Consider the following 115,343-nt stretch of genomic DNA (forward strand, 5'->3'; position numbering starts at 1 on the left):
CTTCAGGCATATAGCCTGTGTGCTTAAATCCTAATTTCTCGTGTAAAACAACAGAAGCTTTATTTTCATGATCAATCGCCGCGACCATGACATGAATATGATGCTGTTTTGCATGGTCAATCAGTTTCAGCATTAAAGCTTTACCTAAACCTTGTCTGATAAAGTCAGGATGAATAAACACAGAATGTTCAACAGTATGTTTAAAGCCGTGAATTTGACGAAATGAAGAATAATCAGCGTAGCCTGCAATCTGTTTAGTCTCTAAATCTTCAGCAACCAATAAAGGAAACTGTTGAGCGGCGAGATTTTTAAACCAGTGATGAAAATCATCTAAAGATTTTTCCTTGTCATTCCAGGTTGCAGTTCCATTTAAAATTTCAGCATTATAAATATTCAGTATCTGTTCTAGATCTTGTGTTTGAGCGGGACGTACTTGAAAGTCCATTACATATGCCGAATGAATAAATAGAGGTTTTATTTTAGAAATAATTCCATTTTAGGGCAATAAAAAAGCAAGACCGAAGCCCTGCTTTTTAAACGCTCATCTAAGATCTAAAAAAACGTTGTGCTTAGAAGTGGTATTTAACCAATGCGCTTACGTTATTTTCATTTTGGTCTTTAATACCAAATTTATTGTTCCAAACTGAATGTTCGATACCGAGGTATAAGCGAGTGTCTGGAGAAATGTGTTTACCTGCATTCCATTTCCACTGAGTGGTCCAGTTGAGTTCACTTGCATGGTCATCTTTTTCTGCTGTGGACCAGTCGAGGAAACCGTCAACCAGGAAGTCTTCAGAGCCTAACTTAAATGGCACACCATAAGTGAGTGTCATTTGATAGTCATCTTTTTGAAGTTCATTATTGGCACGATAGAAATTTACACTCGCATATTGGAAATATGGAATATCTAGATCGAAGCCTACACCGTATAAGAAGTTATCAAAGCTGCTGAAATCATCGTTGTTTGCTTCCCAAGTTGTAGAAACTAACACGTCTTTTACTGGACCAAAAGCAAGTTTTTGACCCGTTACTTCACCCAAGCTTAAACGAGGTGATAATTCAAAATAAGTTGACTTATGATCATCACCACCGCGCAGGCGGTCAGCAAAAAAGAATACATCTGCATACTTTACTTTAGCTGCATATTCAACAGTCATAGTGGTTTGCTGATCATCTACAACTTCATAGTTTTCACCATAAAGACCAGTCACGCTGAAGTCTTGCCAGATTGGCGCAGCTTGAGTAAGTGCAGCAGTTGAAGCCAAGGTACATGTAGCAAAAATTTGTGTAAGTTTCATTAAAAAATATCTCCCCCGAGAAGCAAACAAAGCATACAGATTCTCTAGCAAAAATAAAGCCAAAATTGATCAATAATTCAAAATAATCTAATTCTCTAAAATGCCTTGTGACTCAAAATTAAACTACAGCTTTGATACTTAAAAATACAGGCGGATAAAAAACATCAAACGATTTTATACTGTAGTTCTCGGCGATAACCAATAATATGAGATTTATCAAATAACTTGGCAAATAAATTTAAATCACCTAATTTCTATGTGGTTATTTAAAAATATCAAAATACTACTTGCATCTGCTTCGCATAGCCCCTTATATTCGAAGCATAAGGACACGATTCTGCAGACTCAAAAGTGTTCATCGTTCAATGTGGAGGAATTCGTTCCAAACTAATTTGAAGATGTTTCGCGCTGTTTTTACAGCAAGTTTAAACGTGCCAAGATAAGAAGTTTTGCACAAAAAGATGTGAATAAAAGAGGATGAAATTATATGAACATTGAAATCCGTACAGATAAAAACATTCAAAATAGTGAACGTTTAATTACTTATGTTCGTGCAGAACTGAATGCAGAATTCCAACGTCATAGTGAACGTATTACTCACTTTTCAGTTCATTTTAGCGACGAAAATGCAGCCAAAGGCGGTGCCGATGATATTAACTGCATGATTGAAGCGCGTCCAGCAGGGTTGAAACCTGTAGTGGTCAACCATCGCGGTCATAATATTGATACTGCTATCCATGGTGCCATTGATCGTTTGAAACGCAGTTTAGAGCATCTGTTCGAGAAGAAAGAAAACCCTCGTGCAGCAGTGCCGGCATTCGCTGAAGTTAACGATGCTGATACTGAGGATGCAGAGGATTTAAAAGATTAACTAGCAACATGCTTCATTAGATAGGAAAAAAGCTCTTCGGAGCTTTTTTTACGTGTCCATGTTAGGAAAGCTAAATGAATAATAAATATGCTTGTTATACATTTATCTAAAACAAATCAGCGTTTATTGGGCATAATGGTTTAAAACTGATTGAAGAGAACTTTCTCCATGTTAACAGCGCAACAACAAGTCTTTGTACAAGCAATTGAAGAACTCGATCTTGCTCAAGTACAACGCCTTTTGGCAGAAGGTCTTGACCCTAATTTTATTGATCCTGAAAAAGGTCCGGTAATTTCTGTCTGGTCAGATGGTTTGTTCAAATGGTGGGAGCAGATTTGTGAAGCCCATGAAGCAGGTTCACCCTTATCTGAACAAGAAAAACAACAAAATTTGGCGATACATATTGAAATTTTAGAAGCGCTTATTCAGGCCAAAGCCAATATACATTTATGGGATGCTGAAGAACTGTATGGTCCATTATGGGATGCGGCCAGTGCTGCCTGTGTGCCTGCAGTAAAACGCTTACTCGATGAAAAAGTAGATCCAAATAGCAAGGATGAAGAAGGGCTCACCATTTTATCTTCAATCAGTGATTTATTCTTTGATTGTGATTTTGATGAAATTAACTGGTCAGAAGCTTTGGCAGAAGAAAAACAAACCTTGGAGTTGCTCCGTAGTCACGGTGCTAAAATGACCAAAGAATTAACATAATAGCGAGATAAAAATGTCAGCAGTAAAAATAGTAGCTTTGATTGTTGCGGCAGGTTTCAGTATGAATACTATGGCTGCTGAATTTTCCTTTGACCGTCCGGGGACAGGTTTCGGTACCGGTATTACTCCAGTCGGTCAACTGGCATGGGAACAAGGTTTACCGAATGTCAGCTATAACCAAACCACGGTAGAGGGCGAACAACAAAAAACTGTCACTTTAAACGCAGATATGTTATTGCGTACCGGTTTGGCCAAAGACCTAGAGTTACAATTGGGATGGCAAGGTCCAGCTTGGAGCAAAGTAAAACGTACCGGTCAGTCAGTTGAAGAGGATGGTTTGGGCGATGTCAGCATTGGACTTAAAAAAGCCATTGATCTGGATGATGACAAGCTTTCTATGGCTATTTTGGCAGAAGCCATTTTAGCGACCGGAAATGATGGCTTTAGTCATCATGATGATATTTACAGCCTGAGTTCTGCGGTAGCGTATGCAGCGACTGATCTGATTACCACTTCAATCACCATGCGTTATGAAGCCCAAAACAGTAATTGGGCTGTGACTGCCGTCCCAACCATTGAATATAAAATTGCGGATAAATGGTCAGGTTTTTCTGAATTCGTGTACCGCAAGGCTGAAAGTGAACATTATGAATATTCACTGGGTTCTGGTGTTATTTATGCACTGAATAACCGCGTACAAATGGATGCTAGTGTGGGTGTTGACTTGAATGGCAGAGATAAAAGCTACCAGTCAGGTTTGGGTGTTTCTTTCCTCTTTTAATTAAAAATATAAATTTATATGAAAAAGTATCTTCCAAATAATGGGTTCTTGTTTCATTCCGCTGTGAGCGGATTTATTTGTAGCGTCATTTTATTGTTTTCAATGACTTTACAGGCACAAGATCAATTGCGTTCTGCAGAAGATGCTTTTTCTTTTACGGTTGAATCCAACCGTAAGCATGAAGCACAGCTGAATTGGAAAATTCCCGATCGTTATTATTTATACCAACATAAATTTGAAGTTAAGCAGGGAACACAAAAACTTGCTTTAAAACTGCCTAAAGCCACCGATCTGTATGATGAAAACTATGGACATACCCAAGTTTATTTTCAGAATATTCAATTCAACATTCCGACTGAAGCATCAAAAACTTATCAGGTGACTTGGCAGGGTTGTGCCCAGGACCGCATTTGTTACCCACCGCAAACGGTCGAGTTTCAGACCGATGTCGATGGCCTGGTGCTTCTGCAAAATCAGGCTAAATCCAGCAAGCGTTTGCTCGACCTTTCACAGTCATCGAATAACACAACAAGCAGTAAGACAGCTTTTTCGACTGAACAAAATAATGTAGAAAGTGCTGAATCTCCAGTTGCGTTAGATACTGCTCAAGATCAGATGTGGTCGCAACAACTGGCAAAAAATTCTTTATTTTATAGTCTGTTGCTATTTTTTGGCTTAGGGATTTTACTGGCCTTTACCCCATGTTCCTTGCCGATGTTACCGATTTTGACTTCGTTAATCGTGCGCGACAGCAAGGGCTTAAAAGCCTGGATGATTGCCTTGGTTTTTGTCTGTAGCATGGCCATGGTTTATGCCATTTTAGGTTTGATCGCCTCAGCTGCCGGTTTGAACTTCCAGCGCTGGTTGCAGCAGCCTTCTACCCTGCTTGCTTTTAGCGCGCTCTTTGTCTTGTTCGCGTTGAATTTATTTGGCCTGTTTGAAATTAAATTGCCGCATGCTTTAGTAAACCGTTTAGATCGGGTGCATTCGCTGCAAAAAGGTGGCAGCTTGGTGGGTGCGGCGGTGATGGGCATGATCTCGGCCTTACTGGTTGGACCCTGTATGACCGCACCTTTAGCAGGGGCGTTATTATTTATTTCCCAAACCCAAAGTCAGTGGCAAGGGGCATTATTACTGTTCACACTGGGTTTTGGCATGGGAACACCGCTGCTTTTGGCCAGTGTGTTAGGTGCAAGAATTCTGCCCAAAGCAGGGCAGTGGATGCACCAGATTAAAGTGATTTTTGCCTTTATCATGCTGGCTTTGGCACTATATTTTATTCGGCCTTTAATTTCTGAAGCGTGGATGCAATGGCTAGGTCTGGGCTTGGGCTTAAGCTTTATTGGCTATGTAATCGCGCGCTTAGTGGGACAAAAAACACAGTTTAAATGGCTGTATATTTTAGCATTGCTCACCGTGATTCCTTATCTGGCCTATACTCAATATCAGCACAGTCAACGATTCTTTATTCAGCAAAGCACTGCTCAAGCGACATGGCATGTGGCTAAAACAGCCAACGAATTTCATCAGCTGTTAGCCAGTGCGCCCTCCGAGCAAGCCATTATTATTGATGTCTATGCTGACTGGTGCGTGGCGTGTCAGCCGATTGAACATCGTGTTTTAAAATCAGCACAAGTGCAGCAAACCTTGGCCCCGTATTTTTTGATTAAACTGGATTTGAGTCATTATGATGCAACCCATCAGGCATTGCTAAATCAATGGGATATTTTAGGTCCACCAACGTATTTATTTTTAAATCCAAAACAACAAGAAATTCGCGGTTTACGTTTAACCGGAGCTTTTACCGAAGCGGAATTAATAAAACAGCTCGATCTGTTTCAAAAACATATAGGACAATAATTTCATGTATCAGCTCTATATTGCCAATAAAAATTATTCCAGTTGGTCAATGCGCCCATGGTTAGTGCTGAAAGCGTTTAATTTACCGTTTCAAGAAATCATGATTCCCTTTCCCGCACAACGGAACACAGGTACTTTTAAACAGGATATTTTGGCAATTAACCCCAATGGTAAAGTCCCCGTGTTGGTGGATGAGGGGTTGATTCTTTGGGATTCCTTGGCTATTTGTGAATACTTGGCAGAACAAAATTCAGATCAGGCCTTATGGCCGAAAGATGTTAAGCAACGTGCACGTGCGCGCTGTATCTCTGCGGAAATGCACAGTGGATTTTCGAGTTTGCGCAATGCCTGCGGCATGAATATCCGGGCGAATCTGGAAGATGTTGGCAAACATTTGTGGCAGGACAATGCTGAGCTGCGCCATGATGTGGCACGTATCGAGCAGATCTGGTCAGAACGTCCGGACATGAACGGTTTTTTATGTGGTGAATTCTCGATTGCCGATGCATTTTATGCACCGGTGGTGACACGGCTAATGACCTATGTGTTACCGGTCAGCAAGTCTACACAGCAGTATATGCAAACCATGATGCAGCATCCGGCTATGAAATTATGGATTGATGGCGCATTACAAGAAAAGGCGTGGGTGAATTATTTAGAGCCATATCAACAGCAAACGCTTTAACAGGATTTCGGTTCGCTGAAGAAGTCTTGATAACATTTAACCTGATTACGCCCACATGCTTTTGCTTCATACAGGGCTTTGTCTGCTTGGCTTAACAACTGTTGCGGTCTAAGTTGGATATTCGATAATGTAATCCCAAAACTGGCTGTGACCTGAATTTTCTCGCCCGAATCACTGCGTAAATCCAGCTGTTGAATGGCTTGACGACAACGCTCAACAATAGTTTGTGCTTGTTCTAAAGAAGAACTATTTAGAATAACAATAAATTCCTCTCCGCCAAATCGCCTCAAGACATCGCTATCACAAATAATTTGTGAGAGCACTTCACTGACTTTAATTAGGGTTTCATCGCCTTTATCATGCCCATATTGTTCCTTAATCCGTTTAAAATGATTCAGGCCGATTAATATCAAAGCGTAAGAATTTGTTGGTTTATTCTCTAATTTTTCTAAACAATAATTAATACTACGGCAGTTAAGGGTATTGGTCAGTGGATCAATCCGACTTAAATTCTGAATTAACTTTTCTCTATGGCGCTATTGGCTGAGTAAAATTTCAAATAAAATTAAACAGCTAATCAAGATGGGCGCAATGAAATACATCATTGAGCTAACCCAAAACATATTTTGATAAGGCAGGCCGTCTAGATAGAAGATCGGTGCGTAGGGAATTTGATCTTTTAAGCTTAAATAGCCACATAAAAACAGATATAGTGTGGCTGGAATAAGAGTGTAATAGACAATTTTACGGTTAAACAACACTAAGCCAACGGTCACCAAACTGATATAAGAGATCATGGTGGCCGGACTGAGAACGCCAATGATATAAGTATTCCGATATAATGAAATAACAACAAATCCAACCGATAAATAGCATCCACTGCTGTACCACAACATTTTTTCGCCAGACTGAACACGGGTAAATTAGCCCAATAAAGACAATTAGGGATAAGGTGTTGAGTCCAAGCTGTAGCTTGAGCAAAAGCAAATTTACCCAGTGCCAGAGATCGGGTAAAAGAAGGACATAAATTTTCCAGACAATCCAAACGACATGCACCAAGCTTCCTAGAATCAGCATGAGTATGCATTTATTCAGGACACTCCAGTTCATTACGACTTCATCCTCTATCCGATATTTCGCAATTCTTTCTTGGAATGAGGAAGGGGTATCTGATGAAAAGATTTGCTTCATTCGATAGGTTTGACCTTTAGTTCTTCAAACTGATTATTAGTGCCAAGTTAATCTAATTTATTTTTAATAATTAATAACATAGAAATTTTTTTTGAATGGTAATACCTGTATTTTGTGCTTTTAAGCATAAAAATGCACTTCATCTGAATGATTATTGTTCCAAATATAAAACAGTGTGTTGTGTATAAAGGTATTATTCTATTTTTGTTGATCGATTAAACTGGGTTCATTGAATAAATAAAGATTAAGGTTTTGAGCATGAAAGTTTTACATATCGATTCGAGTATTTTAGGCGTTGTTTCAGTTTCACGCCAATTAAGCCAAGCCATTGTTGATCAATTACAGACTAAACATACAGATTTAGCGGTTGATTATTTAGATTTAGCTGCCCAGCCGATTCCACACTTAACCGGTGCCATTTTAATGGGACAAGATGCAGAACAAGTTGCCTTGGGTGAAAAAATTATTCAGCAATATCTTGATGCGGATATCGTGGTGGTTGGTGCGGCCATGTATAACTTCGGTTTGACTTCAACCTTGAAAGCTTGGATTGACCGTATTAGTGTAGCCGGTAAGACCTTTAAATATACTGAGAATGGTCCGGTGGGTTTGGCCGGTGAGAAAAAAGTTTATATCGCCAGTAGTCGTGGTGGGGTGTATGGTGAAAATAGTCCAGTCGATTTTCAGGAAGGTTTTTTGAAAACTGTATTTAACTTTACCGGTGTGAATGATGTCGAAATTATTCGTGCTGAAGGTGTCAATATGGGGCCAGAGCTGAAAGAGCAGGCAATTTCTAACGCTTTAGCCCAAGTACAAGCACTGTAATTTTTGAAAATATAGAGTATTCCTCTTGGGTCAGCTTCGGCTGACCTTTTTTATATGAATTACTTTTTTAATACCAAGCTTTTTAATACCAGGATTAATCTCGATCGAGCCGATGTGCAAATTCGGCCAGATCGGCCAAAGCCTGTTTTCCTTCATCAAACCAAGTGTGAAACATCTGAAAATTGTGCCACATACCCGTGTAAAGTTTATAGGTCAGATCAACACCGGCTTGTTCCGCTTTCTCTTTAAAGCGCTGTGCATCATCCAGTAAAATTTCTTTAGAGCCGACTTGAACCAAGATTGGTGGTAATCCGCTTAAGTCTGCAAACGCAGGTGAAATAGCCGGGTCTGCGGTATCCATAAATTTCGGTACGTAATAATCAATCCCTGCTTCTAAAGTTTCAATAGAGAGCAGTGCATCGTGCTTGCGGTTATAACGCAAAGATTCACTGCTTAAAGTCAAATCTAAAAATGGGGATAATAATATCAAGCCACTGACTTGAGGAAGGCCTTCGTCACGAATTTTAAGTGCCAGAGCTAAAGCTAAATTAGCACCACAAGAGTCGCCCGATAAAATGATGTCTTTGGCTTGAATTCCTTGCCCTAACAAAGTGGTATAAATGTCAAAAATCGCATCACTGGCTTCAGGATAAACAGACTCTGGAGCTAAGGGATAGTCGACATGAAGCACTTGCATCTGTGTACGTGCAGCCATATGAGTTAAAAAGGCACGATGAGTGTCGAGTGAACCCAAAAAGAATGCACCACCATGAATATGCAAAATGAGTTGTGTTGATTCACCTTGAGGTTTTATTTCTTCAGCACGTAAGCCTGCCAGGCGTAGTGATCTGACTTGAACGTCTTTATTACTTGGAAAGACACGACACATTTGCTCCAATGCAAAACGTATCGAGTTGGGAGGCAAGTTAAACTGGCTGGGTTTACGAATGGCCGTTTTTAAAATACTTTCTGTAATTAATTGTTTCCATAGCGGATCTATCTTCATGTTTCTTCCATCTTGTTTTATCTTTAGGGGATGATTAGATATTTACCAATTCAAGATACAAGATTACACTAAATGGTCACATTCAAAAATTGCAAAAATGTTGTGACTTTTTAATACTAAGCCGTCTATACCAGACTAGGGAAACGAAAAAAAATGAAAAAAATTGCACTTGCACTAGGATTGCTCGGATTAACAGTTTTGGCTAATGCTGCTGATCCATTAAATGGTTCTGTTTGGAAAACGATTGATGACAAAACGAAACAACCGAAAGCCATAGTAAAATTTACTGAACAAAAAAATGGCACATTATCTGCGAGTATTCAACAGGTGTTAACACCAGGGGAAGAAAAGGCATGTTCAAAATGTGAAGGTCCATATCATAACAAATCTTTAAGAGGTCTAAAGATTGTGCATGGTCTTAAAAATGCAGGGGGTACAAGTTATGAAGATGGAACAATTCTTGACCCTGCTTCAGGTAAAACTTACCGGTTAAAAGGTCAAATGACGGATGGCGGTAAAAAATTAGAGTTACGTGGCTTTATCGGGATAGCGGCTTTAGGCCGTAACCAAACCTGGATTCGTGCAGAATAATTTAAACTAAAAAATTTTAAAGTAAGCAAAGCCTAGTGGATATTCAGCTAGGCTTTTTTATACGAGAGCTTTACTATCTCGATCTTATTTTAAAGCTTTATAAACAGCTTCATTATAGCCCACAACATAGCCTTGCTCAGTTTCGAGCACCGGACGTTTAATCAAACTGCTATGCGTTGTTAAAGTCGTGATCAAATTGCTTTCATTCGCAAGCGCAGTTTGCTGTTCTGCTTCACTCAGTTTGCGCCAGGTGGTCCCTTTTTTATTGAGAATAAGATCTGGTCCAATCGCATCTATCCATTTTTTTACAGTTCCAGCGTCAATGCCTTGTTTTTTGTAATCATGAAATTCATAGACCAGACCCAGTTGATTTAACAGGTCAAAAGCTTTCTTCATTGAGCTGCAATTTTTGATGCCATAAATTTTAAGCATAAAATGATTATTCCATTTTCAATTACCGGATAGCCTAGCGAAAATTAGCTATAAGCTCTAGAGAAAATTAAAAGTATTAAAAATTAAATAAACATGTCATGAAATTGACATTTAGATTTGCCAAGATAGCGTTATAGATAAGAATAACTTTATGATTAAAAAAATAGATTTGATGGAGCTAGAAAAAGAGAAAACCCGCATTTAATCATCCTGATCATGCGGGTCTCATTTCAACGTCCATTGTCACATCCTTGCAAAATAAGCTACCGAAGTGGTTTACTTTGTTTCATCCTACGGCGTCCTGTCCTTTTGTGTCATCCTGACATATCCCTTTGCCGTGAAGCAATAATGCACTTAAAACAGTTGTATAAAAATATACAAACGCGTCAAGTGTTGTAGGTTTTTGGATGGTATTGAGTGAACGATTGTTCACTCAAATAAATCTTATTTATTAGATTTTATAATCAATAATCACTGGGGCATGGTCGCTGAACCAGGTTTCTTTATAGACCCAAGCATTGGTTGTACGATCTTTCCAGTCTGGTGAACAGGCTTGATAATCAATCCGCCAGCCGACATTTTTAGCGCGGGCTTGTCCTCGGTTTGACCACCAGGAATAAAGTTCCGCTTCCTTACGCACTTCACGGAAAGTATCGACATAACCCAGATCATCATAAATATGATCGAGCCAAGCACGTTCATGCGGTAAACAGCCAGAAGATTTTTGATTGCCCGACCAGTTTTTAATATCGATCCGTTTATGGACGATGTTGTAGTCACCGCAAACGATGATGGATTTATCTTCATCACGCCATTGTTTTAAAATATCTTGGTATTGGTCTAAAAAGTGATCTTTACGGGCTTGCGCTTCTTCACCTGATGAGCCAGAGGGTAAATAAAGGGAACAGATATGAACAGGTTTTTCCAGACCTAGCTTAAATTCAGCAGATATAAAGCGTCCTTGAGAATCGGCCAATTCAAAACCCAAACCATCGGTCACTGAAACAAAAGGCAGGCGGCTATAAATAGCAGTACCTGCATAGCCTGCACGTTCAGCAGGGAACAGGTGGGTGTACCAACCTTCCGGTCTAAATTTTTCAGTCCACTGCGCATGCGTGATCCGGCTTTCCTGCATACAAATCACGTCGGCTTCTGACTGTTCCAGCCATTCAAGCAAGCCTTTAGTTACTGATGAACGTAAGCCATTTACGTTAATGGAAACGACTCTTAGAATTTTTTGATCACTTGGATAGCTACTCTTTGGTATCATGCGCAAGTCTTACCTCTATTTATGAATTTCGGAGCACCTCATGAACTCGCAAGCGAATTTTAACCCTCAAGATTTTATCGAACTTGCCTTATCACGTGGTGTGCTTAAATTTGGTGAGTTTACTTTAAAATCGGGTCGTGTGAGTCCTTATTTTTTTAATGCAGGTTTGCTCAATGATGGTGAAGCATTAACGCTGTTGGCTTCAGGCTATGCTGACAAATTAACGACTTGTGACAATGTTGACGTGATTTTTGGTCCTGCATATAAAGGTATTCCGTTTGTCGCTGCGACTGCTGTAGCCTTATCACAAAATCATGCTGTAAGTGTACCTTGGGGTTTTAACCGTAAAGAAGCAAAAGATCACGGTGAAGGCGGCGTGTTGGTCGGTGCTTCAGTTGAAGGTAAAAAAGTCTGGATTATTGATGATGTGATTACTGCGGGTACCGCCATTCGTGAAGTGGTGACTGTGCTTAAAAATGCAGGTGCGCAAATTGCCGGGGTATTGGTTGCTTTAGACCGTCAAGAAAAAGGTCAAGGCGATTTGTCTGCAATTCAGGAAGTGCAACAAGAACTGGAAATTCCAGTTCATGCACTTATTACCATGAAAGATTTGATGGACTTCCTAGAGACGAAGGGCGAGAAAGAAGCTTTAGCAAAAATGGAAGATTACCGTGTCAAATACGGCATCTGATGGTTAGATAGACTAAAAAAGGAAGCTCAATGCTTCCTTTTTTATGATTTTAAGAAAGTGATAAATTACTGAAAAGTAGAAGTAGTTAGATTTAGTCAAATATTCGTACTATTCATAATGTGGCTATCTCTAGTATTTATAAATAGTGAGATTTAATTTTTTGCTCATGTTTCAATTCGCAGAATTTAAAAAGTATTTTAATCATTTCAAAACTTTGAGAAAGAAATTGAGAATTGGAATCAAGTATTTATTCAGAATAGTAATGAAGCAAATAAGTATTCTCGATTCTTGATAGAAGGGCACAAAATTGCGTTAAAATAAAAAATTATTTTTTAGAAATATTAAACAGAATGTTCTTTATAAAATAAATTACTATTTCATAAATTAAACAAAATGCCCGTTATAGAAAAATAAAAATACACGACTTTTCCCATATTTTTTAACTACATAATTTTATCGATTAAAAACATGAAATTTAAATTGATAAAAAAATATTAAATTAAACAATCTCTTATTTGTATTAGAAATGTTTATTACCACAATTTAAACTTGCTTCATAAGGTTAAAACTTAATGAAATAGGTGATTTTTCTCGATGAAATAGTGTCCATCAGGTCACATTCTCATACATTTGCACAAGGAAGTTGGTATTTTTTGTGATAGATCATTTAACCATTAAAGTGATTTAATCTGCTTACACAATAACAATAAATAAATACAAAAGAGGACGTTACGTGGTACTTGGCTCTCTAATTCTTTTTATGAAACCAGCTCATAGAAAGCAAAGGAAGAATTAGAGAGTCAATCTTTAAAAAACAGATTGTATAGCGAAATTAGTAAGAACAAGTTTATTTAATCAATAGAGCAGTTACTAATGAGTGTAGATTTTTTAAACAATTTAAATGGTAACAATGAATGAGAGAGGTAAAGTCATGACAAAAAGGTACAATAAGTTTTTATCTGCTGCTGCAGATTTTAATTTGGAAAATTCGCCATATTACTGGATCACTCAAGTGCATGCCCAATATATACAGAATGTTGATCACGCATTAAAAAAATATGGGTTAGATAATTCTCGCCGCCGTATTTTACTGGCTTTAAAATCTAAAAATAAAGCTAGCGTATCTGATTTGTCAGAAATGGTCATTTCTAAAATGTCGACGACCACTAAAATCGTTTATCGTTTAAAAGATGAAGGATTGGTAGATACCTATTGTTGTGAAGATGATGGTCGAATTACCCGGGTTTTATTAACCGAGAAAGGACAGCAAATGATCCAAAAGATTAATGACCTGAGTCACATTGTTTTGGAACAATCTTTTGATGGTTTAACTCCTTTGCAAATTGAGAAAATGTTAGAAAATCTTAAGCAAATTTTTAAAAATCTAGCCCATTAAAATAAATTTAATCAAGAAGAAGTTTAGGCTAGTTTGCTGATTTATTTGTATTTTAGGGGAGTATGCATAATCCAGTTTCACGTCAGGAAAAGAGAATATATTTTATCTAGCTTACCTTGATCGTTATGCAATGGATTTAGCATGAGAATTTTTTTCTTAGCAAGATTTCAAAATAATCAATAAGGGAACATAAAAGGATTAGCACCATATAAATTAAAAATGCTAATCCTTTATGTGAACTAATCAAATTTTTGCAACAATAATTAGAGCTTCGGCAAGTAATATAAATAATCAACACATTAGTCCATCGTAATCATTGTGCTTTTTTAGTTTTTATAAGCGTCTTATGGTGATAAGTTTTTTATATGAAAGGAGTGAGGTGTGGATGGTAAAATACTAACTTACTCAAAATCTTAGATTAGAATATTTTAATATTTTTTTGGGTTTTTTAAACAGTTATTATATTGTTGTATAAATTAATCATAAATAGCTCACTGAATACCGATTCATATATAGAACCTACTCACTTTGTTGATCACACTTCTTACAGTTCAACAACATCCCCAATTTTTCTTTACGACCTTTTTCAGTGATGACCCAAGGACGGTTTTGCCAAGGTGGATTATGTCGAACATGTTGCGCATGACCACAGACGAGATCGGCTACCCAGTGATCCTCCTCATCCAAGTGAAAATCAATAATGGCTTGTTGCATCAACTGCTCCTGAAACTGCTTTATACAATCCTATAAAAGCTTTACCAAAATTGAGAAAAAAGAAAGATTAAACTCCGCTATACTTTTATTAATTTAAAAATACATGAGCAAAGCGATATGCGCGTACTTGTTGTGATGGACCCCATCGAAAATGTAAACCTGAAAAAAGATTCTTCTATGGCGATGCTGTGGGCTGCCAGCCGCCGTGGGCATGAGTTGGGTTATGCATTACAGCAAGATTTATATATCGAACACGGTAAAGCCTTCGGTTTAATCTCACCCCTGAAAGTGTTTGAAGACTATAACCATTATTATGAATTGGGCGAAAAGAAAAAAGAATCCATTGCGGATTATGACGTGGTATTGATGCGTAAAGATCCGCCGTTTGACATGAACTTTGTCTATACCACTTATATTTTGGAGCAGGCAGAGCGTGAGGGTGCGTGGATTATTAACAAGCCGCAAAGCCTGCGTGACTGCAATGAAAAACTATTTGCTACGCAGTTCCCGGAACTTCAGGTACCCACTTTGGTGACCTCAAATGAAGGTCTGATCCGTGAATTTCTGAAAGAACAGGTAGATGTGATTGTAAAACCTCTCGATGGTATGGGCGGTACAGGCATTTTCCGCTTGTATCAAGATGGGATTAATATTGGATCTACCATTGAAATGCTGACCAATAATGGTACCCAGCCAATTATGGCGCAACGTTATATTCCAGAAATTGTTGAGGGCGATAAGCGTATCTTGATGATTAATGGTGAACCCGTGCCTTACTGTTTGGCACGTATTCCGCAAAATGGCGAAGTGCGCGGCAACTTAGCCGCAGGCGGTTTGGGGCAAGCCCGTCCCTTAAGTGAAAATGACAAAGCCATTGCGGCAAAAGTCGGTCCTTATCTCAAAGAAAAAGGCCTAATATTTGTCGGTCTGGATGTGATTGGCAATTACGTGACTGAAATTAACGTGACTAGTCCAACCTGTATCCGTGAAATTGATGATCAGTTTGGTACATCTATTGCAGATGATTTATTTAATGTTCTAGAAGCAGGGTTGAAAGCATAAATCGCATTTTCTTGAAAAAGAGTCCAAGTGGGGGCTCTTTTTTAGGTTTTACTTATAGGGAGTAGAGAAGGACTAGGTTGATCCATTAATTAAAAAAAGAGCGCAAAATTGGATAAAAAATGCATTAAATTGTATATTTTTCGTCGATTAATAATAAAACTAGTTTAAACTTTTAAATTCTTAGAAAAAAACAATGAAGCAGTTCGTGAAAAAAAGTAAATAACCTTTCATGGCTATGCGTTTGTGATTACAATTGACCGCTTAAAATAGAATTTTGTTATCCATATTTTAGAATTGAAGAATTAGACTGTGACTGAAGCAACGCAAATAAAGCCCAAACATGTCATGATGATGGCCGCAGGTACTGGTGGACATGTTTTTCCAGCACTCGCTGTTGCTAAAGAACTACAGCAACAAGGGGTACAGGTGTCTTGGCTTGCAACCCCAACAGGTATGGAAAATCGTCTGTTAAAAAATCATAATATTCCAATTTATCAAATTGATATTCAAGGTGTGCGTGGCAACGGTGTTGTGCGTAAATTATTGGCACCTTTGAAAATTTTAAAAGCAACCTTAAGTGCCATGCGTTATATGAAGCAGCTTAATATTGATGCTGTTGCAGGTTTTGGGGGTTATGTTGCAGGGCCGGGTGGTTTAGCTGCGCGTGCTTTAGGTATTCCTGTTATTATCCATGAGCAAAATGCGATTGCAGGTTTTACCAATACCCAGTTATCCCGTATTGCTAAAACTGTGTGTCAGGCCTTTCCTGATACTTTCGTTGCAAGTAAAAAAATTGTGACGACCGGTAATCCGGTACGCAAAGAAATTACAGAAATTTTAAATCCGTCTTGGCGTTATCAGGAACGTGAAAAGGCTGCGAAACCTTTGCAGATTTTAATTGTTGGTGGTTCCTTGGGCGCGCAAGCATTAAATGAACGTGTTCCAGAAGCATTAAAACAACTTAATATGCCGATCCAGGTATTTCATCAATGCGGTCAAAACCATCAGGATGCAACACAGGCACGTTATAGCGACGCACCTGCAACCTTGCAGGTTGAAGTGCAGCCGTTTATTGAAGATATGGCTAAGGCTTATTCAGATGCTGATTTAATTATTTGCCGTGCGGGTGCATTAACGGTCACTGAAATTGCAACTGCGGGTGTGGCTGCAGTTTTTGTTCCACTCCCAAGTGCAGTGGATGACCATCAAACTGCAAATGCCAATTTTTTGGCTGGTATTAATGCTGCGAAAATTTGTCCGCAAGCCGCTATGACTGTCGATTATTTAAAAGAATTGCTAACACCACTGATGAATCGCAAACTGCTGTCAGAAATGGCAGTTAAAGCACGTCAAAAAGCACAACCCGATGCAACCCAGCATGTGGTTCGTTTAATTCAAGAATTGTAAATTAGAGTGTTATATGTCTCCATCTACTCCTGCTGAGCAAGCGAAAAAGTTAATTAAAGTGCCTGAAATGCGCCGTATCAAACACATTCATTTTGTAGGAATTGGTGGTGCCGGAATGTGTGGCATCGCGGAAGTGCTCAAAAACCAGGGGTATAAAGTTTCGGGTTCAGACATCAAAGCGTCTAAAACGACTGCACAGCTTGAAGAAAACGGGATTAAAGTTTATATCGGTCATACGCCAGAAAATATTAAAGATGCCAATGTGCTTGTGGTGTCTACAGCGATTGACCCGGAAAACCCGGAAATCAAAGCAGCGATTGAAACCCGTATTCCAGTGGTTCGTCGTGCTGAAATGTTGGGTGAGTTGATGCGTTACCGTCATGGTATTGCAGTGGCAGGAACCCATGGTAAAACCACCACCACAAGTCTGATCACTTGTATGTTGGCGGAAGAAAACATGGACCCAACTTATGTGATCGGTGGTTTGCTGAATCGTACCGGTGTCAATGCCGCACTCGGCGCAAGCCGTTATATCGTGGCTGAGGCGGACGAATCTGATGCAACATTCCTGCATTTACATCCGATGGCTGCAATCGTGACCAATATCGATGCCGATCATATGGATACGTATGGCGGTAGCTTTGATGTCCTCAAAGATACCTTCGTACAGTTCTTGCAAAAACTTCCATTCTATGGTTTGGCGGTGGTGTGTGGCGATGATGCCAATGTGCGCGAAATCATGCCGCGTATTGGTCGCCCACTATTGACTTATGGTTTTAACGACGATAACGACATTCGTGCGGTTGATGTTGATCAAGACGGTATGCGCACTCACTTTACCGTATTGCGTAAAGATCGCGAGCCATTACGTGTTACCGTGAACCAACCGGGTTTACACAATGTACTGAATGCCTTGGCTGCCATTGGTGTGGCAACTGATGAAGGTGTTTCTGATGCTGCAATTTGCCGTGCATTGGAAGGCTTTAGTGGGGTAGGTCGTCGTTTCCAGGTTCAGGGTGAATTTGCAATAGAAGGTGGTAACGTGACCTTGGTTGATGACTACGGTCACCATCCTAAAGAAGTGGAAGCAACCATTAAAGCTGCGCGTCAAAGCCATCCAGATCGTCGTTTGGTCATGATGTTCCAGCCACACCGCTTTAGCCGTACCCGTGACTGCTTCGATGACTTCGTAGATGTATTGTCACAAGTCGACCAATTATTATTGCTGGAAGTGTATCCTGCCGGTGAGAAACCGATTGTCGGCGCGGACAGCCGCAGCTTGGCGCGTAGTATTCGTTTACGTGGTGAGGTTGAACCAATTTTGATTGATCCGGTGGAAGGCAATTTACAAAATGCGGTGCAAAAAGTGTTACAAGCGAATGACTTGTTATTAACGCAAGGCGCAGGTAATGTGGGTGCTCTCTCGATTGAACTTGCACAAAATAAATTGTATTTAAAGTAATCACTTTATGTGATTTTGAATTTGATCGTTCAGTTATAAAGTTTAAGGATATAAACGTGGCAAATGCTTCAGAATTCGGCAAAGTTGCCGTGTTGCTTGGCGGTAAATCGGCTGAGCGCGAGGTTTCTCTAGATAGTGGTAAAGCTGTACTTGAAGCATTGGTACGCTCGGGTGTAAATGCAGAAGCTTTTGACCCGCAAGAACGTAGCGTGACTGAACTGGTCAACTATGATCGCGCATTCATTGTGTTGCACGGTCGCGGTGGAGAAGACGGTCAAATTCAAGGTGCATTAGAATGGTTGAATCTGCCTTATACCGGTACTGGTGTACAGGGTTCGGCCATTGGTATGGATAAAGTCAAAACCAAGCAGGTCTGGCAAGGTTCTGAGCTGCCTACCGCACCCTACCGTATTGTAACCAAAGATTCTGATTTGAATGCTGTGGTAGAAAGTATTGGTTTGCCATTCATTATCAAACCGGTACATGAAGGTTCAAGTATTGGTATGAGCAAAGTTGAAAAAATGGAAGACTTTGCGGTAGCGATTGAAAAAGCGACCGAACATGATGCAGTGGTGATGGCAGAAAAATGGATTAGCGGTTGTGAGTTCACGATTGTGATTCTGAATGGTCAGGCGCTTCCTGTAATTCGTCTTGAGCCGCCAAAAGATGTGGCTTTCTACGATTATGAAGCCAAATATAACCGTAACGATGTGCAGTACGGCATTCCTTGCGGTCTAAGTGAGGATGAAGAAAAACAACTTCAAGCTTTATCTTTACGTGCTTTCCAGGCCGTTGGTGCAAGCGGTTGGGGACGTATTGATGCAATGCAGGATGAACAAGGTAACTTCTGGTTGTTAGAAGTGAACACTGTTCCGGGAATGACCAGTCATTCATTGGTGCCTAAAGCTGCGAAAGCGGTGGGATATAGCTTTGATGAGCTTTGTGTGGCTATTTTGGAACAGACTTTGACAGGTGCGGCTCACTAAACCATGGCTCAACTTCCTGCTTCAATGCGCCGTAAACGAGCAGCAATTACATCAATACATGACAAGCCACCGACCCGTAAGGAAAAGCTTGCGAATGCGGGTGGCTGGTTATTATTGATGATTGCACTCATGGTATTGGCTGTAGGGGTCTATGGTTTATATACAGTCATGACCGATGCACATGTCGCGGAACTCAATGTTGTGGGTACGCGTTCAGATGCAGAAAATAGCCAGGTCATGAAGCATGTTACCGCAGCGGTAACGGCAAATTATTTTACCGCTGATTTAGAACAAATTCGAGATCAGGCACTAGAGTTGTCTTGGGTAGATCGCGTGGTGGTCTCGCGTGCATGGCCCAATTCAATTCGAGTACGAGTGATGCCCCGTCATCCCATTGCCCGTTGGGGAACTGGACGACTGTTGAGTGATAGTGGTGATATTTTTGCACAAGTAATTCCGCAAAATAATCAAAAACTACCTTTGCTGCACGGTCCAACGTCTCAGTCCAAAATGATGATGCGCCGCTACAATGAAATTAATCAGTTATTCCTGCCAGTCAATGCTCGTTTAAAAGAATTATATTTAACAGAACGTATGACTTGGTTTATGCAGTTTGATTCGGGTTTACGCGTCATTGTGGATCAAGATCAAACGATGAGTAAACTTCAACGCTTGAGTCATCTGGCACAAAGTGATTTAAAACCAGTTTGGTCTAAAATCTCATCAATTGACTTACGTTATAGAAATGGATTGGCGATACAATGGAAGAATTCATCACCACCTAATATTGTAAATAGTCAGTTTGTTGTAACGATTAATGACACAAGCATTGCAGATGCAAGAATGGTAAAGCCATAATTGAGCGGCTTGATATAAAATAGAGGCTTATGGCCATAAATTAACCAAACATGTGATGATGGTACTAGATAATGAATGAAGCTGTTCCCTCGGTTGTTGCGATTGACATTGGGACACACAAAGTTTCAGTTTTGATTGGTAAGGTACATGCGCCAGACAATATCCAAGTGATAGGGATGGCAACAGCTCGTAACCGAGGCATGAATAAAGGAAAAATTGTAAGTCTCGACAAAGTCATCACTGCAATTAAAAATGCCGTACAAGAAGCAGAAGACATGGCTGAATGCCGGGTGCATTCCGCTTGGATTTCTATTCCAAGTGCAGAATTAAAAAGCTTTTATGCATCAGGTCGTACACCCATTGAAAATAGTGAACATACAATTACAACCAGTGAAGTTGTACGTGCGCTAGAGTTGGCCAAAGCCAGTCATTTGACTTCAGACCACTATTTGGTCAGCGCAGTACCTTTAGGCTTTGAATTAGATGATTCGGCAGAATGGGTACAAAATCCGATTCGTATGTCTGCCCATAGTATGATAGGGCATTATCAGTTAATGATGCTGCCGATCAGTACCATGCAGAATCTGGATCGTGCGCTTAAAGGTGCCAATATTGGTGTCGAAAAAATGGTAGTGTCTTGTTTGGCAACCGCTGAAGCAAGTTTGCTCAAAGATGAAAAAGAGTATGGTGCATGTTTGGTGGATATTGGTGCAGGTACCACCAATATTGCGGTATATCTAGATGGTCGCCTTGCATTGACGCATACTTTGCAACGTGGTGGTGAGCATGTTACACGTGACATTGCTGCAGTATTACAGACGACAACGGAAGAAGCGGAACGAATCAAGTTGTTGTATGGTTGTGTTGATCTGAAAGTGGTGAAACCCGATCATATGATTCAATTCCAAGGTATTGATGGTCCACAAACTATCAGTCGTATTGAATTGGCGGAAATTATTATTGCGCGTTATGAAGAGATTCTGACTCAAGTTCATCAAGAATTACAACGTAACGGTGCAATCCATGGTTTATATCATGGTGTGGTACTGACAGGTGATGCTAGCCAAATCGAAGGAATGGTAAATCTGGCACGTCATATGTTAGGGGTTTCAGCACATTTAGGAAATCCACCCGTACAGGTATATGCTGAAGAGCAAAATCAGGCTGCTTTGCGTCGTTCGCAATACGCAACAGCTGCAGGGTTATTAATGTTTAGCCAAAGTGACACGCAAGATACCATTGTAGAATCTACAGATCCTGAAAAAATGTCTATTTTTAAGCGAGTAGGTCGAGCATGGTCGGCATTAAATAATCAGTTAAAATCGATATTTTAAGTTGAATTTATTGGGAATATTGTTAGGAAGTTGTACGTCTAACGGCTTGGACTTGACAAGCGTGTAGTTGAACAGCATCCTAAAACACAATTTTTGTTTATTAAGATCAAGGCAGTATACGGGCTTAAGTGACTGCCAATTACGAATTAGGAAATCCAAAGGTCATGGCCTCATTTGAATTTTTAGAAGATGATCAAAACGATAGCAACGGTCAAGCCCGTTTCACTGTGTTTGGTGTAGGTGGTGCTGGTGGTAATGCTGTACAACATATGCTTGAGTCAGACATTCAAGGTGTAAAATTTGTTTGTGCCAATACGGACAAGCAAGCGTTAGATCGTATGAATGCCCAATTCAAAATCCAGTTAGGCGAGCAAAGCACACGTGGTCTAGGTGCAGGTGCAAATCCGCAAGTGGGTCAAACTGCTGCTGAAGAAAGCCGTGAAATCATCCGCCAACATCTTGAAGGTACAGATATGGTGTTTGTTACTGCCGGTATGGGTGGCGGTACAGGTACCGGCGCTGCGCCTGTGGTTGCGGAAATTGCCAAAGAAATGGGTATTTTGACAGTTGGTGTAGTGACGACTCCATTTAACTTTGAAGGGAAACGTCGTCAGCAATCTGCTGAAAAAGGTATTGAAGCCTTAGAAGCGCATGTGGATTCTTTAATCATTATTCCTAACCAGCGTCTGCTTAAAGTATTCCGCGATATTTCAATGAAAGACGCGTACAAAAAAGCAGATGACGTATTGCTCAATGCAGTACGTAGTATCTTTGATCTGGTAGTTCGTCCAGGTCACATCAACCTTGACTTCGCCGATTTGAAAACTGCAATGAGTACGCGTGGTTATGCCATGATGGGTGTGGGTTCAGGACGTGGTGAAACACGTGCGCGTCAAGCTGCTGAACAAGCGATTCGCAGTCCACTGCTCGATAACGTAACGATTATGAATGCTAAAGGCATTTTGATTAACGTGACCGGTGGTGATGATGTGACTTTCGGTGAAATTGAAGAAATTACCGACGTAGTCAATCAAATTGTCGATTTAGATGAAGGTCAAGTATTCTACGGAACTGTATTTGATCCAGATGCGCGCGATGAACTTAGCGTAACTGTAATTGCAACGGGTTTAACCCGTAATTCGGCAGATGCAACTGAGACAGTCAAACGTCCAGTATCTCAGTCTGCAACTCGTCCGGCAAATCATGCTGCTCATGCTGTCGTGGAAGATGATGATGTACCGGCTATTCAGCGTCAAAATAATGATGCTGGTACAACGCCTGCGCCTGCTGTAGGGGCTGCACGCCCAACACCAATGAGTATTCAAGATTACTTGAAAAATCAGCAACGTAAATAAACTCATAGTCTCAGTTTTTAGTTATAGTTTTAGAAAAGGTCGTAGCAATACGACCTTTTTGTTTTTTATCAATAGCTAAATATGCTAACGTATATCGGTTTTATGAGCAGATGATAGAAAAATGTTGAAACAGCGAACCCTAAAACGTATCGTGAAAGCGAGCGGTATCGGTCTTCATAGTGGGCAAAAAGTCTTGATTAACTTTGTGCCGCACCATGTTGATGGGGGGATTGTGTTTCGACGTATTGATTTAGATCCGCCAGTGGATATTCAAGCGAATGCCATGCTGATTCAAGAGGCATTTATGTGCTCGAACTTAGTTCAAGAAAATGCCAAAGTAGGTACGATTGAACATGTAATGAGCGCCATCGCTGGCTTGGGAATTGATAATCTAATCATTGAAGTTTCTGCTTCTGAAGTTCCCATTATGGACGGTAGTGCAGGTCCATTCATTTATTTGTTGATGCAAGGCGGCCTTGCAGAACAGAATGCTCCGAAAAAATTCATCAAAATTTTAAAACCGGTTAAAGCCTTGATAGAGGATAAACGTGCTATCTTTCATCCGCATCAAGGTTTTCAACTCAATTTCACTATCGATTTCGATCATCCTGCATTTAAAAAAGAATACCAGTCTGCAACCATTGATTTTTCAACCGAAACTTTTGTCTATGAAGTGAGTGGAGCACGTACCTTTGGTTTTATGAAAGATTTAGACTATCTGAAAGCCAATAATTTAGCGTTAGGCGCGAGTTTAGAAAATGCAATTGGAGTGGATGAAACAGGCGTGGTAAATGAAGAGGGTTTACGTTTCTCAGATGAATTCGTACGCCACAAAATTTTAGATGCGGTGGGTGATTTATACTTGCTGGGGCATCAAATTATTGCAAAGTTTGATGGTTATAAGTCAGGACATGCATTAAATAATCAATTATTACGTAATGTTAAAAGTGATCCGAGTAGTTACGAAATTGTAACATTTGATGACGAAACGCAATGTCCCATTCCTTATGTGAGTGTGACATAAGTCATTGTCTTTTAATGCGTGCGTTATACTATAACAAATTTGATTGTTAAACAGTTCACAGAATTTTCGACTTAATTCAAGGACATCAAAGTGTCGGTTACTTTTTATTGCTTGCCAAACGTAGCATTGCTTGGCTAAGCTTAGGGTCGCTCACAAAGTCAGCAGCACCACGAATTAAATCTTGGGTATCTGGACTAAGGGATCTGGTCAGGGACTCAGGCTTGCGTAGTGGTTGGGTTGGAATTCTTAAGCGAACTTGCAGTTTCTGCAAATCTTTAAATTCAACCAACTGTAACAATTGAGCAATATATTGCTTTTGAAGATATGCCAGTTGACTAATCATGGCTTGATTTACACCGGTAATCGTCAAAATGCCATTTTCATAACATACAACTTGCCATTGCTCTGGTTGGGGCAATATCGGTTGAATAAGTTTTGTAAGTTTCTGCCATGCAGCAACTTGTGTAGAGAGAAACGTAAAGTTTCCTGTTTTTAAGTGTTTTCTTGTTTGTTGAAAGAGCTTAACCGGTTCAGACATACATTGTTCCTACATATTTGTGTCTTAATCTTATGCGCTCCTTTCAGTAGATATCAAGGAAGAGATCACGCAAGGACATTAACTAAGAACAGTTAAAAGAGGTTTTTTATGCATACGAGACGTATTTTATTAGCGTTTTCATTGGCAGCGTCTGCCGCATCTGTAGCGTTCGCTGATTTGGTAGAGCTCAATTCTAACGACGGATCAACAGATCGTATTGAACAATTGACCCGTACCTTAGCTCAAGGTTCTTACGCAGAATCAAATGATATTGATATTCCTGCTGAAACTAGAATGAGAGTTAAATTACGTGAAAAAACTGTTGAATTGAACAATGAATCGCTTGCAAAAAAATACGGTTCAAGCACCTCAAAAAGTTATTCTAACAATCCTTACTCGTGGTTGGTAGCTCATCCGCTGCCTGATATGAAACGCGTAAGCTCATCTTATGGTGGTCGTACCATGGGTGGCCGTGCTGAAAATCATTCAGGTTTAGATCTTTCTGCACCAAGTGGTACTGCTATTTATGCAACAGGTCCAGGTGTAGTAACAAAATCTGGTTGGGGCACCGGTTATGGTCAATACGTTGAAATTAACCATGGTAATGGCTATTTAACCCGTTACGCGCATGCCTCTCGTTTAATTGCTCGTGTTGGTGATCAGGTACAAGCAGGTGAACATATTGCCAATGTAGGCTGCACTGGTCGTTGTACCGGTCCACACTTACATTATGAAGTAGTCAAAGATGGTCAGCGTAAAAATCCGTCAGCTTATTTAGCAATGTTGCCATAACACTGAGTATGACAAATTCTAAAACTTATTCTGTCAGTTTTAATTTAAAGAGTTGTAACGTTAGTTAAAGAGTGTGGTAATTCATTTAAAGAGTAGAGTAAAAAAAGCTGCTAAAACTTTTAAATTTGATAATATCACTGCATCAAATACTTATTGTATAGAAAACCGCCTTTATTGGCGGTTTTTTGTTTTATTGCGTAAAGAATGGTCAATAGGTATTTATTATATAAATAATAGTGCTATTCCGTATTCAGCTGTGACAATAACTGAAGTTACCTAAAGTATGTTACATATAGAGAATATAAATAGGCTCAATGAATAGGTGGAATATGGCGTTTTATGGCGATACTGACGCGCAAGAAACCCAAGAATGGCAAGATGCTTTTGACTCGGTTCTACAACACATGGGAACGGAGCGAGCGGCATTTTTACTCGAAAAACTTTACCAACGCGCAATTGCTACTCATGTTCCCATTCAGCGTCTAAATACTCCTTACCGCAATACCATTTCTGTTGAAGAGCAACCTGCAATGCCGGGTGATCAGGATATGGAGCGCAGAATTCGCGCTTTAATTCGCTGGAATGCATTGGCTATGGTACTTCGTGCGAATAAGACCGGGGACGATTTAGGTGGTCACTTGGCCAGCTTTGCCTCTTCTGCAACACTATATGATGTGGGCTTTAACCATTTTTTCCGTGCCAATAGTGATCACTTTGGCGGCGACATGATCTATTACCAAGGTCACTGTGCACCAGGTATTTATGCCCGCTCTTTCTTGGAAGGCCGTTTAACTGAAGATCATTTAAATAATTTCCGTCGTGAAGTTGGCGGTATCGGCCTGCCAAGTTACCCACATCCTTACTTGATGCCAGATTATTGGCAGTTCCCGACAGTATCTATGGGCTTGGGTCCAATTATGTCGATTTATCAAGCGCACATTCAGAAGTATTTGATGAATCGTGGCTTGATTAAGGAAGAAGACCGCAAGGTTTGGGCCTATTTGGGCGATGGTGAAATGGATGAGCCTGAAAGCTTGGGGGCAATTTCACTAGCAGGTCGTGAAAAGCTTGATAACCTGATTTGGGTGGTGAACTGTAACTTGCAACGTCTGGATGGACCAGTGCGTGGTAACGGCAAGATTATTCAGGAACTTGAATCTTTATTCCGTGGTGCAGGCTGGCGTGTCATTAAAGTGGTTTGGGGGCGTCATTGGGATCCGCTGTTGGATAAAGATACTACCGGTGCACTTCAGGCAGTGATGGAAGAAGCCGTCGATGGTGATTTCCAGCGTTATCAAGTGAAGGGTGGCGCATATGCGCGTGAAAAGTTCTTTGGCAAATATCCGGAAGCCAAAGAGCTGGTCAAAGACTTAAGTGACGAAGATATTGATAATCTGAACCGTGGTGGTCACGACCCATACAAAGTATTTGCAGCCTATGCCGAAGCATGTACAGCCAAAGGTCAGCCAACAGTGATCCTGGCGAAAACCGTAAAAGGTTATGGTTTGTCTGAGGAAATCGAAGCAGTCAACAAAACCCACCAAATCAAGAAAATGCAAATCAATTCTTTGAAATACGTGCGTGACCGTTTCAATCTTCCTTTCACGGATGAACAGCTTGAAGAAGTACCGTTCTACCGTCCAAGTGAAAATTCCCCTGAATTGAAATACATGAAGGCGCGCCGTGAAGCATTAGGCGGTTATCTGCCGGCACGTCGTAAAGAAAGTGAACAATTGGCGATTCCTGAGTTATCTGTATTTGATTCGGTCTTAGCCGGTTCAAACGGTAAAGAACAATCGACCACCATGGTGATGGTACGTTTAATCTCTGCTCTTCTTAAAGAGAAAGCGATTAAAGACCGCGTTGTGCCGATCGTTCCAGATGAAGCACGTACCTTTGGTTTAGAAGGGATGTTCCGTCAGCTCGGTATTTATGCCGCGCATGGTCAAAAATATACGCCTGAAGACCAAGAACAGCTGATGCATTACCGTGAAGCTAAAGACGGACATATGCTACAAGAAGGGATTAACGAAGCAGGTGCAATGAGTGCATGGGCGGCGTTGGGAACCAGTTATTCAACCAATAACTTGCCTATGATTCCAATGTACATGTACTACTCGATGTTCGGTTTCCAACGTATAGGTGATATTGCATGGGCAGCAGGCGATGCACAGGCACAAGGCTTCTTGCTAGGTGCAACCGCAGGTCGTACAACGCTCAACGGTGAAGGTTTACAACACCAAGATGGTCATTCACATATCTTGGCCAATACTATTCCAAACTGTGTCTCTTATGACCCGTGTTTCGGTTATGAGTTGGCTGTGATTGTACATGACGGTTTACAGCGTATGTATGTGAATCAAGAGCGCGTGTTCTACTACCTTACCGTAATGAATGAGAATTACGAGCATCCTGAAATGCCAAAAGGTGCTGAAGAAGGCATCAAGCGTGGGATGTACTTACTCGAAGAAGATGAGAAAGCCACTGTTCAGTTATTAGGTTCAGGTGTGATCCTGCGTGAAGTGATCAAGGCGGCGAAAATCCTTCGTGAGGAATACCAAATTCACTCGAATGTCTACAGCGTTACCAGCTTCAATGAACTTGCTCGTGACGGTATGGCATGTGAAGAATACAACCGCCTGCACCCACTGGCTGAAGATGTGAAAGAAGCATGGGTATCGAAACAGTTACGCGGTACCGAAGGTATTGTGGTGTCTGCAACAGATCATATGCGTGCTTACAGTGAACAGATCCGTGGTTATCTTCCAGACAACCGTCCATTTGTAGCATTGGGTACTGACGGTTATGGTCGTTCGGATACACGAGGTAACTTGCGTAGCTACTTCGGTGTAGATGCTGCTCACATTGTGGTTGCAACATTGAAGAAACTGGCTGATGAAGGTGAAGTTGATGCACGTTTGGTTAAAGATGCCATCTCTAGCTTTGAGCTGGATACAGACCGTCCAGTAGCTTGGGCTCCTCAAGTAACACCATCTGTACTTCCTGTTGCTGACTATAAAGAGGAGAAATAAGTATGCAAATTACGACTCCCGATATTGGTGTAGATAAAGCCGTTGTTGCTGAAATTCTCGTTAAAGTGGGCGACACGATTGCAATTGATGAAAGCATTGTCTTGCTTGAGTCTGACAAAGCGTCTGTTGAAGTGCCTAGCACTTCAGCAGGTGTGGTGAAAAGCATTTTGGTGAGCCAAGGTGATGAGGTTACGGAAGGTACAGCCTTAGTCGAGCTTGAAGCAGAAGGTGGAGCAGATGCAGCCACTGAAATTCAACAGGCAGATGCTTCGCAAAAAACTTCAGAAAATACGCCAACTTCATTGCCTGACGATGAAATCATGCAAGAACTGTCTTCGCATCGGCCAAAAGCTTCAGCTGCTCCTGCAACTCAAGCAGCTTCACAAGTCGTAGATGTCCAAGTACCTGATATTGGCGTAGAAAAAGCCACTGTGGGTGAAATTTTGGTGTCTGTCGGTGATGAAATCGATGTCGATCAAAGCATCGTGGTAGTGGAATCAGACAAGGCGACTGTTGAAGTTCCAAGTACGGTTTCGGGCACGGTAGAATCTATCGAGATTAAAGAAGGCGACATCATTAAAGAAGGTGTGGTCATTCTGAAAGTGAAAACGGCTGTTTCTGCACCGCAAACCCAGACAGAAGCACCTAAAGCTGAAGCTGTTCAACCGGCAACAGAAGAAAAAGCAGTCGCAGCGCCTCAAACTACAGCAGCACCTGCGGGTGATATCGAAGTGACTGTACCTGACTTAGGTGTAGACAAAGCGGCTGTAGCTGAAATTCTGGTTCAGGTCGGTGATACGGTTGAAAAAGACCAGAGTATCATCGTGGTAGAGTCTGATAAAGCCACGGTTGAAGTACCTAGCTCTACAGCAGGCGTGATTAAAGCAATTCACGTTGAAGTAGGTCAAAACGTCTCTGAAGGCATTGCACTGATTACGATTCAAGCTGAAGCGCAAGCAGATGCTACACCTGTTTCAGCCAAAACTGAAGCACCGAAAGCAGCCGTTACAAAAGTAGAAACGGCACCTGTTCCTTCTGTTCCAACGGCAGTGACATCTGATAATGCAGACAAGCTAACCAAAGAGCAGAATGCAGCCAACTCGAAAGTTTATGCTGGTCCTGCTGTGCGTAAACTGGCACGTGAATTGGGTGTGGTTTTATCGGATGTGAAAGCGTCGGGTTCGCATGCGCGTATTATGAAAGAAGACCTAAAAGCTTATGTCAAAACGCGCCTTACTGCGCCGCAGTCTGCTCCTGTAGCTGCTGCTGTGCAGGCGGCCGGTCTGCCAAAACTTCCAGACTTCTCTGCATTTGGTGGTGTTGAAGAAAAAGCCATGACACGCTTGCAGCAGGTTTCTGTACCGCAATTGTCATTGAATAATTTCATCCCGCAAGTCACGCAGTTTGATGCAGCGGATATCACCGAGCTTGAAGCTTGGCGAGGCGAGTTGAAAGGCAACTTTAAGAAAGAAGGGATTAGTCTGACCATTCTGGCTTTCATTGCCAAGGCCTTGGCGCATCTTTTAAAAGAAGAGCCTTATTTTGCAGGTCATTTGGCGGATGATCAAAAGTCTGTATTGCTGCGCAATGAAATCCATATGGGGATTGCAGTAGCAACCCCTGATGGTTTGACCGTTCCTGTTCTGCGTAATCCGGACCAAAAATCGGTTAAGCAAATTGCGATTGAGCTAGGTGAGTTAAGTAAAAAGGCGCGTGAGAAGAAATTATCACCGAAAGACTTACAAGGTGCGAACTTTACTATTACCAGTTTAGGTTCAATTGGCGGTACAGCATTTACACCGCTCGTGAACTGGCCTCAAGTGGCAATTTTGGGTATTTCACCTGCCACCATGCAACCGGTGTGGAATGGTGAAAGTTTTGATCCACGCCTCATGCTGCCATTGTCATTGTCTTATGATCACCGTGTGATTAATGGCGCTGACGCTGCTCGTTTCACCCATAAATTGACCAAGCTTTTAGCGGATATTCGCACTTTATTGCTCTAATCAGCTCATTAAAGCGCGAATAAGATAAACCCTGCTTCGGCAGGGTTTTTTATTGTCACAGAGTATTAAAATATTTTGAGTCGCTTGTCGATCTGAGGATGAGCTTTTATTTGTTTTAACCGCCTATTCTAAAAGGCAGACAATAAATTGATTTGATAAAAAACTGCTTTACGATTAAAATCAACTTACTTCATTGGGGAGTAGCCGCTTTTTACGCAATGTAAAAAGGTGATGGTCAACATAATTGTTCAACAGAACATGGTCATCATAGCAAAGAACCAATTCAGCTTTTCTCAAAGCTTTTTTTGTTGGCAAGACCTTTGATTTATCACTCCGCAGATTTTTGGCTAGCAGGAGCGATAAGTCATCGGCAAATTTTGCTAGCCAGAGAAAGATCACATGTATGAACTGCTCATCTCTACCGCTATTGTTGCCCTTGCTGAAATGGGTGATAAGACTCAGTTATTAGCCTTGTTACTGGCGGCCCGTTTTCGAAAACCTGTTCCTATTCTGTTTGCTATTTTACTGGCGACCCTATTGAACCATGGTATATCGGCAGTGCTTGGCCAGTGGATTACCACGGTACTTAGCCCAGATGTCTTGCTGTGGATTGTATCCATTGGCTTTATCGCGATGGCCCTGTGGATGCTTGTTCCAGACGAGCTTGAAGATGAAACTGATAATATCAATAAATGGCAAAAATATGGCGTGTTTGGAGCCACCTTTGTGCTGTTCTTTCTGGCAGAAATAGGCGATAAAACCCAAGTAGCGACCGTCGCTTTGGCAGCACGTTTTGACAGTGTGTTCTGGGTGATGCTGGGCACGACCCTTGGGATGATGATTGCCAATGCGCCGGCAGTCTTTGTCGGGAACAAGCTGGCTGATAAACTGCCAATTCCACTGATTCATAAGATTGGTGCGAGTATATTCTTGATCATTGGTGTTGCTACTTTGGTACAGCATTACTTTTTTTAAAGTTGAATAGTCATAAAAAATCCTGGCATTTTAGTCGGGATTTTTTATGGCTAAATATGCACAATTTACTGATAATTCTGATGTTATTTCGATATGTGTTGATTGTAAATTATTATAATTCCCTATATGTTGTATGGCATTAAAATACAATTTTACAGCGATATTTTGGGGAATGGGTTATGGCATTTGATCGTACTACATCACAAGTGTTATTTGATAATGGCACGCATAAATGCATTAGCTTTACCAGTCTGGTTAAAGGTGAAGGCGTTCAGGCCAATCAATTTCTAATTCTGGATCATGAACGTGCCGCAGTGCTGGATCCAGGGGGTGATTTAACCTATGTCCCACTGACCATGGAACTGAACAAATATACCCGTCTGACCAATCTCGATTATGTGATGGCTTCCCATCAAGACCCTGACATTATTACCTCAATGCCACGTTGGTTGGTCTATACCGAAGCCAAAGTGGTGGCATCTAAACTCTGGGCGCGTTTTTTACCCCATTTAAATTCGGCTTTTATGAGTGATCGAATGAAGGGTGGATGGTTGGAACGCTTGATTGAATTACCAGACCACGGTGGAATCATTCCTTTGGGCGAATCGCGTATTATTGTTGTTCCTGCCCATTTCCTGCATTCGGTTGGCAATTTCCAGTTTTATGATCCGATTGCAAAAATTTTATTTTCCGGTGATATGGGAGCATCAATGGTGGAGGATGCCGCTAAACCATTGGAAAACTTTGCAGCGCATATTCCAAAGATGAAAAGCTTTCACCAGCGCTATATGTGTTCGAATAAGGTAATTCGTCTTTGGGTAAATATGGTGCGTACTATGGATATTGAAATGATTGTGCCGCAGCACGGTACGCCATTTATGGGTAAAGAGCAGATTAACCAGTTCTTGGACTGGATTGAAACTTTAGAGTGCGGAATCGACTTGATGGATGAAACGGTATTTACCTGTCCTGAATAATATCTCTGCTGTTCACTGATTTTTGTTGCGTATAAAAGCAACATTTTTTAATATTTCTGTCTAAAAATTAAATCTTTGATGACGAGAATTTAAAAATGTTGTCTCAAGTCGCGACGCAGGATGCATGTTTGAGCTGTGGGGCATGTTGTGCCCATTTCCGGGTTTCATTTTATTGGGCGGAAGGTATTGCCATGCCTGAACATTATATACAACCACTGACCGCAGTTTATTCGTGTATGCAAGGCACCCATCAGGCAAAGCCTTATTGTGCTGCACTCGAGGGGAAAATTGGTGAACAGGTCAGTTGTGCCATTTACACAGTGCGCAGTTCCAGCTGCAAAGAAGTGCAGGTTGCGGATGAACAATGTAATAAAGCCCGCCGTGCCTACAATATGATTCCCTTTATAGCTATTGAAACGGCAGAACCGGGCAATGATGAGGATTTTGATCAGGTAGTTTAACATTCAATAAAATTAAATATTTAGCCTTATAATGCAGCAGAGTGGCTGTTTTTGAACAAAAAACCTTGTAGATATTCAGTCATGTAAATTTATTTTGCCTGACTGTTTGAAATTAACATGAATAAACCTGTATTTTTTGTTTATAATAGCGCACGGAAATTACCAGTGAGACTGTTATGTTGACCATCGTTCAAGAAGCACTAACCTTCGATGATGTCTTATTACTCCCTGCCTACTCAACTGTTCTCCCAAAAGATGTCTCCCTAAAGACACGCCTTACTCGTGGCATTAATTTGAATATTCCCCTTGTTTCAGCTGCAATGGATACTGTGACAGAATCACGTATGGCAATTGCGATGGCGCAAAACGGTGGTATCGGCATCCTGCATAAAAACATGGATATTTCTGCTCAAGCAGCTGAAGTACGCCGTGTGAAAAAATTCGAAGCAGGGATGGTGAAAGATCCTATCACTGTGACTCCGGAAACTACGGTTCGTGAATTGATTGCGATTACTCAAGCCAACAATATCAGCGGTGTACCCGTTGTTAAAGATGGCAAAGTGGTCGGTATTGTCACGGGTCGTGATACACGTTTTGTGACCAATCTAGAACAGCCGGTTAGCAACATCATGACTGGTCAGGACCGTTTGGTGACTGTTCGTGAAAACGAATCTAAAGAAAATATCCAGGCCTTATTACAAAAAAACCGTATTGAAAAAGTATTGGTGGTAGGCGACAACAACGAATTAAAAGGTTTGATTACGGTCACTGATTTCCGTAAAGCCGAGCTTTATCCAAACAGCTGTAAAGATGACTTAGGTCGTCTGCGTGTTGGTGCGGCAGTAGGTACAGGAATTGAAACCCCTGCACGTGTTGAAGCATTGGTTGAAGCCGGTGTGGATGCGATTGTTGTCGACACGGCACACGGTCACTCTGCAGGCGTAATTGAACGCGTTCGTTGGGTTAAAGCCAACTACCCGCAAGTTCAAGTCATTGGCGGCAACATCGCAACTGGCGATGCTGCATTGGCTTTACTTGACGCAGGTGCAGATGCGGTTAAGGTCGGTATTGGTCCTGGCTCAATCTGTACCACCCGTATTGTTGCAGGTATTGGTATGCCGCAAATGTCTGCTATTGATAGTGTTGCCAATGCATTGAAAGATCAGATTCCTTTAATTGCTGATGGTGGTATCCGCTTCTCTGGTGATATGGCGAAAGCCATTGGTGCCGGTGCGAGCACAATCATGGTCGGTTCATTGATGGCAGGTACTGAAGAAGCACCTGGTGAAGTTGAATTCTTCCAGGGTCGTTATTATAAAGCTTACCGTGGTATGGGTTCATTGGGTGCAATGGCCGGTGCAACGGGTTCTGCTGACCGTTATTTCCAGGACGCTAAAGCAGGTCAGGAAAAACTTGTACCAGAAGGTATTGAAGGTCGCGTACCTTACAAAGGTCCTATGGGCAACATTGTGCACCAAATGATGGGCGGTTTACGTTCATCTATGGGCTACACGGGTTCTGCAGTGATTGAAGATCTTCGTCAAAATGCGAAATTCGTAAAAATCACTTCAGCCGGTATGTCTGAATCACATGTGCATGATGTGACCATTACTAAAGAAGCACCAAACTACCGTGTTGGTTGAGTTTTAGTAATCCAAGCCATGAAAAGCCGTCATTTATATGACGGCTTTTTTGATTTTGGTGTAAAGTAATTGCGGATAAAATTGGATGATGAATATCATCACACATATATAAGAAGTGAGTGAAAAATGAGTTATTTCGGAACAGATGGCATTCGTGGAAAGTTTGGGGAGCTTCCAATTACACCTGAATTTGCACTTAAGCTAGGCTTTGCAGCAGGTAAAGTTTTAAAACAAATGAGTCATAAGAAAAAACCTATTGTTGTGTTGGGTAAAGATACCCGTTTATCTGGCTATATTTTAGAATCTGCATTACAAGCTGGTTTAAATGCTGCTGGAGTCTATGTTCATTTATTGGGGCCATTGCCAACCCCGGCCATCGCACATTTAACCCGTGCTTTGCATGCCAGTTTAGGCATTGTAATTTCGGCTTCGCATAACCCTTATTTTGATAACGGGATTAAATTTTTCTCAAGCGAAGGCAAAAAATTGCCCGATGAAGTTCAAGATGCAATTAATCGAGAACTTGAAAAAGAATTAAAAATTGAAGATACCGCAAACTTGGGTAAAAGCGTTCGTGTCAAAGACGCCAACGGTCGTTACATTGAGTTCTGTAAATCAACATTCCCATACCATTTCGATTTAAGTAATTTAAAGATTGTGGTGGACTGTGCCAATGGTGCAGCTTATAACGTGGGGCCTGCGGTATTTCGTGAACTGGGCGCGGGCGTGATTGCTATCCATAATGAACCGACAGGTTTAAATATTAATGAAGGCTGCGGTTCAACCCATCCTGAGAGCCTGCAAAAAGCTGTGTTAGAACATCAAGCAGATTTAGGCATTGCCTTTGATGGGGATGCAGACCGGGTGGTTTTGGTCGATAAAAACGGTCAGTTGGTCGATGGCGACAACATCCTTTATATTCTTGCGACACAAGCGAGCCATAAACCTGCAGGAATTGTGGGTACCGTGATGAGTAATATGGCCCTTGAATTGGCACTCGAAAAAGCGCAAGTTCCATTTGTACGTGCCAATGTAGGTGACCGTTATGTATTGCAAGCACTGGATGAAAATGGCTGGGTGATTGGCGGTGAACCATCCGGGCATATTCTGACCTTAGATAAAAGCACCACAGGCGATGCGATTATTGCAGCCTTGCAAGTGTTGACTGTCATGGTTGAACAGAAAAAAGCTTTGCATGAGTTGGTTGCAGACTTCCATTTATTGCCAAATGTATTGGTGAATGTTCGTTTAGATGCCATGTTCGATCCTTATGCTGTACCTGCATTAGCGACTGAATTTGAGAAAGCGGAACAACAGCTCAAAGGTCGGGGGCGTTTACTGATTCGTAAATCAGGCACTGAACCCGTCATTCGGGTCATGGTGGAAGGTGATGATCTTCAAGAAGTGACCGATTTAGCCAACCATCTTGCAGATGCTGTCCGTACCAATGCTGCTTAAGGAAACCATATGAATGATGTGATTAAAGATTTGAGCGAACTTCGCTTAAGTTACCAAAAAGGTGAATTACATGAAGCACATGTGGACGAAAATCCACATTTGCAGTTTCTAGCGTGGTTTAACGCATCTTTAGATGCCAAATTGCATGAACCCTATGCCATGTATTTGGCCACGGCAAATGCGCAAGGTCGTCCGCATGTACGTACCGTATTATTACGTGGCGCAACGCATGCGGGTTATGACTTTTATAGTAATTATGACAGTCAAAAAGGTTTAGATTTAATTGCAAATCCCTATGCGGAACTGCTGTTTTATTGGCCTGAATTGGAACGCCAAATTCGCGTCAGTGGTAAAGTTGAAAAGATTTCTTTAGCAGAGTCGAACGACTATTATCATAAACGTCCACGTGATAGCCAGATTGCAGCGCATATCAGTACGCCACAAAGTGGAGTCATTGCCAGTCGTGAAGAATTGCAAACGCGTTTCCAGGCCTTGCAAGATCGGGTAAGCGACAAAACAGAATTGGCCAAACCCGAATTTTGGGGTGGCTACCGTTTAGTACCCGACTATTACGAATTTTGGCAAGGTCGTCCAAACCGTTTACATGACCGTTTAAGTTATGAAAGAATCGACGGTACATGGAAATTACAACGACTCATGCCTTAAATGCCAAAAACACTGATTCAGCAACGACCTTTTATTACACGCCCTGAAAATATTCAGGGCGTGTCACCCTTTATTGCGCAAATTTTAGCGCGCCGTGGTATGCAATCCGAACAAGAACTCCAACTTAAACTGAAACATTTACTTGCTCCCAATATGAAAGGTTTAGAACAAGCCATTCAAATTATGGATCAAGCTATAGACGATGAGAAGAAAATTGTCATTGTTGGCGATTATGATGCGGATGGTGCAACCAGTACCGCATTAATGGTATTAGCGTTACGAGACATGGGTGCTACTGTTGAATATTTGGTTCCTGATCGTTTTAAATATGGCTATGGTTTAACACCCAAAATTGCAGATTTGGCATTTACCCGTTATCAGCCAGATCTGCTGATAACAGTCGATAACGGTATTTCCAGTCATGCGGGTGTAGAGCAAGCCCAAGCACATGGCATGCAGGTGATTATTACCGATCATCATCTGACCACCAAGGAAACGCCTAAAGCCGAAGCTGTTGTTAATCCGAATCAATTGGGTTGCGAATTTCCAAGCAAGGCCTTGGCGGGGGTAGGAGTTGCATTTTACTTGCTTGCTAACCTGTCGAGCCACCGAAGTAAATTAGGGAAATCTAATTCCAAGGTGGCACAGTATTTAGATCTGGTGGCGCTCGGGACATATGCGGATGTGGCAAGTCTGGATTATAACAACCGGATCTTGGTGGATGCCGGAGTTAAACGGATTCAGCAAAACCAATGTCGCGCAGGGATAAGTGCTTTACTGGATATTGCAGGACGAGAACCGTCCGAACTCAAAGCCCTAGATTTAGGTTTTGTGCTTGGTCCTCGAATTAATGCAGCTGGGCGCATGGAAACCATGGACATTGGTATTGAATGTCTCATTGCAATCGATATGCAAACTGCTTATCCATTGGCACAGCAGTTGAATCAGTTAAATGTTGAACGTCGTCAGGTTGAAGCGCAGATGAAGCAAGAGGCTTTATCTGAATTAGTAACCTTGCAATTAGATCAGGCAGATTTACCTGCGGCTTTAATTCTGTTTGAACCGCATTGGCATCAGGGTGTAATTGGTATTGTGGCGGGTCGTCTGAAAGAACAGTTTCATCGTCCGAGTATCGTTTTTGCAGCTGATGATGATGGCATTCATATCAAAGGTTCTGCACGCTCAATAGAAGGCGTGCATATTCGAGATGCGATTGAACTCATTGCAGAACAACATCCGCATTTGGTCAGTCACTTTGGCGGACATGCCGCAGCAGCGGGTTTAACCATTCAGAAAAAGCATTTTGAAGAATTCAAACAGGTTTTTGAGCAACTGATCTCGACTATGGATGAATCGCTGTTTTATGCCACTTTATGGACGGATGGTGAATTACCCACAACAACTTTTCAAATTGATACAGTCGATCTGCTGCAAAATTTAACCCCATGGGGACAAAAATTTCCATCACCGATTTTTGAAGGGGTATTCAAGGTTTTAGATTATCGCTGGTTGAAAGAAACCCATTTAAAACTGCGTTTGGCTTTAGAGAACGGTCAAATTGTAGAAGCCATTGCCTTTAATGCCAGTGAAAAATTCGAATTTGATGCCATGCAAGATAGTGTTCGACTGGTGTATGAACTCGATAAAAATGAATTCAATGGCAATGTGAGTTTACAACTGCGTGTCATACATTTAGAACAATAAAAAACCGCTCATTGGAGCGGTTTTTTTGATTTGATTAATTCGGTCTGATTAGAAGCGGTATTTCGCAGCTACACCAAATGAGTTGTAGTCATTATTACCAACTTCACCAAAACCAACACGACCTTCAAGGCTTACTTGTTGGTTAATGAATTTACGGGCATTGACACCAAATTCACTTTGATCAGTTAAGTCATTGTTATGATAGTCAGCACCAACGCTTAGTGTTTTATCAATGAAGTAGTCGGCAGCAAGATTGTACTCATCTAGATCACCAAATGCAGCACCAGCTTCTAAATTGATATCTTTACCATTACTTAAAGTAGTTACATATTTAGCACGTAATGTTGGATCTACACCATCATCATTGTCGTTGTCATAACCTTTAAGACCAGCGGCAATTAACAATCCTGGAGCTGGAAGGTAACCAACTTCAGCGGCATAGTAAGTGGTATCAAAGTCATATTTTTGACCCAGTCCATTGAAAAGTTCTGTTTCATTTTGACTGATGTTACCGCTTAAATAAAAGTCAGAATTTGGTACAAAGACCTCTGCACCGATACCATAAGTGTTGCTATCTAAATCACCACGATCAGCAAATGTTGCTTGGGCCTTTACGTTACTTGCACGGTCAAGGAAAGCTGCTTCTGCAAGTGGGGCATTACGAGTTTGAACGGGGTTGAAGTAATAAGTACCATCTACACCAAAAGCATTACCTGAACCACCATTATCTGGGTCAACGTAAGCGGCTGCTGCACCAACTTCGGCTTGGTATGCATTTGCTGTACCTGTTACTGCTAGAGCAGAAAGAAGTGCTGAAGCAATGGCTAATTTTTTCATGGATACTACCCCTCAAATTTATGGTCAAAATTAATACATTTTTTGTTACAACTTTTAGTCTAGAGCAAAATGAATTCAGGTCAATCCTCGCAAGGTTACTCAAATGTTGCTAACGTAATTTTATGTAATTTTTGAATTTTAAATATTTGAAAAATATAAATTTATTAAAATGTTTTGTTTTATTAAAATTGTGTAGAGTTCATGGATTTATGTGAATTTTTAATAAAATTTTAAGTATTTCGTAACAGAATAGTGAGTTAATATTAAAAATAACCTCAATTGAGGAGGTCTTTAACTATCCATTTAATTACTTACTGCTTAATTAAAAATAATATGTCACATTGATATTAAATAATTAAATATCATGACCCAACCAACTTCACCACCTACGCGAAGTTAGAATAAAATATTTAGAACGAATAAAGCAGAAATCAATATATTTTTCATCATAGTCTTGCATATTATAAGCTGCACTTAAGCTAAAGGCCTGGTCGAAATAAATATTCGATTCCATCATAAATTGTATATGCGTCGGCTTCAGATTTTATAGCTAAAATAGTTCTTCTTTCTGAGTAGTGATGGTTCTAGCCAAGATAAGTATTGCTGTGATGGGCTAAAAATGCAGATTTATTAAGCGGTGCATTTTTAGTAGAAACAGAATTGAATTAAAAGTGCCTTTTACCTCAAATTCATTGTCTGTATCGGTATAGTCGTTATCATGATCAGTATAGATACAACTACCCTCTAATTGAGTGTTCTAAGCCAAACTTGAACAAGCAATTGCTATAAGGCCGAGTGCTAGACGTGTGCATTTCATTAACCTCCAAAGTGATTGTGTTAAAAAATTGTAAGAATGCTTAAAAACATGCATCTGGTTCATAAAAAAGACATTCAGATCAACTGCTATTACACCAAGGCTCTGTAAAACTGCATCCATGCTCTGTGTTATAATTGATGGCTATTTAAGCCTAGTATTCTGATTGAGAGTAATTCACGTGGAAATTAATCCTTATCTAAACCAATTAAAAGACTTAAACGACCGTGGTCTAACATTACGGGGGTATCTTTGACTACGATCTGAAAAAAGAACGTTTAGAAGAGGTTCTCCGCGAGCTTGAAGATCCAACCATCTGGAATGACCAAAGTCGCGCGCAAGCCATGGCTAAAGAAAAAGGCGAGCTTGAAAACGTATTAAATGTGCTTGAGGGTTTATCGACTCAGCTGGAAGACGCACAAGCATTGCTTGAGTTAGCAGTTGAAGCAGACGACGAAAGTTTGCTTGAAGATGTGCAAGCGGAATTAGACAATTCTGAAGCCGAACTGGCAAAACTTGAATTCCGCCGTATGTTCAGTAACCCGATGGACCCGAACCCATGTTATGTGGAAATTCAGGCCGGTTCGGGGGGGACGGAAGCACAGGACTGGGCTTCTATGCTACTTCGTATGTATATGCGCTGGATTGAACGTCACGGCTTTAAAGCAGAATTGATGGAAGAATCTGACGGTGATGTTGCCGGGATTAAGTCGGCCACAATCCGCGTTGAAGGCGAGTATGCCTATGGCTGGTTACGTACCGAATCTGGTGTACACCGTTTAGTGCGTAAATCGCCATTTGACTCGGGTAACCGTCGTCATACTTCATTCTCGGCTGTGTTTGTTTCACCTGAAATTGATGACGATATCGAAATTGATATTAACCCTGCGGACGTGCGTACCGATACTTATCGTGCATCGGGTGCCGGTGGTCAGCATATTAACAAAACCGATTCTGCGGTACGTTTGACCCATGCACCCACAGGGATTGTAGTGGCATGTCAGAACCAGCGTTCACAACACGCCAACCGTGACCATGCCTGGAAACAGTTACGTGCAAAACTCTATGAATTAGAGATGAAAAAACGTACCGATGCTGCGCAAGCACTGGAAGATACCAAGTCCGATATTGGTTGGGGCAGCCAGATTCGTTCATACGTACTGGATGACTCGCGTATTAAAGACTTGCGTACCAGTGTGGAAAGCTCGAACACTGGCGCAGTGCTGGATGGTGATCTGGATAAATTTATTGAAGCCAGTTTAAAACAGGGTTTATAAGTTTATTGCTAGAAAAACAGAGGCCGACCCTCTGTTTTTTTAGCTTTAAAACTGGGTGATACGAGTTCATCCAATGTATTGGTCAGACAATGTTAGAATAGAGTGAATTTGTACAAGATTGCAGCAATTTACAAAATGAATATATAATATCGATAAATTTCGATATTAATATCGTATAAATTCGATATAATGATTCTAGGTAAGGTGCTGATCATGAACACGAGTGAAATGAGATGGACACAGAAGCAATTTATAAAGCCTTAGCCAACCCGATTAGACGTCAGATTCTGCAATGTTTAAAAGAACCTGATCGTTACATTTCTAGTGAAGAATGTGGAAATGACTTTAGTCGTGGTGTCTGCGCAGGTCAGATGGAAAAAATTGCCGATATCTCTCAGTCGACCATGTCCAATCATTTGTCGGTGCTGCAACAGGCAGGACTGATTCATGTCACTAAATATGGACAATGGTCTTATTTCTCACGTAATGAAGCACTGATCGAAGAGTTTTTACAACATTTACAGCATGCGCTTTAGACTTTAATCAGTCCGGGCAAGCTGTAAGAGGATTGCTGGATGACAGATTTTTCAACACCGATTCAATTTGGTGAACTTAAACTTAAAAACCGTGTGGTGATGGCACCATTAACGCGTAGCCGTGCCACCGCTGACCGTGTACCAACGCCAATGATGGCTGAATACTATGCGCAACGTGCAAGTGCAGGTTTAATCATCTCGGAAGCAACGGTGATTTCAGAAGAAGCCAATGGTTATGAAAAAACGCCAGGTTTATTTACCGACGCTCAAGTAGAAGGCTGGAAACTTGTTACAGATGCAGTTCATGCCAAAGACAGTTTGATTGTGGCGCAATTGTGGCATGTGGGTCGGGTATCGCATCCTGATTTATTAAAGGGTGAAACGCCGGTTTCAGCCAGTGCCGTACAACAGGCTGGTCATGTTAGCCTGCTGCGTCCAAAACGTGAATATGTAGTGCCGCGTCCACTGGAAATCTCTGAAATTCGAGCCATTACCGAGCAATATAAACAGTCTGCCATTCGTGCCAAAGCTGCAGGTTTTGACGGAGTGGAATTGCATGCGGCGAATGGTTATCTGATTGACCAATTCTTGCAAACTTCAACCAATAAACGTAGCGATCTTTATGGTAGTTCGGTTGAAAACCGCGCGCGTTTCTTGCTTGAAGTGGTGGATGCCCTGATTGAAGTCTGGGGCGCGGGTCGTGTTGGTGTGCATTTGGCACCGCGTGGCGATGAGCATGATATGGGTGATGCCAATGCGAAAGAAACGTTTGGTTATGTAATGGAAGAACTGGGCAAACGTAAAATTGCCTTCTTCTTTACCCGTGAATATCTAGCCGATGACAGCATCAGCCTAGAGATGAAAGCGCGTTCAAATGGTGTGCCGTATATTGCCAATATGCGTTTAAGCCGTGAAGATGCACTTGAATTATTGGCATCGGGCAAAGCAGAAGCGGTGTCTTTTGGTAAGAATTATATTGCCAATCCTGACCTTTTTGAGCGCTTGGTGGAAGATGAACCGCTAAATGAATTGAAGTTTGAAAATATGATTGGAACCGATGTCGCAGCAGGTTATATCGACTATCCTTTCTTAAATAAACAGTTGGCCGAAAGCTAAGCTGATACCTCACAAAGCAGAATAAATCATCTCACAGAGCAGAATCCATTAACATGTGGAGGCTGCTCTGTTATATTTTGCCGATTCAACACAATTTGAGGCAACTTGTTTGGCTACTCCTGTTTGGTACAACGCAGCATTATCAATCATTAAACCATTATATAAGTGGCGAATAAAAAAACGTGCGTTGAATACGGAGCAATTGCAACAAGAGTGTCTTGAGCGTTTTGGTCCCTTTCAAACGCCGAAAAATCTGCATGCCATCTGGTTTCATGTGGTATCTGTGGGGGAAACCAATGCGGCGCAACCCTTAATCGAACATTATTTAAAATTAGGTCATGCCGTTTTAGTGACCAATACCACCAAGACCGGACAGGCGCGTGCCAAATCACTATTTTTAAAAGCCCCGTATGAACATTTGTTTCAGGCAGTGTATTTGCCTGCGGACCAGAAACATTTGGTGCAAGCGTTTTATCAAAAATATCAGCCGAAATTATTGGCTTTGGTGGAAACTGAAATCTGGCCAAATTTGATTGACCAAGCCCAGCAATTTAAAGTGCCATGTTTGTTGATTAATGCCCGTCTTTCGGAAAAATCCGCACAAGGCTACAGCAAAGTTCAAGGTCTGAGCCGAGGTATGCTGAATGGTCTAGACCAGTTACTGGCACAAGACCAAGCGACTTTAGAGCGCTTTATCCATTTAGGTTTATCTGCGAATAAAGGGAAGGTGTTAGGAAGTATTAAATTTGATATTCATGCACCTGAAACATCTATTCAACAGGCAGGGCAACTGAAACAAGAATGGAATTTAGTAGCATGTAAAATCATCACCATTGCCAGTACGCATGCGCCAGAAGAGCAAAAATTACTCGTCGCTTTACAGCCTTATTTAATCCAGCATCCAGAAATTGTGGTGATTGTGGTACCGCGTCATCCGGAACGCTTTGATGAGGTATTTCAGATTGCACAAGGTTTAGATTTAAAAACCCGACGCCGCAGTTTAGGTGAATCCATTCAGCCTGATACCCAAGTATATTTAGCCGATAGTATGGGCGAGATGTGGTTGTGGTATGCCTTAAGCCAAGTCTGCTTTGTCGGTGGTTCGTTGAATGAGCCAGGCGGTGGGCATAACATTTTAGAGCCAATTGCTTTAAATGTGCCGACGGTTTTGGGTAAAAATTACTTTAACTTTCAGACTATTGTTGATGAATTTGTCGCAGTGAATGGGGTAAAAGTTGTGGATGATGCAGAGCAGGCGACGAAACTTTTAATTGAACTGTTAAATGATCATGTAGTTGCAGAACAACTGAATCGACAGGCACAACGAATCATGCTGAAAAATACCGGTTCGTTAGCAAAGCATATTGCGGTGATTGACCGGTATCTTTAAAAAGCCCTGTGTTACATTACGTTGAAATTTATTTCGCGGAGGCGGCATGGATGCCGCCGTTAGGCTATGGTAAAGGGACTTACCATTAGCCTAACAAAGAGTTTTGCCTACTTTTGCTCTGTCAAAAGTAGGAATATGCCTACGCAAAGTAAAATAAAGTCATGAAATTTTAGGTGGCTGTGCAGGTGTCTTTGCTTTTAAGAGTTGAATTTATAACTTATGAATATTGTTCTTCTTGACCCACGCCAAACTGAATCTGAAATCTGGACAATTAGTGCCAAACGTCAGCTTGAACATTTACGTACCCATGTTGATATCCAAGTCGGTGACAGCTTAAAAGTCGGGATTCGGGAGGGTAAACGCTACCTGACGGAAATTGTGGAAATCACTGAACAAGCCATAAAATTAAAATCCATTAAAGAAGAGCTTGTTCCTGAAAAACTGCCGGTCACTTTAATTGTTGCCATGCCGCGTCCGAAAGTGCTGCGCCGTTTAATTATGGATAGTGTCACGCTGGGGGTAGAAAAAATTATTCTTCTGCACAGTTATCGGGTGGATAAAAGCTATTGGCAAACCCCATTTTTACAACAGCTTGATCAATATGTAACGCTGGGTCTGGAACAAGCCGGAGATACCATTGCACCTAAAATTGAAATCTATAAACGCTTTAAGCCATTTGTAGAAGATGTCTTGCCCAGTTTAATTACCGTGGAATGTCCGGCTTACGTGGCCCATCCTTATGCAGATATGAAAATGCCTTTTGCAATTGATCATCCGTGTAGCATTATGATTGGCCCAGAGGGCGGTTTTATTCCCTATGAAGTGGATTTGCTGATAAAAAACGGCTGCCAGGCGGTAAGCTTAGGCAACCGTATTATTCGAACTGAAACTGTGATTGCTTATGTATTAGGTCGTCTGTTTAGCACGAGCTGACTCATCATCCTGTACCGAAGGATCACCACGATAGATCTTCACTTCCTGTACTGGATAAGGGATAGAAATATTATGTTCTGCAAAAGCCTGAATCACCCTTTCCTGTACGGCACTGACCGACGTTCCCATTCCTGTTTCAGTCGTATCCACCCACCAGAAGGCTTTTAGCGTGATCGAGAAGTCAGCCAGTGCAGTGACATTTACGCTAAACCCAGGTTGACTCAGGATCGTTGGATCTTTATCTAGAATTGCAGTAATAATATCTTTGGCTTTTTGGATATCGTCTTCATAACCAATACCGACCACAAATTCACAACGGCGGCGTTGATAAGCCGTATTGACCGTCACTGCGCTGGTATAGACTGTTGCATTGGGAATAACGATACGACGGCCATCGGGTGAACGTAAGAAAGTTGCACGAATCTGAATATCTTCAACCGTACCTTCCATGCCCGACACAATAATGTCATCACCAATTTTGAACGGTTCACCCAGTAAAATTAAAATGCCTGAAAGCAAATTCTGGAAAATGTCCTTGAACGCGAAACCGATCGCGACCGAACCAATCCCCAAAGCACTCATTAGCTGCCCCGGAGTGAAGCCTGGAATGGCAATGACCATGGCAATGAGGAAACCAAAGAACATGATGGCTGAACTGCCGACACGGTTCAGAACCAGAACCAGATTCTGTTTGGTATAAGAGCGGTCAGTCAAAGCTTTACGGACAAAGAATTTAAATAATTTTGACAGTAAATAAAATATTGTAAAAACCACCAGTGCAATACAGATGTAGGGTAAGCGCTCCCAAAAGGCATCGGCGAATTTATCAATGGTGGAATACGCATCGTTATACTTTGCTGTATGTTTTAGCACAGTTTGTGTGGTTTTTTCAGTTGCCTCATGCAAAAGCTCTGATGTGCCTTGAGTGACATCATTCAAGGCATTGTTTTGTTCAGCCACGAATTTTCCGAATTTGGGTTAGTACGCAGTATTTTGCCTGAAAATTAGTAAAAATTTAACCACTACTCAGCTGCGATCAGTCTAGTTTTGTCAAAAAACTGTGAACACATTTTAAAAGTAGGCGGTGCCTTTTTGAATGACTTCTTGAGGTTGAGGCATTTCCAGTTCGCCTGCTCCAAACATATAAGACACGATGCTACTTGAAGCCATGAAACTCAATACCGTGATAATAATCATCAACCAGGCCAGTATTTTTTCCCAGACCGATGTCGCACGCGGTAAACCATAATTGTTGACTCCCTTGCTTCCTGAACCTAAAAGTAAATATAGCCCCATAAAAATATTCAGTAAGGGAATCAGGAATAACAGAATCAGCCAGCCACTTCGGTTCATGTCATGCAAACGGCGGATGCTAATCACCATCAGAAAATAAAGGTACAGTACCAAAATCACCACAAAGCCGAGTCCTGCTAATCCGGTCAATGTATTTACGAACTGGTTGTCCACCGACAGGGTGTTCAGGTGGAAAATGCCCATGGTCAGGCTCAGTGCAAGGGTGGCGAAGAAAGTAATGAGATGCACAAACCCATACCAGCCAATTGAACTCAAACGACCAAAACGGCCTTGGGGCGACAAAGGATTATCGTTAGTTGGCAGTGGTGGTCGTGAAAAAAATGGAGAGGAGTCTTGCGGGTTCATATGCTTTCCGGGTCAGGTTTGGCTGAGCAAATAGGGCATTTTGCAAAGCAGTGCATGCATCTTCTTGTTAAATTATAAGATTAAATGAACAGATCAGATACGAATTAGACCATTTTTTTTGTTGAATACGATAAGGAGTCTGTGGTTTAAATTGTATAAATAAACTACGACCAAAGCATGATTGAATCGGTTGAAAAATAATCGTCATACTGTGGATATGCAGTCAATAAAATCAATAACGTGGCATAGCATCTCGTGATGAGATGAAGAAGAGCAAGGAAGTACTTATGAAAGAGATCTATCCTGTACCAGAAGAGTTTAAAAAAACCGCTCGCACCAACGAGTCTGAATATTTCGAGCGTTATCAGCAATCCATCGATCAGTCTGATGAATATTGGGCAGAGCAAGCCAATAAACTGGACTGGATCAAACCTTTTACCCAAGTCAAAAACACAAGTTTCAACAAAGACAATTTTAAAATCGAATGGTTTGCCGATGGGCAACTGAATCTGAGTGCCAATTGCCTGGATCGGCATTTAAAAGAACATCCGCATAAACCTGCCATTATTTGGGAAGGCGATCATCCTTCGCGGCATAAAATTATTTCCTTTAAAGAACTGCATGATGAAACCTGCCGTTTTGCCAATGTGCTGAAAAAACATGGCGTGAGTAAAGGTGACCGTGTGGTGCTGTATATGCCGATGATATCGGAAGCGGCTATTTCGATGCTGGCTTGTGCACGCATTGGTGCAGTGCATTGTGTGGTATTTGGTGGTTTCTCACCAGATTCACTGGCCAGCCGGATTGAAGACTGTCAGGCAAAAATCGTGATTACCGCCGACTCAGGCATGCGTGGTGGTAAACCGGTCCCACTCAAAGAAAATGTCGATGCGGCATTGAAAGTACAAGGAACTGAATCAGTTCAAAATGTGATTGTGGTGCATCGTACCGGGAACCCGATTGAACTCAAGGAAGGGCGTGACTTGTGGTATCACATGGAAATCATGTCGGTGAATGAAATCTGCCCGCCTGAACCGATGAATGCTGAAGATCCCTTATTCATTTTGTATACCTCAGGTTCGACCGGCAAGCCGAAAGGGGTGTTACATACCACTGGCGGTTATTTGACTTATGTGAACTCCACTTTCCGTGAAGTTTTTGATATCAAGCAGGATGATGTGTTCTGGTGTACTGCAGATGTCGGCTGGATTACTGGACATTCTTATGTACTGTATGGGCCATTGTCGAATGGCACCACAACGGTAATGTTTGAAGGTGTGCCGCAATATCCGACCTGGGCACGCACCGGTCATATTGTCGACAAGCACAATGTCACCATTCTCTATACTGCGCCAACCGCGATTCGCGCCATGATGCGAGAAGGTGATACCTTTGTTCGGGAAAGTGACCGCAGCAGCTTACGTTTAATTGGTTCGGTAGGTGAGCCGATTAATCCGGAAGCATGGAACTGGTATTACACCGTGGTGGGTGAAAGCCGCTGCCCGATTGTCGATACCTGGTGGCAAACTGAAACCGGCGGGATATTAATTTCACCCTTACCAGGTGCAACCGATTTAAAGCCGGGTTCTGCTACCCGTCCATTATTTGGCATACAACCCGCTATTGTCGATGCTGAAGGCAAGGAACTGGAAGGCGAAGCAGAAGGTAACCTGATTATCAAGGATTCCTGGCCGGGTCAGATGCGTACCATCTGGGGTGATCCTGAACGTTTTATTGAAGCCTATTTCTCCACCTATCCAGGAACTTATTTCACTGGAGATGGCGCCCGCCGTGATAAAGATGGCTATTACTGGATTACCGGACGGGTAGATGATGTATTGAATGTCTCAGGACACCGTTTAGGTACCGCAGAAGTCGAAAGTGCCTTGGTAGCGCATGAGCATGTCGCTGAAGCTGCGGTTGTCGGCATGCCGCATGATATTAAAGGTCAAGGCATCTGTGCATTTGTTACTTTACAGGCCAATTTTGAAGAATCCGACGAATTGCGTAAAGAATTGGTCGCTTGGGTTCGCAAAACCTTGGGACCTGTGGCCACACCGGATGCTTTATATTGGGCACCCGCCTTGCCAAAAACTCGTTCCGGAAAAATCATGCGCCGTATTTTAAGAAAAATTGCCGCCAATGAACTGGATAGTTTGGGGGATACTTCGACCTTGGCCGATCCACAGGTGGTAGACAATCTGATACTGACCGTTTACCCCAACAATTAAGTCATTTTAGCCATTACCGCCTGCATTTTTCAGGCGGTATTTTATTTTATGTACAAGGACTTCAGGCATTCAGATAAAGCAGCAAAACATCATCTGCTAAGCTAAAAATATAGGGATAATCAGACAATATTATGAATGCCTCATTTCCGCTGTTAAGTCTAAATCCGTTACATATTGCTTAACAACTGGCGGAACAGTTTGCAACCATTGCAGCTGAACGTAAAAAATAAGGTGGCAACCCAAAATAAGAGCGTGATTTAATCCTTCAAAGTGGTTTGCTAGGACTGTCTATTCCAACCGAATAATGAATGGGCTTTTAATTATTAAATTAAGAATTTGATTTATATATAAAATAAAAGAGTTTCGTATAAGGTGTATTATGTTAATTTTAGGAAAAGTAAATAAAATGATGTAGTAGCATCTATTATGAAATTAAGGAAATAATAATGAATAACGCTGATTTTGTTGATGCACTTAGAGTCTATGTTAGAGATGCTGGAATTAAGGATGTTATTTCTAAGTTAAAAAGCCCACCTGGTAGGAAGGTTACCCCTGAGATGAAAAATTTATCCGAATGGTATAATGGCTTATCAGAAGAGGATACTAATAGAGTTAATTTAGTGGCTCATGATGTCCTATTTGGTATTTTTGCAGTATTAGATGGTGTTCGAATTATTGACGAAGAAAAAGGACAGTTTGAATTAACTTATAGAACTCAAAAAGATACATTCATGTTAAATAATCCTTCTGAATTAGGATTACATGGGCTACTTAATTCAATCAAGTGAAATTAGATCAAGCAAATAACAATGAGTAAGAATATATCTTAAGTAAAACCTTATTAAATATAATGGCGGTTATAAGAAGTAAAAAGCGGGGAGATCGGCCCACGCTTCGCATAACTCGTATTATATTAATTTTAGAAAGACTATAAAGTGTCTACAAAGTAAGTGGCTATTCAGATTCAGGTGTTTATCGCACTATTAAACAATTACGCATCATTCGAAGCATACTGAATAATACAAAGAGCTTTCCCTTCCAGAGGTAATTCATGCTTTTCAGATAAATCACTTAAAAGTTCTTTAATTAAAAAAACCTCTAAAAAGTAGCTATATACTCGCCTATCCACTGTAAATTCGAGTACACCATCATCTGGCTCAACCATAACGATAGTATCTGAAGCTACAGTCCAATCTTTTACCGCATAAATCGTTTCTTCATCAGAATACTCTTCTATATTTAATAGAACTTCCAATAAATTCATACCGTTAATTCCTCAGATGGAATATCTACCTTTTCCATTGATAAATTATCAAAAAAATTAGAATTAAGCCTCCCATTTTTCAATTCGTATAAGATGTATTTTATTTATTTTAGTAAAACTAAAAAGGGTTATTCTTAATATGATGTATAAATGGACTGACTTTGAACAAAAACTAATAATTCATAGAGATACGAGTATTGATATATCTAGAATATTATTGATGTATGAAAATCAAATTAAAGAAATTATCGTTAAAATTAAAAAACTAAAATTTGAAGAAACAGGGTCTATATTTGACGAATTATGTGAAATACAAGACTACTTAGCTACAGCTAAATATAAATATGATATACAACTCAATAAAGAATTAGATTTATTCGTATACCATTTTGATAGAGCTGGTGATGAATATATAAGACAATATTGGTATGAACAATTTCATAATAATATTACTTGGCCTCTACCAGAGGATTCTTGATGTCCATTTAACATAATAGTGCTTATACGAAACACTTTTTTAATATTAATTTAAGATCAGTATCCTATCTTAATACATACCCTCTCGAACGATCTCGTTCAACCGGCTTGGAAAAAAAGTCGGCTTTTTTATGAACATTTTTGATATATTCCGCTAATAAAAATGATCGTTATTTGATTAAATTGAAACTTTTTTCAATGTTAACAGCCTTCCAAGGGTAGAAAATATCCTCAATTTTACGGATAAAACCGGGACAGTTTTTAGCCGATCTTGTACGCATTTGCTCACATCAATCTAGGTCCTTTGCTGCTATACCACTTCGTTGTAGCTTCCTATAATGGGGACATACAGGGCAGGATGCTCCAAATAAAAAGAACAATAAACAGAACAAGGACTGAGATCCGACAGGAGTTAGATCTAAGCATCAAATACGAAAAACCCCGGCAGGATTCCGGGTTTTTTTATTATCTAAAATCTTATTATTACTAAGACTAAAAGCCCTCTCATATAGCATCCTTTATATTTATATATTTTATCTAACATCAATCTCTTATAAGAAATGAATTTGTTATCATCCACTTAAGTTATTTATAAGAATAAAAAAACCTCAAGCCGAGTCTTGAGGGGAAAATGGAGCTACTTTTTATTCTTCTTGTTATTTTTAACTGCTGCTAAGCTGACCTGGCTCGAACCCGTTGTTCTTGTTGCTGTTTTGCTTCAAGTTCACGAACCAGAGGCAACACCTTCGCACCGAAGTATTCGACTTCCTCAATAAAGTGTAAGAAGCCTGAAAGTATCAAGTCCACACCGACCGCTTTCAATTCCAGAATACGCTCTGCAATTTGCTGTGGAGTTCCAATCAGATTGGTCTTAAAGCCATCGTTATACTGTACTAAATCTTCAAAAGTCGATTTCGCCCAGTTACCTTCGCCTTCTAGGGTTGATGCACCTGCTTCGCGGGTAGCCTCACCAAATGCATTCACAGCTTGAATATTGGCTTTATCTACAATTTCTTGCAGCACAGATTGCGCTTCTTCTTCAGTATCGCGCGCAATAATGAATGCATTCACTCCAATTTTCACCTGATGGTTATTGGTCTTGGCTTTATCGCGAATATCATCAATTTGTTTTTTGATTTCTTCAGGTGTGTTGCCATTGGTGAAGTACCAATCTGAAACATGCGAAGCCATATTCCGTGCAGCACGTGAACTGCCACCTTGGAAGATTTCAATATGCGGTTTTTGCACCGGTTTTGGACTTAGGGTGTAATCTTTGAATTGATAATACTTGCCATCAAAACTGAAATTATCTTGAGTCCAGACGCCTTTTAAAGAACGAATAAATTCTTCTGAACGGACATAACGCTGATCGTGTTCTGGCCATTCTTCACCAATCGCATCAAATTCACCGCGGAACCAGCCACTGACTATATTAATGGCGATCCGACCATTCGTAAGATGATCAATCGTTGCTAATTGTTTGGCAGCAAGCGCGGGTTTCCAAGGGCCGGGCAAAATCGCCGCAATCACTTTTAAGCGTTCAGTTTTTGCCAAAATGCCGTGACTGAAGCTTACAGACTCATGTTGATTTTCTGCGTTATAGCCAGCAGTAAAACGAATCTGCGTCAGTGCATACTCAAAACCACTTTTTTCTGCCGCTTGGGCTAAGCGTACGTTGTATTCATAGCTCCAGTCGGTACGCTGTTCGATATTACTGACCACCAGGCCGCCACTGACATTCGGCACCCAATAGGCAAATTTTATGTTGTTGTTTTGCTGTGCTTGTTGTTGGGACATCTCTAAACCCTCGAGGTGAAAGTCGCAGATTAAGCGACTTGAGTCTGCGGTGCTTTTTTGCTGTGTAGGCGAGATTCTGCTGCATCCAAGCTTGGCACTGCCGCAGAAGGAAGCACTTCTTCCTGCTCGATTTGTTTATTAATGCCCAGGTTTTGATTGGCTTGTTGGGTTTTTTCTTTCACCATTTCTGCGCGTTGACCTTTTGCTGGTGCCCATTCAAGAATGGGTAAAGCACGTGCCACTGCCAAAGTAATACGGTCACGCAAGAATTCGCTGTGAATGGTGTATTCAGGCGTGAAATCACGGTCAGTTGCATAAACACCGATGGGCAAAGTTTGCGCCTGAAAGAAACTAAACAATGGACGCAACTGGTGCTCAAGAACCAAGGCATGACGTTCAGAACCACCAGAAGCTGCAAGCAGAACTGGAACATCCACCAGTGCTGTTTGTTCTACAAAATCAAAGAAATGTTTAAATAGACCGGTAAATGATGCGCGATACACTGGCGTACCTACAATTAGCGCATCTGCTGCTTCTACGGCCGCCAAGTCATCTTGTACCCGTTGTGGTAATTGATTGCGGTAGATTGCACCACCCATCAATTGACCAATTTCGCTGAATTTAATGAAATGTACCTTGATGGGAGTGGCTTCACCCAGTTCGTCCAGAATCGCCTGAACCAAAGCTTCAGTTTTTGATGGGTTGTTCAAACCACCCGATACAGCAACAATATTTAAGGGTTTTTGTGTATTTAAAATGGACATCTCGGAATAACCTAAAACAATAAAATATCGGAATATAGTTATTAATCAGCACCTGCGATATCCTGTAAAATAAGCAAATACAGAAAAGTTATCTGATTTTGAGATATACAGAAAATTGTCATTAAGTAAGCTTTAAGAGGGTATTAATTACTTGATTTATAGATTTATCTGGATTTCTAATAAGTATTTTGCTTTATACGATAAAATTTATATAAAAAAGTGATTAGGTTTAAACAAATTAAGAAAATACAGAGTTTTGCTAATTTCTTACTGTGAATATCGGCTTAAATGCAAAAATAGTGAGATCTTGCATATCCTTAAATGCGCGACTATGGTTAGAATAGAAACCACTGTGCACAAGATCCTTCATGTCGCTTATGAATATTTTAATCGTTGATGACCATCCGTTGTTTCGTCATGCCTTGATTCAGGCCGTTCGTTACAGCTTACCGCAAGCTCAAATTCAAGAAACGGCTGCAGTAAATGAGTTGTATGAACGCTTAGATAACGGACCAGAACCGGATTTGGTCTTATTGGATTTAAATTTACCAGGAGCTTCGGGGTTTTCAGCTTTGGTTCACGTCCGTGCACAATATCCCTCGATTCCAATTATTGTAGTTTCTGCCCATGAAGAAACTTCAATAATTCAACGTGCGATTGCGCATGGTGCAATGGGCTATATTCCTAAATCAGCGCATCCAAGCCATATTGGTGAGGCGATTCGTCAGGTGCTAGAAGGTGAAATCTGGTTACCGCCAAACTTGCCTGCCAACCTGAATTTTGATCCACGTGCAGCAGATGAAACTGCACTGGCAGAACGTATTCAATCGCTGACACCACAACAGTTCCGTGTATTGATGATGGTAGCTGAAGGTTTGCTGAATAAACAGATTGCTTACGAACTTGATGTCTCTGAAGCAACCATTAAAGCGCATGTCACTGCCATTTTCCGTAAATTGAATGTACAAAACCGTACTCAGGCGGTATTGGCAATCAGCGCTTTAAATATCGAAGAAAAGAAAATGTAATTTGCTGAACACAGCATTGAATAAAAAAGGCACTTCATAAAAGTGCCTTTTTTATTGCGAGGTTTATTGCGCGAGATGTTTTGAAATTCAAAGCATTTAGCGTTTTAGATTAGGCGACACAGCTTTGTCTGGGAGTGTGGTCGGTGCAAAATAATGGATTCAATGCACATTGCAGATCATCGATTTGCTCCTGGGAGACATAGGATTTCTCTTTCAGGTATTCAGCTACGCTGTCATCTCGTAAGCTTAAGAATGCTGCATCATATACGCCCAAATCGACAAATAATGCCGCAGTTTCCAAGCTGTTAAAACGGTCTAAATAGACATCACTGCCATACAGCAGGAAAATATGATCTTCATTGGCATGCGCATTTACACCTAAACGTTTTGCCAATTCAAAAGGTGGGGTTTTAATAAAAAGCAGATCAGACAATTCATCAAATTGTGTGGTATCTAACATATTCTCATCGGTTTTTACTTTACCTAGCCACGCTTTAAAGACCAAGACTGCACCACCACGCAATAACATGCTCCAAATCTGGTGACGTACCTGATCAGTTAAGTCTCTAGATTCGGTGTTTAAGGACTCGATGAGCTTATCTTCTTGTTCAGCAAGTCGATCAAATAGGCCCAAACCTTGGGGTTTATATGCGGCAGGGCTGAAAACATCAAAATTCAATTCATCGAATACCTGTAAGGCAAGCGGAACAGCACTTTGATACAAGGCATTTAAGGCCTGAATGTGAATATCCTTTAAGTGGCTGGGCTTAAACAACTCAGTCCATTGAATTTCAGGTAACAGGGCATTGACACCATATTGACGGTGAAATTGTTGCCATTGGTCTACGTCATGGCTTCCGGCTTCAGAAATGTTCATCTTAAACTCCTGTATTTTTCTATGATGATCAGTTTCTTGGGCAGCGTTTTATGTAGGTACTGATAGACAGATTAAACTGATCACTTGTTGCTCTCATATATGATCCAGGAAAGTGACAAACGGAATACGACTAAAGTTATAGATGTAACTTTTATTAAAAAAATAGATTTAATAATAATAACTTATAAAATTGTAACTAAGTATACAAGTGTATATTTAAATTTTGATGTTCTTTGCCATAGCCAGTACTAGCTTGGAGTTTTTGGTCAATGCAGCAGCGCTTAAATTCATGCTTTTTGAACAGTTTTGCATAAATGAAAAAATAAATTGCCAGTAATCGTAATAATAGGTGTATTTGCGTAAAAAAACGTCCATTTCAGCAAGCTGGAATGGACGTGTGGGTTTACGATTTAGGTTTAATCACTGGAAATTTTTAATCCAGATAACCATGAACGAAGCGATGCCGGTTTTAACGGTTTTTTCAGCAGCACAATATTCAGGTCTTTCAAATATTGTGGAAGATCAGGATCAGAATCTGCAGTAATCAGCGCCACAGGGACCTGTTCCTGACGGTTTTTCTGAATAAAATCGAGACCAATTTTACCGTTATTTAAATGCTGGTCGACCAGCCATACCTGAATGTTTTCTTGCTGAATCAGTTCTAGCGCCTGTTCAGGTTCAGTCGCTTTAAACACTTGATAGCCCCATTTGGTCAGCAAGGTCGACATCCCTTCTAAAATGGTTTCATCATTGTCTAAGCATAAAATTTTATAGGCTTTGCTTTTCAGTGGAATCGCCTGAACCGGTGTTGCCACCACTTTTGGCGCTTCCACAATCGGTACTTCAATCATGAAGCAAGAGCCTTTGCCATATTCGGAATAGACATGTACCGGATAGTCCAGCATGCTGGTCATACGTTGAACAATGGCCAGACCGAGTCCCAAACCTTGTTCACCCCAAGGGGAGGTGTGGCCGCAGCGCTCGAATTCCTGAAATAGCTTAATCCGTTGTTCTTCAGCAATACCTGGACCGGTATCCCAAACCCCAATCCGAATGTTATTGGGTTTATCGCTTGAACGCAGCACACCGACAATCACGCGACCTCTGGCAGTATAACGCAAGGCATTGCTGACAAAGTTTTGAATAATACGGCGAATCCATTGCGGGTCGGTATCAATCCAGAATTGCGCATCATGCACACTGAATTTAATCCCGCGTTGTGCAGCAATGGATTTAAATTGCAGTTCTAAATCACTGAGCAAGTCATGTAGAGGATAAGATTGACGTTTCGGCTGAATTGTTCCGCCTTCCAGACGGGCAATATCCAGCAAGGCTGACAGCATGCTTTCTGCCCCATGTAAGGCGCGATCAAGTTGTTGCAGGGTTTTGCGATCTTCATCTGACTGAACGCTTTGTTCCAAGGCAGTACTAAACAAACGCGCAGCATGCATCGGCTGTAGCAAGTCATGACTTGCCGCTGCAATAAAGCGACTTTTTGACATGTTGGCCCGGTCGGCTTGTTCGCGTGCCAGTTGTTGCTCGGAAAGTGCATTGGCAAGCTGTTGGGTACGATCTTGAACTCGTCCTTCAAGCATGGCTTCGTTTTCACGGAATGCGGTAATGTCGGCAAAAGTGGTAACAAAACCGCCACCTTCGATCGGATTACCGCGCATCTGAATCACTCGGCCATCTTTACGGATCCGTTCAAATTCATGCGCGCTCCCCATGGCCATCCAGTGAATCCGTTTCCGGACGTGCTCTTCCACCGAACCCGGACCGCATTCACCGCGTTCCGCGTTATAGCGAATTAAATCGGAAATTGGGCAACCGACATAGACAATGTCTTTTGGATAATCGAACAGTTTCAGATATTGATTATTCCAGGCCACCAGACACATGTTTTCATCTACCACACTGACCCCTTGGGTCATATGATCAATCATGGTCATGATCAGGTTTTGATTAAACCGCTGCCACTGTGAGGCCTGATCTAGAATATTCGCCACTTGACCGAGGGCTAAGCCATTATTCACCATCGCCGTGGTGAGCAGGGTACGAGCAGAAGCTGAACCAATAGTTCCTGCCAGATATTGCTCGGTGAAACGCCACCACATGCCATTGGCACTGCTATTTTCATTCAGGATGACATTATTTTGTGCGCAGAATTGGTGGAAAGCTTGGGTGGTGGGTCCTTCACCGGTAATCCGTTTGGCCAAGGCAATTAAATCTCCAACTTTCAGACGCGCCACATCATGATTAAGGTAGCTAATATCAGTCGAGCTGGTGTGTGCCGGCAAGGGCTTGGTTTCATAATAGAAGAAACTTTCTGCTTGAATCTGTTCTGCAATACTGGGGCGGAAAATTCGGGAGACCCAGACATATAACAGGATATTTAGACCTAAAGACCAAACTACGCCATGGGTCAAGGCTGCAAAAGACTGAAAGCCGAGCAGGGCTTCTGGACGTAACCAGTTAATCCCCAAAGGTCCCAGACTCAGAAATTGTTGGGAAAACTGGCTATATTCAGCAGGCAAGCTACGTAATACGGTGGGTAACAGCAAGGTATATGCCCACATTACAAAGCCGGTAATCAGACCTGCATAAACCCCTTGTTTGCTACCGCCACGCCAATACAGTCCCCCAATCAGGGCAGGGGAGAACTGTGCTACTGCACTGAATGCCAGCAAGCCGAAAACAGAAAGTTGGTCAATGTCATTAAAGAAATGGAAGAACAGGAAGCCCAGCAACATGACTGCTAAAATACAGACGCGACGGGTAAATTTGAGGACCAACGGCAGACGTTTGTCGTGACGTGAAATTATGCCTGTGCGCCAGAGTGCCGGCATAATCAGGTCATTACTGAGCATAATCGACAAGGCGACTGATGACACCAGCAACATGCCGGTTGATGCAGAAAAACCACCCAGAAAGGCCAGTAAGGTTAACCATTCCTGATTATAACTGAGCGGTAATGACAGAACGGCAACATCGGGAATGGCTAAAAAGTGCGGGGCTGCATGTAATGCCCAGCTGGCAATGGGAATAATTGCGATGGTGGTCAGGATCAGATAAGTGGCAAACCAGCGACGTGCCCCGCGAATATGTTTTTCGTCGCGTAGTTCAACTACAGCCACATGAAATTGGCGCGGCAAACAAATGATCGCCAAGGCTGCCAATACCGTTTGTACCCAAAACGTTTCCGGTACCCCAAACAGTTGAACCTCTTTAAAGGTGTCCGCGACATCACTTGAAATTTGCGCCAGATTTCCCGGAGAATCAAACACGAAAAATAAGGCGACACAGAGTAAAGCGAAGAGTTTTACAAAGGATTCAAATGCCACCGCCAGCATTAAACCGCCATGCTGTTCGGTATTGGCAATTTGCCGGGTCCCAAAAATCATGGCTAAAATGGCCAATATCCCCGTTAAGAACAGCACGCCATTGGTGGTGCCTTCTATGCCAGAGTCCTGTTGCAGAATCACGGCGGCACTTAAGGCAATCGCTCTGAGCTGCAAGGCCAAATAAGGAATAATCGCGATGACGGCAAGAATGGTAACCAGTGACGCCAATGTCCCGCTTTTGCCATAGCGTGCGGCAACAAAGTCGGCAATGGAGGAAATAGCATGATGTTGACGTACCCGGCCCAAACGTCGCCAAATATCGTAACCGACCCCAACAAAGATTAACGGTCCTAAGTAAATGGGCAGAAAGATAATCCCTTCCCGAACTGCGGCCCCCGTTGCGCCATAAAATGTCCAAGATGAACAATAAACCCCTAAAGTTAAACTAAAGAGTAGCATGCGTCCGCGGGTACTTAATCGACTGGCATGTTTTTCCCCAAAAAATGCACAGATAAAAAGTAATGCGATATAAAGGGCAAGAACCCCGATAATAAGCCAGCTATTCATATTGCCTGCAGTATAAAACTATATCGTAATAATACCCTATCTGATAATCTGACCGCTCAATTGATCAAAATTTAACGACCAAAGTATTAATTACAACAACCCAACAAGATTGTTAAGTTATACAACGTAATAATTCGAATTAAAAATAGCACCTAAGATTGGATGCACAAAGGAGCATTGTTATGGATGAGAGACAGGTAGAACAAATTCTACAAAATCCAAAATTTAAACAGATGGTCAGTAAAAAAAGTACACTGAGCTGGACACTTACAGCAATTATGTTGTTCGTCTACGTGGGTTTTATGCTGCTCGTCGGTTATAACAAAGAATTCTTAATGAGTTCTTTTAGTGGTGGTGTAACAACTTGGGGCATACCACTAGGTCTAAGCATCATCGTATTATCATTTATACTTTGTGGCGTGTATTCCTATATTGCTAATAACAAGTTAGATCCGCTAACAAAAGAAGCGATGAGAGAAGTAGAAGCAATTGCCAACGCAAAAGGACCGCACTAATATGAAATGGAATTCATTAAAGGCTCAGACCTTGGCAGCATCAACGCTGTTCATGTCAGGTATGGTCATGGCTGGTCCAGATCTTGGGGCTGCTGAACAGCAACCGACCAACTGGCATGCCATTATCATGTTCGTGATTTTTGTTGCTTTCACTTTGGTGATTACCAAATGGGCAGCGAAACAAACCACCAGTACCACGGATTTCTATACTGCCGGTGGGGGGATCTCAGGTTTCCAAAATGGTTTAGCGATTGCTGGTGACTATATGTCTGCCGCATCCTTCCTCGGAATTTCTGCACTGGTTTTTAGTTCAGGTTTTGACGGTTTGCTTTATTCACTCGGTTTTATGGTGGGTTGGCCAATCGTATTGTTCCTGGTGGCTGAACGTCTGCGTAACTTGGGTAAATTCAACTTATCTGACGTGGTGTCTTTCCGTTTGGCAGAAAAGCCGGTACGTACTTTGGCAGCTGTGAGTTCACTTGTGGTTGTTGCGTTCTACTTAATTGCTCAGATGGTTGGGGCAGGTCAGCTCATCAAACTGCTTTTTGGTTTGAACTACAACATTGCTGTTGTCATCGTTGGTCTATTAATGATGGCTTACGTGATTTTCGGCGGTATGCTGGCAACTACTTGGGTACAGATCATTAAAGCGGTGATGTTACTTTCAGGCGCGACCTTTATGGCATTTATGGTCATGAAAGGTGTGGGCTTTAGCTTCACTGAAATGTTTGAACAATCGATTCAAATCTTCTCTAAAGTACATGATGTAAGTTTGGCAGAAGCCGGCAATATTATGGGGCCAGGTAAATTAGCAGCCAATCCTCTAGATGCTATTTCACTCGGTCTAGCATTGATGTTTGGTACTGCAGGTTTACCACATATCTTGATGCGTTTCTTCACCGTAAAAGATGCTAAAGAAGCTCGTAAGTCAGTAGTTGTTGCAACTGGTTTCATTGGTTATTTCTACCTTTTAACTTTCATCATTGGTTTTGGTGCGATTCTTTATGTATCGAATAATCCGCAATTCCTTGATGTGGCGAAAATGGCAATGACCGGCAAGTTAGAACTTGTTGGTGGTAACAACATGGCTGCGGTGCATTTAAGTGATGCGCTTGGCGGCGACTTGTTCATGGGCTTCATTTCAGCAGTGGCATTCGCAACGATTCTTGCTGTGGTTGCAGGCTTGACCTTGTCGGGTGCTTCAGCAATTTCACATGACTTGTATGCAAACGTATTCAAAAAAGGTCAAACGACGCCTGAATCTGAACTTCGTATGTCAAAAATTGCGACTCTAGGTCTTGCAATCTTTGCGATGATTTTGGGTATTTTATTCGAGAAACAAAACGTTGCCTTCATGGTTGGTTTGGCATTCTCGGTGGCTGCATGTGCCAACTTCCCGGTACTTGTACTTTCAATGTTCTGGAAAGGTTTAACCACGCGCGGTGCAGTGATTGGCGGTGTTGTAGGTCTGGCTCTTGCAGTACTCTTGATTGTTCTGTCTAAAGCAGTTTGGGTAGATACCTTAGGTATTTCTGATACACCAATTAATCCGTTTAATGGTCCTGCAATCTTCGCTATGCCATTGTCGTTCTTCTGCTGCTGGTTGTTCTCTGTGACTGATAACTCAGCACGTGCACAAGCAGAACGTAAAGCATTTGACGCACAGTATGTTCGTTCACAAACGGGTATTGGGATCTCTGGAGCGTCGGATCACTAAGACTCAAAATTGAACCGATAAAAAAGTCCCTGCGGGGACTTTTTTATTGTCTCAAGATTGATGATGTGCTTGATGAATAAGCTCTTGTTTCAAATTTAATCGGTTTATTTAAAGCTGATTTTTATTTTTTTGCTTCATAGATTCAATGTTTAAAATTCAATTTAGAGTATTGATGAATCAATTTCTTGATGATTTTCATACAAATGTGTTGCTAGGATTGTGTTCAATTCATGCTAATTTTATTAGATGAAAATAAAGAAAAATCCCTGATAAACAAAAAATAGTCATGTCTTGGAGTAATGAATGCAGGCGTTTATTCATGTTTGGAAGATTTTCCGCTTATTACCTTCAGCCTGGCTGATCTTGTTGCAATTTTTCATTTTAATATTATCTGTAGCCGTCAATTATAGTATGACCTATCGGACTTTGACTTGGCTTTTAGGGGTATTGGTTTTATTGGTGATTGCCAAAGTTATTCGACAAACACCGATGTTTACATTTTTAGGCTTAAGTTTTGTGGGTGGAGCCGTCGTTTTTTCTTCACTGAGTTTATTGGGTATAGATCATCCAATGATTCAAGTAACAGCGCATGGTTTCGAGGCTGCAGCCTATTTTAGTGCTGCATATGGTTTATTGCGTTATATGTTTGAAGACCGTTATTTAACTATAGATGAACTGTTTGCGGCAGGTGCGGTATTTACGTTGCTTGCTTGGGGTTTTGCCTTTTTATATAACATTTGCCAGCTTTTGGTTCCGGGCAGTTTTTACAATTCAAATATGACTGGTTTACACAGCTGGTTGGATTTATTGTTTTTAAGTTTTAGCTTGCAGTCAGCAACGGGTTTATCTGACTTAATGCCAGTGAGTGCACCTGCACGGGTGTTGGCCATGTTGCAAATGTTCTGTGGTGTGATGTACCTGGCGCTGATTGTTTCACGGTTAATTGCGCTGCAATATATTGCGCATTTACCTAACCGGGATAAAACTAACAAATAAAATCAAGTTTTTATTATGTTACAGGACGGTAACTGCTTTATAGCTAACATTAATTTATGATGCGCCTGAGTTTTTTATGTAGTTCTACTTAAATCGTCTTTTATTTATCTTCGATAAATGCTTTGTTTGACCAATAGGTCTATCACATTAATTAAAATATAAACTGGAGGATATATGCCTTCCAAAAATCCATCCTGGTTTGCAAATGTCAATCCAAATGTGTTTTTAAGTACGGTGGCTATTATTGTCATCTTCTTGGCAGTAGTGGTTTTAGCCCCCAATTCATTTGAGCTGATTACCAAACATCTCAATCAGTGGGTTACGGATTCTTTTAGCTGGTTTTACGTATTATCGGTCGCAATATTCCTTATTTTACTGATTTATATTGCGCTATCGGATATGGGTAAAATTAAACTGGGTCCTGATCATAGCCAACCCAGTTATAGCAATGGTTCCTGGTTTGCCATGTTATTTACGGCAGGCATGGGGATCGGGTTGATGTTCTTTGGGGTCGCCGAACCGGTCATGCATTATGTGTCACCCCCAGAAGGTGCGGGTGAAACGATTCAATCTGCACAGCAGTCTATGCGTGTGACTTTCTTTCATTGGGGCTTTCATGCCTGGGCAATTTATACTGTCGTGGGATTAGCACTGGCTTATTTTGCTTATCGCCATAATCTGCCACTAAAAATTCGTTCTGCGTTATATCCGATGATCGGTCAAAAAATTCATGGCCCAATTGGAGATGCAGTGGATACCTTTGCCACCATCGGGACAGTTTTTGGTGTCGCTACCACCTTGGGCTTTGGGGTTACACAAATCAATTCCGGGCTGAACTATCTGTTTGGAATTCAGCAAGCGCCCACGACTCAAGTGATCCTGATTATTGTGGTCAGTGCCATGGCTTCGATGTCGGTATTTTTAGGCTTAGATAAAGGGATTAAACGGCTATCTGAACTTAATTTAATTCTGGCGCTAATTTTATTGCTGTTCGTATTTTTTGCCAGTTCTTCGATCTATTTGCTACAGACCACCATTCAAAATGCCGGGCAATATGTCTCAAATTTATTCGCGATGACTTTTAATCTCTATGCCTATCAGCCCAATGGCTGGATTGGCGGCTGGACCATTATGTATTGGGCATGGTGGATTTCATGGTCGCCATTTGTGGGAATGTTTATTGCCCGGGTATCCAAAGGACGCACTATTCGTGAATTTATTGTGGGTGTTTTGCTGATTCCGACCGGCTTTACCCTGATCTGGATGGGTTTTATGGGAAATGCCGCGTTATATAGCATTCTCCATGAAGCGAATCATTCTCTGGTTCTGGCGGTGCAACGAGATTCATCGGTCGCATTATTTGAGTTCTTGCACAGCTTGCCTTTTTCAAGCGTTATGAGCTTACTGGCAACATTTTTAGTGATGCTGTTTTTTGTGACTTCTGCGGATTCGGGTGCACTGGTGACCGATTACTTAACCGCAAAATCTGAAAATTCTCCTACTTGGCAAAGATTGTTTTGGACCGTACTGATGGCAGTATTGGCGATTGTTCTATTGTTAGTAGGCGGATTAGGTGCATTACAGTCAGCCACCATGATGAGCGCCTTGCCGTTCACTTTTATTATGCTGTTTATTTGTTGGGGTTTATTAAAAGCCTTGCGTTTAGACGTCACCAAAATGAATGCATTACAAGAGGCACGCATTACTCCACGAGCAATCCAAAACCCACGCAGCTGGCAGCAGCGTTTAGGTTTAATTATGCATTATCCGCATACTGAAGCAGAAGTGAAACAGTATATTGAAACTGAAGTATCCAAGGCCTTCCAAAGTGTGCAAAAGGAGTTTCAACGGCGTAAGTTGACGGTGAGGATTGCTTCGATTGCTGATGGCTTGGAATTGAGAGTCGATCATCATGATGAAATTAATTTTATCTATCAAGTGGTGATACGAGAAACGGTTCCACCGAGCTTTATGCCAGAAATGACTGCGAATGAAGTGACCTATTATCAAGCGGAAGTTTTTTTAAGAGAAGGTGGTCAGAACTATGATGTGATGGATTGGACTTCAGATGATTTATTGCAAGATATTATTGATCAATATGAACGTCATTTACATTTTTTAAGTTTAGTTCGAACATCTGAATAAAGCTAGAAAATAAAAAAGGACGCATAAAGCGTCCTTTTTTGAATTCTTTTTCTAATTAAAAATTAGAAGCGGAATTTAGCATTTACGCCAACAGTTTGAGTATCAAGAGCAACTTCTTCGGCATTTGCATTTACGTAAGAAGCGCCAACTGCAACAGCAGGAGTAATGAAGTAATTTACATTTGCGCCCCAAGCGTTATCTGGAGTACCAGCAAAGCTAGATTCAGCGTAAGAAGCACCAACGCTTAATTTAGGAGTTACATAAAGGTCAGTTTTTAACTGGTAAGCCGTGTCATCACCATAAATGATGCCAGACTCAAAACCGATTGCCATATTCGTGTCATCGATCGCACCCACATATTTAGTACGTGCAGTAATTGCATCTTGATCTTGACCGATTGTTGCAGTTTCAGCAACAGATTTAGCAATCCCATTACCCATTACATTAAACGCATCTACAGCAGCTTGGTCAGCAACGTTAGTATAACCAACAGCCATTAAGAAGTTTTTAGTAGCAAAAGCACCAAGTTCTAATGCAAAACGGTCGCCGTTGTTATCGTTAACAGCTGCATTTTTAGAATCAAGGATGGTATGGCTATAAGAAGCACTTGCGTATGCAGGAACAAATTTAGTAGGAATGAAAGCTTCAGCTTTAGCACCAAAGTTATGTGCTACAACATCAATACCATTTGAACCTAACTCGCCGTAATTATAAGCAACAGAAATGTTAGACGCTTGGTTTAAGAAAGCTGCTTCAGCCAATGGGCCTTTAGAAGAATCGACATCTTTAAGGTAATAAGTACCTTGAACACCGCCAGTAAAATCTTTGTCATTTGCTGTAGTGTCGATGTACTCAGATTGACCTTGTACTTCGAATTGGTATGCTTGAGCACCGGTCATGGCTAATAATAAAGCAGTGGCTAAACCGAGTTTTTTCATAATAGTTACCAGTTCTGTTAAAAATGGATTAAACAGCAGGCATTGTATTGTAACAAAACATTAAGTCAATGAACTAAAACAACATTATTTTGTTGAGGTTTTGTTCTAAATAATATGAATGGTTAATTAATAGACTTATATTTTTTTGTGTATCAACTAAAAAACTTTTTCAGAACAAAAGAATATGTGCATTTAAGCAACTTATCCTTCTTGAAATGAAGAAAATTCAAATGAATCTTTACAATGTTAAATTAGATTAACTTTTATATTTCAATTGTAAAAAACAATTTATGAGTGTGGGTATAGCGTCAACTAATTATCATATTTGTAATATTTTCTAGATTAAAACAATAAATAAAACTTTAAATAGATATTTTTTGTTTAAAAAATCAACATTCTAATGAAGAATTTGCGGAAGATTTCACATTTATCTGTGATTATTGTGATGAAATTAAATCCATACTGTTTCTATAGGCTTTACTTATTTAGTATTTTTTACCATAATCTATCTATCAAGTCGTATTACATTGAAATAATGTGATCATGATCTGATTCTCCATAAATAAGTTTTGTTTTTATATGCCCAGCTTTCCCCAAGGTTGGGCTTTTTTTTTGCCTGAGCTCAGTGGGTTTAAAATGAATCCTGATATTCAATCAAGAAACTGTCCAAATATTCGCTCCCCGTTCAAATCCAAAAAAGATTAATTTTTCTTTTCCATAGGTATTTATTGCCAAGTTTAATGTTTTAAAAAGTTTATTTGTAAATGTTGCCACTTTATTTGCCTTATTTTGGTGCAATAATCATTTGAATTTCATTTCAGTGAGTAATTTTAAGCAATAAAAAACCCCAGTTTTCAAAGAAACTGAGGTTTTTTAGCCAAAATCTCAGGTAAATCAAAGATCCTGCTGAGGAATGATTTTGATATGCCCTAATTCAGTGCATTATGCACTTGTTTGTAGCATGTGTAAATATTTTCTTACATCTGTTATAAAAATATTTTTAGATATGCCTAATCCATACAAAACGGGTTCGGGAATTTGATAAAAATAAAAGATTAGCTCACTCGAGATTTTTAGATGAAACAGGGATTATTCTACTTGGGTTGCTTAATGGCCTTGATGCAATTAACGGCTTGCCACCTGCAAACAGAACAGAATTTTAAGCATGTCGTGATCAAACCCGTCTCTGAAGTCACATCTGTACGATCAAAAGATATTGCCACATTATTAAATCAAGCCAATAAACAAGCAGTCTTTACGACTTACGATGGTCTCCAGTTGAATCATTATGGAAATGCTTTAACCCGTGCCAAGCATTCCTATATTCCAGCTTCAACGTTTAAGATGTTAAATGCCTTGATTGGCTTGCAGCATCATAAAGTGAATGCAACGGAAATCTTTAAATGGAACGGTCAGAAACGTAGTTTTGCTGCATGGGAAAAAGACATGACTTTGGGGCAAGCCATGCAGGCTTCCGCAGTTCCGGTTTATCAGGAGCTGGCTAGACGGATTGGGCTGGACTTAATGCAACAAGAAGTACATCGTGTCGGTTTTGGAAATCAAAATATTGGTCAACAGGTGGATAATTTTTGGCTGGTGGGTCCTCTGAAAATCACCCCTGAACAAGAAGCGAAATTTGCTTATCAGCTTGCAACAGAGCAATTGCCTTTTGATGCTGCTATACAAAAACAAGTGAAAGAAATGCTTTTTATTGAGCGTCGAGGGAATACAAAACTATATGCGAAAAGTGGGTGGGGAACAGATGTTCATCCACAAGTGGGCTGGTATACCGGTTGGGTTGAGCAGCCCAACGGACAGATTACTGCTTTTGTTTTAAATCTGGAAATGCATGACACTGATGATGCAGGCGAGCGCAAGCAACTCAGTTTAGATATTTTAGATAAACTGGGTTTGTTGTTTTATCTTAATTAGTTGCAAGCAGATAAAAAATCAAAATTTGAAACTAATATATAAATATGACCTGTTATCACAAAATATTATAAGCAACTGATAAAAGGTATAAATTTACTAAAATTGGTTAAATTTTGTCATTAAATATTAAAATAATGTAATATATACGATTGTATTGTAAGCATAACCTGATGATGATTAGCCAGCTGTTTCTGTGTGGAGCGTACTGAAATTATGTATAAATTACGTTCGAAGCATATTAGTCAGCGGCTTTTTTTGTCGATGATCATCATTATCCTTTCATTACTTTTTCTTTCTGTTCCCTTAATTGTTAGTAGTTATCAGAGTTATCAAAAGGCAGATCGTGCCTTAATTGAAATTTCTGCACTACGTGCAGTTGCAGATTTATCCAATAAAGTTTCACGCGAGAGAGCACCTGCCAATAAGGTGATGTCGAGTAACGCTGATGAATTAGCGGAAAATTTGAAAGAATTGCATGCGCATCGAAAAGAAGTCGATTTACAGATTGAGCGAACCCTACAGATTTTAGAAGCAGCGGGCTTTTCTGCGCAGGTACGCGGCTTATTTTCCAATTTAAAAGTGACTTTACATCAAGGTCGTCAAGCTATAGATGCTTATGCTGCTTTGCCCCGATCTGAACGGACTTCAAAACAGCTGGATAATGCGATTAAGCAAATGTTCACGGCTTGGGATAGTTGTCATGACATTTTAATAAATGTATTGGTACAATCTGAAGCTGAAAGTACGGCTGTTTCTGAATACTACACCCTGATTTTAATTCTGGCAGATTTACGCGATCAGGCAGGGCGAATTGCCTCAAATATCATCGCATCCATTACTTTTTCAGAAAAAATATCTGCGGATAATCTAGCTCGATCATTACAGACTCAACATCAAGCCTATTATTTATGGGACTTGGTCAATACCCTACAACCTGAACAAGCTAAAACTCCAGAATATTTAGCTTTGCATCAACAAGTAAAGGCGCAGTTTTTAGATCAAGGTATTCCAATCATTACGCGTTTAATTAATGAAAGCATGCACAATCAAGCATATTCATTGACTGGTACGCAATTGACAGAAGTAATGGTTGATAAATTCTTAACCGTGGTAAATTTGCAAACCTATATTTTGGATTACAGTGTCAGCATTGCTCAAAACCAAAAAAATCAAGCACAGCAACAATTTATCCTAACGTTATTGGTTGCGGTAATTTGTCTGGTTACGGCATGTTTTACCATGATCTATGCGCGAAATGGGGTGTTTAAACCTTTGCTTAAAGCCAAAAATAGCATTCTTCGTTTGGCACAGCATAAAATTACAGATCATGAGTATGAAGATTCACCTACTGATCCAATCACTTTGCTCGATGCAATTAAAAAGTTAAAACATGTGCTAGAGCAACGAGATGCTTTAGAATTTCAGCTCAGAAACATTGCCAATACCGATACTTTAACCGGTGTATCCAACCGTTTGGCTTTGGATGAATATATTAAATATGTGGAAAAGAAACCTGAAAAATTCACTCAAACTGGCTTAATTATTTTCGATATTGATGATTTTAAACAGGTAAATGATACGTTTGGACATATTATTGGCGACGAAGTTATTCGGCTGGTTGCGGAAAAATTACAATTTTGTGTGTGTACTTCAAATTTAATTGTACGTTATGGCGGTGATGAGTTTTTGGTATTAATCGAGCAGGTTGATTTTAAGGATGCTTGGAGCATTGCGAATAAAATTCTTGAAGAAATTGGCAGTTCCGAACTCTACATTGCCGAGATCAATCAAAATATTCAGATTTCGGTAAGTGCAGGTGTGGCGGTTGGTGCAGCATCGTGGATAGCATTATTGGAAAAAGCCGACAAGTCTTTATTTCAGGCCAAAGAAAATGGCAAAAATAAAGTAGTGGGGTGAGAAATTAATATTTAAAACACTAGAATAAAAGAACTGATTCTATATTCAAGTAATCAGTTCTTTTTTTGGAATTATTACAATTTATCAAAAATAGATCCAACAGATGGCATAAATAATTTTTGATACATCTTTGTAGCATAATTATCTGTCATTCCTGCAATAAAATCACATATTTCCCGATTTTTATTATCGGAATTCAAAAATTGTTCATAAGTGTTTTTAGGTAATAATCGTTTAGGATTTGCTTGTAATACTTTAAATAACTCTAAGACAATTTTTTGGCCTTTATACTCAAGTAATTGTACCTCTGGCGATTTGACCACAATTTCAAAGACGAAATTTTTCAGAGTATCTAATATTGTTTTGATATTTGCAGGTAATTGGGCTTGATAACTTAAAAGTGGGTGATCGAATTCATTGTTTTCATCAATGTAAATGTTTTGTACAAGTAAGCGTACTAATTTACTAATAGCATGTTTTCGTGAATTTTTATCACCTTTAAAGAGCAAATTACTTAATTCATCAGCAGAAGCTAATTTAAGAATTTTAAAAGAATTCTCATCTAAATTCTTCTGCATAATTTGATGAACACTTTCAGAACCTTTATTTAATAGTTTTTCATCATGCCAAGAATCTTTAGTAATTAATTTTAATGCAACAGCATCTTCGAGATCATGAATGCCGTAAGCAATATCATCTGCTAATTCCATAATAGATGTATCAAATGATTTATATAATGTTTTGTGATGCTTGATGTCAGCTCGGTTGCTTAAATCATCATTTAATTGAATCTGATTTTTTGAGATAGATTGGTATAAATTTTTATCATTAGCACTAAATGGTTCTAAAGCCCAACGTAATATATTTTCTTCTTCTTTGTGAATACATTTAGGTGGCTTATAAGTATCTAAATTGAGTGTATCTGATGATTCTTGAAGTTTTTCAAATTCTGTATTAAATAGGTTAGTGTATATAGAAGGATATTTAATTAATCCTAAAACTGTTCTACGAGTTAGATTTAAACCATATTTCGAATCAAATTCTCCTAATTTTGAAACAATTCTTAAAGTTTGGCCATTACCTTCATAGCCACCATAGGATTGCATACAATAATTAAGAGCAACTTCACCACCATGCCCAAAAGCTGGATGGCCAATATCATGAGCTAGACAAATAGCTTCAATTAAATGTAATGAGGGAATCCATTTTTCAAAAGATTCATTTTCATATTTATTTCGCAGCCGTTCGCAAATACCAGAACCAATTTGAGCCACTTCCATAGAGTGAGTAAGGCGAGTTCGATAAAAATCACTGTCACCAAGACCGAGAACTTGAGTTTTTGCTTGTAAACGTCGAAAAGAAGCACTATGTATAATTCTTGCTCTATCTTGAGAGTAAGGGGAAGCAAAACCATTTTCAGATTTTGGTGGGAATTCTTGGTAACTTAGGCGTTCTTCCCAAATGGAAAAATCAATATTTCTATTCATTATTGAGTATGATAAAAGTAAATTAATTTAATTTTATCATACTCGTAATTTTAATTTTTTTATTTCAACAACGGCTTCAAGAACTTCGCTGTATGTGAAACTTTAGATTTCGACATTTCTTCAGGTGTACCTTCAGCAATAATCATACCGCCACCGGCACCACCTTCAGGACCAAGGTCAATCACCCAATCGGCCGTTTTAATTACATCCAGATTGTGCTCAATGACTATAATGGTATTACCCTTATCACGCAGCTGATGCAGAATATCGAGCAACTTGGCGATATCATGGAAATGCAGACCAGTGGTTGGTTCATCTAGGATATATAAGGTTTTACCTGTATCTCGCTTGGCCAATTCACGTGCCAGTTTTACACGTTGTGCTTCACCGCCTGAAAGGGTGGTCGCAGACTGACCTAAACGGATATAACCCAAACCGACATGAGTCAAAGTCTCTAAACGACGGTGAATCACGGGAATGGCTTCGAAGAAATGCATGGCATCTTCAACAGTCATACCCAAAACATCAGAAATGTTTTTGCCTTTATAACCAACTTCTAACGTTTCACGGTTATAACGGTCACCATGACAGGCATCGCAAGGCACGTACATATCCGGTAAGAAATGCATTGCAACCTTAATCATGCCATCGCCTTCACAGGCTTCACAACGACCACCTTTCACGTTAAACGAGAACCGACCCGCGGCATAACCGCGTGCTTTGGCTTCAGGTGTTTGCGCAAACAATTCACGAATCGGGGTGAACAAACCGGTATATGTTGCAGGGTTGGAACGTGGCGTACGTCCAATCGGGCTTTGGTCGATATCCACCACTTTATCAAGGAACTGTAAGCCATCAATCGAATCAAATTTTTCAGCCGTTAAGGTGGTTGCACCATTCAATTGCGTTGCCGCAAGCGGTAATAAGGTACGGTTAATCAAGGTCGATTTACCTGAGCCCGAGACACCGGTGACACAGGTCATCACGCCTAAAGGAATGGTTAAATCAACATTCTGCAAGTTATGACCTGCTGCACCCATCAACTTGATTTTTTCTTCCGGTTTTGGCGGTTGAATTCGGACTTTCGGCACTTCAATTTTTAACTTACCTGATAAATACTGTCCAGTAAGCGAGTCGGGATTTGCCAAAATTTCTTCATACGTCCCTTCGGCAATAATATGTCCGCCATGCACACCCGCACCTGGGCCAATATCAATAATGTGGTCAGCGGCACGAATCGCATCTTCATCATGTTCAACGACTAAAACTGTGTTTCCTAGGTCACGTAAACGAACCAGAGTTTCCAGCAGACGGTCATTATCACGCTGATGCAAACCAATTGACGGTTCATCTAGCACATACATCACTCCCATCAAGCCAGCACCAATTTGCGAGGCCAGACGGATACGCTGTGCTTCACCACCCGATAAGGTTTCGGCAGAACGCGAAAGACTTAAGTAGTTCAAACCGACAGAAACTAGGAAGTGCAAACGCTCACGAATTTCTTTAAAAATCTTGTCGGCAATTTCACCTTTGGCGCCTTCAAGGTTTAAATCCTGATAATAATCTTCAGCATCGCCAATCGACATTTTGGTAATCTGTGCGATGGTTTTGTCTTTAACCCGGACGTTACGTGAAATTTCATTCAGTCGCGAGCCATCACAGGCATCACAGGCTGCATTAGATAAATACTGCGCCAAATCATCACGAACATAATTCGATTCAGTTTCACGGTAGCGACGTTCCAGATGCGGCAAAATCCCTTCAAAAGGAATAACCCGATTATGTTTACGGCCCCGTTCATCAATATAACTTAAATCAATTTTTTCTTTGCCAGTTCCATAAAGGAATTTCTTTTTGGTATCGGCATCCAGTTCATTCCAAGGCGTATCTAAAGAAAAGCCAAAATGTGCTGCGACTTTTTCAATCATGCTGTAGTAATACGGACGTTGTCTGTCCCAACCACGAATCGCGCCTTGGCTAATTGAAACTTCATTGTTTGGAATCAGTTTTTCAGCACTGAAATGACTGCGTGTACCTAAACCATCACAGACCGGGCAGGCACCAAATGGATTGTTGAAGGAGAATAAACGCGGTTCAAGTTCGGCTACAGCTCGGTCGCATTCAGGGCAAGAATGCTTGGCAGAAAATACACGATCTGCCTGTTCATCTTTCATCCACGATAAAATCGCGATGTCGCCACCTAAACGCAGCGCAGTTTCAAAAGATTCGGCAATGCGGTTACCCAAATCATCACGCACTTTAAAGCGGTCGACCACTACTTCAATGGTATGTTTTTTCTTTTTATCCAGTTCAGGTGGAGTGTCAATATCAATCACTTCACCATCTACACGCGCACGGACAAAACCCTGACTTTGCAGTTGTTCAAACAGATGGGTATATTCACCTTTACGCTCACGTACCACAGGTGCAAGCAGCATTAAAGCGGTGCCTTCCTCCAAACCTTTAACCGCATCCACCATTTCTGAAATGGTTTGTGCCACCATCGGTAGATCATGTTCAGGACAATATGGTGTTCCGACACGGGCATATAAAAGACGTAAATAGTCGTAAATTTCGGTGATTGTTCCCACAGTTGAACGTGGATTGTGACTGGTTGATTTCTGTTCAATTGCAATTGCCGGGCTTAAACCTTCAATAGAATCGACTTCTGGTTTTTCCATTTGCGAAAGGAACTGACGTGCATAGGCAGACAGTGATTCCACATAACGGCGCTGACCTTCGGCATATAAGGTGTCAAATGCTAAGGAAGATTTACCAGAGCCTGAGAGTCCCGTAATGACCACGAACTTGTCGCGTGGAATATCGAGTGACACATTTTTTAAGTTATGGGTACGTGCGCCTCGAATACGGATATGACTTTGGCTCATAAAACATCTCGGTAATGTGCAAATTGAAGGTTATATATGATAGCGATTTAATTTTGTTCAAGCTGAATAAAATCGTTTTTTAACGACATAATGTGTCGGCTGAATGAATTTAGTTAAATTTTATAAGACTGTAGCGGGCTTTAGTGAGACTCACAAGTCTGAATAAGTTACTTTTAATGTGAATCATGTTAAATATGAGAGTGCTAAAAAAGCAAAATCACTGTACAAGAGTATGAAAATAAAAAAGGAATTAAAACCATGATGGCTAAAATTTTAATCGCACTGATTGCATTACTGCATGTTTATATATTAGTGCTTGAAATGTTGCTGTGGGATAAACCCATGGGTATGAAAGCTTTTGGCAATAATGCAGAAAAGGCAAAATTGACCAAAGTTCTAGCGCAAAATCAGGGTTTGTATAATGGTTTCTTGGCAGCCGGGTTAATCTGGTCGCTGTTTGCACCTGAAACTTATGCGACCGCACTGGCCAATTTCTTTTTAGCCTGTGTTTTGGTTGCCGGGATTTATGGTGGCATCACTGCCAGTAAAAAGATTATTTATATTCAGGCTGTACCGGCATTGATTGCCTTGATTGTGGTGAATTTCATTTAAGCGAAAGATAGTTTGCGGCGTAGACTATGTGATTGAATGAATTGATCTGTTTGGATGGATAGGGATGCTGGCTTTATTTTTAAAATGTAGTTTAGGGGCAGCGGTTGTTTTAATTATTTCTCTCCTTTCCAAGAGTAAAGCTTTTTATATTGCCGGGCTGGTTCCACTATTTCCGACTTTTGCTCTAATTGCACATGTGATTGTGTCGCAACAGCAGGGCGCAGAAGCGTTGCGTAAAACCGCATTATTCGGTTTATGGTCGCTTATTCCCTATTTTATTTATTTGATTTTGGTGTATGTATTGGCAACCAAAATGTCGATGTGGTCGTGTCTGGGTATAGCGACGCTATGCTGGATGGTGGCTGCGGCCGGCCTGATTTATGGCTGGCAGATGTTTCAGAATTAAAAACAAACAATGCATTTTTATGACTAGTAATTAGATAACTTGTGAAAATCAAAATATGTTCCATATTAGATTTTTAAAAATCAGAACTGCCTCATTTAACTGATTCAATTTCTATACCTTTGCGTAGGCATTAGCTCTACTTTTGAAAGGTCAAAAGTAGACAAAAACCTTTTGTTCCACCATACACGACATCCTTGTCGTGATGGAAAACGTGTGGCATCCATGCTACACTCATGAATCAAATACTTGCTAAATTTATCTTTTATTTTATTTTTATGAGGAATTTGTAGGGATTGAAAAATGACTTATGAAAGAAGTCTATTCATCCAAACCTAACCATTGGCGCTGATCATAAGCACTATCCCAGAACAGCCATTCCAGTTTGGCGGCTGTGGTATAGGCATGATGCATTTTCTCAAGCGTATCGGCATCACAGCGCGCTGCGACTTTATCAATGGTGGCAATCACATTTCGTACTGCTTCATTAAATTCTTCGCCTGAATAGGTGTCGACCCAAGCTTGGTACGAATTATTCGGTATTGAATTATCAACAATATCTTTACCGACTTCTGCATAAATCCAGAAACAGGGAAGTAAGGAAGCCAACACCACCGGATAGCTTTCAGACCATGCCGTTGCAGTTAAAAATGAAGTGTAATGATGACAAGCCAAGGTCAAAGGAGTGGATTCAAATTCTTTTTTGGTAATATCAAATTCCTGCATGAAACCATCATGCAGACTGCGTTCAACCACAATGGCAATGCGAGCAGCTTCTGCAAATTGAATCACGTCATCAGCTTCAAAAGCTTTCGCAGCACAGATTGCCAGCGCACGTCCATAGGCCAATAAATAATGCGCATCCTGAATCACATAGTGGCTAAAAACCTCTTTGCTCAACGTACCTTGTGCAAGTTCCTGGTTAAATGGCAGGGCTAAAGTTTTTTGATATAAATCCAGATTTCGCTGCCAAACCTCTTGAGAAAAGCTCATCTCATCATCCTAACGCTATTAAAAGAAGAATTTACAGAAGGCAGGACTATAACAAGAGTTTTCACACGAAGATATCCGGCAGCCCAAAGCGTGATTTTATCTTCAAAAAAAATCATACGAAGAATTTTGGATTAATCTCAAAAAGGCGTCATAATTATGCGCATAAAATCTTAAGCTTCTGTTTTTAAGTTTTACCGAATTTACTCTCCATACATCTTTGTTCATAGGTCGATCTATCATGATGAAACATTTTGGTTTCTCAATCATTTTTACGATCGTGTGTCTGGCTATTTCTGCATATTGGGGCTATACCCATGGCCCAGAAGCAGGTTTAAAGACCATGTTCACGGCGCTCACCATTACTGCCATTCTAGCAGTCATGGAAGTGTCACTTTCTTTCGATAATGCTGTGGTGAATGCCTCGGTACTCCGCGGTTGGGATCATTTCTGGAAAATGATTTTCTTGACCGTCGGCATTGTTATTGCTGTATTTGGCATGCGTTTGGTGTTCCCGATTGTGATAGTGGCTGTCACTGCAGATATGGGCATGCTTGAAGTCGTGAAAATGGCGATCAATGATCCTATTCTTTATTCAGAGAAATTAATGGCACATCATGCTGAAATTGCAGCATTTGGTGGCTCATTCTTGTTGCTGGTATTTCTGAATTTCTTCCTGGATAGTGAAAAAGATACACACTGGTTTAGATGGATTGAAGCACGTTTGTCGAATCTTGCCAATGTACCGGCAATGTCGGTATTTATTGCTTTGGTTGGCTTGCTGATCATGGCGGCCAATGTAGCGGAAGCATCGCGTTTAGCTGTGACCATGGCAGGGATCTGGGGTATCGTCATTTACATTGGGGTTCAAGTCCTGAGCCACTTGTTAGGCGGTGAACCTGAAATTGATGAACAGGGCAATGCTGTGGCACATGATGCCAGTGGAGCATCTACAGGTGTGATTAAAGCCGGTTTTGGTGGTTTTCTTTACCTTGAAGTACTTGATGCGTCATTCAGCTTTGATGGTGTCATCGGTGCTTTTGCGATTACATCGGATGTGGTGATCATTATGCTGGGTCTAGCGATTGGTGCCATGTTTGTGCGTTCAATGACCATTTACCTGGTCGAAAAAGGCACACTAGATGCTTATGTTTTCCTTGAGCATGGCGCGCATTATGCCATTGGTGCTTTGGCATTCATTATGCTGGCGAGTGGTGCCGGGTTACATATACCAGAAGTCGTGACCGGTTTGATTGGGGTCGCGTTTATTGTCTGGGCAGTCATTGCATCCATTCAATATAGCAAGCGTCAAGAACGGATCGGTTAATGGTTTTTTAAGAAAAACGGTTACAATAGAGGCGCATGAAAATGCGCCCTTTTTTATGAGGGCTGCCCTTTGAATAAATCAGCATCCAGAACATGAATGTTGTAGGATAGCCCATCGAAATTAAACTTATAAACCTAAGCTTACTGATATGATGAATGCTTTAGAACGCCGTTCAACCTTTGCCTTGAGCAGTATTTTTGCACTGCGTATGTTGGGTTTGTTCATGATTATTCCTGTGTTTTCTGTAGCAGGACAGTCATATCAAGGCGCAACGCCTGCGCTGATTGGTCTGGCGGTCGGCGTATATGGTTTAACCCAAGCCATTTTACAGATTCCATTTAGCTTGCTGGCTGACCGTTTTAGCCGTAAGCCTTTGGTCGTTTTAGGCTTATTGTTGTTCGCACTCGGTGGTGCAATTGCCGCGATGTCTGAAACCATTTATGGCGTGATCATTGGTCGTGCGATTGCCGGCGGCGGTGCGGTTTCTGCGGTCGTCATGGCTTTGTTAGCTGATGTCACCCGTGAAGAACAGCGCAGCAAAGCCATGGCGGTTATGGGGATGAGTATCGGGTTCTCTTTTATGCTCGCGTTTAGTCTTGGACCTTGGCTCACGAGTCTGGTCGGTATTTCCGGACTATTTTGGGTGACCACCATTATGGGCCTGGCGGCAATTTCCATGTTACTGCTGGTTCCCAAAGTCACCCGTCATCATAAAAATTATCAGCAAGGTTATCTCGCACAACTGAAACAGGTGCTGAAAATGGGCGATTTAAACCGCTTGCATGTTTCCGTGTTTGCACTGCATCTGTTGCTGACAGCGATGTTTATTTATATGCCATCGCAACTGATTCAGTTTGCTGATATTCCATTGGCCAGTCATGGTCTGGTGTATTTGCCTTTACTAGTGATTAGCCTGTTTTTTGCTTTTCCAAGTATTATTTTGGCGGAAAAATATCGTAAAATGCGCGGCATTTTCCTGACTGCAATTGGCGGGATTATTCTGGGTTTACTGGTACTGATTTTTGGCTATGAATCCAAATATATTTTATTGGCAGGTTTGGGGTTCTTCTTTATTGCCTTTAACGTAATGGAAGCGCTGTTGCCTTCGTGGCTCTCTAAATCCGCACCGATTCAGTCTAAAGCCACAGCGATGGGTGTGAATGCCAGCAGTCAGTTTTTAGGAGCATTTTTTGGCGGTATGATTGGTGGTCAACTCTTATTACTCAATAATACGGCCTTGGGTTGGAGTATCTTAAGTGGTATCGCCATTGTCTGGTTGCTAATCAGTTTTGGCTTGGCTCAACCGCGCTATCTTTCATCTTTGGTTTTGCGTTTACCTGAGACCAAACAAACGGATGAGTGGACTTCTCAACTTTTGGCAATTCGTGGTATTGAAGAGGTTGTGGTGATGTCTGATCAGCAATTTGCTTATGTTAAAATTGATAAGCAGCTTATAAATGAAGCTGCGCGACAAGATTTAACGCAGTTGTTAGGTAAAGATATAGCCATTTAAGCATAACTCTTATAAAGTAAAATATAGAAATAAATAGGAAGTGTACGTCTGATGCGTGGTGTTAATAAAGTAATTTTAGTCGGAACTTTAGGTAAAGATCCTGAAACCAAAACTTTTCCGAATGGTGGTTCTCTTACTCAGTTTTCAATTGCAACTAGCGATTCGTGGACTGATAAAAATACTGGTGAGCGTAAAGAGCAAACTGAGTGGCATCGTATTGTGTTGCATAACCGCTTAGGTGAAATTGCACAGCAATATCTACGTAAGGGTTCAAAAGTTTATATCGAAGGTTCATTGCGTACGCGTCAGTGGACAGACCAAAGTGGTCAAGAACGCTACACCACAGAAATTCGTGGTGAACAAATGCAAATGTTAGATAGTAACCGTCAGCAAGGTGAACAAACTGCGGGTGGTGACAACGCGGGTTATAATCAACCACGTTTCAACAACAACCAAGGCGGCGGTTATAACAACAATAATAACAATAGCAATAACCAAGGCGGTTATGGCAATAATCAAGGTGGTGGTTTTAATAACAACCAGCAAGGCGGTTATGCAAACAATAATCCGTCTGCTTTCCAGCCGAAAGCACCGCAATCAGCACCTGCTGCGCCTGTCGCTGCACCTGCTGATCTAGATGACGATTTACCTTTTTAATTGAATTAGAACGGCAAGTCATCTCCAAAGCCCTCTCATTGCAGAGGGTTTTTTTATTGCCTAAACCAATCACTTTTATAAAATGAATAGGAATAATTGATCGTATAATTCGATTGTTTTTATAAAAAAGTACGGTTTTACCTATTTGAGAAACTTTCGTATTCTTGCTTCACAAGATAAGCAATCCCAGAAGTAAGTTAGAGGAATATTTAATGAGTTTAATTAATACTGAAGTAAAACCATTCAATGCAACAGCGTATAAAAATGGTGAATTCATTCAAGTGTCTGAAAAAGACATGATCGGAAAATGGTCAGTGGTGTTCTTCTATCCTGCAGACTTCACTTTTGTTTGTCCAACAGAACTCGGTGATTTGGCAGATAACTATGCTGAATTCCAAAAAATGGGCGTTGAGATTTATTCAGTATCTACAGATACCCACTTTACTCATAAAGCTTGGCATGACAGTTCTGAGGAAATCAAGAAAATCCAGTATCCAATGATCGGCGATCCAACCTGGACTTTGGCAAAAAACTTTGAAGTTTTAATTGAGTCTGAAGGTTTGGCAGACCGTGGTACTTTTGTGGTTGACCCAGAAGGTAGAATCCAGATTATTGAAATCAATGCCGGTGGTATTGGTCGTGACGCTCAAGAGCTTCTACGTAAAGTGAAAGCAGCGCAATATGTACATGCGCACCCGGGTGAAGTTTGCCCGGCAAAATGGAAAGAAGGCGATGCCACACTTGCACCTTCAATCGACTTGATTGGTAAAATTTAATCTCAAGTTAAAATACTCTCCCAAAAAATCCAGGACTTAGCTCCTGGATTTTTTATATGCACCATCTGTTAACTTAAAGCGCATAACCTAAATGATCTTTGGCTAAATTTATTAAACCTTCAACCAGATAATCAAACAGTCTTTCCATCACCAGATGTTGATCTTCTGCATGGAAACTCCGACAAAATTATTAATTTTAATCCGTGGTTGCAGCGGAATATCAATGACTTCATCATGCGTACGGTTGTTCAAATGCCAATAATATTATGATTTTTGTATGCCGCGAACTATGTTTGAAATTTGATTTGATGAGATTGCTGGCATCAATTGTTGCACTAAATCCACCATATTTCACCACCAAAGAAGTTAATCATCAAATGAATGTATAAATCATGCTTAAACTGGGTAAAGAACTCTTTATTGTGGCTGAAAAAAGATAAAAAGAAGGAGGTTATAAAACAAAATAAAAAGCGATCCGAAGATCGCTTATTTATAAGAAAAAATCTTATTTTTGAGTGCTATGTTGGTTATAACTGTGAATTAGGTTGCGATAATCAGGAATGTGATTCGAGAACAATGCGCCCAAACCTTCCACATCATTACGCCAGTCGCGATGTAATTCACATGCCGCACCAAACCAAGTCATCAGTTGCGCACCTGCATTTGACATACGATTCCATGCCGAGTCACGGGTTAAAGAATTGAATGTACCGGAAGCATCAGTAATCACGAATACCTCAAAATCTTCTTCCAGTGCAGAAAGTGCAGGGAAAGCCACACAGACTTCAGTTACCACCCCAGCAATAATCAGCTGTTTCTTACCTGTGGCTTTTACTGCTTTGACGAAATCTTCATTATCCCAAGCATTAATTTGACCCGGACGTGCAATATAGGGCGCATCCGGAAACATTTCTTTCAGTTCCGGAACCAGAGGCCCATTGGGCCCGTTTTCAAAACTGGTGGTTAAAATAGTGGGAAGATTAAAATATTGAGCTAAGGCAGCTAATGCTAAAACATTATTTTTGAATTTATCCGGATCGATATCACGAACCAATGACAGTAATCCAGTTTGATGGTCGACCAGTAAAACTGCTGCATTATCTTTATCTAAACGAACATAGGGGTTGCCCATTTTTGTAGTCCTCTTTTTAATCATTATGGAGGCTGATGGACCGAGCATAAAACGCTGACCTCAGCTTCTGAATATTTTCATTATGACCTACAGTAAAAACGTGAAGTGTGTGAAAGGGGGAAGCCTCATCATAGGATGAGTAGCCTCAGAAGATTGATAAAAATGATCTATTTTTTGTATTCTTTTTGAGTGTAAAAAATAGAATTATCCCATTCCTGGGACGCTGTATATTGCTCATGCGCTAGGCTGGTGACTTTAAAAGTTCTAAGATAAATCCATATTATTTCCTAGTGATAGGAGCTTTGAAATGAAAAAAATTATTGGTGTTTACCGTAACCAGAACATGCATTGGGTCGGAGATGGTTTTCCAGTTAAGAACCTGTTTTCCTACGACCGCTTAGGTCAGGCGATTAGTCCATTCTTGCTCTTGGATTACGCAGCACCCTATCATTTTAGCCCGACTACGCAGCAGCATGGCGTGGGTTCACATCCGCATCGTGGTTTTGAAACGGTGACGCTGGCTTATCAAGGCGGGGTGACTCACAAAGATTCAGCAGGCGGTGGCGGTCAGATTAAAACCGGTGATGTACAGTGGATGACTGCAGGTGCAGGTTTGATGCATGAAGAGTTTCACTCTGAAGAATTCGCTAAAAATGGGGGACTCTTTGAAATGGTGCAGCTTTGGGTGAATTTGCCTGCGGCAGATAAAATGACCCCGCCTAAATATCAGGCTATTGAAGCACAAGAGATTCCGGTCATTGAACTTGACGAGAGTGCCGGGCATATTCGCGTGATTGCAGGGCGCTATCTACAGGGTGATACAGAACATAGCGGCCCTGCCTCTACTTATAGTCCTGTAAATGTCTGGGATGGTGAATTAAAAGCAGAACATATTCATCACATTCATGTACCGGTCGATCACAATGTATTGATTGTGGTGCTATCCGGTGAAATGCAGTTGAACGGAACGCAGCATGTTCAAGACAGTTCCATTGTCATGTTTGCTCAAGATGGTGAAGCCAATATTCAATTACAGGCGATTAAAGACAGTAAATTTTTGGTGCTAACTGGTCAACCTTTGAATGAGCCCATTCAAGGCTATGGTCCCTTCGTAATGAATACCAAGGATGAAATCGTGCAAGCTTTTAATGATTTTAATAGCGGCAAGTTTGGTGAGATCCCGGTTGCCAGTTAATTTTGGCCATTCCTTGATCATATAAGAAATAAAGAAGCCCCTAAAATATTTAGGGGCTTTTTGCGAAATAAATTTTCTTGTTTTTACAGCATTTGCATAGTTATGGGTTGTTAAAAGTGTGATCTGATGGTCAATTTGTTAGGTGAGGTATGATAGTGATATTTTAGGCTTTTGTAAAACGATCGTTATAATATTGGTTAATATATATATGCTTTTTTTAACATGTTTTAAAATTTATCTTAATAAATTTTAAAACTTTATTATATTTATTTGGGGTTTTTTCTATGTAAGTAAATGTAAAAATCTTGCTGATATCCCTGATGAGGACTTTTGTTAAAAAAACATATTCTGGAATATTTTAATACCGCCTTTTAATCTCGCTTGGTTCATAATTTCAAGAATCTTATATGTAACTGACGGATAATAATTTTGGATATTGCAGTTATTGGTAGTGGCATGGCTGGGCTAGCTACCGCCAGAATTCTTAAAGATGCAGGGCATAGCATAACTATTTTTGAAGCATTGCCTGGACGTGGTATGGATAGCCATAGCATTGAATTTGAAGGCGGCTTAATTGATGCACCCTTGCGTGTAATGAATCCTCATTTGTGGAAAAATACCCTGAGTCTGGCGACCTATTTGGGTATACCCACTTTCCCTGTGCGTACCTATATGGCATGCAGCTGGTTGTTTGAAGACCGTACTGAAACATGGTTAACCACTACTCGTAGCCGTATTGGTAATTTCCCGATTATTAACAACCGTAAAGGACTTCAGCAATACGGTTGGCGCCTGGTCAAAGGCATGCTGCAACTGAAAGCAGCTATCACTCGATTCTTCAAATCAAAGAATCAGGATATTACCCTGGCTGAATTTATAAATAATAATGATATTGAAGAAGTATTCTGGCATGGCGCAGTGATGCCAGTGCTCTATACCATTTGTACCTGTAATCCAAAAACTATTGGCGAATGGCCTGCAAAACCTTTATTGACCTTCTTGCGTCAATTGACCGATGGCGATGCTTTACTGCGTATTCAGGGCGGCACTCCGGCATTGGTAAACAAGCTGATTGAAGGCATTGAAATTCATAATAGTTCTGCCATTACTCAAGTTAAAGAACAAGACAATGGTGTTTTGATTGAAAATGCACTAGGTGAGCAGCGCATTTTTGACCGTGTGATTGTGGCCACACCGACCAATAAAATTGAAACCTTCTTAAATAATGAACAATTTGCAGCTGATATTGCGCTGTTAAAGAAATTCAAATTTGAACAGGGTCAATTGGTGATTCACACCGATCAAAGCGTAATGCCACCCAAACGTAAAGATTGGGCGGTACTCAGTTATATGATGGATCGTAAATTTACCCGTCAACAGTTCACAGTATGGTTGAATTCGGTCGAGCCGAGCCTGGTCGGTAAAAATCCAGTGTTCCAAACCTGGCAACCGGTGACTGACATTGATCCTAAGAAAGTCATTTCCAGCGTTACGTTAAATCGTGCTGTAGTGGATTCACAAACAGTGGCTTTAAATAAAGAACTGCAACAACGTCATAAAGATCTCAACCGTAAAGTGTTCTATTGCGGTTCTTGGTCTTGTGATGGTTTGCCACTTTTAGAATCGGCAGTGACTTCAGCAATGAATATTGCGGAAATTTTTAATGCTCCATTGCCGTTTGTAGGATTACAACCTAAAGTTGAAGTTGCCCCACAACTCGGCTACTAATACATGAAATGGCTTCAAACGGTTCAGCAGCAATTTGTACAACATAAGTATGCGATAAACGCAAAACAGTTGGGAGATAATGCTGAACTTGCTTGGAGTAATTTAGGTTATTGGAATGATGCAACATCATTCTATCCAGAGGCTTGTCGTCAATTGGCAGATCAGTTGGCGCAAGCAGTCCATTTAACTTCAAAGGACAGATTGCTGGATTTAGGCTGTGGACAGGGTGCAAGTCTGGTTCATTGGCAACAGCAATACCATGTTCAAAATATTGAAGCCGTGGAATTACAATCCAGTTGTGTGATTCAAATTCAAAAACTTCTTCCTGAACTTCCTGCGATTCATCAACAATCTTTTTTAAATTTAAAACAGATTCAGTTCAAATTTGGCTTTGATGTGGTGCTGTGTATCGATGCAGCCTATCACTCAAATTTGAATTTATTTCTTGATTCAGCGGGAAGTGTTTTAAATTCAAAAGGCAGATTGGGTTTTCATTATTTAATCTGGGCTGAGAAATGGCTGGATTTAAATTCATTCCAGAAAAAAAAGTATCAGTGGTTATTAAAAGCGGCAGATGTCAATTTAAATCATTTAATGACTGAATCGGCTCTGAAGCAAACCTTGCAGAGCTATGAGTTTGCAGAGATTGAAATCCGTGATTTATCTAAAGGCGTTTTGCAGGGTTTTGCAAATTATTTTCACACCTTGCAGCAATTATCGCCACAGACTACAGATTTGGATGCATTTAAAATTCGTATGACAGCAAAGTTATGTCGCAAGCTGTATGCAGAGGGTGTGGTCAAGTACGTGCAAATCAGCGCGAAAAAATAATAAATAATGATGGGTTAAATATTTTGAAAAAAGATGAGTCCCAAAAACAACAAAGCCTCACTAAAAAGCGAGGCTAAGTATAAAATGGTGCCGGCACACGGATTCGAACTGTGGACCTACTGATTACAAGTCAGTTGCTCTACCAACTGAGCTATGCCGGCAACGTGGGATGAATAATAGCGAATTTTGCTGAAAACGCAAGCCAAAAAATGAACGATTGATTTACCAGCTTTAAGATAAAAAAATTACCCACCGCAAAGGTGGGTAAGTCAAAAAGAATTTAAAAGATAAAAATGCTTATTTGGGCCTCAGGATCTGGGCTAAGTCTTGTGCGCATTCTTCTAATGTTAAAGCCATGTCTATTTGCATTTGTGGCTTCAGTTCATCTGCAAGCTTTCTCCATTGTTCTATTAAACGTATAGCTTTCTGAATTTTATGTTTATTCATGTCTTTGGCAATGGTTGGGGTATAACCACCACGTTTCGCATTCTTGATCTGTTTTACATAGTTATCGCTGGTATTCATGCTTACTCCCGAATAGCAGTTTTTGATATGTTGAATGAGCTTTTAGGCTTCGATCTAAGGTTCTGTAATATGATTATTATCAGCAGAATATTGCAGCTTGATGATATTTTTTTGAGTTTTTATGGAGTCTTGTAATACTGGAGTGAAGGTCTAAATTTATTTTCAAAATGTGCGCCATTATTTTAAATTTTAAATCCACAGATGACGACTTTTAACTTCATGAATGAAGAAAGTATCTAGGGATACTTTCTTCAGTTTATCTAAATATTAATATTCCCAAAACATGCGCTGAATTTCTTTTGCATCTCGGGTTTTGGTAAGCGCAAGGGCTGCCAGTAGTTTTGCTTTCTGTGGATTTAAGTCATGCGCCACCACCCAGTTATATTGATCATCGGGCTGTTCTGCATTTCTTAAAACAAAGCCTTGTGGCACACGTGAGGAACGGATAATTTGCACGCCTTGTTTTTGTAGCTCATTTAAAGTTGGCACAATATTTTTTGCCACTGAGCCATTGCCTGTACCTGCATGAATAATGGCTTTTGCCCCAGCTTTTGCATACGCTGTATATGCATCGGGAATCATATTGCCAGAACCATAGACAATTTGAACTAGAGGTAACGTATCACCTTTAATATTTTCAATATTGAATTCAGAGGCATTATTAAAACGTTTCGCCACATTTCTAAACCAATAGGTTTTACCTTCGACCAGGGTACCTAATGCCCCCCACTGACTAGTAAAGCCATTGGTATGAATATTAATACTTTTGGTCACATCACGTGCTGCAAAAATATCATCATTCATGAGCACAAAAACGCCTTTAGCTTTGGCATTGTCGGCAGCAGCTAGCGCCACAGCACTATATAAATTTAAAGGCCCATCCGCGGATAATGCTGAAGGTGGGCGCATAGAACCCACGACTACAATGGGTTTATCCGTATGAACGGTCAAGCTTAAAAAATAAGCTGTTTCTTCTAGGGTGTCGGTGCCATGCGTGATCACAACGCCATTTACATCTGGATTTTTCACCAATTCATTGACTTTACGTGCAATGGTTAAAAGTTCTTTGTCTGTAATGCTTTCCGAAGCAACTTGAAGTGCCTGTACACCGGTAACATTTGCAAGGTTCTGAATTTGAGGAACAGCTTTAAGTAAGTCGTCCACAGGTACTTTGGCTGCGGTATAGGTTGCACTATTGGTGGAACTGGCACCTGCACCTGCAATCGTACCGCCTGTGGCGACCACCACGACATTATTTTTAGCAAAAGTTGAAAAGGGTAGTAATAAACCGAGGCTCAAAGAAAGGGCGGTAAGTGTTTTTTTCATCATTTTTCCTTATAAACGTTCTGTACAATCCAATCATTTTTTGTACCACTTATAACGTAATATAAAGACACTAGATTTGCCTATACCTAATTTAAAATATGCATTTCATAATGAGAAATATAACAACTGATGATTTTTATATAGGCTGAATAAACGACAGTAAAATGCTAAATAGATTATTTTTATATTGATAAAACAATGAGATGAATGAAATAAAGGCAAAATTCTAACAAAGAGGGGATAGTAAGTATCTAAGTGAAGATACCCATAAGACTAAACTACCCTTTGATTTTAATGTAGCCCCTCCACCCAAATAAAAAGATTTATATCTGGGTACAGGGCGTTTTAGCAGGAATAAATATTAGAATAATTAAGAATTTATAAAAAATATTCCCAAATAACATACCCCAAACCGAATCCAATAAATGAGTAAAGTGTAATGATAAAGAATACAAAGCTCGCTTTATTTTTCTTTTTTAAAAAACTCATATTAATCCCCAAGATTCGGCCTAAGTTAGATCATATTATCCCATTTGTTTAGGAAAAGTGGTCTGCTCGGCTGCTTTTAAATAGACCCATTTCGATTTTTTTTTGATTATAAAAACACTCTTAACGCAATCGTCGAGAAGCTGCGGTTGAAACTTATCTAGAGCGATACATTAGTTTAGATGGATCAAATGTCGGATTATAGACAATAAAAAAAGGCTTAATCCCTTTAGAATTAAGCCTTTCTTCACTGCTTTGGAGTGCAGTTCTTTCGAATTTGGCGGTGAAAGAGGGATTCGAACCCTCGAAACGCTATAAACGTTTACACACTTTCCAGGCGTGCTCCTTCAGCCACTCGGACACTTCACCATTGCGCCGCGATAATAACGAAAAAAAACGCCTCTGCCAAGTTGAAACAATTGATTTAAAGCAAAAGTTTTATCTCGGTGATATGATGGCGAAAAAATAGTGTCTAAAAACGAAGACAAAATATGCAAAGTACTGCAAAGAAAGCCGCCTTGCCTGTGATTACCCTTGCAGCGCTTGGGGTTGTATTCGGAGACATTGGCACCAGCCCACTGTATGCGCTTCGGCAATGTTTCCTCACCGCACATCTCGCTATTAGCGAAGCATCAGTCCTTGGCATTTTGTCGCTGATCTTCTGGTGCATGATGCTGACAATTAGTTTCAAATACGTCACCATTATTATGCGTGCGGACAATAATGGTGAAGGGGGGATTATGTCGTTATTGGCATTGAACCTGCGGACATCACGTATTGCCGAGAACAAAAAGATTTACCTGATTGCCTTGGGATTTATTGGTGCATCACTTTTTTTTGGTGACGGTATTATTACCCCGGCAATTTCTGTTCTGTCAGCCATTGAAGGTTTGAGTATCGCGACACCGATGTTTAACCAGTGGTTAATGCCTCTAGCGATTGGTATTTTGGCTGGATTGTTTCTGGTACAGCGGCATGGTACGGCCACTATGGGGAAATTCTTTGGTCCATTAACCATGGCTTGGTTTTTATCCATTGGTGCACTCGGGGTATGGAGTATTATCCAAACGCCATTTGTATTGACCATGGTGAGTCCACATTGGGCCTTTAACTTTATTGTCCATCAACCCTATGTGGCTTTTCTCACCATGGGTGCAGTCATTCTGACCATAACCGGTGGTGAAGCTTTATATGCCGATATGGGACATTTTGGTCGCTTGCCGATACGTCTGGCCTGGTTCATTATCGTTTTGCCTTGTCTACTGTTTAACTATGCAGGACAGGGGGCACTATTGCTGCGTAACCCAGATGCAATTGCCAATCCATTCTATATGCTGGTTCCTGATTGGGCCTTATTTCCTATGATTGGTTTGGCGACTGCTGCGGCAGTCATTGCATCACAAGCGGTGATTACCGGTGTGTTCTCCATGACCAATCAGGCGATTCAGCTGCGTTATTTGCCGCGCTTAACCGTCCATCACACTTCGGATGTTGAGCAAGGCCAAATCTATTTGCCGTTCATTAACTGGGTGTTATTCATTTCGGTGGTTATCCTGATTTTACTGTTTGAAAGTAGTGCCAGTTTAGCCAGTGCTTATGGTGTGGCGGTCACTATGACCATGCTCTGCGGTACGATTTTAATTTCTTTTCTGGCCTACGGTTTTTGGCGTTGGCCGGTCTGGAAAGTTTTGTTATTTGCGGTACCATTCTTATTGATCGATTTCGTTTTTGTGGCCTCCACCTCATTAAAAATTATTTCTGGAGGATGGGTGCCAATTCTGATCGGCGCTGCGGTGTATACCCTTTTAATGACCTGGAAAGCGGGACGAGAAATCGTACTGGCACGTTTAGAAAAGGATGCCTTACCGATAGATCTGTTTATTAAAAGTATTAGTATGAGTGCGGAAACTCAATTTGTTCCCGGTTCAGCGGTCTTTCTAACCGGCACACCGAATATCGTGCCGCATGCCATGTTGCACAATATCAAGCATAACAAGGTGCTGCATGAGATGAATATTATGGTGACGGTAGTGACCCGTGATATTCCTTATGTAGCACAGGAGGAGCGAACCAAAGTCGAAAAACTGGACAATCGTTTTTATCGTATTTCTCTGTATTACGGTTTTAAAGATCAGCCCAATATTCCAGAAGCACTGGAACAGGCCTATGAACAGTTAGGTTTTGACTTCGACATGATGCAAATAAGCTTCTTTATTTCGCGTGACCGACTGATTCATACGGTTGGAGAAGGTTTGTCTCCTTGGCGTGAAAAACTGTTTATTTCGATGCAACGCAATACCAGTCCAGTGAGTGATTTTTATCAAATCCCACCCAATCGTGTAGTCGAGCTGGGTAGTCAAATCGAAATATAGTTTGGTCAACATCAGATAATAAAAAACCAAGGTGGAAAATCCTTGGTTTTTTATTTGGAGGATAAAGCCTGAAAAGAGAATGATTAGTTCTCTGTTTGTTCTAGAGCTGGAGCTTCTGGAGATGCATTCACAGGCGCATCATTAATACCAGCTTCTGGTGCAGCCTGTACCGCATCCTGAGGTTGTGCGGCTTCAGGTGCAGCTGCGAAAGCTTCATTTGTTTCAGCAGTATTCACTGGTGCCGCAGCGACAGCTTCATTGGTTACATCAGTTTGTGACATATCCGCAGCATTTACTGGTGCATCAGGAGACGATGAAGTCATACGTGCTGCAGCAATATTTTCATTGGTTTCATTTACGGGTGCCTGTGCAGCGGTTTCCTGATCCATGACTTGTTCAGCTTGCTGCGCAGCTAATTCCGCATTGGGTTGCATTGGATCAACATTTTCTGATGCAACTTGGGCAGTTTGCTCGAGGGCAGGACTGTTCGTTTGCTCAGGTAATGCTTCAACGGCTTGTGCTGTTGTATTTATATCCGTAGCTTGAGGTGCATTTACATCTACAGCTGAATTGGTTTGTACCTTTTGGGTCTCAGATCCCGCGTCAGCGGGTGCAGTAGCGACTTGACCTGCATCGACAATACGGATTTGACCACTTGTCACCAAATCTTGAATCGAACCAACTTGACCATTCACGGTAGTAGTCACTTTAACTTTAGATAAACTTTCTAAAGAATCGCCAGGTTGAATTGCGGGTTCTGCGAATGCAGTTGCACTCATTAGTCCTGTAACGAGACTTAAACCTAAAAGCTTCGAATGCATATAATACTCCGTAGAAATAAAAATTCCGAATCTTGCATCTTTTCACCTTGTCATAGTTAGGATCGGTTTTTCAATCAAACATACGTAAAGCCATTAAGAGTCTTTATAAAAGCTTTATAAAATTAGACATACTGTTACAACAACTGCGCTTTTGTTAATCATGTTTTGTTTAAATGTTAAACAAACAGCTTTCGCTACATATACTTCATTTTCCCTGCTTGTTAAGCTCAAGGAAAATGAGTGTTTATCTGAAAATGGCAATTAAGAAACGTAAAACCAGTAAATCTTGGGTGCAGCTTTTAAATCAAAATAGTTTAAAAATTATTTTGGGCTTAGTCGCGACCAGTAGTTTTGCGATTGCCTTTGGACAAGAAAAGATTCAGCAATTTGTTTCATTACCATCTTCATCAAACTCAGCGTGTTTAGACCAGTTTTATCGTGATATTCCCCCTTATTTGACAAAAGAAAGTCTTCATAAAAATACTTATCCCTTGTGCTTTAATGGTTTCAATGTGATGTATTCAGGGGTGTCTAAAACACCTTTGTGGGTTGCGGAAGCTTTGACTCCGCAACGATTAAGTCAAAAAATTCCACGTGAAGATAGTTTTCATGAAGAATCCAAAGTCAAAGTAGAACATCAGGCGACCTTGTCGGACTATAAAGCATCGGGTTACGATCGTGGACACATGGCGCCAAATGCCGACATGCCGAATAAAGCTGCGCAGAATGACAGTTTTTCGTTAGCCAATATGGTGCCGCAAGCACCAAAAAATAATCAGCAGGTCTGGCGTGAGTTAGAAGAAGCCACGCGTGCGATTGTGACCAAGCAGAAGCAGGATGTTTACGTGGTGACCGGCCCCGTATTTGCTGCTAAAAAACTTAAAACCATTGGTAAGGGTGTAATTGTTCCAACAGCGACCTACAAAGCCATCTATATGCCAAAAACAGGGGCTGCAGGGGTGTACTATGCCGACAACACCCTGAAAAATACTGCGCCAAAAGTTCAGGTGATCAGCATATGTGCATTGGAAGATCTCACGGGAATTAATATTTTCCCTCAGCTAACAGAAGACCAAAAGCGTAATACTTACAATTTGCCATTAAGGGCAAGTGCGGTCAAAGCGACTCAGAAAATTGCTTATTCATATTGGGATGCAGAAAGCCAATGTGCCGAGGAGGTCAGTTCAGATGCGCTTAGCACTTTGCAGAAACAGTTTAAATCTTCCTCTGTAAGTTCATCTTCAAAGGCGGCGACGACGCAATCGGGTGAAAACAAGAATGCAGCTCCGACGATCGATCCAAATACGCAAGAGACGATTGTTAAGCAATTGATCGAAGGACTTTTACAGTACATTTTACAGTTGTTGAAATAAGCCTTTTTTAAGTAGGATGGAGGTAATCATGCTACTTTTTAAATAACAACAAAGATCAGTGAGAAGATAATGTTCAAGCCTTTTGAAAATGGTAGCGAATCGCATGCTATTCACGACCTCACTTTAGAAAACCAAGAAGATTGCGTCAGTATTTATGGTAACTTGCAGCTGACTAAAGATCAGGCCGGTTTGCAGGCTGCTAAAGCCTTACAGGCCTTTTTAAATGCTGTAGTCAGTGCTTTGGAAAATGAGGACAATTTGCCTGAAAAAATTGATCGTCAAGATGAACAGGAAATTGAAAATCCATTTCTATAAAAATCATTAAAATATTATGTTCCACATGGAACGTAAAAAAGCTGATCAGAGCTGTAATATCAATTGGTTGACAATTGATAGGAGTTTTTAACTTTGAATTCATTCTTTGATACTTGGAAAGGTCATTCGCAACTTAAGCAACATCAAAGCTTATGTGCCGATTTTATCGAGGAGGGTGATTGGAATACTGATTAAATGAATCAGGGTTAAAGCCAGACTGGTGGCAACAGGTGCAAGACGCGCAGGTGCAGGTTGGTCAGTCGCGACCCTAATCACAATTATAAATATGGCAGCTATTACAATCTTAATAATTAAAGCCGAAGTCATACAGTATTTACCCGCAGATAACTCGGCAAATCTATTATTGGCAAAACCGCCTGTGCCTACTTGACCCTGTATAATCACATATAAAAAGAGTGCTGCTCAGGTGGCATCAATGACTAGATAAATAACGACTCGATAAATAATACAAGGAATCAGAGTTTATGAGTATTGCTGTTGTCGCCATTGTTGGGGGGTATAGCCCGTCCACTGTTTAAAGGCACGTTGGAAGGCACTTTGTTCAGAATAGCTCAGCAATAAAGCAATTTCTTGGAGGCTTAGGTGCGGATCTTTTAAATATTGTTCGGCCAACAGATGTCGGACTTCTTGCATACGCTGCTGGTAAGTGGCACCTTGCTGGTGTAAATGGCGTTGCAACTGGCGTACAGACATGCCTAATTGTTCAGCAATCGGTTTGATTTGATAGCGGTTTTTTTGAAGACCGGTCAAGATAGCCCTTTGCAGACGATGATCAAGCTGAGTGGAGTTGGGGAGCTTATCAAGTAAAGCATGTGCTTGCTGCATCAGTAAATGTTGTAAGGTTTGATCGCCTTGAGGAAAGGGTTTGGCCAGTTCTTGAAGTGGAATAATAATCTGAGCAGTGGGTTGAGAAAAGCGGACTTTACAATGGAAATACTGCTCATACAACGCGATATTTTTTGGAACCGGATGGACAAAATGAACCTCATGTAAATGTATGTCTTCAAAATCCATAAAGTGTTTAACAAACTGCAGCATTAATGCGATAGCAATTTCATGAGTGACTTGAGTGGTCAAATGAACAGGGATTTCTCCCCAGCCAATCGCCAAATAATCTCCAAGCATATTGACATGTAAGCTACTGCCATCATAAACCAAACGATGAAAATCATGATAACGATATAAAGCTTCGCCTAAGGTGTTACAAGACAACGCAATGTAAGCAATAATTCCGAGATGCTTGGGTTGCATATGTTCGGCAATGTCCAGACCCAAGGTCGCAATTTGGACCTGTTGTTCTATATCTGTCAGTAACTCGCGCCAAAGACTGAAGTCAAAACGTTCAAGATTTTGAACCCGTTCCAGTTTTTCAGAAATAGCGAGACCCTTAGCTTGACTATAAGCATAAAGTAAATGCCCGAGTCCACCGTATACCGAGCCTGTATAGTCTTTTGATTGCTGCATCGTAATCGTGATCTTTTTGTTGTCGTAATTTGTCAATGAAGTTTTATTTTAGGGTCAATATTTAGCACAGTTCATTGCCTATATTCAACACAGGATGAGGAGAAAATAAATATGTGGAAAGGTTTTCTGGTTGGATTGGTGGTGGCCAATGGCTTTGAATGGGTCGCTCATAAATATATTTTGCACGGTACTCATCGAAGTGGAAAGCCGCGTTATAGTCCCGTACCTGACAGTATGAAATCGCATTGGGAGCATCATCGTGAAGTCCGAAAAACGGATTTTTACGACCATGGCTATGTTGAAGGCATTTCAAATTGGCGTACGAAAAATGAAATCGTTTCTCTGGCAGTGGTAGCGACCAGCACCAGCTTAATGTTTTATCCTGTCTCTAAAGGCATGGCTCTGGCTGCGGTGTATAGCGCCTGCAACTATTATTATATTCATCGACGTGCCCATTTAGAGTCGGATTGGGCAATGAAAAAAATCCCCTGGCATTATGATCATCATATGAACTCAAATCAGGATGCGAACTGGTGTGTGACCAAGCCTTGGTTTGATTATTTGCTGGGAACCCGGGTAATTTCATCCCAAAATTTGCAAGAACAGAATCCATTAGGTATCACATTACCCCAGTCTATTTCCAAGCTATTGAATTTTGTCGCAGATAGTTACTTTCCAGCAAAATGGGTAGAAAGGTTACCTGAAGAATCAATGAAGCTATAAAGGAATTTATCTTATGAGATTTTAATGCCAACGAATTACACTGAGCTTTTGAGCTAAAAATACGCTATAGACGGTCTTTCTTAAGGTATGTCGTAAATTGTCAATATTTTCGGCATGGATAGTCAATATTTCGTTTATTTTTTACTCTATATTTGCCGCATCGTTAAGTGGTAAGATAACTTGACGGCAAATAGATATGTTTTTTGTTTTACGTTTCAAGAAATCGCGCTGTAGTTTTCTTGATTTATAGGGAGTCTTAAAGACTCCTTTTTTTTATCTCAAATTTTGTTATTGCTTTATTAAAACTTAGATTAGCATTTGAAGTGCAACACCATGTTGTTGCCATAATACCTGACTCGGACTTTTAAAGCCGAGTCTTTTTCTTGGACGATGATTCAATCGTTGAGTAATTTCTGCAATATATGCATCCGTATAGTCATTCAAGTCACTGCCTTTTCTAATATATTGTCTGATCAATCCATTGGTATTTTCATTTGTTCCTCGCTGCCATGCACTATAGGGATCAGCGAAACACCAGTCGACATCTAATTCCTGAGCAGTATACTCATGCAGGCTGAACTCCTTCCCATTGTCCGCGGTAATTGTTTTTAGATGTGCTTTGATGGGTTTCAATAATCTGATCGTAGCTTGGCAAACTTCCTCAGCCTTTCGCGTGCTGCACTTTTTCAGCCAAAGATAACCTGTCTTCCGATCTACAATTGAAACCAGGGATTGTTGGTGGTTCTTGCCAACAATCGTATCTATTTCCAAATCACCGAAGCGAGAGCGCTGCTCAATCTCAGCAGGTCTATCGTGGATACTTTTGCGGTTTGTCAGTTGGCCACGAGTCTCAATAGAGCCATATTTTCTCTTCCTTTGATTTCTGAGACGTAAGTTGTGGAAGAGCACACCACCTTTGCTTTTATCCTGCTGTATAAACCTGTATATGGAATGCAGACTGACTGAAACATGAGAAGCAATCTGTTCGGGACTCCACTGGAGATCAAGATAAGCAATGACCTGTACCCAAGTATCATAAGAGATTCTTTTAGGATTAGGGCAATGCCGTCTGCGAGCTAACTTATTGGCATGTTTAGCGAAATAACCATTCCTTGCTCGATTGCGTGCTATTTCTCTGGAAATGGTTGAGGGTGAGCGATTTAGCCTCCAGGCGATATAACGTTTAGAAAAACCTTCACGTAACAATGTAGAAATCTGATATCTTTCTTCTTGAGTAAGATGAGTATAGTTCATGATGCAACTTTGACTTTGGTCGGTCGGAAGCAAAATGCTAGCTCATCTTGCTTCCTTCCAATAATTTAATCTCTGTTGCACTTCATTTGAGAATCCAAGAAATAAAAAAAGAGTGTTATTAAAACACCCTTTTAAGCTTGATCACATCAAAAAATTAAAGACGCATTTCAATGCCTTGAGCTGCCAGATATTGTTTTGCTTCGGGAATGGTGTGTTGACCAAAATGGAAAATAGAGGCTGCCAAAACCGCATCTGCTCCGCCTTGCAAGATCCCATCTGCTAAATGTTGTAAACAGCCCACTCCACCTGAAGCAATAGTTGGAATATTCACGCGATTATTGATTTGACGCATTAACTTAAGATCATAACCGGCTTTGGTACCGTCTGCATCCATCGAAGTAATCAGCAGTTCACCCGCACCGTATTCGGCCATTCTCACTGCCCATTCAATGGCATCAATCCCAGTCGGTTTACGGCCGCCATGAGTGAAAATTTCCCATTTATGATCAGCAGTTTTTTTCGCGTCAATCGCGACCACAATACACTGTGCGCCAAAGCGTTGCGATGCTTCTTGTACAAATTCCGGATTAAAGACTGCAGCCGAGTTGATGCTGACTTTATCTGCACCGGCATTCAGCAATAATCGAATATCTTCAACTTTACGTACCCCGCCACCTACGGTTAATGGAACGAATACGCTTTCTGCCATACGTTCAACTGTACGGTAAGTGGTGTCACGACCGCTCGAGGTGGCAGTAATGTCTAGGAAGGTAATTTCATCGGCACCTTGTTCATTATAGCGACGTGCCACTTCAACCGGATCGCCTGCATCACGAATATCAAGGAATTGCACACCTTTCACTACTCGACCATTATCTACGTCAAGGCAAGGAATAATACGTTTAGCAAGCATAATTTTTTCCAAAAATAACAGCCGATTATGAAACTTCGCCACGAAGGTGCTACACCTTGGCAGTTGGAGCAGGTATTCTATCAAAATTATGTAAGTTTTTTTGCAGGTTTTCTATGTCGGTTTATACCCCTTTGACTTTACAGGAAGTTCAGGCTTTTGCAGCACCTTATGGATTAGAGGTGATTGACCTGATTCCCATTCAAGGAGGTATTCAAAATACGAATTATTTTTTAGTCTGTGAAAATGCTACCCAGTATGTACTGACTATATTTGAAGAGATGGATGAGCAAGGTGCAGGGGAGCTGGTTCCTGTACTTGAGCATTTGGGTAAACATGGTCTAGCGGTGCCAGTGCCATTAAATTATGAAGGTAAAGCCATTCATACTTTAAAAAATAAGCCTGCCCAAATTGCGCCACGCATGATGGGCCAACACCCCATGCCATCGACTGTGGAACAAGCACAAGCGATTGCTATTGCGCAGGCAAAAATGCATATTGCATTACAAGATTTTCCTTTAGAACGGGCAGAATATCGTAATCATGATTATTGGTTACAAGTCGCTAAAGAATTAAAACCGACTTTAAATCCTGCAGATGCTATTTTATTGAGTGAAGTTTTGGGCTTGCATGATGCTTTAACGGCGGTCTATCCTAACCGTCCAAAAGGCTTTATTCATTCAGACTTATTTCGTGACAATACCCTATTTGAAGGCAACGAATTAAAAGGTATTCTGGATTTTTACGAACTGAATGAAGATGAGTTCCTGTTTGATATCGCTATTACTTTAAATGACTTCTGTACCGAATATCCAGATGTACATTTAAATGAAGTTAAAGCACAAGCGTTCTTAGAAGCGTATGAAACGATACGTCCATTAACGACTGATGAAAAAGCCTGTTTAGAGATCTATCTGGCGAAGGCAGCAGCTCGATTTTGGTTGATGCGTTTACAAGTGGCACAAAAAAATGCACAACAGGGACGTACTGGCGATGATATTTTGCAGAAAAATCCACAAGAGATGCGTAATATGCTTGTAGAAAGACTAAAATTTGTGACTGCTTAAAATAAATAGGAAATAAAAATGCGCGATCAGGGGCGATTAGTCGAATGGTTTGATGAAAAAGGCTATGGTTTCATTCAACCGAATGATACCTCGAAAGATCGCGTGTTTTTACATATTAAGGATTTTGCCCGTCAAGGTCCACGTCCTATTGTCGGTTGTGCCCTGGAATATACGGTATTACTGGATGGCGAAGGGCGTTTCCGTGCGCAACAGGTCATGTATCTCAAAGCATCACAAACACAAAAAATATTGCCAAAACCGAAAAACGTCAATGAACAAGCACAAAAATTAAAACCGATGCAAATTGCCTGTGTAGGTTATATTTTAGCTTTGGCTGTTTTCACAATAGCGGGCTTATTAAGTGGAATGGTGCTGTTATTTATCAGCATCATTAATGCCATGACCTATTGGATGTATGCGCAAGATAAAGAGGCAGCATTAATGGGCAAGCACCGTGTACCTGAACAGACTTTACATATTTTATCCTTTCTTGGAGGCTGGCCTACAGCATGGCTTGCACAGGAAAAATTGCGCCATAAAACACAAAAACAACCCTTTAGAAAGATTTATTTTTGTACCATAGCCTTAAACATTCTTTTGATTTTATGGCTAATTTCTCCTTTAAATATCCTTAAAATTTAAAAGAGAACAATGACTTTAAAAGGTATAACAATGAATTATTCTATAGATAAAGACTCTAATCGTACTCTGACTTTAATTCTTTATGTACTTTATATTATTGCTATTTTTTCAGCTGGTTTACTGGCAATTATTGCCTTAATTATTAACTATGCCAAACGTAACGATGTACGCGGCTCTATTTTCGAAAGTCATTTTACTTGGCAAATTCGTACCTTTTGGTGGTATTTATTCTGGAACATTATTGCTTTTATTCCGTTCTTTTTCTTGTTTTTTACCGGTGAGAATACCGATCTTTTTGCGGGTGTTGCACTTATCGCAACCACGTTCTGTGTTACGCTGATGGGTATTTCCTGGATCTGGATTGTCTATCGGGCTATCCGCGGTATTATTCGTTTAAATGATAATCAACCGATGTATCAATAATAATGATTGATCATAAAAGGCAGCTGGGAGCTGCCTTTTTTATTTATTTTTTTAAGGTAAAGAATAATTTTGTCTAAGTGGGTTTATTCAATAACTTTCGTTAAATTTGATCAATTTTCATCTCAGTAATTTAACTAATAAAAAGAGTAAATTAGCGAGCCAGCTCTTTATTTTTCTTCAAAAACCTCGGCTTCCATTCACTCAAAATCACACCCATCACCACCAATGCACCACCCAAAATGGCAAGCATGGGTAAGCGTTCACCAGCCAATCGTCCAATCAGGGCAGCCCAGACCGGTTCACCTGAATAGATAATAGCAGCTTGTGAAGGATCAACTTCACGCTGTGCCCAGTTCATCACCAATTGAATGGCTGCACTGGCCAAGCCTAGTCCACAGAGAATGATCATCAGTGGCCAAGAAAATGATGGATTCCACGCTTCACCCGTCACAGGCATCATGCAAAAAGCAAAAACAGACGCAAAGCCGAGCTGAATCACCGTTACGCGGCGTACATTGACTTTACCGGCAAAAAAACTAATCAGGATAATTTCAAGGGCGATGGCGATTGAACCCAGAATAGTAATAATTTGCCCAAAGCTCAGTTGTACGTGCCCAAAGCCATTGCCGGTCAAAAATATGAGACCGAGAAAAGCCAGCCCTGCACCACACCAAGTCATAAATGGTGGCGTTTTACGAAACAATAGCCACAACAGAAGCGGCACTAAGGGCACATACAGCGCGGTTAGAAAAGCTGATTCACTGCTACTAATACTTTGTAGCCCAATGGTCTGGGTGCCATAGCCAATCGCGATCAATAAGCCTATTAAGGCACCGGCAGCAATTTCTTTCAGATTAATACCGCTTAAATCTTTCCAGGAAAACAAGCTAACAAAAAGCATGGCTGTAATAAAACGACAGCCGACAAAAAACATGGGACTGGCAAAATTTAAACCATATTGCACGGTAAGAAATGACCCACCCCAAATCATGGTAATCATAATTAAGGCCAGTTGCGGGGCTTTGGTTTTAAACCATGAAGGAACGTTTAACATGTCTATACAGGGATGACTTGATTGAAATAAAAAAGAGGTCCGAAGACCTCCTTTAAGGATGTGGAACCCATATTAAATGGATTGATCATCCCAAAGTGATTGCGCTTCACGAAGGTTCAGTGTGCCTTCATAGATTGCACGGCCGGTAATCGCACCTAAAATGCCCGGTTGGCCTTTTAAGTTGCGAACATCATCAAGGTTGGTCACACCGCCAGACGCGATTACAGGCAAACCTGAATAGGTCGCCAAATTTACAGTTTGTTCGATGTTTACACCTTGCATCATGCCATCACGTGCGATGTCAGTATAGACAATGCTCGATACACCCGCATCTGCAAAACGTTTAGCAAGATCAGTCGCTTTTACGTCAGTGACATTTGCCCAGCCATCGGTAGCCACCATGCCATTCATCGCATCAATTCCGACAATAATGCGGCCTGCAAATTTCTTGCATGCTTCTTCGACGAAAGCTGGGTCTTGAACCGCTTTAGTCCCGATAATGACAAAAGATACGCCTGCATCCAAGTAATGTTCAATGGTTTCAAGCGAACGAATACCGCCACCAATTTGAATTGGAAGTTCAGGCTGTGCTTTAGCAATTGCTTCAACTACAGGTTTATGGATAGGCGTCCCGGCAAAAGCACCATTTAAATCAACCAAATGTAAGCGGCGCGCGCCTTCATTTACCCAATGCTGTGCAGTGGCCACGGGGTCGTCAGAAAATACGGTATCATCTTCCATACGGCCTTGTTTTAAACGGACACATTTGCCATCTTTCAGGTCAATTGCAGGGATGATCAGCATGCTTTCGCTCCTTGCTTAATCTCGTTAAAGTTATTGTTTGTCATCTTAGCAAAATATTGTTAAATCTCTAAGCCTCAGTTTCAGCTTTTATTTTATCCGGTCTAATACGTAATTTTAATGAAGTGTTGGGGATGTGTTTAGGCAGTAAGCCTAAACCCAGCAATTCTTCAAACACCAGTACCGGTGCATAAGCATCGGCAGCCGCGTATTGAATTTGATGGGGTGTCAGTATTTTACGTGCCCAGTTCGAGGTACTGATTTTTTTACTTTTGGGAAAATTCACTTGAAATAAAAGTGCCATGGCATTTTTTAGCCCCATAGGATTAGAAAAGCCAAAGGCGGAAAAGCATTTCGACAGTTCAATCACGCTATTCAGCTCAATGCCTTTTTTGCGAAAAAGATGGGCATCATTTTTTAAGCCAAAACCCACTTTAACTTGATCCCGATTCTCAAAAACAGGTTTTAGAAATTCTAATATTTGAGGGTTGATTTGAAATAAATAAGCTGTATCGTGACTGGCCAATTGAATCAGATGCGGCCCTGTTGACACTTCACCTTTGGCAAAGGTCGGTTTGGATTCGGTATCGAAACCCAGTAATGCACAGCTTTTCAGTTCTTGTTCGAGGGCAAGACATTGCTCAATGCTATTAATGAGATGAATCTGTTGCATGGGAAGATTCTGAAATAAAGGCAATTCCTGAATTTGTTCTTTGCTGGGTAGCGTTTGAAGCAGAGGTTCTTCCATAATGATCAATATAATAATTTATTTTAAATTCAGCTTAATCGCTTTTCCGAGTTTAGGCAAAAATAAAGCCTGCATAATTACAGGCTCTAGGTATGTATAATAGAGGCAACGGTTAATGGTTTTGCACAGTTTGTGGTATTTCCATTTGTGCCACTTGTGCACGTTGCACATAATCTTGATAGGCAGGGACTGCAATAGCAGTGAGAATACCAAGTGGAAAAATCAGTACATAGAACCATGCTAAAACTTTCTCCCAGGTTTTTGTTATACGTGGTAGACCAAACTGGTTTTCATGTTCATCACCTTTGGCAAAAGTTAAATACACGGCTAAACCTAAATTGACCAATGGGATCAACATCAGTAAAGATAACCAGCCACTTTTATTCAGGTCATGCAGGCGACGAATCGCAAAAATAAAAGAAAAGTAAATCATCGCAATATACACAATGCCTAATAGCAACATGGGGAAAAGTGGCATGCCTTGGCTGGGTTCTGGTACAAAACCAGGAAGCAGGACGGCGCTAAGAATGCCCAAAGTCATCACAACGAACAATAGCAGTCCGTTCCAGCCCAAATAAGATAATCGACCAAATCGTCCATCAGCATTCAATGCTGAGTCATTACTAATATTACTCATTATTATTTTCCTATATTTTTTAAATGGATATATTTAATATTTAGTCAAATAATAATCAATTTTAATATAAGTTCAAAGAGGAATTTTTAAACTCAGATCCCAAAATAAAAAAAGCCCAACCAGGGTTGAGCTTTTAAAATGTTGATCTAAGCGTCTAAAATTCTAGTTTTAGATGTTCCATTCCACAAAGTTTTTCAGTAACTGTAAACCTGCGGTATGGCTTTTTTCTGGATGGAACTGGGTGGCAAACAGGTTTTCTTTATGCAATGCCGTGCAGAACTCTAAGCCGTAGTCACAGGTCGCGGCAACCAGGGCAGCATCTTTCGGTTCAACATAGAAACTATGCACAAAATAGAAACGCGCATCCTGTTCAATGTCTTTCCACATTGGATGGCTTGGGTCTGCCTGATGAACCTGGTTCCAGCCCATATGGGGAACTTTTAAGCCCGCCATTTCCGGGAAGTGCTTTACTTCGCCTTCAAAAATACCCAGTGCATCTGCACCGCCATTTTCTTCAGAGTGCTGCATCAAAGCCTGCATACCGACACAGATCGCCAAAACTGGTTTGTTGAATACCGCATGGCGTACCACTTCATCAATACCCGCTTCATGCATGCCTTGCATACAGTCACGCATTGCACCGACACCGGGGAATACAATTTTATCGGCTTGGGCAATTAATTTAGGATCATTGGTCACATCGACAGTTGCGCCCACATGTTCCAGGGCTTTGGCTGCAGAGTGTAAATTTCCCATGCCATAGTCAAGAAGGGCAATACGGGTCATTACAAAGTCCCTTTGGTTGAAGCGACAGTATTTTCAGCACGTGGATCAATTTCACAGGCCATACGCAGCGCGCGTGCAAAGGCTTTAAATGTACATTCGATCTGGTGATGACTGTTTTTGCCTTTCAGGTTGTCAATGTGCAATGTTATTAACGCATGATTCACAAAGCCTTGAAAAAATTCAGAGAATAGATCAACATCAAAGGTACCAATACGGGCGCGAGTGAATGGAATATCCATCCATAAGCCAGGGCGACCGGATAAATCGACCACCACACGGCTTAAAGCTTCATCCAGTGGTGCATAAAAATGACCATAACGTCGTAAGCCTTTTTTATCACCCAACGCTTGGGCGAAAGCCTGACCGAGTGTGATACCACAGTCCTCGACAGTATGATGGTCATCGATATCCAGGTCACCATCACAGTGAATATCGATATCGAACAAGCCATGTCGCTTGATTTGATCAATCATATGATCTAAAAATGGAACACCTGTGTTGAGGGTGCCCTGACCCGTACCATCAAGATTCACACGAACTCGGATTTTGGTTTCGTTAGTGTTTCTTACCACTTCACTGATACGTTGCGTCATAGACACGTTCCTCAAAAACGTTAAAAATGATGATGTAAAATGTTTTTTCGCGATGACGAAATCATCGCATATTAGATTGCTCAGGAGGGTTAATCAATGCCTATTACCGTACATGCTTATACTTCACTAGAAAATGACGAAGTGCGCAGCCAGCTTGAGCGACTGTATGACACTAGCCCGGAATTTGGAGATGGGCAGGATGCCATTGAACAACTAGAGCAAAACTTGGCTCAGTATACCTTAGTTTACACAGCAGAATTTAATACTAAGTTGATTGGGGCGATTTGGTGCACTGGACAAGGGGAAAGCAAGATCCTAGAAAATATTGTGGTTCATCCGGCTAACCGTGGACGCGGCGTTGCGGAACGACTGGTGAGCGAAGTCTGCCGTATGGAAGAAGAAAAGGGCGTGAAGACGTTTGAACCGGGCTGTGGCGCCATTCATCGTTGTCTGGCGCATCTGGAAAAAATTTAAGTTTGAATAGATTATAAAAAAATGCCAGTCAGTTAAGAAATTGACTGGCATTTTTTTTATTGTGAATTCATCATGTTATTTGATACACGTAAACGTCATCCGCAATTGTTTGAGGTAGCGCAAGATTAAAAAAGTTGCTGTTTATGCGATAAATTCGCTCCACGGTGATAGTGGACGAGTTTTGCGGGTGACAAATGCTTTTGGTTCTTTTGACGAAACAAAAGAATATTCGAGCTCCAAGTATTTGATCTAAAAAAAATAAGATTTCGTTGTGAATGACCAAAAGCTAAGAAGTTTATTAAAATCCTTTTAACTGATCAGCATTAAGCCTTGAAACTGTTTTTTATGCTTAAACATAGCTTTGGTTGAAATAGTGAATGAAGTTTTAAATAAAAAATAATCAAACAACTTGAGATTTGCTGCAAAAATAAACGTTTGTTTAAAAAAGCATAAAACCTGCTTGACTGAAAAACACTTAGACTGTTTAATACGCGACATCGGCGTGATAGCTCAGTAGGTAGAGCAACGGATTGAAAATCCGTGTGTCCCCAGTTCGATCCTGGGTCTCGCCACCATATTCAAAATCATCAAGATTTCAATCCCTGATCCCATCAGGGATTTTTTTTGGGCAAAAAATATTCGATCAAATAAAAATGTCATGAATTATATTGACTATTGATGCCAGATACGGCTTAATACACCGCATCGGCGTGATAGCTCAGTAGGTAGAGCAACGGATTGAAAATCCGTGTGTCCCCAGTTCGATCCTGGGTCTCGCCACCATATACGAAAAAACTTCAAATTATGTTTGAGGTTTTTTTTTGTCAGCGTTTTTTTCAGCTGAACTTTTTTCGTATAAAATAACATCAATAACAATTCGAGCATAAAAAAATGAAAACAATCGGATGTTCAATATTAACTTTACTTTCTTTCCTGCTGACAGCCTGTGGTGGCAGTGGAATCGGAGATAACTTTAACTCTTCTTTTGAAAAAACTTTTACTTTTGGTTCACAAACCTATGTCTGTCGCAGTGAAAGAGCAGCCAATGCTTGTGGCGGTGCGAGTCAGGATTGTTCCGCATGTGACGTACAGTCTTCATCTTCACCAGTGATTACCCAGGTATGTACTCAGCCAGTGGTTGATACGCATAGAGTAACAGCGAATGGCTGCGTGTTAAGACTCACCAATAATACCCAGACGGGAATCTGTACTTCAGAAGGATTAAGACTACTGTCCGGAACCAATTTCACCAGACTGCAAGTCAGTGCAGGCACATTATTTCCGAGGGGAAGTTTAAGTATCAATGTCGGAAACCTGACTGAAACCATCGCTTGTAATTAAAAACCATGAAATTTTTTATGCCGTTCATTATTGGCATTCTCTGCTTTGGATTGGGTTATTGGGTGGCTTCATCCAAGCCTGAGTCTGAACAGCATGTTCCTGAGCATAATCAGGATATTGCTGTGGAAAATTTTATTCAGCATATCCAACCCAAAGGACAGACTCAGCCTGGAGAAGGTCTTGCCTTACAACAGCAGCTAAAAAATCAGAAAACACAGGTCAATCTAGTCATAGATAGCACGACCACTGAACAGATCAATAAGTATCTTGAGCAATCCTTTCCGGGCTATGACTTATCCGATATTCAAAATAAACACGCGTTTGCCAAACGTCTGGTCAGTGAATTTGTCGATTCAGAAAATGATCCGAATGAAGTTTTGGCAGGGAAGGCCACAGTGACGACAGAACAACAATATTCAGTAGGAGATGTGTTGCCTAGGCAGATTTATGCCGGACAACAGTTATTTGCCCATTTTGATACTTTGGGAAAAGTACCTAATAACGAGCAGGTCTTTGTGCGCTGGAGCAACCAGTCTACAGGTGAAGTGCTGTTTTTTATGCCACAGCGGGTCAGTGCCACTCGGGAACAGAACTGGGTCAGTTTTAATCCAGTGAAGGGCTGGAAAGTCGGAACTTATGATGTTAAATATTATCAGTTGAATGATCAGCTTAATCCAATTGCCCAGACCCGTTTTAAAATTGACCAGGTGATTGATTAAATTAACAAATATTTTGAGAATGGTTTAATGAAAGACCTCTTTTCCAGCAATAGTCTTTACTACAAACAAGCCCGCCCGAATTATTCCATCCAAATTGTGAAAGAAATTTTAAAGCATGTTCCGGAACGAAATTTTGCATGGGACTGTGGTGCTGGGTCTGGACAATTTACCCAATTATTAGCTCCGTATTTCAATCATGTGATGGCAACCGATATTAGCGAAGCACAGTTGCAGCAAGCGCCTTATTTTGAAAATGTCAGCTATCAGGTGCAAGCAGCCGAGCAGACCAGTATTGCAGCCAACTCCATTGACTTGATCACGGTGGCTCAAGCCATTCACTGGTTTGACTTTGATGCATTTTATAAAGAAGTTAAACGGGTGCTTAAACCACAAGGGGTTTTTGCTGCCATTGGTTATGGTTTAATTGAGGTACAGGATGCTGCGATTAATAGCCTGGTTCAACAGCTGTACTTTGAAACGCTAAACGGCTATTGGGATGCTGAGCGCCGTTATATTGATGAGCTATATCAGACTATTCCATTTCCTTTTAATGAACAGGCTGTTCCGGAACTGCGTTTACAATATCAATGGTCACCGCAGCAATTGTTGAGCTATTTAAAAACTTGGTCAGCGCTGAAGCATTATCTGGATAAAAATGATCATGAGCCGCTACAGCGGATTTCAGAGGTTTTACAAACTGCACCAGACAATTTAGATGTAACATTTCCTATCTTATTACGTGTGGGAACGGCGGAAAAATAAAGATTTAGCTGCTTGCTTTATATCGTGATGTTAATGTGATCAAGCGAAGATAAAAATATGATTTTTATATTTTAATCGAATAAATATTCTGTTTTTTATTAAAAATATTAAGTATATAAAGATTCTTAATTAAGTAATTTTTAGATAAAAATTATGGTTTTTACCAAACCGCTTATCTGAGCAAAGGCTGTCAAATAGAGCGTTTATTATAGAATAATGGCTGTTGAAGGGTGTTTGTTTACTTTTATTTATTTGAGTAAAACTGCCATGAATCTCCTAAAGAATTTGTCCTGTGTAATAGTAGCGATTGCTGGAAGTTTTTCAATTTCCTCTACTTTTGCTGATACTGCTGAAATGCCTGTTTTAAGAATGATGGCAGAACCGGAATTAAGAGCTGAAACTACAGGCATAATTCAATATCAACAAGATCCGCAAGAAGTGAGAGCCTTGCAGCATCAGATTATGCAAATACAACTGGACACTCAAAACTTTGTTGTTAATCCGACTATTTTAGCGACCATAGATCTTGTGCCTGATGGACCAATACCCGATATAAACAGTTTGCCATTGGAACAGCAGCAATATGTTCTGGCGGTTGCACGAGGTTTGCAGTCTTCTGATCCAAGAGAGGGCTTGTATATTATCCTTGAACCTTTTGGTATAGACCGTAACGCAACCAATGTACAAATTGCTCGAGAGCAAATTTCCTTGGGGCTTCTGGAAAGTACCTCGCAAAATGAAGCACTCAGACAGTTGCAACAACAGCAAGGATCTATTCAAAATAATGGTATTCGTTAGTTGAGCATTATTTAGATAAAAAGATTTTTTGGTTAGAACTAAAAAGGATGCTCATTAATGGCATCCTTTTTTTACAGCTAAAATGCGTTACCGCAGATTAAGCAGCAGATTTTTTAAACCAAGAGAAGAAACCTTTTTTCTCAGCTTTAGCAGCATCCGCTTTTTCAGCAGCTGCTTCTTTTACTTCGGCAGTTTTTTCAACAGTCGTGTCTTTAGCTTCAGTTACTTGAGCAACGGTTGTATCTTTCACTTCAGCAGTTTTTTCTACTACAGCATCTTTTGCTTCAGTTGCTTTAGCAACAGTCGCATCTTTAGCTGCTACAGTGTTTGCCACTGCAGCATCTTTAGTCGCTACGGTTTTAGCTACAGCAGCGTCTTTAACTGTTGTTGCAGTTGGGGTGGTTTCTGCTTTTACTTGTGCTTTTAATGCAGCAATTTTAGCAGTGGGAGTTGCTTCTACAGTGGTAGTCGCCATAGCAGAAGTGGTTACAGTAACTAAAGCAATCGCCATCGTCGTTTTAATCGTATTCATAGTCATCACTCTATAGAAAATGTTTTGAAAATAATGCGTTGTGAATACTATTCCTTCTGTGGATTCGTTTGGTTACAGGAGACTTGGCAATTGTTTTGGTTGCGTGATTATTCAACCAAAATTACAAAGTGATAACATGATGTTGCGGATGGGTTACATTGCTTTTGAGTGTTTAGTTTTATCTCGGTTTGATGATATAAAAATTGATATTTTCTGATGAGTGTAATGATTAAATTTTCTTGGTTTTTTTCCGGCAAAACTATTATGCAGTTGAATAAAAGCATCTCATCTTTTCAAACATCATAGCTTTGCAATAAGACTGTCATTTGTTATTCAAACTCTGTTGCTAGATTAAAACGGTCGCAAAGATCACAACATGAAATCTAGGCAGGTGAGTCATGAAAACCCTACATGTTTTTGATGATATTCAGCATCTATACAGTGAGTTTGTTGAAAATAAAAAATATCCGAAACTGGAAAGCCTGAACAATTGGAGCAAGAGCCGGTCTTTCTTCAACCAGTATTTCCAGCTGATTGAAGGCTGGCATCATACTGAACAGATTGTGATTCAGTTCAATCAGCAATATTTCAGTCTGGACACAGGCAATTCGCCTGATTTTATGGACCGAGAAAAATATATGGCGTGGTTACGCGAACAACTGGTGTAGTAAAACTGGAGTTTTATTGCTTCTCTTTTTTAAAAACCGTCAAACCGTCAAACCGTCCGTACCGGACGGTTTTTTTATAGGGGGGAGCTGGCTTGTATGTATGCAATACGATCGGTTTATTTCAATTTGCTGTTAAACGGCATATGCTAAAAATCTAGTCAACTGATTGATTTCAGACCGACAATTGATGCTTTGGAGCGCAGTCTTTTATGGAACAGCTTATTTGTTATAAAGAACTTCCTGTCTGGACACAGCAGGGTATTCCGCAAGGTTTTAAAAATCAGCACAATACCAAAGTTGGTACCTGGGCAAAACTGACCGTATTAAGGGGTGAGTTGCATTTTGCGATACTGGATGAGTCGGGTGCTGTACAGTCTGAGCATGTATTTACCCCAGAGCAGCAGCCTCCATTTATTGAGCCACAGGCCTGGCATAAGATTGGTTCTGCCAGTGATGATATGCAATGTCAGTTACGGTTTTACTGTCTGCCACAGGATTACTTCAGCAAAAAATATCAGCTGACCGCTACCCATTCCGAAGTACTGGCAGCCATGCCTTATTTACACGGTGGCCACGCTTTGGATGTGGGCTGTGGTTCAGGTCGTAATGCCCTGTATTTAAGTCAACACGGCTTTAAGGTTGATGCCTGGGATGTCAACGAAAACAGTTTGCAGACCTTAAGACAGATTGTGCAGACGGAGCAGATTGATCAGTTACAGATACAGCGCCGCGATCTCAACACGGATGCAAGCATTCCAGGGCAATATGAATTTATCTACTGTACCGTGGTGATGATGTTTCTGGAGGCGAAAACTATTCCATCGCTCATTACACAGATGCAGCAGGCGACCGTGTCTGGTGGCTATAACCTGATTGTCTGTGCGATGGACACGGCCGATCTTCCGGCACAGCCTGATTTTCCATTTGCCTTTCAGCCAGGGGAGCTAAGTGCTTATTACGAAGGCTGGAAAATTGTGAAATACAATGAAAATGTTGGTGAGTTGCATCGCGTGGATGAGCAGGGAAATCGGATTAAACAGCATTTTGTGACTTTGTTGGCGCAAAAGTCTGAAGCATAGTGTTCTAAATTCAGCAAGTTAAAAAAAGATTTTTTCAACTTGCTGAACTGTATTTTTAAAACTTAAAGCATGGAATTTGCTACTAATTAACTTTTACTTCAAATAAAGGATTTAATATAGTATCGGCTTGAACAGTATGATTTTTAATGGAATAAATATTACCTTTAAGCAAATCATATTTATTCCATTCAAATGCTTGTTTATCCAAATCTAAAAGACGAACAGAATATTGTTGCCCTTCTCTTGGCATATAGGCAGTCACGATTCCAGCACCTGCACCCATCGTTGCAAGTGTTACGCCTACACTTAAAGCACCAAATGCAAATTTAGAACCCAAAGACGCATTTAATCCATCCACTGAAACAACAAAAATATAATTTGATTTTGACCAATTTTTTAGTGTGTTGATGGTTCTATCATCTAGCTGAGGTATGTCTAAGGTTGTCTTTTGCTTTTGCACCATCTTTAGCTGTACTGCATCAAATTTCGCAATATATTGATTTAAAACTAGAACAGCTGCCCTTTGCTCATCGGTCATATTAATATTATTTTGATTTAACAGAGGATAGGTATTAATCAGTGTTCTTTTAGATTTTGTATCTGCTTGAAACTCATATTTTTTAAGTTGTTCTTCTGGTATTGTTCCACAAATGAATGGTACGGCAGAAGCGCTGACGGTCACATTATGTTGGTTTAACTGTTGTGTAAATGCTTGAATGAATTTCTCAGCAGTGAGTTTAGAAGGCTCATTGAGTACTAAATCTTTCCCCAATTCATTGGTTAAAAGGCATGAATTGACTAAAATTGAAACAGGTTTTGCTTGAATTGCAGCTTGTGTTTTATTTAATTGTTGGCGCGCTTCTGGTGAAATTTTTGTCGTAGCACAACCAGTAAATACCAAACTAGCAATAAGGGGTAATACAATTTTTTTCATAAGTGCTCTTATTTAATTTTGATGAATTTGCTTGATCATTATGTATAAGTAATATTAAAAATTTAATAATTTTTTTTATTTAAATGAATATATTTCATAATTTTATTTTTAAAAATAGATAAAAGAAACCCCGCAATAAGCGAGGTTTCTTTTATCTCAATATTTAATTAAGAATTAAACACGTTCAATAATCGTTGCGATCCCTTGACCAAGACCGATACACATCGTCGCAAGACCGATTTGTGTATCTTGTTGCTCCATCACATTAAGTAATGTCGTCGTGATACGCGCACCAGAACAACCTAGTGGGTGACCAAGCGCAATCGCACCACCGTTCAAGTTCACACGGTCTTGCTGGTCATAAATGCCTAAGCCTTTAAGAACAGATAAACCTTGTGCAGCAAACGCTTCATTCAATTCAAACGTTTGAATATCAGCAATTGACAACCCAGCACGTTTCAACGCTTTTTGCGTTGCAGGAACTGGACCATGACCCATGATTGCTGCGTCACAACCTGCAACCGCCATAGAGCGAATGACAGCACGTGGCTTAAGACCTAAAGCTTGAGCACGTTCAGCAGACATCAATAACATTGCAGAAGCACCATCAGATAACGCTGAAGATGTAGCAGCAGTGACCGTACCGCCTTTCGGGTCGAACACAGGACGTAAACCGGCAAATGTTTCAATATTTGCATCAGGACGAATCACTTCGTCGATATCACACAAAATTTTGAAACCGTTTTGGTCATGACCTTCAACACCAATGATTTCGTTTTTGAAACGACCTTCTTGCGTTGCAGCCCAAGCGCGGCGGTGAGATTCCACACCAAACGCATCTTGTTCTTCACGCGTAATGCCGTTCATACGACCCAACATTTCAGCGGTTAAGCCCATCATGTTAGATGCTTTAGCATAATGCTTAGATGCTTCAGGGTTTAGGTCGATGCCGTGCATCATGCCGACGTGACCCATGTGCTCTACACCACCAATAATGAAAATATCACCTTGGTTGGTTGCAATTTGTGCCGCCGCAGTATGAATAGACTGCATAGATGAACCACAAAGACGGTTAACAGTTTGACCTGCAACAGTTTTTGGAAGATCAGCAAGCAATGCGATGTTACGCGCAATGTTCATACCTTGTTCTAGGGTCTGGTTTACACAGCCCCAGATCACATCTTCAACTTCGTTTACATCAAACTGGTTACGAGCAACCAAGGCACGAACTAATTCAGCAGATAAGCTGTCAGCACGTACATTGCGGAACATACCGTTTTTGGTTTTACCCATTGCTGAACGTACGCCATCAACGATGACAACGTCACGTGGATTTAAAGTAGCCATTCACGTTGCTCCTTAACCGTAGAATTTTTTGTTGTTAGCAGCCATGTCACGCAACATTTGTGGCGCTTCATAAGCTTTACCTAAGTGTGCATACTTGTCGCAAAGCGCAACGTATTCAGCAACACCTGTTTGGTCGATGTAACGGCATGGACCGCCACGGAATGGAGGGAAACCTACACCCATGATCATCGCCATGTCTGCTTCTGAGGCAGTCGCGACAATGTTGTCTTCCAGGCAACGAACTGTTTCGTTACAGAAAGCCAGCATCATACGGTCAATGATTTCTTGCGCGTCAAATTCACGTTTTTCGCCAGTCACTACAGATGCAATCAGATCATATGCTGTAGGATCAACTTTTTTCGCTTTCTTGCCTTTACGGTCTAACTCGTATTTGTAGAAACCAACGTCATTCTTTTGACCTAGACGTTTATTTTCATACATGGTTTGAATCGAACCTTTGAAGTCCGGTTTCATACGGTCAGGGAAGCCTTCAGCCATGACTTCTGCACCATGAACGCCCGTGTCAATACCGACAACGTCCATCAAGTAAGCAGGACCCATTGGCCAGCCGAAGCGTTCCATCACTTTATCGATTTGCTGGAAGTCAGCGCCGTCTTTAAGCAACAGGTCGAATGCACCGAAGTAAGGGAACAATACACGGTTAACCAAGAAGCCTGGGCAGTCGTTCACTACGATTGGTGTTTTACCCATTTTCTGAGCAAGAACTACAGTCGTTGCAATCGCTTCATCAGATGTCTTCGCACCGCGAATCACTTCAACCAAAGGCATCATGTGAACCGGGTTAAAGAAGTGCATACCGACAAAGTTTTCAGGACGTTGCAGGTTTTCAGCCAAACGAGTGATTGAAATGGTTGAAGTATTTGAAGCAATAATCGTGTTTTCACGAACATTCTTCTCAGTTTCAGCCAATACAATGCCTTTTACTTTTGGATTTTCAGTCACCGCTTCAATCACGATGTCCACTTCTTTAAACTCGTCATAGCTTAAAGTAGGGCGGATGCGCGCAAGAGTTTCACCCATTTTTGCAGGGGTCATTTTCTTACGTTCAACTTGTTTGGTCAGTAAGCCATTTGCTTCTTTCATACCCAAAGCAAGTTGCGGATTACCAATATCTTTCATAATGATTGGTGTGCCTTTGCTTGCCGCTTGGTAAGCAATACCACCACCCATGATACCCGCGCCGAGAACAGCCGCTTGGTTGACTGGGTGCGCGCCTTTTTCATAGCGCTTCGAGGTTTTTTTCACAATTTGATCGTTGATGAATAAACCAATCAACGCACCTGCTTGAGGCGTAATTGCAGCTTTAGCGAAACCTTCCGCTTCAATTTTTAATGCTTCGTTACGTGGAAGGCTTGCACCCGCTTGTAAAGAATCAAGAAGAAGTTTTGGCGCAGGATATTGCGCAGGATTTGCTTTGGCTAAAACCATCCCTTTAGATGAGTTAAACGCCATCATCTGTTCGATTGGGCTGAGTTTAACTGGATCTAGTTTTTCCTGACGTTTGATTTTCCAGTCAAGGCGACCAGCAATGGCTTGTTTCACCAGGTCAATTGCAGCTGCTTGAAGTTTGTCCGCAGCAACCACCGCATCAACCGCACCGTCTTTCAGTGCTGCATCAGGGCGTTTAGGATTCGCCATCGCCATCCATTCAACGGCGTTATCGATACCAATCACACGGCTTAAACGAACTGTACCACCGAAGCCGGGGAAAATACCGAGTTTGATTTCAGGCAGGCCCACTTGAGCTGCTTCTGACATGATACGGTAGTCACAGACCAAGCACATCTCAAAACCACCGCCCAATGCCATACCATTGATTGCAGCAACTTTAGGAACATCTAAATCTTCAAAGCTGTTGAAAATTTCGTGAACAGGCATCGCCCAATCCACAATTGCTTTTTCGCCTTGAGCAAAGTTATCACCAAATTCAGTGATGTCTGCACCTACGATAAATGTTGATTTACCAGAGGTAACGATTAAACCTTTAACGTCGCTATTGGCTTTAACAGCCTCAATCGCCGCTTTAAAGTCTTCAATCGTTGCACGGTTAAATTTGTTGACCGACTCACCTTGTAAGTCAAAGCGGAATTCTGCAATTCCGTCCGAAAGCATTTGGACGGTAATGGCATTGCCAGCGTGGATCATGCCTGATCTCCTTTATTTTGGAGGACTTATTAAGTTGATGTTTTGAAGCATGTACGCATTTCCCGCGTACATCGAGCTTCGCTAATCTTACGATAACTATATCCAAAAAGAACATAACAAGTTGTATCAAGCAGTGACGCAAGGGTCATCAATTTTTTTTGAATAAACCCTTGTAGTGGTCAGCTTTACTTTTACTCTGCTTTGTAAAAATGTAATGAACTTTTTGTTTAAATTAAGATTTTTTAATCATTTTGTGGCTATTTATATCGGGGGTAAGTTGTGGATTTCAAGTTTTTTATGGACTTGTTTTGGTCAAAAAAGTCAATTGAGCCAATTTTTTAACTCGATGACGTCATCATTGCTGCACAGTTTTAAGCTGAAGATGGTCAATCGGCAGAACTGAGGCGTATTTCATTTGAATAAAAAAGGACGCATTTGCAGTCAAATATGCTGCCGAATGTTTGACTGCAACGATGATTATTGAGGTGGTTGTCTGGAGGATGATTAAGCTAAATGTTTAGCTGATTATTTAAAGAGTTATTCCGGCTGAATTGTCAATTGCCCACCATCAAAATCCACGGTGAGCTGAGTTTTTTCCGGATAATTTAAAAAGTAAATCGCCAGAATCGGTTCCAGTTCAGTCCGCATTTTACGAGCCAAATGGCGTGCGCCAAAACGGATATCATGATTTTTGTAGAAGTGAGCTTTGGCTGCATCACTTAAAACCACAGCACGCTTTTGATGCTGTAATCGCTGATTGAGTTTTTCCAGTTCAATCTCGACCAACTTGGGCAAGGCATCATCCTGAACCGCCTGATAATGCAAAGTACGATCAATGCGGTTTAAAAATTCAGGGTCGAATTTTTTAAACATCACTTTTTCAATAATGGTTTTGGTCGGTATTTTTTTAAGGCAAATGTCCTGCATTTTTTTGGGCAAAAAATTCAGTTTATCCAGGTATTGCTGCGCAGCTTGAGCGCCGACATTACTGGTCATAAAGATCATGCAGTTACGGAAATCAATGGTTTTTGTGCCTGAGGTTAATGTCAGTTTTCCGGTATCCAGTATATTCATTAAACCGCGAATTACTTCAGTGGAAGCCTTCTCCAATTCATCAAACAATACAATCCCGGGGCGGGTATGTGAACCGGCAATCGCTGTTTCATCAAACAGGCTATGACCTTCTTTCGAGCCAACGTAGCCTGGAGGTGCACCGGTAATGGCTGCGGCATAATGTTCTTGCGCCAACGTATTCATGTCAATCCGGCAAAAAGCATCCGGGCGGCCATAAATCGCCTCGCTAATTAAACGTACAGTTTCAGTTTTGCCGACCCCGGTTGGACCAAGCATGAGCATTACCGAGATAGGGCGTTCCGGACTGGAAAAATCTGCCTTGACCACATGCAGCATTTTTTCGATTTCTTTTAATGCGGCCTCCTGTCCGATAATTCGGGTATGCAGGAGTTGCATGACCTGTTGAGGTTCAAAATGAAAACGGGGTTTGCCAATC

105 protein-coding genes, 4 tRNA genes, 1 pseudogene and 1 riboswitch (2 of these 111 cut by a window edge) are annotated in these 115,343 nt (G+C 40.8%); of the genes and pseudogenes, 67 read left to right on the top strand and 43 right to left on the bottom strand.

Features of this window, described 5'->3' with window-relative positions; translation table 11 throughout:
* Together AC3CAU_RS03650 and AC3CAU_RS03655 are read right to left on the bottom strand one after the other, a co-directional pair.
* A protein-coding gene (locus AC3CAU_RS03650; protein ID WP_131216871.1) for a GNAT family N-acetyltransferase crosses the window boundary here: on the bottom strand, window positions 1-445 show its 5' portion. 59 nt of this gene lie to the left of the window's left edge; 445 of the gene's 504 nt are visible here — the first part of the coding sequence; its start codon is at window positions 443-445; its stop codon lies beyond the left edge, outside the window.
* Between the two features lie 124 nt (window positions 446-569).
* Complete coding sequence (locus tag AC3CAU_RS03655; RefSeq protein WP_131216869.1) at window positions 570-1,298, bottom strand: outer membrane protein OmpK; 729 nt, start codon at window positions 1,296-1,298, stop codon at window positions 570-572.
* Between the two features lie 487 nt (window positions 1,299-1,785).
* On the opposite strand from AC3CAU_RS03655, the gene AC3CAU_RS03660 reads away from it, so the two are divergent.
* The 5 genes from AC3CAU_RS03660 (at window position 1,786) to AC3CAU_RS03680 (ending at window position 6,206) form a co-directional block, all read left to right on the top strand.
* On the top strand, window positions 1,786-2,169 hold the full coding sequence (locus AC3CAU_RS03660; protein ID WP_131216867.1) for an HPF/RaiA family ribosome-associated protein: 384 nt from the start codon (window positions 1,786-1,788) through the stop codon (window positions 2,167-2,169).
* A gap of 168 nt (window positions 2,170-2,337) precedes the next feature.
* On the top strand, window positions 2,338-2,880 hold the full coding sequence (locus tag AC3CAU_RS03665) for an ankyrin repeat domain-containing protein (protein ID WP_131216865.1): 543 nt from the start codon (window positions 2,338-2,340) through the stop codon (window positions 2,878-2,880).
* 13 nt (window positions 2,881-2,893) lie between these two features.
* Window positions 2,894-3,661 (top strand): transporter, encoded by a 768-nt coding sequence (locus AC3CAU_RS03670; RefSeq protein ID WP_131216863.1) that lies wholly within the window; start codon window positions 2,894-2,896, stop codon window positions 3,659-3,661.
* Window positions 3,662-3,679: 18 nt separating this feature from the next.
* Entirely contained in the window at window positions 3,680-5,521 is a 1,842-nt protein-coding gene (gene dsbD, locus AC3CAU_RS03675; protein WP_131216862.1) for a protein-disulfide reductase DsbD, read from the top strand.
* A gap of 4 nt (window positions 5,522-5,525) precedes the next feature.
* On the top strand, window positions 5,526-6,206 hold the full coding sequence (locus tag AC3CAU_RS03680; protein ID WP_131216860.1) for a glutathione S-transferase family protein: 681 nt from the start codon (window positions 5,526-5,528) through the stop codon (window positions 6,204-6,206).
* On the opposite strand, the gene AC3CAU_RS03685 is transcribed toward AC3CAU_RS03680, so the two are convergent.
* Window positions 6,203-6,724 carry a GGDEF domain-containing protein gene (locus AC3CAU_RS03685; protein WP_488368435.1) on the bottom strand — a complete coding sequence of 174 codons (522 nt, stop codon included), beginning with the start codon at window positions 6,722-6,724 and terminating at the stop codon, window positions 6,203-6,205. The genes AC3CAU_RS03680 and AC3CAU_RS03685 overlap by 4 nt on opposite strands.
* 18 nt (window positions 6,725-6,742) lie before the next feature.
* Entirely contained in the window at window positions 6,743-7,102 is a 360-nt protein-coding gene (locus AC3CAU_RS03690; protein WP_250697857.1) for a hypothetical protein, read from the bottom strand.
* Between the two features lie 553 nt (window positions 7,103-7,655).
* On the opposite strand from AC3CAU_RS03690, the gene AC3CAU_RS03695 reads away from it, so the two are divergent.
* A complete protein-coding gene (locus tag AC3CAU_RS03695; protein WP_131216858.1) occupies window positions 7,656-8,222 on the top strand; it encodes an FMN-dependent NADH-azoreductase in 567 nt (188 codons plus the stop codon).
* Between the two features lie 94 nt (window positions 8,223-8,316).
* Here AC3CAU_RS03695 and AC3CAU_RS03700 read toward each other — a convergent pair whose 3' ends face one another.
* Complete coding sequence (locus AC3CAU_RS03700; RefSeq protein ID WP_131216856.1) at window positions 8,317-9,228, bottom strand: alpha/beta hydrolase; 912 nt, start codon at window positions 9,226-9,228, stop codon at window positions 8,317-8,319.
* 153 nt (window positions 9,229-9,381) lie between these two features.
* Here AC3CAU_RS03700 and AC3CAU_RS03705 point away from each other — a divergent pair, with 153 nt between their 5' ends.
* The gene (locus AC3CAU_RS03705) at window positions 9,382-9,819 is read left to right on the top strand and encodes a DUF2147 domain-containing protein (RefSeq protein ID WP_131216854.1); all 438 of its coding nucleotides are present in this window, start codon (window positions 9,382-9,384) and stop codon (window positions 9,817-9,819) included.
* Between the two features lie 84 nt (window positions 9,820-9,903).
* Here AC3CAU_RS03705 and AC3CAU_RS03710 read toward each other — a convergent pair whose 3' ends face one another.
* Window positions 9,904-10,251 carry a Spx/MgsR family RNA polymerase-binding regulatory protein gene (locus AC3CAU_RS03710; RefSeq protein ID WP_131216853.1) on the bottom strand — a complete coding sequence of 116 codons (348 nt, stop codon included), beginning with the start codon at window positions 10,249-10,251 and terminating at the stop codon, window positions 9,904-9,906.
* A 451-nt stretch (window positions 10,252-10,702) separates the two neighbouring features.
* Window positions 10,703-11,521: an exodeoxyribonuclease III gene (locus tag AC3CAU_RS03715; RefSeq protein ID WP_447053781.1), complete on the bottom strand. Its 819-nt coding sequence runs from the start codon at window positions 11,519-11,521 to the stop codon at window positions 10,703-10,705.
* Window positions 11,522-11,561: 40 nt separating this feature from the next.
* Here AC3CAU_RS03715 and pyrE point away from each other — a divergent pair, with 40 nt between their 5' ends.
* Complete coding sequence (gene pyrE / locus AC3CAU_RS03720) at window positions 11,562-12,212, top strand: orotate phosphoribosyltransferase (RefSeq protein ID WP_131216851.1); 651 nt, start codon at window positions 11,562-11,564, stop codon at window positions 12,210-12,212.
* Between the two features lie 931 nt (window positions 12,213-13,143).
* Window positions 13,144-13,608 carry a MarR family winged helix-turn-helix transcriptional regulator gene (locus AC3CAU_RS03725; RefSeq protein ID WP_131216849.1) on the top strand — a complete coding sequence of 155 codons (465 nt, stop codon included), beginning with the start codon at window positions 13,144-13,146 and terminating at the stop codon, window positions 13,606-13,608.
* 519 nt (window positions 13,609-14,127) lie between these two features.
* On the opposite strand, the gene AC3CAU_RS03730 is transcribed toward AC3CAU_RS03725, so the two are convergent.
* Window positions 14,128-14,322 (bottom strand): DUF3565 domain-containing protein, encoded by a 195-nt coding sequence (locus AC3CAU_RS03730; protein WP_447053780.1) that lies wholly within the window; start codon window positions 14,320-14,322, stop codon window positions 14,128-14,130.
* Between the two features lie 117 nt (window positions 14,323-14,439).
* On the opposite strand from AC3CAU_RS03730, the gene gshB reads away from it, so the two are divergent.
* The 8 genes from gshB (at window position 14,440) to lpxC (ending at window position 23,810) form a co-directional block, all read left to right on the top strand.
* Window positions 14,440-15,384, top strand: a complete 945-nt coding sequence (gshB, locus tag AC3CAU_RS03735) for a glutathione synthase (RefSeq protein WP_447053779.1) — start codon at window positions 14,440-14,442, stop codon at window positions 15,382-15,384.
* A gap of 309 nt (window positions 15,385-15,693) precedes the next feature.
* Window positions 15,694-16,791: an undecaprenyldiphospho-muramoylpentapeptide beta-N-acetylglucosaminyltransferase gene (gene murG, locus AC3CAU_RS03740; RefSeq protein WP_447053778.1), complete on the top strand. Its 1,098-nt coding sequence runs from the start codon at window positions 15,694-15,696 to the stop codon at window positions 16,789-16,791.
* A 13-nt stretch (window positions 16,792-16,804) separates the two neighbouring features.
* Window positions 16,805-18,253 carry a UDP-N-acetylmuramate--L-alanine ligase gene (gene murC / locus AC3CAU_RS03745; protein ID WP_447053777.1) on the top strand — a complete coding sequence of 483 codons (1,449 nt, stop codon included), beginning with the start codon at window positions 16,805-16,807 and terminating at the stop codon, window positions 18,251-18,253.
* Window positions 18,254-18,309: 56 nt separating this feature from the next.
* Window positions 18,310-19,239, top strand: coding sequence for a D-alanine--D-alanine ligase (locus AC3CAU_RS03750; protein ID WP_131216839.1), 930 nt, complete (start codon window positions 18,310-18,312; stop codon window positions 19,237-19,239).
* Window positions 19,240-19,242: 3 nt separating this feature from the next.
* Complete coding sequence (locus tag AC3CAU_RS03755) at window positions 19,243-20,097, top strand: cell division protein FtsQ/DivIB (RefSeq protein ID WP_447053776.1); 855 nt, start codon at window positions 19,243-19,245, stop codon at window positions 20,095-20,097.
* Window positions 20,098-20,168: 71 nt separating this feature from the next.
* A complete protein-coding gene (gene ftsA, locus AC3CAU_RS03760; protein ID WP_131216835.1) occupies window positions 20,169-21,431 on the top strand; it encodes a cell division protein FtsA in 1,263 nt (420 codons plus the stop codon).
* 164 nt (window positions 21,432-21,595) lie between these two features.
* The gene (gene ftsZ, locus AC3CAU_RS03765; protein ID WP_131216833.1) at window positions 21,596-22,786 is read left to right on the top strand and encodes a cell division protein FtsZ; all 1,191 of its coding nucleotides are present in this window, start codon (window positions 21,596-21,598) and stop codon (window positions 22,784-22,786) included.
* A gap of 121 nt (window positions 22,787-22,907) precedes the next feature.
* Window positions 22,908-23,810, top strand: a complete 903-nt coding sequence (lpxC, locus tag AC3CAU_RS03770) for a UDP-3-O-acyl-N-acetylglucosamine deacetylase (protein WP_447053775.1) — start codon at window positions 22,908-22,910, stop codon at window positions 23,808-23,810.
* A gap of 97 nt (window positions 23,811-23,907) precedes the next feature.
* Here lpxC and AC3CAU_RS03775 read toward each other — a convergent pair whose 3' ends face one another.
* Window positions 23,908-24,348 (bottom strand): DciA family protein, encoded by a 441-nt coding sequence (locus tag AC3CAU_RS03775; protein ID WP_131216830.1) that lies wholly within the window; start codon window positions 24,346-24,348, stop codon window positions 23,908-23,910.
* Between the two features lie 108 nt (window positions 24,349-24,456).
* Between AC3CAU_RS03775 and AC3CAU_RS03780 the strand changes: the two genes are divergently transcribed.
* The 10 genes from AC3CAU_RS03780 to recJ all read left to right on the top strand — a co-directional run bounded on the left by AC3CAU_RS03780 (window position 24,457) and on the right by recJ (window position 38,062).
* On the top strand, window positions 24,457-25,140 hold the full coding sequence (locus AC3CAU_RS03780; protein ID WP_447053774.1) for a M23 family metallopeptidase: 684 nt from the start codon (window positions 24,457-24,459) through the stop codon (window positions 25,138-25,140).
* Between the two features lie 329 nt (window positions 25,141-25,469).
* Window positions 25,470-28,172 (top strand): pyruvate dehydrogenase (acetyl-transferring), homodimeric type, encoded by a 2,703-nt coding sequence (aceE, locus tag AC3CAU_RS03785; protein ID WP_447053773.1) that lies wholly within the window; start codon window positions 25,470-25,472, stop codon window positions 28,170-28,172.
* Window positions 28,173-28,174: 2 nt separating this feature from the next.
* A complete protein-coding gene (locus tag AC3CAU_RS03790) occupies window positions 28,175-30,178 on the top strand; it encodes a 2-oxo acid dehydrogenase subunit E2 (RefSeq protein ID WP_447053772.1) in 2,004 nt (667 codons plus the stop codon).
* Window positions 30,179-30,361: 183 nt separating this feature from the next.
* Window positions 30,362-30,504: riboswitch (yybP-ykoY riboswitch) on the top strand.
* A 73-nt stretch (window positions 30,505-30,577) separates the two neighbouring features.
* The gene (locus tag AC3CAU_RS03795; RefSeq protein WP_447053771.1) at window positions 30,578-31,153 is read left to right on the top strand and encodes a TMEM165/GDT1 family protein; all 576 of its coding nucleotides are present in this window, start codon (window positions 30,578-30,580) and stop codon (window positions 31,151-31,153) included.
* 179 nt (window positions 31,154-31,332) lie between these two features.
* The gene (locus tag AC3CAU_RS03800) at window positions 31,333-32,130 is read left to right on the top strand and encodes an oxygen-binding di-iron domain-containing protein (protein WP_447053770.1); all 798 of its coding nucleotides are present in this window, start codon (window positions 31,333-31,335) and stop codon (window positions 32,128-32,130) included.
* 95 nt (window positions 32,131-32,225) lie between these two features.
* Complete coding sequence (locus AC3CAU_RS03805; protein ID WP_447053769.1) at window positions 32,226-32,591, top strand: YkgJ family cysteine cluster protein; 366 nt, start codon at window positions 32,226-32,228, stop codon at window positions 32,589-32,591.
* Window positions 32,592-32,767: 176 nt separating this feature from the next.
* Window positions 32,768-34,234, top strand: coding sequence for an IMP dehydrogenase (gene guaB, locus AC3CAU_RS03810; RefSeq protein WP_131216817.1), 1,467 nt, complete (start codon window positions 32,768-32,770; stop codon window positions 34,232-34,234).
* A 126-nt stretch (window positions 34,235-34,360) separates the two neighbouring features.
* Window positions 34,361-35,692, top strand: a complete 1,332-nt coding sequence (gene glmM, locus AC3CAU_RS03815) for a phosphoglucosamine mutase (protein ID WP_447053768.1) — start codon at window positions 34,361-34,363, stop codon at window positions 35,690-35,692.
* Window positions 35,693-35,701: 9 nt separating this feature from the next.
* Entirely contained in the window at window positions 35,702-36,358 is a 657-nt protein-coding gene (pdxH, locus tag AC3CAU_RS03820; protein ID WP_447053767.1) for a pyridoxamine 5'-phosphate oxidase, read from the top strand.
* Window positions 36,359-38,062 carry a single-stranded-DNA-specific exonuclease RecJ gene (recJ, locus tag AC3CAU_RS03825; protein ID WP_424619091.1) on the top strand — a complete coding sequence of 568 codons (1,704 nt, stop codon included), beginning with the start codon at window positions 36,359-36,361 and terminating at the stop codon, window positions 38,060-38,062.
* Window positions 38,063-38,110: 48 nt separating this feature from the next.
* On the opposite strand, the gene AC3CAU_RS03830 is transcribed toward recJ, so the two are convergent.
* Entirely contained in the window at window positions 38,111-38,899 is a 789-nt protein-coding gene (locus AC3CAU_RS03830; protein WP_131216810.1) for a putative porin, read from the bottom strand.
* A 995-nt stretch (window positions 38,900-39,894) separates the two neighbouring features.
* On the opposite strand from AC3CAU_RS03830, the gene prfB reads away from it, so the two are divergent.
* The 5 genes from prfB to AC3CAU_RS03855 all read left to right on the top strand — a co-directional run bounded on the left by prfB (window position 39,895) and on the right by AC3CAU_RS03855 (window position 44,965).
* Window positions 39,895-40,990 (top strand): peptide chain release factor 2 gene (gene prfB, locus AC3CAU_RS03835; RefSeq protein ID WP_131216808.1). Its coding sequence is split into 2 segments (ribosomal slippage): window positions 39,895-39,966 and window positions 39,968-40,990, totalling 1,095 coding nucleotides; the frame shifts between segments, so codons are not numbered across the junction.
* A 233-nt stretch (window positions 40,991-41,223) separates the two neighbouring features.
* Entirely contained in the window at window positions 41,224-41,526 is a 303-nt protein-coding gene (locus AC3CAU_RS03840; RefSeq protein ID WP_425918927.1) for an ArsR/SmtB family transcription factor, read from the top strand.
* A 39-nt stretch (window positions 41,527-41,565) separates the two neighbouring features.
* Window positions 41,566-42,642 carry an alkene reductase gene (locus AC3CAU_RS03845; RefSeq protein ID WP_424619087.1) on the top strand — a complete coding sequence of 359 codons (1,077 nt, stop codon included), beginning with the start codon at window positions 41,566-41,568 and terminating at the stop codon, window positions 42,640-42,642.
* Window positions 42,643-42,751: 109 nt separating this feature from the next.
* Complete coding sequence (locus AC3CAU_RS03850) at window positions 42,752-44,032, top strand: 3-deoxy-D-manno-octulosonic acid transferase (RefSeq protein ID WP_424619085.1); 1,281 nt, start codon at window positions 42,752-42,754, stop codon at window positions 44,030-44,032.
* Window positions 44,033-44,251: 219 nt separating this feature from the next.
* A complete protein-coding gene (locus AC3CAU_RS03855; RefSeq protein WP_424619083.1) occupies window positions 44,252-44,965 on the top strand; it encodes a 16S rRNA (uracil(1498)-N(3))-methyltransferase in 714 nt (237 codons plus the stop codon).
* On the opposite strand, the gene AC3CAU_RS03860 is transcribed toward AC3CAU_RS03855, so the two are convergent.
* Window positions 44,939-45,925, bottom strand: coding sequence for a mechanosensitive ion channel family protein (locus AC3CAU_RS03860; protein WP_424619081.1), 987 nt, complete (start codon window positions 45,923-45,925; stop codon window positions 44,939-44,941). The two genes, AC3CAU_RS03855 and AC3CAU_RS03860, sit on opposite strands and share 27 nt — an antisense overlap.
* A gap of 111 nt (window positions 45,926-46,036) precedes the next feature.
* Complete coding sequence (locus AC3CAU_RS03865; protein ID WP_424619079.1) at window positions 46,037-46,624, bottom strand: DUF805 domain-containing protein; 588 nt, start codon at window positions 46,622-46,624, stop codon at window positions 46,037-46,039.
* Window positions 46,625-46,911: 287 nt separating this feature from the next.
* Between AC3CAU_RS03865 and acs the strand changes: the two genes are divergently transcribed.
* Both acs and AC3CAU_RS03875 read left to right on the top strand, forming a co-directional pair.
* Complete coding sequence (gene acs, locus AC3CAU_RS03870; RefSeq protein ID WP_424619077.1) at window positions 46,912-48,855, top strand: acetate--CoA ligase; 1,944 nt, start codon at window positions 46,912-46,914, stop codon at window positions 48,853-48,855.
* A 446-nt stretch (window positions 48,856-49,301) separates the two neighbouring features.
* On the top strand, window positions 49,302-49,643 hold the full coding sequence (locus AC3CAU_RS03875; protein WP_447053766.1) for a hypothetical protein: 342 nt from the start codon (window positions 49,302-49,304) through the stop codon (window positions 49,641-49,643).
* Between the two features lie 203 nt (window positions 49,644-49,846).
* Here AC3CAU_RS03875 and AC3CAU_RS03880 read toward each other — a convergent pair whose 3' ends face one another.
* The gene (locus AC3CAU_RS03880) at window positions 49,847-50,119 is read right to left on the bottom strand and encodes a hypothetical protein (protein ID WP_447053765.1); all 273 of its coding nucleotides are present in this window, start codon (window positions 50,117-50,119) and stop codon (window positions 49,847-49,849) included.
* Window positions 50,120-50,258: 139 nt separating this feature from the next.
* Between AC3CAU_RS03880 and AC3CAU_RS03885 the strand changes: the two genes are divergently transcribed.
* Window positions 50,259-50,597, top strand: a complete 339-nt coding sequence (locus tag AC3CAU_RS03885) for a hypothetical protein (protein ID WP_131216791.1) — start codon at window positions 50,259-50,261, stop codon at window positions 50,595-50,597.
* A gap of 671 nt (window positions 50,598-51,268) precedes the next feature.
* On the opposite strand, the gene sfnG is transcribed toward AC3CAU_RS03885, so the two are convergent.
* Window positions 51,269-52,393 (bottom strand): dimethylsulfone monooxygenase SfnG, encoded by a 1,125-nt coding sequence (gene sfnG, locus AC3CAU_RS03890; RefSeq protein ID WP_131215352.1) that lies wholly within the window; start codon window positions 52,391-52,393, stop codon window positions 51,269-51,271.
* Between the two features lie 29 nt (window positions 52,394-52,422).
* Window positions 52,423-53,157: an FMN reductase gene (msuE, locus tag AC3CAU_RS03895; protein ID WP_447053764.1), complete on the bottom strand. Its 735-nt coding sequence runs from the start codon at window positions 53,155-53,157 to the stop codon at window positions 52,423-52,425.
* 377 nt (window positions 53,158-53,534) lie between these two features.
* Between msuE and AC3CAU_RS03900 the strand changes: the two genes are divergently transcribed.
* The gene (locus AC3CAU_RS03900) at window positions 53,535-54,185 is read left to right on the top strand and encodes a response regulator (RefSeq protein WP_131215361.1); all 651 of its coding nucleotides are present in this window, start codon (window positions 53,535-53,537) and stop codon (window positions 54,183-54,185) included.
* Between the two features lie 109 nt (window positions 54,186-54,294).
* Here the strand turns inward: AC3CAU_RS03900 and AC3CAU_RS03905 are convergent, their stop codons facing one another.
* Window positions 54,295-55,062 (bottom strand): hypothetical protein, encoded by a 768-nt coding sequence (locus AC3CAU_RS03905; RefSeq protein ID WP_447053763.1) that lies wholly within the window; start codon window positions 55,060-55,062, stop codon window positions 54,295-54,297.
* Between the two features lie 416 nt (window positions 55,063-55,478).
* Window positions 55,479-58,970, bottom strand: a complete 3,492-nt coding sequence (locus tag AC3CAU_RS03910) for a hybrid sensor histidine kinase/response regulator (RefSeq protein WP_447053762.1) — start codon at window positions 58,968-58,970, stop codon at window positions 55,479-55,481.
* Window positions 58,971-59,152: 182 nt separating this feature from the next.
* Here AC3CAU_RS03910 and AC3CAU_RS03915 point away from each other — a divergent pair, with 182 nt between their 5' ends.
* From AC3CAU_RS03915 to AC3CAU_RS03930, 4 genes are all read left to right on the top strand, one after another.
* The gene (locus AC3CAU_RS03915) at window positions 59,153-59,485 is read left to right on the top strand and encodes a DUF485 domain-containing protein (protein ID WP_131215340.1); all 333 of its coding nucleotides are present in this window, start codon (window positions 59,153-59,155) and stop codon (window positions 59,483-59,485) included.
* A 1-nt stretch (window position 59,486) separates the two neighbouring features.
* Complete coding sequence (locus tag AC3CAU_RS03920) at window positions 59,487-61,202, top strand: cation acetate symporter (RefSeq protein WP_131215336.1); 1,716 nt, start codon at window positions 59,487-59,489, stop codon at window positions 61,200-61,202.
* Between the two features lie 303 nt (window positions 61,203-61,505).
* Window positions 61,506-62,198 (top strand): ion channel, encoded by a 693-nt coding sequence (locus AC3CAU_RS03925; protein WP_424620173.1) that lies wholly within the window; start codon window positions 61,506-61,508, stop codon window positions 62,196-62,198.
* A 174-nt stretch (window positions 62,199-62,372) separates the two neighbouring features.
* The gene (locus tag AC3CAU_RS03930) at window positions 62,373-64,343 is read left to right on the top strand and encodes a BCCT family transporter (protein ID WP_447053761.1); all 1,971 of its coding nucleotides are present in this window, start codon (window positions 62,373-62,375) and stop codon (window positions 64,341-64,343) included.
* 62 nt (window positions 64,344-64,405) lie between these two features.
* Here AC3CAU_RS03930 and omp33-36 read toward each other — a convergent pair whose 3' ends face one another.
* Window positions 64,406-65,281, bottom strand: a complete 876-nt coding sequence (gene omp33-36, locus AC3CAU_RS03935) for a porin Omp33-36 (RefSeq protein ID WP_131215326.1) — start codon at window positions 65,279-65,281, stop codon at window positions 64,406-64,408.
* A gap of 1,077 nt (window positions 65,282-66,358) precedes the next feature.
* Here omp33-36 and blaOXA point away from each other — a divergent pair.
* Window positions 66,359-67,213, top strand: a complete 855-nt coding sequence (blaOXA, locus tag AC3CAU_RS03940) for a class D beta-lactamase (protein ID WP_447053760.1) — start codon at window positions 66,359-66,361, stop codon at window positions 67,211-67,213.
* A gap of 213 nt (window positions 67,214-67,426) precedes the next feature.
* Window positions 67,427-69,130 (top strand): GGDEF domain-containing protein, encoded by a 1,704-nt coding sequence (locus tag AC3CAU_RS03945; RefSeq protein ID WP_447053759.1) that lies wholly within the window; start codon window positions 67,427-67,429, stop codon window positions 69,128-69,130.
* A gap of 74 nt (window positions 69,131-69,204) precedes the next feature.
* Here the strand turns inward: AC3CAU_RS03945 and AC3CAU_RS03950 are convergent, their stop codons facing one another.
* A complete protein-coding gene (locus AC3CAU_RS03950; protein WP_447053758.1) occupies window positions 69,205-70,617 on the bottom strand; it encodes an anti-phage deoxyguanosine triphosphatase in 1,413 nt (470 codons plus the stop codon).
* 59 nt (window positions 70,618-70,676) lie between these two features.
* Window positions 70,677-73,508 carry an excinuclease ABC subunit UvrA gene (uvrA, locus tag AC3CAU_RS03955; protein ID WP_447053757.1) on the bottom strand — a complete coding sequence of 944 codons (2,832 nt, stop codon included), beginning with the start codon at window positions 73,506-73,508 and terminating at the stop codon, window positions 70,677-70,679.
* Window positions 73,509-73,766: 258 nt separating this feature from the next.
* On the opposite strand from uvrA, the gene AC3CAU_RS03960 reads away from it, so the two are divergent.
* Both AC3CAU_RS03960 and AC3CAU_RS03965 read left to right on the top strand, forming a co-directional pair.
* A complete protein-coding gene (locus tag AC3CAU_RS03960) occupies window positions 73,767-74,120 on the top strand; it encodes a DUF1304 domain-containing protein (protein WP_131215314.1) in 354 nt (117 codons plus the stop codon).
* 64 nt (window positions 74,121-74,184) lie between these two features.
* A complete protein-coding gene (locus tag AC3CAU_RS03965) occupies window positions 74,185-74,526 on the top strand; it encodes a GlpM family protein (protein ID WP_131215312.1) in 342 nt (113 codons plus the stop codon).
* Window positions 74,527-74,844: 318 nt separating this feature from the next.
* Here the strand turns inward: AC3CAU_RS03965 and tenA are convergent, their stop codons facing one another.
* A complete protein-coding gene (gene tenA / locus AC3CAU_RS03970; protein WP_447053756.1) occupies window positions 74,845-75,516 on the bottom strand; it encodes a thiaminase II in 672 nt (223 codons plus the stop codon).
* A gap of 238 nt (window positions 75,517-75,754) precedes the next feature.
* Here tenA and AC3CAU_RS03975 point away from each other — a divergent pair, with 238 nt between their 5' ends.
* The 4 genes from AC3CAU_RS03975 to ahpC all read left to right on the top strand — a co-directional run bounded on the left by AC3CAU_RS03975 (window position 75,755) and on the right by ahpC (window position 79,786).
* A complete protein-coding gene (locus tag AC3CAU_RS03975) occupies window positions 75,755-76,840 on the top strand; it encodes a DUF475 domain-containing protein (RefSeq protein ID WP_131215306.1) in 1,086 nt (361 codons plus the stop codon).
* Between the two features lie 148 nt (window positions 76,841-76,988).
* Complete coding sequence (locus tag AC3CAU_RS03980) at window positions 76,989-78,353, top strand: MFS transporter (RefSeq protein ID WP_131215303.1); 1,365 nt, start codon at window positions 76,989-76,991, stop codon at window positions 78,351-78,353.
* A gap of 51 nt (window positions 78,354-78,404) precedes the next feature.
* Entirely contained in the window at window positions 78,405-79,010 is a 606-nt protein-coding gene (ssb, locus tag AC3CAU_RS03985; RefSeq protein ID WP_131215300.1) for a single-stranded DNA-binding protein, read from the top strand.
* 212 nt (window positions 79,011-79,222) lie between these two features.
* Window positions 79,223-79,786: an alkyl hydroperoxide reductase subunit C gene (gene ahpC, locus AC3CAU_RS03990; protein WP_131215297.1), complete on the top strand. Its 564-nt coding sequence runs from the start codon at window positions 79,223-79,225 to the stop codon at window positions 79,784-79,786.
* Window positions 79,787-80,291: 505 nt separating this feature from the next.
* On the opposite strand, the gene ycaC is transcribed toward ahpC, so the two are convergent.
* Window positions 80,292-80,918 (bottom strand): isochorismate family cysteine hydrolase YcaC, encoded by a 627-nt coding sequence (gene ycaC, locus AC3CAU_RS03995; protein WP_131215294.1) that lies wholly within the window; start codon window positions 80,916-80,918, stop codon window positions 80,292-80,294.
* A 307-nt stretch (window positions 80,919-81,225) separates the two neighbouring features.
* On the opposite strand from ycaC, the gene AC3CAU_RS04000 reads away from it, so the two are divergent.
* The 3 genes from AC3CAU_RS04000 (at window position 81,226) to AC3CAU_RS04010 (ending at window position 84,672) form a co-directional block, all read left to right on the top strand.
* The gene (locus AC3CAU_RS04000; protein WP_131215292.1) at window positions 81,226-82,113 is read left to right on the top strand and encodes a pirin family protein; all 888 of its coding nucleotides are present in this window, start codon (window positions 81,226-81,228) and stop codon (window positions 82,111-82,113) included.
* Window positions 82,114-82,542: 429 nt separating this feature from the next.
* Window positions 82,543-83,841, top strand: coding sequence for an FAD-dependent oxidoreductase (locus AC3CAU_RS04005; protein WP_131215288.1), 1,299 nt, complete (start codon window positions 82,543-82,545; stop codon window positions 83,839-83,841).
* Window positions 83,842-83,844: 3 nt separating this feature from the next.
* A complete protein-coding gene (locus AC3CAU_RS04010; RefSeq protein ID WP_447053755.1) occupies window positions 83,845-84,672 on the top strand; it encodes an SAM-dependent methyltransferase in 828 nt (275 codons plus the stop codon).
* Between the two features lie 85 nt (window positions 84,673-84,757).
* Here AC3CAU_RS04010 and AC3CAU_RS04015 read toward each other — a convergent pair.
* The 5 genes from AC3CAU_RS04015 to AC3CAU_RS04035 all read right to left on the bottom strand — a co-directional run bounded on the left by AC3CAU_RS04015 (window position 84,758) and on the right by AC3CAU_RS04035 (window position 87,378).
* A tRNA-Thr gene (locus tag AC3CAU_RS04015) sits at window positions 84,758-84,833 on the bottom strand.
* 136 nt (window positions 84,834-84,969) lie between these two features.
* Window positions 84,970-85,197 (bottom strand): hypothetical protein, encoded by a 228-nt coding sequence (locus AC3CAU_RS04020; protein WP_131215281.1) that lies wholly within the window; start codon window positions 85,195-85,197, stop codon window positions 84,970-84,972.
* 267 nt (window positions 85,198-85,464) lie between these two features.
* Window positions 85,465-86,523 (bottom strand): type II asparaginase, encoded by a 1,059-nt coding sequence (locus AC3CAU_RS04025; protein ID WP_447053754.1) that lies wholly within the window; start codon window positions 86,521-86,523, stop codon window positions 85,465-85,467.
* Between the two features lie 378 nt (window positions 86,524-86,901).
* A complete protein-coding gene (locus AC3CAU_RS04030; RefSeq protein ID WP_131215275.1) occupies window positions 86,902-87,012 on the bottom strand; it encodes a hypothetical protein in 111 nt (36 codons plus the stop codon).
* A gap of 275 nt (window positions 87,013-87,287) precedes the next feature.
* A tRNA-Ser gene (locus AC3CAU_RS04035) sits at window positions 87,288-87,378 on the bottom strand.
* 122 nt (window positions 87,379-87,500) lie between these two features.
* Between AC3CAU_RS04035 and AC3CAU_RS04040 the strand changes: the two genes are divergently transcribed.
* Window positions 87,501-89,381 carry a potassium transporter Kup gene (locus AC3CAU_RS04040; RefSeq protein ID WP_447053753.1) on the top strand — a complete coding sequence of 627 codons (1,881 nt, stop codon included), beginning with the start codon at window positions 87,501-87,503 and terminating at the stop codon, window positions 89,379-89,381.
* A gap of 83 nt (window positions 89,382-89,464) precedes the next feature.
* On the opposite strand, the gene AC3CAU_RS04045 is transcribed toward AC3CAU_RS04040, so the two are convergent.
* Window positions 89,465-90,202: a hypothetical protein gene (locus AC3CAU_RS04045; RefSeq protein WP_447053752.1), complete on the bottom strand. Its 738-nt coding sequence runs from the start codon at window positions 90,200-90,202 to the stop codon at window positions 89,465-89,467.
* A gap of 254 nt (window positions 90,203-90,456) precedes the next feature.
* Here AC3CAU_RS04045 and AC3CAU_RS04050 point away from each other — a divergent pair, with 254 nt between their 5' ends.
* Together AC3CAU_RS04050 and AC3CAU_RS04055 are read left to right on the top strand one after the other, a co-directional pair.
* Window positions 90,457-91,575, top strand: coding sequence for a DNA/RNA non-specific endonuclease (locus tag AC3CAU_RS04050; RefSeq protein WP_131215356.1), 1,119 nt, complete (start codon window positions 90,457-90,459; stop codon window positions 91,573-91,575).
* Window positions 91,576-91,644: 69 nt separating this feature from the next.
* Window positions 91,645-91,890 carry a hypothetical protein gene (locus tag AC3CAU_RS04055; RefSeq protein WP_131215265.1) on the top strand — a complete coding sequence of 82 codons (246 nt, stop codon included), beginning with the start codon at window positions 91,645-91,647 and terminating at the stop codon, window positions 91,888-91,890.
* 174 nt (window positions 91,891-92,064) lie between these two features.
* Here AC3CAU_RS04055 and AC3CAU_RS04060 read toward each other — a convergent pair.
* Window positions 92,065-92,313: pseudogene (locus AC3CAU_RS04060) on the bottom strand (MIP/aquaporin family protein); the annotation flags it as partial.
* Between the two features lie 60 nt (window positions 92,314-92,373).
* Window positions 92,374-93,375, bottom strand: coding sequence for an AraC family transcriptional regulator (locus AC3CAU_RS04065; RefSeq protein WP_131215259.1), 1,002 nt, complete (start codon window positions 93,373-93,375; stop codon window positions 92,374-92,376).
* Window positions 93,376-93,486: 111 nt separating this feature from the next.
* On the opposite strand from AC3CAU_RS04065, the gene AC3CAU_RS04070 reads away from it, so the two are divergent.
* A complete protein-coding gene (locus AC3CAU_RS04070; protein ID WP_131215256.1) occupies window positions 93,487-94,098 on the top strand; it encodes a sterol desaturase family protein in 612 nt (203 codons plus the stop codon).
* A gap of 306 nt (window positions 94,099-94,404) precedes the next feature.
* Here the strand turns inward: AC3CAU_RS04070 and AC3CAU_RS04075 are convergent, their stop codons facing one another.
* Complete coding sequence (locus AC3CAU_RS04075) at window positions 94,405-95,352, bottom strand: IS30 family transposase (RefSeq protein ID WP_447053751.1); 948 nt, start codon at window positions 95,350-95,352, stop codon at window positions 94,405-94,407.
* Between the two features lie 154 nt (window positions 95,353-95,506).
* Window positions 95,507-96,265 (bottom strand): imidazole glycerol phosphate synthase subunit HisF, encoded by a 759-nt coding sequence (gene hisF, locus AC3CAU_RS04080; protein WP_131215250.1) that lies wholly within the window; start codon window positions 96,263-96,265, stop codon window positions 95,507-95,509.
* A gap of 113 nt (window positions 96,266-96,378) precedes the next feature.
* Here hisF and AC3CAU_RS04085 point away from each other — a divergent pair, with 113 nt between their 5' ends.
* Genes AC3CAU_RS04085 through AC3CAU_RS04095 form a run of 3 tightly spaced genes read left to right on the top strand, consistent with a single transcriptional unit; the run spans window position 96,379 to window position 98,394 of the window.
* Window positions 96,379-97,329, top strand: coding sequence for a homoserine kinase (locus AC3CAU_RS04085; protein WP_131215247.1), 951 nt, complete (start codon window positions 96,379-96,381; stop codon window positions 97,327-97,329).
* Between the two features lie 18 nt (window positions 97,330-97,347).
* Window positions 97,348-97,971, top strand: a complete 624-nt coding sequence (locus AC3CAU_RS04090; RefSeq protein WP_447053750.1) for a DUF1294 domain-containing protein — start codon at window positions 97,348-97,350, stop codon at window positions 97,969-97,971.
* Window positions 97,972-98,001: 30 nt separating this feature from the next.
* Window positions 98,002-98,394, top strand: coding sequence for a DUF4870 family protein (locus tag AC3CAU_RS04095; protein WP_447053749.1), 393 nt, complete (start codon window positions 98,002-98,004; stop codon window positions 98,392-98,394).
* A 151-nt stretch (window positions 98,395-98,545) separates the two neighbouring features.
* On the opposite strand, the gene AC3CAU_RS04100 is transcribed toward AC3CAU_RS04095, so the two are convergent.
* From AC3CAU_RS04100 to hisB, 6 genes are all read right to left on the bottom strand, one after another.
* The gene (locus tag AC3CAU_RS04100) at window positions 98,546-99,448 is read right to left on the bottom strand and encodes a DMT family transporter (protein WP_424619931.1); all 903 of its coding nucleotides are present in this window, start codon (window positions 99,446-99,448) and stop codon (window positions 98,546-98,548) included.
* Between the two features lie 72 nt (window positions 99,449-99,520).
* Window positions 99,521-100,252: a 1-(5-phosphoribosyl)-5-[(5-phosphoribosylamino)methylideneamino]imidazole-4-carboxamide isomerase gene (gene hisA, locus AC3CAU_RS04105; RefSeq protein ID WP_131215235.1), complete on the bottom strand. Its 732-nt coding sequence runs from the start codon at window positions 100,250-100,252 to the stop codon at window positions 99,521-99,523.
* A 67-nt stretch (window positions 100,253-100,319) separates the two neighbouring features.
* The gene (locus tag AC3CAU_RS04110) at window positions 100,320-100,997 is read right to left on the bottom strand and encodes a 3'-5' exonuclease (RefSeq protein ID WP_447053748.1); all 678 of its coding nucleotides are present in this window, start codon (window positions 100,995-100,997) and stop codon (window positions 100,320-100,322) included.
* Between the two features lie 112 nt (window positions 100,998-101,109).
* Window positions 101,110-101,634: a DUF805 domain-containing protein gene (locus AC3CAU_RS04115; RefSeq protein WP_131215229.1), complete on the bottom strand. Its 525-nt coding sequence runs from the start codon at window positions 101,632-101,634 to the stop codon at window positions 101,110-101,112.
* A gap of 168 nt (window positions 101,635-101,802) precedes the next feature.
* The gene (gene hisH, locus AC3CAU_RS04120; RefSeq protein WP_424619935.1) at window positions 101,803-102,420 is read right to left on the bottom strand and encodes an imidazole glycerol phosphate synthase subunit HisH; all 618 of its coding nucleotides are present in this window, start codon (window positions 102,418-102,420) and stop codon (window positions 101,803-101,805) included.
* Entirely contained in the window at window positions 102,420-103,013 is a 594-nt protein-coding gene (gene hisB / locus AC3CAU_RS04125) for an imidazoleglycerol-phosphate dehydratase HisB (protein ID WP_424619937.1), read from the bottom strand. The genes hisH and hisB overlap by 1 nt, the downstream gene beginning before the upstream one ends.
* 96 nt (window positions 103,014-103,109) lie before the next feature.
* On the opposite strand from hisB, the gene AC3CAU_RS04130 reads away from it, so the two are divergent.
* From AC3CAU_RS04130 to AC3CAU_RS04160, 7 genes are all read left to right on the top strand, one after another.
* Window positions 103,110-103,487 carry a GNAT family N-acetyltransferase gene (locus tag AC3CAU_RS04130; RefSeq protein ID WP_131215219.1) on the top strand — a complete coding sequence of 126 codons (378 nt, stop codon included), beginning with the start codon at window positions 103,110-103,112 and terminating at the stop codon, window positions 103,485-103,487.
* A 499-nt stretch (window positions 103,488-103,986) separates the two neighbouring features.
* A tRNA-Phe gene (locus AC3CAU_RS04135) sits at window positions 103,987-104,062 on the top strand.
* A 132-nt stretch (window positions 104,063-104,194) separates the two neighbouring features.
* Window positions 104,195-104,270, top strand: a tRNA-Phe gene (locus AC3CAU_RS04140).
* 108 nt (window positions 104,271-104,378) lie between these two features.
* Window positions 104,379-104,828, top strand: coding sequence for a hypothetical protein (locus AC3CAU_RS04145; RefSeq protein WP_424619939.1), 450 nt, complete (start codon window positions 104,379-104,381; stop codon window positions 104,826-104,828).
* Window positions 104,829-104,845: 17 nt separating this feature from the next.
* The gene (locus AC3CAU_RS04150) at window positions 104,846-105,547 is read left to right on the top strand and encodes a hypothetical protein (protein WP_447053747.1); all 702 of its coding nucleotides are present in this window, start codon (window positions 104,846-104,848) and stop codon (window positions 105,545-105,547) included.
* A 27-nt stretch (window positions 105,548-105,574) separates the two neighbouring features.
* Window positions 105,575-106,309 (top strand): class I SAM-dependent methyltransferase, encoded by a 735-nt coding sequence (locus tag AC3CAU_RS04155; RefSeq protein ID WP_131215209.1) that lies wholly within the window; start codon window positions 105,575-105,577, stop codon window positions 106,307-106,309.
* Window positions 106,310-106,576: 267 nt separating this feature from the next.
* Window positions 106,577-107,107, top strand: a complete 531-nt coding sequence (locus AC3CAU_RS04160) for a hypothetical protein (RefSeq protein WP_424619945.1) — start codon at window positions 106,577-106,579, stop codon at window positions 107,105-107,107.
* A gap of 97 nt (window positions 107,108-107,204) precedes the next feature.
* On the opposite strand, the gene AC3CAU_RS04165 is transcribed toward AC3CAU_RS04160, so the two are convergent.
* Window positions 107,205-107,639, bottom strand: a complete 435-nt coding sequence (locus tag AC3CAU_RS04165; protein WP_447053746.1) for a hypothetical protein — start codon at window positions 107,637-107,639, stop codon at window positions 107,205-107,207.
* A gap of 398 nt (window positions 107,640-108,037) precedes the next feature.
* Between AC3CAU_RS04165 and AC3CAU_RS04170 the strand changes: the two genes are divergently transcribed.
* Window positions 108,038-108,307 (top strand): hypothetical protein, encoded by a 270-nt coding sequence (locus AC3CAU_RS04170; protein ID WP_131215206.1) that lies wholly within the window; start codon window positions 108,038-108,040, stop codon window positions 108,305-108,307.
* Window positions 108,308-108,516: 209 nt separating this feature from the next.
* The gene (gene tehB, locus AC3CAU_RS04175) at window positions 108,517-109,386 is read left to right on the top strand and encodes an SAM-dependent methyltransferase TehB (protein WP_131215204.1); all 870 of its coding nucleotides are present in this window, start codon (window positions 108,517-108,519) and stop codon (window positions 109,384-109,386) included.
* A gap of 82 nt (window positions 109,387-109,468) precedes the next feature.
* Here the strand turns inward: tehB and AC3CAU_RS04180 are convergent, their stop codons facing one another.
* From AC3CAU_RS04180 to AC3CAU_RS04195, 4 genes are all read right to left on the bottom strand, one after another.
* On the bottom strand, window positions 109,469-110,320 hold the full coding sequence (locus AC3CAU_RS04180) for a hypothetical protein (protein ID WP_131215202.1): 852 nt from the start codon (window positions 110,318-110,320) through the stop codon (window positions 109,469-109,471).
* 174 nt (window positions 110,321-110,494) lie between these two features.
* The gene (gene fadA, locus AC3CAU_RS04185) at window positions 110,495-111,667 is read right to left on the bottom strand and encodes an acetyl-CoA C-acyltransferase FadA (RefSeq protein ID WP_131215200.1); all 1,173 of its coding nucleotides are present in this window, start codon (window positions 111,665-111,667) and stop codon (window positions 110,495-110,497) included.
* A gap of 12 nt (window positions 111,668-111,679) precedes the next feature.
* On the bottom strand, window positions 111,680-113,833 hold the full coding sequence (gene fadB, locus AC3CAU_RS04190) for a fatty acid oxidation complex subunit alpha FadB (RefSeq protein WP_131215198.1): 2,154 nt from the start codon (window positions 113,831-113,833) through the stop codon (window positions 111,680-111,682).
* A gap of 537 nt (window positions 113,834-114,370) precedes the next feature.
* On the bottom strand, window positions 114,371-115,343 hold the 3' portion of the coding sequence (locus AC3CAU_RS04195) for an AAA family ATPase (RefSeq protein WP_131215196.1). The gene runs 77 nt beyond the window's last position; the window shows 973 of its 1,050 coding nt (coding positions 78-1,050); its start codon lies beyond the right edge, outside the window; the stop codon is at window positions 114,371-114,373.

This window comes from Acinetobacter sp. GG23, assembly GCF_057766365.1.

What these genes read in the sequence shown, in the direction of transcription:
- omp33-36 (WP_131215326.1), bottom strand. Translation starts at nt 65,281, where the DNA reads ATGAAAAAACTCGGTTTAGCCACTGCTTTATTATTAGCCATGACCGGT.
- hisH (WP_424619935.1), bottom strand. Translation starts at nt 102,420, where the DNA reads ATGACCCGTATTGCCCTTCTTGACTATGGCATGGGAAATTTACACTCT.
- hisA (WP_131215235.1), bottom strand. Translation starts at nt 100,252, where the DNA reads ATGCTGATCATCCCTGCAATTGACCTGAAAGATGGCAAATGTGTCCGT.
- AC3CAU_RS03725 (WP_131216849.1), top strand. Translation starts at nt 13,144, where the DNA reads ATGACAAAAAGGTACAATAAGTTTTTATCTGCTGCTGCAGATTTTAAT.
- AC3CAU_RS03855 (WP_424619083.1), top strand. Translation starts at nt 44,252, where the DNA reads ATGAATATTGTTCTTCTTGACCCACGCCAAACTGAATCTGAAATCTGG.
- tenA (WP_447053756.1), bottom strand. Translation starts at nt 75,516, where the DNA reads ATGAGCTTTTCTCAAGAGGTTTGGCAGCGAAATCTGGATTTATATCAA.
- AC3CAU_RS03670 (WP_131216863.1), top strand. Translation starts at nt 2,894, where the DNA reads ATGTCAGCAGTAAAAATAGTAGCTTTGATTGTTGCGGCAGGTTTCAGT.
- acs (WP_424619077.1), top strand. Translation starts at nt 46,912, where the DNA reads ATGAAAGAGATCTATCCTGTACCAGAAGAGTTTAAAAAAACCGCTCGC.
- AC3CAU_RS04055 (WP_131215265.1), top strand. Translation starts at nt 91,645, where the DNA reads ATGTTCAAGCCTTTTGAAAATGGTAGCGAATCGCATGCTATTCACGAC.
- AC3CAU_RS03880 (WP_447053765.1), bottom strand. Translation starts at nt 50,119, where the DNA reads ATGAATTTATTGGAAGTTCTATTAAATATAGAAGAGTATTCTGATGAA.
- AC3CAU_RS03695 (WP_131216858.1), top strand. Translation starts at nt 7,656, where the DNA reads ATGAAAGTTTTACATATCGATTCGAGTATTTTAGGCGTTGTTTCAGTT.
- AC3CAU_RS04040 (WP_447053753.1), top strand. Translation starts at nt 87,501, where the DNA reads ATGCAAAGTACTGCAAAGAAAGCCGCCTTGCCTGTGATTACCCTTGCA.
- AC3CAU_RS03780 (WP_447053774.1), top strand. Translation starts at nt 24,457, where the DNA reads ATGCATACGAGACGTATTTTATTAGCGTTTTCATTGGCAGCGTCTGCC.
- AC3CAU_RS04075 (WP_447053751.1), bottom strand. Translation starts at nt 95,352, where the DNA reads ATGAACTATACTCATCTTACTCAAGAAGAAAGATATCAGATTTCTACA.
- AC3CAU_RS03980 (WP_131215303.1), top strand. Translation starts at nt 76,989, where the DNA reads ATGATGAATGCTTTAGAACGCCGTTCAACCTTTGCCTTGAGCAGTATT.
- AC3CAU_RS03925 (WP_424620173.1), top strand. Translation starts at nt 61,506, where the DNA reads ATGCAGGCGTTTATTCATGTTTGGAAGATTTTCCGCTTATTACCTTCA.
- AC3CAU_RS04145 (WP_424619939.1), top strand. Translation starts at nt 104,379, where the DNA reads ATGAAAACAATCGGATGTTCAATATTAACTTTACTTTCTTTCCTGCTG.
- AC3CAU_RS03665 (WP_131216865.1), top strand. Translation starts at nt 2,338, where the DNA reads ATGTTAACAGCGCAACAACAAGTCTTTGTACAAGCAATTGAAGAACTC.
- AC3CAU_RS04150 (WP_447053747.1), top strand. Translation starts at nt 104,846, where the DNA reads ATGCCGTTCATTATTGGCATTCTCTGCTTTGGATTGGGTTATTGGGTG.
- AC3CAU_RS03885 (WP_131216791.1), top strand. Translation starts at nt 50,259, where the DNA reads ATGATGTATAAATGGACTGACTTTGAACAAAAACTAATAATTCATAGA.
- AC3CAU_RS04025 (WP_447053754.1), bottom strand. Translation starts at nt 86,523, where the DNA reads ATGAAAAAAACACTTACCGCCCTTTCTTTGAGCCTCGGTTTATTACTA.
- fadA (WP_131215200.1), bottom strand. Translation starts at nt 111,667, where the DNA reads ATGGCTACTTTAAATCCACGTGACGTTGTCATCGTTGATGGCGTACGT.
- AC3CAU_RS03915 (WP_131215340.1), top strand. Translation starts at nt 59,153, where the DNA reads ATGGATGAGAGACAGGTAGAACAAATTCTACAAAATCCAAAATTTAAA.
- AC3CAU_RS04070 (WP_131215256.1), top strand. Translation starts at nt 93,487, where the DNA reads ATGTGGAAAGGTTTTCTGGTTGGATTGGTGGTGGCCAATGGCTTTGAA.
- dsbD (WP_131216862.1), top strand. Translation starts at nt 3,680, where the DNA reads ATGAAAAAGTATCTTCCAAATAATGGGTTCTTGTTTCATTCCGCTGTG.
- AC3CAU_RS04050 (WP_131215356.1), top strand. Translation starts at nt 90,457, where the DNA reads ATGGCAATTAAGAAACGTAAAACCAGTAAATCTTGGGTGCAGCTTTTA.
- AC3CAU_RS03680 (WP_131216860.1), top strand. Translation starts at nt 5,526, where the DNA reads ATGTATCAGCTCTATATTGCCAATAAAAATTATTCCAGTTGGTCAATG.
- AC3CAU_RS04065 (WP_131215259.1), bottom strand. Translation starts at nt 93,375, where the DNA reads ATGCAGCAATCAAAAGACTATACAGGCTCGGTATACGGTGGACTCGGG.
- AC3CAU_RS03965 (WP_131215312.1), top strand. Translation starts at nt 74,185, where the DNA reads ATGCTGGCTTTATTTTTAAAATGTAGTTTAGGGGCAGCGGTTGTTTTA.
- aceE (WP_447053773.1), top strand. Translation starts at nt 25,470, where the DNA reads ATGGCGTTTTATGGCGATACTGACGCGCAAGAAACCCAAGAATGGCAA.
- AC3CAU_RS04115 (WP_131215229.1), bottom strand. Translation starts at nt 101,634, where the DNA reads ATGAGTAATATTAGTAATGACTCAGCATTGAATGCTGATGGACGATTT.
- AC3CAU_RS04170 (WP_131215206.1), top strand. Translation starts at nt 108,038, where the DNA reads ATGAAAACCCTACATGTTTTTGATGATATTCAGCATCTATACAGTGAG.
- AC3CAU_RS03800 (WP_447053770.1), top strand. Translation starts at nt 31,333, where the DNA reads ATGGCATTTGATCGTACTACATCACAAGTGTTATTTGATAATGGCACG.
- ftsZ (WP_131216833.1), top strand. Translation starts at nt 21,596, where the DNA reads ATGGCCTCATTTGAATTTTTAGAAGATGATCAAAACGATAGCAACGGT.
- AC3CAU_RS03845 (WP_424619087.1), top strand. Translation starts at nt 41,566, where the DNA reads ATGACAGATTTTTCAACACCGATTCAATTTGGTGAACTTAAACTTAAA.
- pyrE (WP_131216851.1), top strand. Translation starts at nt 11,562, where the DNA reads ATGAACTCGCAAGCGAATTTTAACCCTCAAGATTTTATCGAACTTGCC.
- recJ (WP_424619091.1), top strand. Translation starts at nt 36,359, where the DNA reads ATGCCAAAAACACTGATTCAGCAACGACCTTTTATTACACGCCCTGAA.
- AC3CAU_RS03710 (WP_131216853.1), bottom strand. Translation starts at nt 10,251, where the DNA reads ATGCTTAAAATTTATGGCATCAAAAATTGCAGCTCAATGAAGAAAGCT.
- AC3CAU_RS03730 (WP_447053780.1), bottom strand. Translation starts at nt 14,322, where the DNA reads ATGCAACAAGCCATTATTGATTTTCACTTGGATGAGGAGGATCACTGG.
- AC3CAU_RS03975 (WP_131215306.1), top strand. Translation starts at nt 75,755, where the DNA reads ATGATGAAACATTTTGGTTTCTCAATCATTTTTACGATCGTGTGTCTG.
- lpxC (WP_447053775.1), top strand. Translation starts at nt 22,908, where the DNA reads ATGTTGAAACAGCGAACCCTAAAACGTATCGTGAAAGCGAGCGGTATC.
- AC3CAU_RS03960 (WP_131215314.1), top strand. Translation starts at nt 73,767, where the DNA reads ATGATGGCTAAAATTTTAATCGCACTGATTGCATTACTGCATGTTTAT.
- ssb (WP_131215300.1), top strand. Translation starts at nt 78,405, where the DNA reads ATGCGTGGTGTTAATAAAGTAATTTTAGTCGGAACTTTAGGTAAAGAT.
- AC3CAU_RS04165 (WP_447053746.1), bottom strand. Translation starts at nt 107,639, where the DNA reads ATGAATACGATTAAAACGACGATGGCGATTGCTTTAGTTACTGTAACC.
- AC3CAU_RS03900 (WP_131215361.1), top strand. Translation starts at nt 53,535, where the DNA reads ATGAATATTTTAATCGTTGATGACCATCCGTTGTTTCGTCATGCCTTG.
- tehB (WP_131215204.1), top strand. Translation starts at nt 108,517, where the DNA reads ATGGAACAGCTTATTTGTTATAAAGAACTTCCTGTCTGGACACAGCAG.
- AC3CAU_RS04010 (WP_447053755.1), top strand. Translation starts at nt 83,845, where the DNA reads ATGAAATGGCTTCAAACGGTTCAGCAGCAATTTGTACAACATAAGTAT.
- AC3CAU_RS03700 (WP_131216856.1), bottom strand. Translation starts at nt 9,228, where the DNA reads ATGAAGATAGATCCGCTATGGAAACAATTAATTACAGAAAGTATTTTA.
- AC3CAU_RS03660 (WP_131216867.1), top strand. Translation starts at nt 1,786, where the DNA reads ATGAACATTGAAATCCGTACAGATAAAAACATTCAAAATAGTGAACGT.
- blaOXA (WP_447053760.1), top strand. Translation starts at nt 66,359, where the DNA reads ATGAAACAGGGATTATTCTACTTGGGTTGCTTAATGGCCTTGATGCAA.
- glmM (WP_447053768.1), top strand. Translation starts at nt 34,361, where the DNA reads ATGAGTTATTTCGGAACAGATGGCATTCGTGGAAAGTTTGGGGAGCTT.
- AC3CAU_RS03875 (WP_447053766.1), top strand. Translation starts at nt 49,302, where the DNA reads ATGAATAACGCTGATTTTGTTGATGCACTTAGAGTCTATGTTAGAGAT.
- ftsA (WP_131216835.1), top strand. Translation starts at nt 20,169, where the DNA reads ATGAATGAAGCTGTTCCCTCGGTTGTTGCGATTGACATTGGGACACAC.
- AC3CAU_RS03790 (WP_447053772.1), top strand. Translation starts at nt 28,175, where the DNA reads ATGCAAATTACGACTCCCGATATTGGTGTAGATAAAGCCGTTGTTGCT.
- AC3CAU_RS03840 (WP_425918927.1), top strand. Translation starts at nt 41,224, where the DNA reads ATGGACACAGAAGCAATTTATAAAGCCTTAGCCAACCCGATTAGACGT.
- AC3CAU_RS04045 (WP_447053752.1), bottom strand. Translation starts at nt 90,202, where the DNA reads ATGCATTCGAAGCTTTTAGGTTTAAGTCTCGTTACAGGACTAATGAGT.
- msuE (WP_447053764.1), bottom strand. Translation starts at nt 53,157, where the DNA reads ATGTCCATTTTAAATACACAAAAACCCTTAAATATTGTTGCTGTATCG.
- ycaC (WP_131215294.1), bottom strand. Translation starts at nt 80,918, where the DNA reads ATGGGCAACCCCTATGTTCGTTTAGATAAAGATAATGCAGCAGTTTTA.
- guaB (WP_131216817.1), top strand. Translation starts at nt 32,768, where the DNA reads ATGTTGACCATCGTTCAAGAAGCACTAACCTTCGATGATGTCTTATTA.
- AC3CAU_RS03930 (WP_447053761.1), top strand. Translation starts at nt 62,373, where the DNA reads ATGCCTTCCAAAAATCCATCCTGGTTTGCAAATGTCAATCCAAATGTG.
- AC3CAU_RS03795 (WP_447053771.1), top strand. Translation starts at nt 30,578, where the DNA reads ATGTATGAACTGCTCATCTCTACCGCTATTGTTGCCCTTGCTGAAATG.
- AC3CAU_RS03655 (WP_131216869.1), bottom strand. Translation starts at nt 1,298, where the DNA reads ATGAAACTTACACAAATTTTTGCTACATGTACCTTGGCTTCAACTGCT.
- AC3CAU_RS04100 (WP_424619931.1), bottom strand. Translation starts at nt 99,448, where the DNA reads ATGTTAAACGTTCCTTCATGGTTTAAAACCAAAGCCCCGCAACTGGCC.
- AC3CAU_RS04155 (WP_131215209.1), top strand. Translation starts at nt 105,575, where the DNA reads ATGAAAGACCTCTTTTCCAGCAATAGTCTTTACTACAAACAAGCCCGC.
- AC3CAU_RS04090 (WP_447053750.1), top strand. Translation starts at nt 97,348, where the DNA reads ATGCGCGATCAGGGGCGATTAGTCGAATGGTTTGATGAAAAAGGCTAT.
- AC3CAU_RS03775 (WP_131216830.1), bottom strand. Translation starts at nt 24,348, where the DNA reads ATGTCTGAACCGGTTAAGCTCTTTCAACAAACAAGAAAACACTTAAAA.
- AC3CAU_RS03715 (WP_447053781.1), bottom strand. Translation starts at nt 11,521, where the DNA reads ATGATACCAAAGAGTAGCTATCCAAGTGATCAAAAAATTCTAAGAGTC.
- AC3CAU_RS03805 (WP_447053769.1), top strand. Translation starts at nt 32,226, where the DNA reads ATGTTGTCTCAAGTCGCGACGCAGGATGCATGTTTGAGCTGTGGGGCA.
- AC3CAU_RS03690 (WP_250697857.1), bottom strand. Translation starts at nt 7,102, where the DNA reads ATGTTGTGGTACAGCAGTGGATGCTATTTATCGGTTGGATTTGTTGTT.
- sfnG (WP_131215352.1), bottom strand. Translation starts at nt 52,393, where the DNA reads ATGTCCCAACAACAAGCACAGCAAAACAACAACATAAAATTTGCCTAT.
- AC3CAU_RS03755 (WP_447053776.1), top strand. Translation starts at nt 19,243, where the DNA reads ATGGCTCAACTTCCTGCTTCAATGCGCCGTAAACGAGCAGCAATTACA.
- AC3CAU_RS04095 (WP_447053749.1), top strand. Translation starts at nt 98,002, where the DNA reads ATGAATTATTCTATAGATAAAGACTCTAATCGTACTCTGACTTTAATT.
- murC (WP_447053777.1), top strand. Translation starts at nt 16,805, where the DNA reads ATGTCTCCATCTACTCCTGCTGAGCAAGCGAAAAAGTTAATTAAAGTG.
- AC3CAU_RS04020 (WP_131215281.1), bottom strand. Translation starts at nt 85,197, where the DNA reads ATGAATACCAGCGATAACTATGTAAAACAGATCAAGAATGCGAAACGT.
- hisF (WP_131215250.1), bottom strand. Translation starts at nt 96,265, where the DNA reads ATGCTTGCTAAACGTATTATTCCTTGCCTTGACGTAGATAATGGTCGA.
- AC3CAU_RS03910 (WP_447053762.1), bottom strand. Translation starts at nt 58,970, where the DNA reads ATGAATAGCTGGCTTATTATCGGGGTTCTTGCCCTTTATATCGCATTA.
- ahpC (WP_131215297.1), top strand. Translation starts at nt 79,223, where the DNA reads ATGAGTTTAATTAATACTGAAGTAAAACCATTCAATGCAACAGCGTAT.
- AC3CAU_RS04130 (WP_131215219.1), top strand. Translation starts at nt 103,110, where the DNA reads ATGCCTATTACCGTACATGCTTATACTTCACTAGAAAATGACGAAGTG.
- AC3CAU_RS03705 (WP_131216854.1), top strand. Translation starts at nt 9,382, where the DNA reads ATGAAAAAAATTGCACTTGCACTAGGATTGCTCGGATTAACAGTTTTG.
- AC3CAU_RS03830 (WP_131216810.1), bottom strand. Translation starts at nt 38,899, where the DNA reads ATGAAAAAATTAGCCATTGCTTCAGCACTTCTTTCTGCTCTAGCAGTA.
- AC3CAU_RS04160 (WP_424619945.1), top strand. Translation starts at nt 106,577, where the DNA reads ATGAATCTCCTAAAGAATTTGTCCTGTGTAATAGTAGCGATTGCTGGA.
- AC3CAU_RS04180 (WP_131215202.1), bottom strand. Translation starts at nt 110,320, where the DNA reads ATGAAAAAAATTGTATTACCCCTTATTGCTAGTTTGGTATTTACTGGT.
- pdxH (WP_447053767.1), top strand. Translation starts at nt 35,702, where the DNA reads ATGAATGATGTGATTAAAGATTTGAGCGAACTTCGCTTAAGTTACCAA.
- AC3CAU_RS04000 (WP_131215292.1), top strand. Translation starts at nt 81,226, where the DNA reads ATGAAAAAAATTATTGGTGTTTACCGTAACCAGAACATGCATTGGGTC.
- AC3CAU_RS03945 (WP_447053759.1), top strand. Translation starts at nt 67,427, where the DNA reads ATGTATAAATTACGTTCGAAGCATATTAGTCAGCGGCTTTTTTTGTCG.
- AC3CAU_RS03865 (WP_424619079.1), bottom strand. Translation starts at nt 46,624, where the DNA reads ATGAACCCGCAAGACTCCTCTCCATTTTTTTCACGACCACCACTGCCA.
- AC3CAU_RS04030 (WP_131215275.1), bottom strand. Translation starts at nt 87,012, where the DNA reads ATGAGTTTTTTAAAAAAGAAAAATAAAGCGAGCTTTGTATTCTTTATC.
- fadB (WP_131215198.1), bottom strand. Translation starts at nt 113,833, where the DNA reads ATGATCCACGCTGGCAATGCCATTACCGTCCAAATGCTTTCGGACGGA.
- AC3CAU_RS04085 (WP_131215247.1), top strand. Translation starts at nt 96,379, where the DNA reads ATGTCGGTTTATACCCCTTTGACTTTACAGGAAGTTCAGGCTTTTGCA.
- AC3CAU_RS03905 (WP_447053763.1), bottom strand. Translation starts at nt 55,062, where the DNA reads ATGAACATTTCTGAAGCCGGAAGCCATGACGTAGACCAATGGCAACAA.
- gshB (WP_447053779.1), top strand. Translation starts at nt 14,440, where the DNA reads ATGCGCGTACTTGTTGTGATGGACCCCATCGAAAATGTAAACCTGAAA.
- AC3CAU_RS03950 (WP_447053758.1), bottom strand. Translation starts at nt 70,617, where the DNA reads ATGAATAGAAATATTGATTTTTCCATTTGGGAAGAACGCCTAAGTTAC.
- AC3CAU_RS03920 (WP_131215336.1), top strand. Translation starts at nt 59,487, where the DNA reads ATGAAATGGAATTCATTAAAGGCTCAGACCTTGGCAGCATCAACGCTG.
- AC3CAU_RS04110 (WP_447053748.1), bottom strand. Translation starts at nt 100,997, where the DNA reads ATGGAAGAACCTCTGCTTCAAACGCTACCCAGCAAAGAACAAATTCAG.
- uvrA (WP_447053757.1), bottom strand. Translation starts at nt 73,508, where the DNA reads ATGAGCCAAAGTCATATCCGTATTCGAGGCGCACGTACCCATAACTTA.
- hisB (WP_424619937.1), bottom strand. Translation starts at nt 103,013, where the DNA reads ATGACGCAACGTATCAGTGAAGTGGTAAGAAACACTAACGAAACCAAA.